The following is a 113,812-nucleotide window of genomic DNA, read 5'->3' on the forward strand; positions in this document are numbered from 1 at the left end:
CAAGAGCCCAATCCGCCCCGTCAACTATGTGCCGCCCAAACGCGAATACCGCGAGGTCTCACACGGGCATATCGTCCAGGTCGCATGAGGGTTCGTGAGGCGCCTGGCAGGTTTCAGGTTCTTGACCGAACTCGGGCTGCCGCGCAGGCGGGCGGTGGCTTCAACCGTTTGACAATTTCTCCGAAATCGTGGCAGCAACGCGCGGAGGAGATTTTCTGCCATGGCAAAACGGTCTGATACGCAAGGGCGGCTCGACGATGCAGCGCGGGCCGGTTGGCTCTATTACGTCGCTGGGCGCACCCAGGACGAGATTGCTGCGGCCATGAGCATATCGAGGCAATCGGCGCAGCGGTTGGTGTCGCTCGCCGTAGCCGAACGGCTTATCAAGGTGCGGCTCGACCATCCGATTTCCGCCTGTCTGGAACTTGCTGAGGACTTGAGGAAGAAATACGACCTCAAGCATGTCGAAGTGGTGCCAAGCGATCCGGCCGGTGTTTCGACGACGGTCGGGATCGCCGAAGCGGCTGCCGCCGAGATCGAACGCTGGCTGAAGCGGCCGGACCCGATCATCGTCGCCATCGGCACCGGCCGCACGCTGAAGGCCGCCGTCGACCAGTTGCCGCCGATGGAATGCCCGCAGCACCGTATCGTATCGCTCACCGGCAATATCGGCCCGGACGGATCGGCTGCCTTCTACAACGTCATCTTCTCGATGGCCGACGCCATCAAGGCGCGGCATTTCCCGATGCCGCTGCCGGTTCTCTGTTCATCCGCCGAAGAGCGGGAGACCCTGCACGACCAGGCGCTGGTGCGCTCGACGCTCAAGCTCGGCGCACAGGCGGACGTGACCTTCGTCGGCATCGGCGAGCTCGGCGTTGATGGTCCGCTCTGCGTGGACGGTTTCCTCGGCAAGGAAGAGATGCTGAAACTGGTCGAGGGCGGTGCGGCCGGCGAAATCTGCGGCTGGGTCTACGATCACGAGGGACGGCTGCTCGGCGACGCGATCAACGACCGGGTCGCCAGCGTTCCCATCCCCTCGCGGGAGACATCCGCAGTCATCGGAATCGCTCAGGGCAAGAAGAAGCTCGCCGCGATTTCCGCCGCGCTCAAGGGGCATATCATCAACGGTATCATCACCGACGAAGTGACTGCAGAGCATTTGCTCGCTGGCTGAGCAAAAATTATTCCTTGTCAAATCAATGGCATGCCCTATGTCCGTTGCAGTGCAGCGACGAAAGTCGATTGACTTTTTGCGACATTCTGTGAGTAATTGCTCACGAGCAAAGCGAATGCTCGCATCCAATCTTCTCGGGAGGAAGATATGACATTGAAGACGGTTTTGCTGGGCGCCTGCTCGGCGCTGGCGTTTGCCGGGATTTTTTCCACCGGGGCTTCGGCCGAAACTCTCACGATCGCAACGGTCAACAACGGCGACATGGTCCGCATGCAGGGCCTGACCTCGGAGTTCACCAAGGCCAATCCCGATATCCAGGTTAATTGGGTCACGCTGGAAGAAAACGTGCTCCGCGAGCGCGTCACCACCGACATCGCCACCAAGGGCGGCCAATACGACATCATGACGATCGGCAACTACGAAGTGCCGATCTGGGCCAAGCAGGGCTGGCTGCTGGAGCTGAGCGGGCTGGGCGACGCTTATGACGTCGACGACCTTCTGCCGGCGATTCGCGGCGGCCTGACAGTGGATGGCAAGCTCTATGCCGCGCCGTTCTACGGCGAGTCGGCGATGATCATGTATCGCAAGGACCTGTTCGAGAAGGCTGGTCTTACAATGCCGGAAAGCCCGACCTGGGAATTCATCGGCGAGGCGGCCCGCAAGATCACCGACCGTTCCGCCGACATCAACGGCATCTGCCTGCGCGGCAAGGCCGGCTGGGGCGAGAATATGGCATTCATCACGGCGCTTGCCAATTCCTACGGCGGCCGCTGGTTCGATGAAAAGTGGAACCCGCAGTTCGATCAGCCGGAATGGAAGGATGCGTTGCAGTTCTATGTCGACCTGATGAAGGATGCCGGTCCGTCCGGCGCCTCTTCGAACGGCTTCAACGAAAACCTGACGCTCTTCCAGCAGGGCAAATGCGGCATGTGGATGGATGCCACCGTCGCAGCCTCGTTCGTTTCCGACCCGAAGAACTCGACGGTTGCGGACAAGGTTGGCTATGCGATCTTCCCGACCAAGGAAGGCGTCGACAATCACGGCAACTGGCTGTGGTCGTGGAACCTTGCCGTTCCGACGTCGTCGACCAAGGCGGAAGCGGCCCAGAAGTTCATCTCCTGGGCGACCAGCAAGGAATATACCCAGCTCGTTGCCTCCAAGGAAGGCTGGGCGAACGTTCCTCCGGGCACACGCACCTCGCTTTATGAGAGCGAGGAATACAAGAAGGCGGCGCCTTTTGCCGAACCGACGCTGGCGGCCATGAATGCGGCCGACATCACCAAGCCGACCGTCAAGCCGGTGCCCTATACGGGCGGCCAGTTCGTGGCGATCCCGGAATTCCAGGCAATCGGCACGAATGTCGGGCAGCTCTTCTCGGCGGTCATTGCCGGTCAGTCCTCGGTCGATGATGCGCTCGCCCAGGCGCAGACCGCCACCAAGCGTGAGATGATGCGCGCCGGTTACATCAAGTAATCCTCCCGAGCATCGGCCGCCCGGTACCCCTGTCTCCCCGGGCGGCCGAGATATCAGGGAAATTGCCGAAATAACAAGAAACATAGCATCCTGCGTCCTTTTCATTCCTCAAAGAAAAGGCGCAGGGACTATCAGGGAGGGCGTCGACATGGCTACGCAGAACACCAAGACGTTGGCGCGCCTGATGATGGCGCCCTCCGTTCTGCTTCTCCTGATCTGGATGATCGTTCCCCTGGCGATGACGTTGTGGTTCTCGTTCCAGAACTACAATCTGCTCAACCCCGCCAATGTGAGCTTCGCCGGTCTCTTCAACTACCAGTTCTTCTACACCGATCCGGCGTTCTTCCAGTCGATCTGGAACACTCTGGCGATCGTTGTCGGCGTGCTTCTGATCACCGTCGTCGGCGGCATCGCAATCGCGCTCCTTCTCGACCAGCCGATCTTCGGGCAGGGAATCGTGCGTATCCTGGTCATCTCGCCCTTCTTCGTCATGCCGCCGGTTGCGGCGCTGATCTGGAAGAACATGATCATGCATCCGGGCTATGGCGTACTCGCGGATATTGCCAAGTTCTTCGGCTTTCGCCCGATTGACTGGTTCGCGCAATATCCGCTTTTCTCGATCGTCGTCATCGTCGCCTGGCAGTGGCTGCCGTTCGCGACGCTGATCCTGCTCACCGCGCTGCAATCGCTCGATAGCGAGCAGAAGGAGGCGGCGGAAATGGACGGCGCCAATTTCGTCAACCGCTTCATCTACCTGACGCTGCCGCATCTCGCCCGTGCCATCACGGTCGTCATCCTGATCCAGACGATCTTCCTGCTTGGCGTCTATGCGGAAATCCTCGTGACCACCAATGGCGGTCCCGGTTACGCCTCCACCAACCTCGCCTTCCTGATCTACCGCACGGCGCTCCTCGGCTACGACGTCGGCGGCGCATCGGCGGGCGGCATCATTGCGGTCATACTCGCCAATATCGTCGCGATCTTCCTGATGCGCGCGGTCGGCAGAAACCTTGACCGGTAGGAGCAAGACCATGGCACGTGCAGTCACCACAAGACACAAGATCACCGCCACGGTCTTTGCCTGGCTTGTCGCCCTCCTCATCTTCTTCCCGATCCTCTACACGCTGATCACCAGCATAAAGACGGAGCCGGAAGCGATTGCGGGTTTCAGCCTCATCCCATCAGGCACATTCGAGAACTACATCACGGTTCAGACGCAGCGCGACTACCTCAAGCCGTTCATGAATTCGGTGATCATTTCGGTCGGGTCGACTATCCTTGCATTGATCATCGCGATCCCCGCCGCCTGGGCGATGGCGTTCTCGCCGACCAGGCGCACCAAGGACATCCTGATGTGGATGCTCTCCACGAAGATGATGCCGGCGGTCGCCGTCCTGGTGCCGATCTACCTTATGTTTCGCGATTTCGGCCTGCTTGACAGCCGCATCGGGCTCACCGTCATGCTAATGCTGATCAATCTGCCGATCGTGGTGTGGATGCTCTATACCTATTTCCGCGAGATTCCCGGCGAGATTCTGGAAGCGGCGCGGATGGACGGCGCCGGTCTCTGGCAGGAGATCGTCTATGTGCTGACGCCGATGGCGGTGCCCGGCATCGCCTCGACGCTGCTCCTCAACATCATCCTGGCCTGGAACGAGTCCTTCTGGACGATCCGGCTGACGACCACCAATGCGGCGCCGCTGACGGCCTTCATCGCCTCGTTCTCCAGCCCTCAAGGTCTCTTCTGGGCGAAGCTTTCGGCAGCTTCCACCATGGCGATCGCGCCGATCCTCATCCTCGGCTGGTTCTCTCAGAAACAACTCGTTCGCGGCCTCACCTTCGGCGCGGTTAAGTAGGGGAAGAAAGACATGGGCAGCATAACCCTCAAAAACGTGTCGAAGGTCTTTGGCGAGGCGAAGGTCATCCCCTCGATCGACCTCGACATCACCGATGGCGAATTCGTCGTCTTCGTCGGTCCTTCCGGCTGCGGCAAGTCCACACTCCTGCGCCTCATTGCAGGTCTGGAAGATGTTTCCGGCGGCAACATCCTGATCGATGGGAAGGACGTGACGGCGGCAGCGCCGGCCGAGCGCGGTCTGGCAATGGTGTTCCAGTCCTATGCACTCTATCCGCATATGAGCGTCAGGAACAATATCGCTTTCCCGCTCAAGATGGCGAAGGCCGACAAGGCCGTCATCGACAAGAAGGTTGCGGATGCGGCGCGCGTCTTGAACCTCACCGACTACCTTGAGCGCCGCCCCTCGCAGCTTTCGGGCGGCCAGCGCCAGCGCGTCGCGATCGGCCGCGCCATCGTGCGCGAACCGTCCGCCTTCCTGTTCGACGAGCCGTTGTCGAATCTCGATGCGGCGTTGCGTGGCACGATGCGTCTCGAGATCAGCGATCTGCACCATCAACTGAAGACGACGATGGTCTACGTCACTCACGACCAAGTGGAGGCCATGACCATGGCCGACAAGATCGTCGTTTTGAACCGCGGCAATATCGAACAGGTCGGCTCGCCGCTCGACCTCTACCGCAACCCTCGCAATCTCTTCGTCGCAGGCTTCATCGGCTCACCGCGAATGAACTTCATCGAAGGCACCTATGCGCAGTCGAAGGGTGCCAGGACCGCCGGCATTCGACCGGAACACCTTGGCCTGTCGAAAGACAGCGGTGTCTGGACCGGTACGGTGAAGGTTGCGGAACATCTCGGCGCCGACACTTTCCTGCATCTCGATGTCGATGGCATAGGCCAGATCACTGCACGATGCGATGGCGAATTCGGCGCTCAATACGGCGACCGGGTTCATCTCACACCCGACGAGACCAAGCTGCACCGTTTCGATGACAAGGGCATTGCCCTTAAGGCCTGACGGCCAGACCGGAGTACAAGACAATGACTGTGAAGCTTTCGCTGGCGAGCTTGAAAGACGCTGCGGCAACTGCCGCCGTGCCGGCCTATGATCCGAAGAACCTGACAGGCGGCATCGTGCATTTCGGCGTCGGCAATTTCCACCGGGCGCATCAGGCTGTCTATCTCGACGATTTGTTCAATACCGGCAAGGACCACGACTTTGCGATCATCGGCGCCGGCGTCATGCCGTCTGACGCTGCCATGCGCGACAAGCTGGAAGCCCAGGATTTCCTGACCACCGTCGTCGAACAGGACAACAACAGGACCGCCGCCCGCATCACTGCGCCGATGGTGGATATCGTTGCGCCCGACCAAAAAGAGGCGCTGATCGAAAAACTCGCCGATCCGGCGATCCGCATCGTTTCGATGACAATCACTGAAGGTGGCTATTTCATCGATGCCTCGGGCCAGTTCAACCCGGCCCATCCGGCGATCGCCGCGGATGCCAGGAACCCGCAAAACCCGGAGACCGTGTTCGGTCTCATCCTCGCCGGACTCAAGGGGCGCAAGGCGAGGGGGGTACCTCCCTTCACCATCATGTCCTGTGACAACATTCCCGGAAACGGCGAGGTCACGGAAAACGCCGTTATCGGCCTCGCCAAGCTTTCCGACCCGGACTTCGCCCGCTGGATCCACCAGAACGTCGCGTTTCCGAATTCGATGGTCGACCGGATCACGCCGGCCACCGGACAGCGCGAGATCGACATCCTCAGGAACGACTTCAATATCGACGACAACTGGCCGGTCTTCTGCGAAGAGTTCAAGCAATGGGTGATGGAGGACAAGTTTCCCGCCGGGCGTCCGCGGCTGGAAGAGGTGGGTGTCCAGTTCGTGCCGGATGTGGCACCCTATGAGCTGATGAAGATCCGCATCCTGAATGGCGGGCACGCGGCGATCGCCTATCCGGCCGCTCTGCTCGACATCCATTTCGTTCATGAGGCGATGGAGCATCCGCTGATCCGCGCCTTCCTCGCGAAACTCGAAACGGACGAGATCATCCCGATCATCCCGCCGGTGCCGGACACGAACCTCCATGACTATTTCGCGCTGATCGAGCGCCGTTTCCTCAATCCGAAGATCGGCGACACCATTCCGCGGCTTGCCCAGGATGGTTCCAATCGCCAGCCGAAGTTCATCCTGCCTTCCACGCGCGACCGCCTTGCCAAGGGCCTCGACATCGTCGGCCTGTCGCTCGTTTCCGCTCTCTGGTGCCGTTATTTCGCCGGCACGTCGGACAGCGGCAAGCAGATCGTCTTCAACGATGCGAGCGTCGACAGGCTGCACGCGGCGGCGGTGAAAGCCAGGGATAACCCGGAGGCCTTCCTTGCCTTCGACGAGATCTTTGGAGAAGTTTCGAATTCCGAGCTATTCCGGAAGCGCTTCGCTCATGCGCTCGCGACGCTTTGGAAAGAGGGGACGGCGAAGACGCTCGAACTTTATCTTTCGGGTGAACTTGTCAAATAACGGGCAGGCAGGACACGTGCTGCAGACGGCAGAGCCATTGGTGATCTTCGATTGCGACGGGGTGCTGGTCGATAGCGAAACCGTCTCGATCCGCGTGCTGCTCGACGGGCTTCGCAGCAAGGGCCTCGAAATGGATGAGGTGGACGCCTATCGCCATTTCCTCGGCCGCAGCCTCGGCACAGTCACACGGACCATACGCGAGGAATTCGGCATCGATGCCGACGAGGTTTTCCTTGAGGACATGCGCCATGAGCTCTATGCGCGCTTCCGTGCCGAGCTCAAGCCGATGCGTGGCATTGCCGAAATGCTGGATGCCCTGAGCTTCCGCCGTTGCGTAGCTTCTTCCAGCCAGCCGGAACGTATCCGCCTGTCGCTTTCGATCACCGGACTTATCGGCAGACTGGAGCCGAACATCTTCTCTGCGGCCATGGTGGCGCGCGGCAAGCCTGCACCCGACCTTTTCCTGCATGCGGCGAGCCAGATGGGTGCCGATCCGCAGAACTGCATCGTCATCGAAGACAGCCCCGCCGGCATCGAAGCGGGGCATCGCGCCGGCATGGCGGTCTTCGCCTTTGTCGGCGGTTCGCATGCCGGCACTCCCGGCTACCGGGAGCGGATCGACGCGCTTTCGCCGGAAGTCGTGTTTGACGCCATGCCGGATTTGATCCACCTTGTCCAAAAACATATAGAGGATCGCGGAGGATCGGCTTTCCAGTAACCGCGCTACGCGTCGGGGCCGACTGAGGCGAACTTGAGGGACAGGAAACAAATCAGGATGCGTGATCACTTGGTTGCGGTGGACATCGGCACCGGCAGCGCACGCGCCGGGGTGTTTGACTGCAACGGGCGTCTGCTCGCCAAGGCGAAGCACCCGATCCTGATGTTCCGCCCGAAGGATAACCACGCCGAACACGATTCCGAGAACATCTGGGCCGCCACATGCCGCTCCGTGCGGGAGGCGATGGCCGAGGCCGGCATTCAGGCTTCGCAAGTCGCCGCGATCGGTTTCGACGCCACCTGTTCGCTCGTCGCCCGCGACCGCAAGGGCGCGCAACTTACCGTCTCCACCACCGGCAAGGATTGCCAGGACACGATCGTCTGGCTCGACCACCGGGCTATCAGGGAGGCCGACCAGCTTTCCGCAACCGGCCACAAGGTGTTGGAATTCTCCGGCGGCTCGCTGTCGCCCGAGATGGAAATGCCGAAGCTGATGTGGCTGAAGAAGAACCTGCCGCAAAGCTGGACGAGGGCAGGGTATTTCTTCGACCTTGCGGATTTTCTGACCTGGAGGGCAACCGGCTCACCGGCTCGCTCGCGCTGCACGGTGACGGCCAAGTGGAACTATCTGGCCCATGAGAATCCGGGTTGGAGTGTGGATTATCTGGCGCTTGCTGATCTTGATGATCTTCTGGAAAAGGGCGGTCTGCCGGAAGATACGATAGGGGTGGGGACGAGCATGGGAAGGCTCAGCCCGCAGGCTGCCGAAGAACTCGGCCTCGATACCGGCGTGCAGGTGGCGCCGGGCATGATCGATGCCTATGCCGGCGCTTTCGGGGTTCTTGGCGGCGTTTCCGGAGCCAGCAAGCTGGAAACCAGCGTCGCCCTGATCGGCGGCACGTCGAGCTGCATCGTCGCCTTCGCGAAGGATGCCAAGCCCGGTCGCAGCCTGTGGGGACCTTATTACGAGGCGATCCTGCCCGGCCACTGGCTTGTCGAGGGCGGTCAGTCGGCGGCCGGCGCGCTGCTCGACCATATCGTCCGCATGCACGCGGCCGGAGGCGAGCCGACGGCGGAACTGCATGGCCGGATCATCGCCCGTATCGGCGAGCTGCGCGCCGAGAGCGAGGGCGACATCGCTCCCAACCTGCATGTCCTGCCGGACTTTCACGGCAACCGCTCGCCGCTTGCCGATCCGCACGCGACCGGCGTGATCAGCGGACTGACACTCGACACCTCCTTCGACGGGCTCTGCCGGCTCTACTGGCGGAGCTGCGTAGCGGTCGCGCTCGGGATCCGGCATATCCTCGACGCGATCTCGGATTACGGCTACCGCTTCGAGACCCTGCATGTCACCGGCGGGCATGTGAACAACCCGCTGCTCATCGAACTCTATGCGGACGTCACCGGCCGCAAGGTCGTGATCCCCGAAACCCGCGACGCCGTCCTGCTCGGCACTGCGATGGCCGCGGCCGTCGCCGGCGGCGTGCACGGCAACCTGTTCGATGCCGGCCAGGCGATGGACGGTGGCGGCACCGAGCGGCTGCCGAACCCTGCCCGGACGGAGCAGTATGGCCGGGACTATCGGCGGTTCCTCACGATGATCCGGCACCGGGAAGAGTTGCGGGGGATTGGTGATGAATGAGACGGAGCTTTCCGGCATCTACCGCGCATACATTGCCTGCCTGAATAGCCAGGACTGGGACAGCCTCAATCGCTTCGTCGACGATGAGGTTATCCATAATGGCCGGCAGCTCGGTATTTCCGGTTATCGGGATATGCTGACACGGGACTTCGAGCAAATTCCGGACCTGCATTTCGACATCGAGCTGCTCGTTTGCGATTCGCCGCATGTGGCGAGCAGGCTTGCGTTCGACTGCACGCCCAAGGGGGCGTTTCTCGGCCTCGACGTCAATGGGAAGAGGGTGGCGTTTGCCGAAAACGTCTTCTACCGGTTTCAGGCGGAAAAGATCGCGGAAGTCTGGTCGGTTATCGACAAGGCGGCCATCGAGGCTCAGCTTTAGCCGCTCTACGGCAGGATCCGGTTCGTCATCAGCCATTTCACGGAGCGGGGCCAGGCATAGTTCGCGCCCATGCGCAGGTCGGTGAAACCCACAGAAACGGGCTTGCCGGTTTCAGCGTCAAGGATGCGGATGAACATCGTATGCTCGGTTCGGTTGACGCGGGTGACGACGCCCAGCAGAGCAAGGGACGCGCCGTGCTCCTTGGCAATCTTGCCTTCACAGCCGCCGCAGTTGCGCAAACCGTGCGGCGCCGCCGGCTGCTCATTCCCGGCCTGCGCCTCTATGATCGTGAAGCGTCCGGATTGGGAGAGCATGTCCTTCGCAACCCGAGCGGATTCGGACAGATAGCGCCTGTCGTGTTCATCCGGTGGGATTATTCCCGCTCCGGCGCTCTTATCTTCCAGTTCGAAGGGAAATACCTCGATCGACATTCGCTTTGTCTGCTCGGCCTGCGCAAATGCGCAGGTGCCAGCAAGCAGCGTCATCAGGACAGTCAATATGCGAAGGCGCATGGTCTCCTCCCGTCCATGTGGCGGCGATCATACACGGTCTGACGGCCCAAATCACGCTCAAAGCAGAGAGGGCTGCTAATGCAGATGTCTCAACTTGTCGGGGTTTCGTACCACATAAATCGCCGTGATCTTGCCGTCCTCGATGTCGAGCGCGGTCGTCTGGAGTTCGCCGTCCGCCTCCAGCGTGACGAAACCTGGCAGGCCGTTGACGAATCCGGCGCGCACCAGTTTCGAGCCGTGCTTTTGAAAGAGAACCGCCAGATTTTCGTGCAACTGCATCACGGCATCGAAGCCGAAGCTGGGCTTCATGGCTGCCGGGCGTTTGCCGCCGCCATCCGAATGAACGCTGACATCCGCCGCCAGCATCGCGCCAAGGGCCTTCATGTCGCCACTGCGCGATGCCGCATAGAAAGCCTCGGCAAGCTCGACACCCCGCTTCTTGTCGATCTGGAAGCGGGCTCTCGCCTCGCGAACGTGGGTGCGGGCACGGGTGGCGAGCTGGCGGCAGGCGGCTGCGTCACGCTCGATGGTCGCCGCGACCTCTTCGAAGCCGAGACCGAACACGTCATGCAGCAGGAAGGCCGCCCGTTCGAGCGGCGACAGGCGCTCCAGGGCCAGCATCAGCGGCAATGTGACATCCTCCTCTTCGTCCTCCTCCACCACGGGGTCGGGAAGCCAAGGGCCGACATAAGTCTCGCGCTGGCGTCGCGCCGACTTTAACTGGTCGAGGCAGAGGCGCGTCACCGTGCGGCGCAGGAACGCTTCCGGCTCGCGCACTTCGCTCCGGTCGGCCTTCATCCATCGGATGAAGGCCTCCTGCACCATGTCCTCTGCATCGGCCACTGATCCGAGCATGCGGTAGGCGACGCGCATGAGCTTCGGACGCAGCGGATCGAAGCTCGCCGCTGCATCCTCAAGGCCGGAATCTGGCCCAAGCTCCGCCATCACGCGGCCACGTCCGCCTGGGCGGCCTTCGCGACTGCGGGTTCGACCCAAAGGCCGAAGCCGACCGCGAGGCGATTCCATCCGTTGATGACATTGATCATCAAAGTGAGCTTCACCTGTTCCTCCGCCGTGAAATGGCCCCACAGGGCTTCATAGGCGCTTTCCTGCGCATGTCCTTCCGAAAGCCGGGTCAAGGCTTCGGTCCAGCCTAGCGCAGCACGTTCGCGATCGGAATAGCAAGGCGCTTCACGCCAGGCAGACAGGAGATAGATGCGCTGTTCGGTTTCGCCCTGTGCGCGAGCTTCCGCCGTGTGCATATTGATGCAGTTGGCGCAGCCGTTGATCTGCGAGGCGCGGATTTTTACCAGTTCGATGAGGCTCGGCTCGAGGCTCGCGGCAACATCGACCGACACCCCCATCCACTTTTTCATCAGCGCAGGAGCGGCGGAGAAGACATCAATCTTGGCGGTCATGGTTGGTTTCCTTCTGTTGGTTACGACACCATGACGAGACAGGATTTGCCGGTGTGACATGCCCCACAAACTTTTCTTGGTGGCGCCCGATCCGACTGATGCTTGCTCCGGCACCTTCCTGAACCTACATGTTTCCCGCTTAACTGGAGACGCCGATGATCCTCGACGCCGCACGCCTTTCGCTGATCAACCTTTTCGCGCCGGAGACGCGCGCCGTCTTCTGGAAGACCCTGGGGCTCACCATCCTCGTGCTCGTCGGCATCTGGTTCGCCTTGCGCGAGATTTTCATTCTCTACGCCTGGCCATGGTTCGCGGCCTTCTTCCCCGACATGCCCGACTGGACCGGCTGGCTCACGCTGATTGCGGCGATTGCAGCCGGTATTGGTTTGGCGCTGGCGCTGGCACTTCTGATCGCGCCGATCACGGCGCTGATCGCCGGTCTCTTCCTCGACGATGTCGCCGAGGTGGTCGAAAAACGCGACTACCCCAACGATCCGCCCGGAAAGGCGATGCCGCTCGGGGAGGCGATCGCCAGTTCCATCAAGTTCCTGGGCGTCGTCATCGTCGGCAACATCATCGCGCTTTTGCTGCTGTTCATTCCCGGCATCAACCTGGTCGCCTTCTTCCTGGTGAACGGTTACCTGCTCGGCCGGGAATTCTTCGAGTTCGCGGCGATGCGCTTCCGGTCGCCGTTGGAGGCCCGCGCCTTCCGGTCCAAACATGCCTCGACCGTGTTCATGGCGGGGCTCCTGATCGCCTGTTTCCTGGCGGTCCCGATCGTCAACCTTCTGACGCCGCTCTTTGCCGCCGGCCTGATGGTGCATCTCCACAAGGTGATTTCGAAGCGCGACCCGGCGTTCCGGGGTTAGGTGGGCAGAGCGGAGGTGCCGTAGAGGGCAGCAAATTCCGGGCTTGGCGGGATCGGTGTGATCACATCGATCAGCACGCCATTCGGATCGGCGGTGATGAAGTGCCGCTGGCCAAAATCCTCGTCGCGAAGGTCCTGCCGGATCGGCAGGCCGGCCGCCTTGAGGCGGGCGTAGACCGAGTCGACATCCTCCACTTCGAAATTCAGGATGAGACCGGAAACCTTGCCGCGGCCGCTTTCCGGGATTGTGCCATGACTGCCGTCGAGGATGGCGAGCGTCACGTGTTCGCTCTCCCCCGATTGCAGATGCACGTACCAGTCTGCCGAAAACAGAGCCTCAAAGCCGAGGTGTTCGACGTAGAAGGCCGCCGTCCCGCCGACGTCGTCGGTCATGATGACGGGATAATAGCTGGTCGATTTCATAGCTTTCCCTTTCTACACACTTCAGATACATTCAGTCTGTATGTTTTATAGATACATTCTGTCTGTATGTAAACATGGGGAGATGAGATATGGCACGCAGCAATCGCGAACGCACGGATGCGACCCGAACCGCTCTTCTGGATGCGGGTAGGGCGCTCTTTATCGAGAAGGGATATGCGGAGACCGCAACGCCCGAGATCGCGGCGATGGCCAAGGTTACGCGCGGGGCGCTCTATCATCATTTTCCTGACAAGAAGGCTCTCTTCTGGGCCGTGATCGAACGTGAAGCCGATCATGTCGCGGCAGATATCGAGGTGCGCTCAGCGGAGGCTTCATCGGCGCGGGACGCTCTGCTGCAGGGTGCCTCCGCTTATTTCGATGCCATGGCGGCACCGGGCCGAACGCGGCTCCTGCTGAGGGAGGCACCGGCCCAGATTGCGATCGATTCCGGGGAAGGCGAGGACCCCGCGGAAGCGGGCCTCAGGATGGGCCTTTCCCACCTGCTGACCGGCTCGGACCTGCTCTCCCTGCTCGATCCGCTGACGGTGCTGATCTCTGCTGCTTTCGAGCGCGCGGCGATCGCCATCGATTGCGGCGGCAATCGCGAGGATTATGAAGCGGCGATCGCAGCTCTACTCGACGGCCTCGGCAACGCCGATCACCTGCGGCGGTAGTTCGGCGAGCGGTGCCGGCACGTCGCAGGTCTTTTCGGGCGAACGACAGAGATCGGCAATGATGCAGCGCTCGCATTCGGGCTTTCGCGCCTTGCAGGTGTAACGCCCGTGCAGAATCAGCCAGTGATGCGCGCGAAAGAGATAGTGGTCCGGAATGACCTTGAGCAGGTGCTGCTCCACCTCGTCCGGTGTCTTGCCGGGGGCGAGCAGCAGCCGGTTGGCGAGCCGGAAGATATGCGTGTCGACGGCAATCGTCGGGATGCCGAAGGCCATGGACATGACGACATTCGCCGTCTTGCGGCCGACGCCGGGCAGCCGCATCAGTTCCTCGCGGGTCTTCGGCACTTCGGAACCGAACTCATCGATCAGCATGCGCGACAGCGCGATGACGTTCTTCGCCTTGTTACGGTAAAGCCCGATCGTCCTGATATATTGAGTGATGCCTTCCTCGCCGAGCGCCAGCATCTTCTCCGGCGTATCGGCCACCTTGAAGAGGGCTCTTGTCGCCTTGTTGACGCCCGCATCGGTCGCCTGCGCCGAGAGCGCCACGGCAACCACCAGCGTGAACGGATTCACATGCTCCAGCTCGCCCTTCGGCTCCGGCCGCTGCACGGAGAAGCGGCGGAAGATTTCCTCCAGCTCCGCTTTCGAATAGGCGGATCTGAAGCGCTTCGGCTTGCGTGCCGACGCGTGATTTGACTTTTGCAAGGTGCTGGTGCTGGATTTGGGTTTCGGAGTCGCCATATCCCTGTATAGCCAGCCTGTCCGAAGGAAAGCAACGTGGACGTTTCCAACGATCAACCCGTTTTTGCCGCCGAACTTACACCGCATCGCTCGCTCGGCCGGCGCGGTTTCCATGTCGTGCTCATGCTGTCCGGCGGTGTCTGCTTCCTTTACGGCGCCTTCTTTCTGATCACCGGTGCGTGGCCGATCGGTTTCTTCTTCGGGTTCGATTTTCTCCTGCTATATTTCGCGCTGAAGATGAGTTATCGCTCCGGCCGGGCGCGCGAGGAAGTGATGGTCTCGCGTACCCATCTGTTGATCAGGAAGTTCTCGCCTGCCGGCCGCATGGTGGAGCATTGCTTCAATCCGTTCTGGGCGCGCTTCCGCGTCAACCGTCACCAGGAGTTCGGGATTACCTCCATGTATGTGACGGGCGAGGGGCGCTTCACGGATATCGGTTCGTTTCTCAATCCGGACGATCGAGAGAGTTTCGCGAAAGCCTTTCGGGGCGCGCTGGCAGCGGTCAAACAAAGGTTATGATCCGGCAAGAAACGGGTGGTTTCGGCGAAGCCGAAGGGGCATTTATGAGCGAAAGGAGAGATGTCATGAACGCCTTTGCTCAGATCACTCAACCCATTGTCGATGTGACGCCGGAAGATTCCGACTACGAGACCGTCCGCCGCGTCATCGAGCTGATTACGCTCGACTACCGCGACCAGCCGTCGCTTGAAACCATCGCCGCCGAACTCGGCCAGTCGCCGACCCAGCTCCAGAAAGTCTTTACCCGCTGGGCCGGCCTTTCGCCGAAAGCTTTCCTGCAGGCTGTGACGCTCGATCATGCAAAGCGCCTGCTCGGCAGGGAGGAGATGCCGCTGCTTGAAGCTTCCTACGAACTGGGCTTGTCCGGCCCCGGCCGGCTGCACGATCTTTTCGTCACCCACGAAGCCATGTCACCAGGCGAATGGAAGGCGCGCGGCGGCGGCCTGACGATCCGCTACGGTTTCCACCCGTCACCCTTCGGCGTGGCGCTCGTCATGGCCACGGATCGCGGCCTGTCGGGGCTCGCCTTTGCCGATCTTGATGGGGAAAAGGCCGCCTTCGAGGACATGGCCCGTCGCTGGCCGAATGCGGAGTATATCGAGGACCAGGAAGCGACCGCGCCGTATGTCAGCCGCATCTTCGATCGCTCGCAATGGTCCTGCGAACAGCCGCTCAAGGTCGTTCTGATCGGCACGGACTTCCAGGTGCGGGTCTGGCAGAGCCTGTTGAAAATCCCGTTCGGCAAGGCGGTCACATATTCGGACGTGGCTTGCGATATCGGCCAGCCGACTGCGAGCCGCGCGGTTGGCGCCGCGGTCGGGGCCAACCCGATCTCCTTCGTCGTACCCTGCCACCGGGCGGTCGGAAAAAGCGGCGCGCTCACCGGCTACCATTGGGGGCTCACCCGCAAGCGGGCGATCCTCGGCTGGGAGGCGGGGAATGCCTGAAAGAATGTGTCTCAGTTGTCGTTGGCCGGCTGCTGCGGTGCGGTGGCAAGGTGCATGACATATTCGTCAGCGAGATCCGCAATCTGGAGGGCCACTTCTTTCTCGCGCCAGCCCGCTGCGACTGCACGCGAGAAAACCAGCTCCAGCACCCGCCGGAATTCTGCTTCACATTCTTTCACGCGCGCTTTGTCAAAGACGCTGTGTCTCGGAGAGTGAACGTTTGGCATATCGCCAAACTATAGAAATTGGTGCCATAATTCAACCACAATTGGGCGGTGTCCCACGAGGTTGTGTGGACACTGACATCTGATCTTCCTCCAGTCGCAGCAACTCCTTCGCCCCCGTCTCGTCGGTGATCAGTGTATTGCAGCCGATGCGGCGGATCGTGGCGCGGATGGCGACCGCCCGGTGCGCACCGCCGGAGGAGAGCACGATATGTTTCGCCTTCTTCAACGTATCGAGGTCGATCGACATTACCCGCTCGTTGAGCTTTTGATCGACCGAGTTGCCTTCAGCGTCGAGAAAGTTGAACATGGTGTCGCAGACGCAGCCGGCGGCGATCAGCCGGTCGAGCTCTGCCCTGGAGATGAAGCCCTCCGAAAGCGAAGTGGAATGGGGGCCGATGTCGCCGCAACTCACCACCGCGAGGTCGAGGTTTTCGGCAAGGTCGTAAATGGTGTTCAGCCCGCATTTATCGATCAGCGCCCGCTTGGTGGTGACCGAGTCGACGAGCAGCGGTGCGAGGAACATGTAGCACTCGGCGCCAAGATGGCCCGCGAACCGCCATGTATAGTCGATCGGGTTGGTCTGGTGTACGGCGACGATGCCACCAAGCAGTGAGACGACCTTGCAGTTCGCGCGCCTCGGTGGGCGGAAGCTCGACAGCGAGGCGGTCATGGTGCGGCCCCAGCCCACGCCGATCGTCATGTCGTCCTGTATCACGTCGGACAGGAATTGCCCGAGCGCCAGTCCGACTGCGCTCGCCATCGCCGTTGCGCTCTTGTCGCGCGGCGCCGGTACGACGATCGCCTCGTCCAGCCCGTAAGCCTTTTCCAGCCGGGTTGCGAGCTCGACGCAGGTGTCGATGCCCTCGCTGATCCAGATCTGCACTTCGGAACGCTTCATCGCCTCGTCGAGAAGGCGGATCACCGTCGATCGGCTGATGCCGAGCCGTTCTGCGACATCTTTCTGTGTCAGGCCCTGGTTATAGTAGAGCCAGGCCGCGCGCAGCCTCAGCGAGCCGGCTTCGGAATAGGCGGTGTGGGTCTCGCGTCTAAGCTTGGCCAATGGGCCTCCGGCGGGCATGTTTCAATCCCAACGATATTGGCCCATGTGAAACATATGTCAATTCCGAAGGGCAAATGTCTTGACTTTGCGGCCGCCGAGGGACGATAGTCCCTGAGGGTGCGCTGGGAGCAAAATTGCGCCTGAAGCGTTAGGATTGATATCGAGGATTACCCGGATGACGTCGAAACTAGAGCAACTTCGTTCCATGACCACGGTTGTCGCCGACACCGGCGATATCGAGGCGGTCGCCCGCCTCAAGCCCGTGGATTGCACCACGAACCCGACCATCGTGCTCAAGGCGCTCGGCACGCCGGTTTTCGCCGACAAGGTGAAAGAAGCGATCGCCTGGGGGCGCAAGCAGGGTGGTCAGGAAAATGCGGTCGTGTCCGCCGTGGCCGACCGGCTCGCGATCGACGTGGGCGCCGCGCTTGCCGGGATCGTGCCCGGTCGCGTCTCGACCGAGGTCGATGCCGACCTTTCCTTCGACACGGAAGCATCGATCGCCAAGGCACGCTCCATCATCGCCGCCTACAAGGAGCGCGGCATCGACCGCGACCGCATCCTGATCAAGCTCGCCTCCACCTGGGAAGGCATCCGTGCGGCGGAAGTGCTGCAGACGGAAGGTATCGACTGCAACCTGACGCTTCTCTTCTCCATGGCTCAGGCGATTGCCTGTGCCGAGGCCAAGGTCTTCCTGATCTCGCCGTTCGTAGGCCGCATTCTCGACTGGTACAAGAAGTCGACCGGCCAGGATTATACGGCCGAAACCGATCCGGGCGTTCTCTCCGTCCGGCAGATCTACAATTATTACAAGGCGAACGGTATCAACACGATCGTCATGGGCGCCTCCTTCCGCAATGCCGGCGAGATCGAAGCGCTGGCCGGTTGCGACCGCTTGACGATCAGCCCGGCGCTGCTCGAGGAACTCGACAAGGATACGGGCACGCTGACGCGCAAGCTTTCGCCCGACACGTTCAAGGCCGAGCCGCTCCAGTCGCTCGACGAGAAGACGTTCCGCTGGATGCTGAACGAGGACCAGATGGCGACCGAAAAGCTTTCCGACGGCATCCGCCTCTTCGCCAAGGACCTCGTGGCGCTGCGCCAGATGGTCCGCAAGGAGCTGACGCTCGCGGCTGCGTGATCGTTTCGGCATGGCTTACAAGCAAAAGGCCCGGAGCGATCCGGGCCTTTTTCACAAGGTGAGGGCAATCAATCAATGCCTTATGCCGCCTGCGGCACTATGGTCGCGGAGCCCGGCTTCTTCAGCAGGAGAACCGAGATCGCGGCGATCATGCACATCACGCCGGCGATCTGCAGGGCGGGCATATAGGTGTTGAAGTCGCTCTTGAAAAAACCGGCGCCGAAGGCCGCCGTGGCAGCCCCGATCTGGTGGCCCGCAAAGACCCAGCCGAAGACGAGGCCGGCCTTCTCGCGGCCGAATTTTTCGGCGGCAAGCTTCACCGTCGGCGGCACGGTCGCCACCCAGTCAAGCCCGTAGAAGATCGCGAAGACCGACAGTTCCACGAAGCTGAAACCCGAGAGGGACAGGTAGATCAGCGACAGGCCGCGCAGGCCGTAGAACCAGAAGAGCAGATAGCGGTTGTCGAACCGGTCGGAGAGCCAGCCGGCGAAAATCGTGCCGAAGAAGTCGAAGATACCGATCACCGCGAGAGTGCTGGCGGCCGTCACGGCAGCCATGCCGAAATCGCCGCAGATTGAGATCCAGTGGGTCTGGATGAGCCCGTTCGTCGAAAGCCCGCAGACGAAGAACGTGCCGAACAGAACCCAGAAGACTGGGTTGCCGGCGACGCTGTAGAGGGTGATGAGCGGGGAGGCGAGCGTCGCGAGCAGCTTGTGGTCCTGCTTCGGCGGCTTTGATACTGCCGTTTCGCCATAGGCCGGCAGTCCGACGTCGGCGGGATGATCGCGCATCAACAACAGGACCAGCACCATCGCGGCGGCGATAACCGCAACGGTCAGCGTGAGCGCCGAACGCCAGCCATAGGCTTCGGTCATCGCAGCCAGAAGCGGCAGGAAAACGAGCTGCCCGGTGGCGTTGCTCGCCGTCATCAGCCCGACGACGAGGCCGCGGCGCTTGGAGAACCAGCGGGTCGCGACCGTGGCTCCCAGGACCAGCGCGGTCATGCCGGTACCGACGCCGATCACCACGCCCCAGAGAAGGACAAGTTGCCAGACCTCCGTCATGAACAGCGAGACGACGATGCCGCCCATGATTAGTGCGAGCGCCGTTGCCACCACCTGCCGGATGCCGAAATGGTTCATGAAGGCGGCGGCGAAGGGGCCGAGCAGACCGAAGAGCACCAGGCGCACGGCCATGGCCGACGAGATGTCGGCAATGTCCCAGCCGAATTCCTGGTGCAGCGGCTGGATCATCACGCCCGCCGACCCCATGGCGCCGGCGGTTGCCAGCATGGTCAGGAAGGTGGTCGCGGCGACCACCCATCCATAGTGGAGGTCTCTGCCGGCCATCCATCGTGCGGCGCTGGTGGAGATCATGTCTAGTCCCTTTCCTGATCCTTGCCGCATCCGCAGCAGATAATTCGGGTATATGCCCGCTTTAGAATATAAAAATCAGAGCTCCTTGAGCAGCTCCAGTAGTTGTTTCGTTTTTTCCGGTCCAAGCCGGACCTCGATATCCTCCTGAACGCCGTCCCAGAGGGGGGCGCCTTGCCGAAGCAGGTCGTGGCCTCTGTCGGTCAGCGTCAACATCGCTTCCCGCTGGTCTTCCCCGTGGCCTATCGTGACGAGACCCATGCGCTCCAGCACTTTCGTGTTGCGGCCGACGGTGGAGCGGTCAAGCTCCACCTTGCCGGCAAGTTCGGTCAGCGAGACCGGCTCCAGCCGCCTGATGTTGCGGAGCAGGCTGAACTGGCCGATGTTCACGCCGAGCGGCGCCAGTGCCTCGTCATAATAGGACGAGACCTTTCGGGAGGCTTGGCGCAGCACGATGCAGTGGCAGGTTTCGCTTGGCATGTGTGCGGGTATATACCCACAGTTTGATTTGCGCAAGAGGGCTGATCTATGCCGTCGCCCGCGCCTTGATCGTCGTTTTGACGAAGGCTCCAATGAACAGCGCCGTCATCAGAAGCACGATGGTCGGGGCCGGCGCGCTGTCGAGAAAGAAGCTGATATAGATGCCGGCAAGGGAACAGCCGACCGCGATGGCAACTGCCGTCAGCAGCATCGGGGTGAACCGCCGGGTAAGGAGAAAGGCGATTGCGCCGGGAGCAACCAGGAGCGCCACGGAGAGGATGATGCCGATCGCCTTCAGCGCGCCCACCACCGTCAGCGAGAGCACCGCAAGCAGACCGTAATGCAGGAGCCGCGTCGGCAGGCCGATCGCCCGGGCGTGCTGCTCATCGAAGGAATGCACCAGCAGATCCTTGCGGAAGATCACTAGGAAGAGCATGGCCGCCAGCGCGATGAGGCCTGTTTCGATCAGATCCGATGGCAGGATGCCGAGCATGTCGCCGAACAGGATATGGTCGAGATGCACGTCGCTCTGCACTTTCACGAAGAGCACCAGCCCCAGTCCGAACATGCCGGAAAAGACGATACCAAGAACGGTATCCTCCTTGATGCGGCTGTTCTCCTTCAGGAAACCGGTCGCGAGCGCACAGATCATGCCGGCCACGAAGGCGCCGACCGAAAGTGGGATCGACAGAATGTAGGCGATCACAACGCCCGGCAGCACGGCATGCGAGACGGCGTCACCCATCAGCGACCAGCCCTTCAGCACCAGGAAGCAGGAGAGGATCGCCATCGGCAGCGCGATCATCAGCGTAACGATGAAGGCGCGCTGCATGAAATCGATCTGGAAGGGGAAGGTTGCGAGGTCGATGAAATCGCTCACGGCGTTTCCTCCAGGGTGCGGCGCAGCCGGCGGCGGGCAGCGAGCATGCCGTGTTTCGGTGCGAGCAGAAAGGCCAGCAGGAACAACGCGGTCTGCAGTACCACGATGATGCCGCCGGTGGCGCCGTTCAGGAAATAGCTCAGATAGGCGCCGACGAAACTGGTCGCCGCACCGATCGCAAGGCCCATGAGGATCAGTCTCTCGAACCGGTCGGTCAGCAGATAGGCGGTCGCGCCGGGCGTTACCACCATGGCGATGACGAGGAAGGCGCCGACCGTCTGCAACGCCGCGACGGTCGAGGCGGCCAGCAGGGTGAAGAACAGTATTTTGAGGAAGTCCGGGTTCAGGCCGATGGTGCGGGCGTGGTTCTCGTCGAAGAAAGTGACCATCAGGTCCTTCCACTTGAGCGCCAGGATGACGAGGCTGACACCGCCGATGATGACGAGCTGCAGCGTATCCTCCGGCGTGATGGCGAGGATATTGCCGAGCACGATCGTCTGGATGTTCACCGAGGTCGGAGAGAGCGACACCATGAAAAGGCCGAGGCCAAAGAAGGATGTGAAGATGAGCCCGATGATGGCGTCTTCCTTCAATCGTGTCCGCTGGTTGAGGAAGAGCATGGCGCCGGCCGCCAGTCCGCCGGAGATGAAGGCGCCGAGCGAGAAGGGGAGGCCGAGCATATAGGCTCCGGCAACACCCGGAACGATGGAATGCGAGAGCGCGTCGCCGATCAGCGACCAGCCTTTCAGCATCAGATAGGCGGAGAGAAAACCGCAGACACCGCCCACCAGGGCGCTGACCCAGATGGCGTTCAGCATGTAGCCATAGGTGAAGGGTTCAAGGAGCGTCTGCAGCATCCGCCTTCTCCTTCGATTCACCCTTGCCGTTGCCATAAGTGACGAAGGGCCGTTCGTCGTCGCTGATGACCTTGATCCTTCTTTCGTCGGCATCTTCGTGAAGATCGGAGCCGCCGAGGACAAAATGGCGCAGCACGCCGCCGAAGGCCTTTTCCAGATTGGCTTCGGTGAACGTGTCCTCCGTCTTGCCATAGGCGAGCACCGTGCCCTTGACGAAGACGGTGCGGTCGCAGAATTCCGGCACGCTGCCGAGATTGTGGGTCGAGACCAGCATCACCCGGCCTTCGTCACGCAGCGCCTTCAAGAGCGCGATGATCTGTTCCTCGGTGGTTACGTCGACGCCGGTAAAGGGCTCGTCGAGCAGGATGACCTGGCCTTCCTGCGCGAGCGCGCGGGCCAAAAAGACACGCTTCCTCTGGCCGCCGGAAAGCTCGCCGATCTGGCGCTTGCGGTATTCCTCCATGTTTACCCGCTTCAGTGCCTGAGTCACCATCTCGTGGTCGCGGCGCGAAGGGATGCGCAGGAAGTTCATATGCCCGTAGCGGCCCATCATCACCACGTCCTCGACGAGGACCGGGAAATCCCAGTCGACCTCTTCGGCCTGCGGCACATAGGCGACGAGGTTCTTCCTGAGCGCCTCCCGGGCCGGCATGCCGAAGATCTCGACGGAACCTTCGGCCAGCGGCACGAACCCCATGATCGCCTTGAAGATCGTCGACTTTCCGGCGCCGTTGATGCCCACCAGCGCGGTGACCGTGCCTTTCGGCACGGTAAAGGTCGCGTGTCTCAGCGCCGTAAGGCCGTTGCGGTAGGCAACCGTGACATTGCTTACATCAAGGCCGGCGGCCTCGGGTTTCTTCTTGCCCATCATCACTGGGAGAGGCCTTTCGCGATGGTTTCCGTCGTTACGCGGAGGAGGTCGAGATAGGTCGGTACCGGACCGTCTGCCTCGCTCAGCGAGTCGACATAGAGGACGCCGCCATACCGGGCGCCGGTTTCGGAAGCGACCTGCCTGGCCGGCTTGTCGGACACAGTGCTTTCGCTGAAGATCACCTTGATGTCATGCTCGCGCATGGCGTCGATGACGGCGCGCACCTGCTGCGGCGTGCCCTGGCTGTCGGCGTTGACCGGCCAGAGATAAAGCTCCTTGAGACCGAAATCGCGGGCGAGATAGGAGAAGGCGCCTTCACTCGTCGCCAGCCAGCGGTGGTCTTCCGGAAGGGCGGCGAGTTCATCGCGGATCGGCTGGACCTGCGCCTTGATCTTATCCGTGTAGGCCTTGGCGTTGGCGGCATAGACGTCGGCATGGGCCGGATCGATTTCAGTCAGCCCCTTACGAATGTTCTCGACATAGATCACCGCGTTTTCCGGCGACATCCAGGCGTGCGGGTTCGGCTTTCCCTGGTAGGCGCCGCCGGCGATCGCCATGGGTTCTATGCCGTCGGAGACCGTCACGTTCGGGATATCGCCCAAATTGGTGAGGAACTTCTCGAACCAGAGTTCGAGGTTCAGGCCGTTGCGCAGCACCAGATCGGCATCGCGGGCGCGCAGGAGGTCGCGGGGGGTGGGCTGGTAGTTATGGATTTCCGCGCCGGGCTTGGTGATGCTTTCCACGTCGGCTGCATTGCCTGCGACGTTCTTTGCCATATCGGCGATCACGGTGAAGGTGGTCACCACCTTCGGCTTTTCCCGCGCCTGCCCCGCCACGGGGAGGGAGAAAAGGGCGGCAGCCAGAGCCAGTCGAAGAATAGGATGGAAATATCTCATGGGCGGATCAAACCTTTTTTGCGACTAAGTCGCAATACCAAGTAACAAATATTTCTTGGTTGTCAACGCTATTGCAACTCATTCGCAACAAGGATGCATTTACCGCAAGGTCATCGCCGGCCTTGGAGCCGGGCCCACCGAGATCGGCGGCTGTTCCAAATTGCGTCGGCATCGGGTCCCGCAGGTTAAAGCTTCTTCAAGAAGAATGAGGGAATATCCCGCCGATATTCCATAGGTGTCCTGCGTAAGATGGAGTTGATTATGCCGGAGCTCGGCAAGTGAAGGGTCTGAAGTTCCGGTTTTCCAAGACGCTCGTCCTGATCATGGGCGGCATTGTGGTTCTCGGTGGCGGCAGCGGCACCGCGGCGGTCATCATCGGTACGGACAAGATTCTCGGCCCCTCCTACCGGGAGATCAATGGCCTCGAATGCACCGCTCTCGAAACCATCAAGATCAGGCGCGATCAGCGCTACTGGATCCGCAAATATGTGACCAGCGATCAGTTCGGCGATGGCGTCGCGCGCATCAAGACGGCGCTGCGTGTTGCCCGAGCGGTACAGGAAAAAGAGAAGGCCGATCTCGTCCAGGTGGCAATGATCGACAAGGCCGGCCCCAAGGACCGCGCCCGGATGCGTGGCCGCATGATCGGTGCGCAGGTCGTCTATATTCCCGATCTCAAGAAAGTGCCCGAAGGCGCCGACGCCGAGACCTATTCGGCCTATTATCTCGACGGTTCGCCCAATTCGAACGGCGAATATTACGGCATGCGCATCGACCTGCCGCTGGAAGATGTCGAAGCCCTCACTGCAAGCCTGACCGACAAGGCCGATTGCATTGATCCGGCAGCGGTCGCTCCAGCCGGTGAGCACGGAGCGCCAACCGGCGGACATGGCGAGAAAGCAGGCGGCGGTGGTCATGGTGAAGCCGGCGGACATGGGGAAACTTCAGACGGTCACGGCGCGCCGACCGAAGGCCATGGCGAAGGAGGTGAAGCTGCGGCCGCGGAGAGCGGCGGATTGCTCGACTCCATCACCGGCATGATTTTCGACTCAGGTCAGGAGGCACCGGCGGAAGGCCAGACGGGCGAAGGCAACGCCCATGCCGTGGCTCCGGCTGAGGCGCACGACGCACCTGCAGATGAACATGGCGAGGCCGCCGGGGAAGATCATGGCGATCAGTCTGCGCCCCCCGCTGTGACCAAAGCGGAAGGTCATGACAGTCAGCCTGCCGGCCACATCGAATCCACCGCGGCCCAGTCGAAAGAGAGAGAAAGTTTCTTCGCGTCGGTGAAGAACATGCTCTTCGGGAGTGGTGAAGACGAAAAGGCCGAAACGTCCCATGACGAAGCTTCAGCCAATGCCCGGTCTGTCCCGGAGGCGTCTCTACCCGCGCCGGAACCCGGGACTGCTGCGGAAGGCGGCAAGAAATGGTCCAAGGGCACCGAGGCCGACGAAATCCGGTCCGGTCACGACTCCGCCGAGGCCGTGCATGCCGATGCGGCATCGTCTCCGGCGGGCGATGCCAATGATGCGGATGCCGCCGGTGCCGCCTGGCTTGCCAAGCTCAGAGGCGAGACAGCGCCGGCTGCGGCAAAAGCTAGTGGGGAAGCGTCAGGAACTGGGAAGAAGGATGTGCATTGAGTTTAGGGAGCTGATCCCCTCACTTGCGATTTCCAGCACTTAGCTGCGTTAAGCCGCCGCCTCGGCCCACCTCTCCCTTGGTGGGAGAGGTTACAAAATCAGCATCTTGGCGAAGCTAAGACGCTGATTTTGTTGGTGAAGGGCATTGTCGCGGGAAGACAGGCAGCATCAATCCGCCTTGGCGCGTCTTGCCGGGAACAGGATCACGTCGCGGATCGACGGCGAATCCGTGAGCAGCATCACCAGGCGGTCGACACCGATGCCGAGGCCGCCAGCCGGCGGCATGCCCTGGTCGATCGCGTCGAGGAATTCCTCGTCGAGCTGCTTTTCCTTCTCGCCGCGGGCATGCGCCTGCTCGAGCTGTTCGACCATGCGGCGGCGCTGTTCTTCCGGGTCGTTGAGTTCGGAAAAGGCGTTGCCGATTTCCCAGGCGTTGCAATAGGTCTCGAAACGCTCGACAAGGCGCGGCTCGCCCGGAACTTCCTTGGCGAAGGGTGAGATGTCCTTCGGGAAGTGGGTGACGTGAGCCGGCTGGATCAGTGTGCCCTCCACCTTCTCCTCGAAGATGAAGGCAAGGCATTCGCCCCAGGTCCAGTCCTTCTCGACCTCGAAGCCGGCGGCCTCGGCGGCGGCGCGGGCTCCCTCGTCGGTCTTGATCGCAAGGAAGTCGATGCCGGTCGCCTCCCTGACAGCCTCGGGCATCGGCACACGGCGGAACGGACCCTTGAAGGAGATTTCCTTGTCGCCGAACTTGAACTCGGTCGAGCCGTGGATGCTCATCGCCAGATGTGCGAAGAGCCGTTCGACGAGGCCCATGACGTCCTCATAGTCGGCGTAGGCCCAGTAGCACTCCATCATGGTGAATTCGGGATTGTGCCGGGTCGAGACGCCTTCGTTGCGGAAGTTGCGGTTGATCTCGAACACCTTGTCGGTGAGGCCGGAGACCAGCGTGCGCTTCAGGAACAGTTCCGGCGCGATGCGCAGGTACATGTCGAGCTTCAGCGTGTTATGATGGGTCTTGAAGGGCTCGGCCGTCGCGCCGCCATAGACCGAATGCAGCATCGGCGTCTCGACCTCGAGGAAATTCTCGTCTTCCATGAAGCGGCGGATTCCGGAGATGATCTTCGAGCGCTGGCGGAAGCGGAGCTTGGACTCCTCGTTCGTCATGATGTCGAGATGGCGCTTGCGGTAGCGGGTCTCGATATCCGACAGGCCATGCCATTTTTCGGGCATCGGCAGCAGCGACTTGGTGAGCATGGTGATTTCCTTGGCGTTCACCGTCAGCTCGCCGCGCTTGGTGCGTCGTACCTCGCCGGTCACCCCGATGATGTCGCCGATATCGATCATCGGCAGCAGCGCGCGGGCCTCTTCCGGCGTGGTGTCCTTGTGGGAGAAGATCTGCACCTTGCCGCCTGCGTCGCGGATGTCCATGAACATGCCGGAATTGCGCGAGGAGTAGACGCGCCCCGCCACCGTGACGATATCGCCGGTTTCCGTGTCCGGCTCGACGCCGGCATATTTCTCGGCCAGTTCCGCGTTCGAGATCGTCCGGTGGAAATGCGCCGGATAGACATCGCCGATCTGCTCGCGAAGCAGCTTGAGCTTCTGGGCGCGCACCTGCGTGGCGTCGGAGGAGAGGGCGGTTTCGGTATTCGTGTCGGTCATTCTGCGGGACCTTTCTGATTACTTGCCTGATTCCTGGGCGCCGACCATGGAGGCGACGACGGTGGCGGCGATCTTCAATCTCTGGCGCACGACCGAACGGCCGAGCAGCGCCATCGAGTCGAACAGGGGCAGCGAGCGGGACGAACCCGACATGGCGACGAAGAGCGGCGGCGTGACGACGCGCAGCTTCTTGCCGAGCTTGTCAGAGACGGCGCGCAGCTCGGCGTCGATGGTCTCGACGTTCCATTCCATCAGCTTTTCGAGATCGGCCTGAACGGTATTGAGGATCTCCAGCGTCTCGGCCGGGCTGGTCTTCAGGCCGGCGAAGGAGGCCGGCGTCAAGCCGACGTCGTTCGAAAGCAGGAAGCCTGCGAGCTGCGGCAGTTCGCCGAGCTTGGAAATGCGGCTCTGCGACAGTTTCAGGCCTTCCGTCAGGCGATTGTTCTCCGACGCCCATTCGAGCGTGCGGGCAACGAAATCCTCCGGCGAAAGCTTTTCACGGATCCAGCGGCCGTTCAGCCAGTCGAGCTTCTGGATGTCGAAGATCGCGCCGGCCTTGGAGAGATTGTCCGGATCGAACTTTTCGCAGAGCTCGTCCATAGTCAGCAGTTCCTCGCCCTCGGCGATCTGGATGAAGAACAGGCCAAGGAAGTTCATCAGCGCTTCCGGGAGGTAGCCGAGCGCGGAATAGTAGGAGATCGAGGTCGGGTTCTTGCGCTTCGACAGCTTCGACTTGTCGGCATTGCGTATCAGCGACAGGTGCATGAAGACCGGCTGTTCCCACTCGAAATAGCGGTAGAGCAGGATGTGCTTCGGCACCGAGGCCAGCCATTCTTCGCCGCGTGCCACATGGGTGATCTTCATCAGATGGTCGTCGATGACGTTCGCCATGTGATAGGTCGGCATGCCGTCGCCCTTGATCAGCACCTGCATGTCGACCGAGTCCCACGGGATGGACACATCGCCATAGACGCCGTCATGGAAATCGCAGGAGCCTTCGGTCGGGATCTTCATGCGGATGACCGAGCTTTCGCCCGCTGCCATCTTGGACGTGACTTCCTCGGCTGTCAGGTGGAGGCAGAGACCATCGTATTTCGGAGGCTTGCCGGCGGCGCGCTGCGCCTCGCGCATCTGCTCCAGCCGCTCCGGCGTGCAGAAACAGCGGAAGGCATGGCCCTTGTCCAACAGCTCCTGGGCGTAGGGCTGGTACATTTCCTTGCGGTCGGACTGGCGGTAGGGGCCATAGGGGCCGCCGACATCCGGGCCTTCGGCCCAGGTCAGCCCCGTCCATTTCAGCGCGTCCAGCACCTTCTGTTCGAATTCCGGCGTGGAACGTGTGGCGTCGGTATCCTCGATGCGCAGGATGAATTCGCCGCCCATCTTCTTGGCAAAAAGATAGTTGAACAGGGCGATATAGACGGTGCCGACATGCGGTTCGCCGGTGGGCGAGGGGGCGATGCGGACACGGGGGCCATGTGTGTTCATGAATAATGCTCGATTTCTGGCGCCTGTCACGGGAGGCGCGGACCTGCTTTTGCCTATGCGGGATTTGTGGCAGGCCTTAGCGCATATTCAGTCGCAGGCGTCAAGGTTTTTGGCTGCATATCCGCGCAACCCTACCTTACCGGCCAGATATAGAGCAGCGCCGGGACGCTCACGAGCACGATGATAAACGACAACGGCAGGCCGAGGCGTGGGTAATCGGAGAATTTGTAGCCGCCGGGGCCGAAGACCAGCGTATTGCATTGATGGCCGACGGGGGTCAGGAAATCCGAGCCGGCGCCAATTGCCACCGCCATGAGGAAAGCTTCCGGCTTGAAGCCGAGAGTGGTGGCGAAGCTGGCGGCGATCGGCCCCATGACGAGGACGGTTGCGGCATTGTTGAGGAAGGGCGTCACGGCCATGGCGGTGACAAGGATCAGCGCGAGCGCGCCCCAGGCGGGCAGGTTCATCGCGACATCGCCCAGCCAGCCGGCAATCAGCGCGCTGCCCCCGGTGGTCCGAAGCGAATCCGACACCGGGATCAGCGCCGCGAGCATGACGAGGATCGGCCCGTCGACCGCCTTGTAGATATCGGCAAGCGGGATTGCCCGGAAGACGACCATGCCGAGTGCCGCGGCAAAGAAGGCGACCGGAACCGGTGCAATACCGACCGCCGTCGTCGCCATTGCAAGCGCAAGGATGATGAGCGGAACGTAGGCGCGCCGATGCGTGCCGAGCAGCACCTCGCGCTGCGCGAGCGGCAGGAGGGAGAAATCCTGCAACACGGCCGGCAGGTTCCTTCGGCTTCCCTGCAGCACCAGCACGTCGCCTGCCATCAGCGTGAGATCGCCGAGCCGTTCCTTCAGCCGTTCGCCGCGCCGGCTGACAGCCAGAAGGTTTATGCCGCGCGTGTAGGAGAGCGCAAGCTCCTTGGCGGAGAGGCCCCGGAGTGACGATTCCTGCGAGATAATCGCCTCCACGGAGATCACGTCGGGCTGGGTCTGGCCCCTTTCTTTCAGCGGCTTGCCGGAAAGTCGCAGTCTACCTGCCGAGACGATGCGATCGAGTGCCTTCGAGGGGCCTTCCAGAAGCGCCACGTCACCTTCGCGCATGACGAGATCGGGGAAGGGCGACATGCGGGCCGGGCCGCGCAACACTGCTGTCGCAATCACTTCACCATCGCCGAGCTTCAAAAGCTCGCTCATGGGCTTGTCCAGAACGGAGGATTGCGCTGTTACCGAAACTTCCGACGTATAGTTGGTGATCTCGATCGCTTCCTCGATGGAATTGTTCTGCTTTGTGCGGCTCGGCACCAGCCAGTGGAAAAAGAGCAAAAAGGTAATGCCGACAATGGTGAGGATTGCGCCCATCGGCGTGAAGTCGAACATGGTGAAGGGCGTGCCGGTGAGCTCGCTCCTCAGCCGTGACACGACGATGTTGGGAGACGTGCCGATCTGTGTCATCAAACCGCCGAGCAAGGCGGCAAAGGCCATTGGCATCAGGTATTTGGACGGCGATGCGCCGGATTTCTTAGCAAATTGGAAGGCGACTGGCATCATGATCGCCAGTGCTCCGATGTTCTTGATGAAGGCGGAAAGCACAGCCACCACGATCATCAGAAGCGCAAGCTGGGCGGGCAGCGTGTTGAGGTTCGGGAAGAATTTCTTGATGGCGGTATCGACGATCCCCGAGCGGGCCACGCCTGCACTGACAACCAACGCACTGCCGACGATGACGACGATGTCGTCGGAAAAGCCGGAAAACGCCTTGTCGACGGGTACGATGCCGAGCGTAACTGCCAGCACGAGGGCGCAGCAGGCAACCACATCATAGCGAAAGCGATCCCAGATGAAGACCGCCATCATGATGGCGATGACGGTAAAGGCGAGAATCTGGTCGGTTGTCATGGGCTCCGGCGGCTCTGAGGCTTAACGACGGATGAGCATCCGCCGAAAAAGAAGAATTGACGCTTTCGGGTGGCGTATCAATCCCGCCGACCGGTTAAAGTTCCGCTGGGCAATATCTGTCCACTGGACAAGCATGACTGTTGGAATAGTTTGTGCCCGCCTACCGCTTTGTCAATTTCAGGGAGATTTGCCGATGAGCGCCGTTCTGGATATTCCGGTCAAGCTGGCGGACGGCCGTCAGACGACGCTGTCCGAATATAAGGGCAAGGTCATGCTGGTCGTCAATGTCGCCTCGAAATGCGGCCTCACCAAGCAATACGAAGGTCTCGAAAAGCTCTATGAGGACAAGCGCCAGCACGGATTCGTCATCGCCGCCTTCCCGGCCAACAATTTCAAGGGCCAGGAACCGGGTACGGATACCGAGATCGTCGAGTTCTGTACCCTCACCTACGACGTCAAATTCCCGATCTTCTCGAAGATCTCCGTGAAGGGTGAGGACAAGCATCCGCTCTACAAGGAACTGACTGGTTCGGGTGTGACGACGACCGGCGATGGTCCGATGAAGGAGCGCCTGCGCGGTTATGGCATGGAGGTTCCCGATGACCAGGAAATCCTCTGGAACTTCGAGAAGTTCCTGATCGGTCGCGACGGCAAGATCGTCGCCCGTTTCGCGCCGGACGTGACGGCGGAAGACAGTCGCCTCGTTTCGGCGATCGACAAGGAACTGGCGAAGGGATGAGCAGGGCTTCGGCGTTTGCCTCTGCTCTTCACCCTAACTCTCTTCTCGTTCTGACGGGGAGAAGGTCGCAGCCGCGGGATGAGGGGCGGATTTTCCGTCAATGCAGCGTCTGCCCCGCCCCCTTCTTCTTCCGCCTGGCGTTTCTCGCGAACATGTTCAGCACTTCGACCAGAGCCGAGAAGGCCATGGCGGCGTAGACGTAGCCCTTCGGCACATGGAAGCCCATGCCGTCAGCAATCAGTGTCGTGCCGATCATCAGGAGGAAGGCGAGGGCCAGCATGACGATCGTCGGGTTCTTCTCGATGAAGTTGGCGAGTGGCGTTGCGGCGACCAGCATGACGGTCACGGCAATAACGACGGCGGTCACCATGATCGGCAAATGCTCGGTCATGCCGACGGCGGTAATGATGCTGTCGATCGAGAAGACGAGGTCGAGAAGCAAGATTTGGCCGATAGCGGCCGCGAAGCCCGTGGTTGCCGAACTTGCGATGAAATCCTCGTTGTGATCGGCCGGATCGACATTGTGGTGGATTTCCTTGGTGGCCTTCCAGACGAGGAAAAGACCGCCGGCGATCAGGATCAGATCCTTCCACGAGAAACCGTGGCCGAAGGCTTCGAAGATCGGGGTGGTCAGCTGGACGATCCAGGCGATGGTGCCGAGCAGCGCGAGCCGCATGATGAGCGCGAGCCCGATACCGATGCGGCGGGCCTTGACGCGATGCTCGGCCGGCAGCTTGTTGGTGAGGATGGAGATGAAGATCAGGTTGTCGATGCCGAGCACGACTTCCATGACTACGAGAGTGACAAGCGCTACCCAGGCCGCCGGGTCTGCTACGAGCGCTGCTATGTCCATCCACATCTCCTTTTTCAATCTCAGGGCGTAATTGCCCGACCGATTTAAGAAGTGGAAACGCAAAGACAAGAGGAGGTTGTGCAACAACCTCCTGAAATTAGGCGTGTTCTACCGTTTTCGCCTTCACTGACGTGTCATGAGCGCCATAGGCCGCCATGAACACCCGGATCGCGCCCCTGACGACATGATCCAGTTCCGCCCGCGGCGGCACGTCGTCGATATCGCCAAACAGGCGGAACTTGAAGAAGGTGCCGCTCGTCATGTCGATGAACTGGCGAGCTGCCAGATCGGTATCTTCGGCCCTTAGGTTGCCGAGCGCCACATGCCGCTTGATGAAGTCGTCCAGAACCGTCCGCACGTTCACCGAGGGGGAATTGAAGAAATGCCGACAGAGGCTCGGCATCCGGTCGGCGACACCGATTACGGTGCGCATCGCATTGATCACCTGAGGCGAGGTGATATGCGCGGCGAAGCTCATGCCGAAATGATAAAGCCCGTCCTCGACCTCCTCGCTGCCTTCAAGAATGTCGCGCATTCTCGTGGTGATACGCTCGCGCTCGCGCGCGACCATTGCGGTGAAGAGATGTTCCTTGTTCTGGAAATAGACGTAGATCGTTCCCTTCGAGACGCCGGCCTCGCGGGTAATGTCGTTCATGCTCGCCGCATCGAAGCCGAGCTTCATGAAGACGGCCTTCGCGCCATCGATGATCTGTTCCCGTTTCGCCGGGTCCGCGCCTGCCGCAAAACGCCCGGCCGGGCCAGGATCGGGTATTGCCAGCTTCCCTGTCTGTTTGGACATTTCAATGCCTTTTTTAACCTTTTCGAACCGAGCGGTTCGATTGCTCTTGATATGTGCCATGGAAAGGTCTATGTCAAGCTCACTGAACCGAACGGTTCGATGAACGACTGCCCACTCCCAAGACGGTAATAGAGAAATGACGGCCTCCCAAAATGCCGGCGCACTGCGCGCCGTGACGATGGACAATGTCGGCCCTGTCGAGGCCGAAGCCCGCAAGAGCACGCCTTCGGCGGAACAGCCAGCCACCGCCGAGGCTATTGCAGCGCCCGCGGCTCCCAAGGCGCCTGAAAAGAAGAAGCGTGGTTTCCTGCTGCCGATCATCGGGCTCGCTCTTCTGAGCGGCGCGGCTTGGTATGGCTATGACTGGTGGACCGATGGTCGCTTCCTCGTTTCGACCGATGATGCCTATGTGGAAGGCGATATCGCCGTCATTTCCCCTAAGGTATCAGGTTACGTTGCCAAGGTGAATGTCGTCGAGAACCAGTCCGTCAAAGCGGGTGATCCGCTGGTGACGCTTGACGACGGTGATTACAGGCTGGCGCTCGAAAAGGCGGCAGCAGCCGTCGAATCCGCCAATCTCGCGATATCGCGCATCGATGCCCAGATCGCTGGCGGCAAGGCGGCGATCGAGCAGGCCAAGGCCCAGCAGGGCGCGCTTGAAGCGGCCGTTCGTGGTGCCGAAATAACCCAGAAGCGCCAGGCGGAACTGGCCGCAAAATCCGTTGGTACGACCGCCGACCTCGACAATGCAGAGATCGCGCTCGAAAAGGCCCGGGCCGATCTGGTCGCCGGTCAGGCGGCCGTAGCTTCCGCGGAAGCCAATCTCGGCCTCTTGCAGGCGCAGCGCAAGGAAGCGGTCAATGATGTTCGTGCCGAGGAGATTGCCCGCGACCAAGCCCAGCGCGACCTGGATTTCACGGTCCTGAAGGCACCTTATGATGGTGTCATCGGCAATCTCGCCGTCCAGACGGGTGATCTGGTCACAGCCGGCAAGCGGCTGGCCTCTCTGGTTCCGCTCACCGAGCTTTATATCGACGCGAATTTCAAGGAAACCCAGATCGGTCGCCTGCAGCCGGGTTCCAAGGTCCGCGTGCATGTCGATGCCTTCGACGACCACACCGTTACGGGTACCGTCGTTTCGATCGCGCCTGCTTCCGGTTCTGTCTTCTCCCTGCTTCCGCCTGAAAACGCCACGGGCAATTTCACGAAGGTCGTGCAGCGCGTGCCGGTGCGGATCTCGATCCCGAAGGACGTCCTGGAGCGCGAGCATCTGAGGGCCGGTTTGAGCGTCGTCGTCGACGTCGACACCCGAACGGCCCCCGCCGCCAGCAACGCGGTCGCTGCGAAATAAACCTACGGAGAACGGCCATGGCAACAGCAGCGGCCGCGGCGGGTACGATACCCGTCGACCCACCGATGGACAGACGCAAGGTCATCGCCTTCTTCGCGATGGTCTTCGGCATGTTCATGTCGATCCTCGACATCCAGATCGTCTCGGCCTCGCTCGCCGAGATCCAGGCCGGCCTTTCCGCTGGCTCGGACGAAGTGGCCTGGGTGCAGACCTCCTACCTGATCGCCGAAGTGATCATGATCCCGCTGTCGGGAACGCTGGCGCGGATTCTTTCGACGCGCGTGCTTTTCACCATCTGCGCGGGCGGCTTCACGATGGCAAGCGCGCTCTGCGCCACTGCCACCAATATCGAGCAGATGATCGTCTACCGGGCGCTTCAGGGCTTTATCGGCGGCGGCATGATCCCCTCGGTCTTCGCGGCCGCCTTCACCATCTTCCCGCCCTCGAAGCGCAGCATCGTCTCGCCGATCATCGGCCTTGTCGCAACGCTCGCGCCGACGATCGGGCCGACGGTGGGCGGCTATCTCTCGCACGCGTTTTCCTGGCACTGGCTTTTCCTCGTCAACATCATCCCGGGCATCCTCGTGACGGCCGCCGCCTGGAGCCTGATCGACTTCGACAAGCCGCAGCATAACCTCATGCGGAAATTCGACTGGTGGGGGCTTTTCTCGATGGCCGTGTTCCTCGGGTCGCTCGAATACGTGCTTGAAGAGGGCAACAACAAGGACTGGTTCGGCGACGAGCGTATCGTCATCGGCACGGTAATGATCTTCATCGGCGCGGTGATCTTCTTCTGGCGCGCCTTCAGGGTCGAGTTCCCGGTCGTGGACCTCAGGGCGTTCAGCAATGCCAACTTCGCATTCGGCTCGCTTTTCTCCTTCGTGATGGGTGTCGGCCTCTACGGTCTCACCTATCTCTATCCGCTCTATCTGGGACGTATCCGGGGTTACGATTCCCTGATGATCGGCGAGACCATGTTTGTTTCGGGGCTTGCCATGTTCGTCTCCGCGCCGATTGTCGGGCGTCTGACGAACATCCTCGATCTCAGGGTGATGATGGCGGTCGGCTTTGCCGGCTTCGCTCTTGGCACCTGGCTGATGACGGGGATTACGGGGGACTGGGATTTCTGGGAACTGTTCCTGCCGCAGATCCTGCGCGGTGCTTCGATGATGATGTGCATGGTGCCTATCAACAATATCGCACTCGGCACGCTCGCGCCGCAGCGCATCCAGGGCGCTTCCGGACTGTTCAACCTGACCCGAAACCTGGGCGGCGCAGTCGGCCTGGCGATCATCAACACCATGCTGACCCAGCGTACCGACGAGCACTATGCCCGGCTGTCCGAGCATGTCAATTACGGCAACCCGGCTGCGATGAGCTGGCTCGACAGCGTCGGCGCCAACTACAATTCCTATGGTTTCGACGGCAGCGCGGCGGCCCTGCAGAGGCTTTCCGGAATGATCACCCAGCAGTCCTGGCTGTTGTCCTTCGCGGACGTCTTCCTGCTGCTGACCGTGCTTTTCAGCAGCCTCATCTTCTTCGTCTTCCTGATTGCCAAACCTGCACGGCCGCCAGGCGCCGGCGGGGGCGGCCACTGATCACAGCACTCCACCGCCGGAAAGGGGTCGCCGCGCAAGGGGCGGCCCTTTTTCCTGCCGGTCGGTGACCTGGCTCTATCGGAGGGCTGTTTTCCGACGCCTTCGGTAAATTCTGATTTACGTACCTCAAAAATTGGGCTACCACCTTCCGCGGAGGAGTTCATGAAGCCCACTGTCCATGACATCGCGAAGAGCGCAGGGGGCAGCCTTGCTACGGTCGATCGCGTGTTGAACGACCGGCCGGGCGTGCGCGCCGTGACCCGTTCGAAGGTGGAGGAGGCGATCGCAGCACTTGGTTACGTGCGCGATCTCGCGGCCGCGAACCTTGCCAAGGGCCGCACCTATTCCTTCGTCTTCATCCTGCCGGAAAACGACAATTCCTTCATGATCGGCCTGCACGAGGAAGTGCGCGGCGCGATTGCCCGTTCGAGCGCCGAGCGCACCCATATCCGCATCGTCGACGTGCCGCCCTTCGATCCGGATGCACTGGTTGACGCGCTCGAAAAGGTTTTGGCCGAAAAGCCGTCCGGCGTCGCCTTCGTCGCCATCGATGCGCCGGAAGTCCGCGCTGCCGTCGGCCGTCTGAAGGAAGCGGGCATACCGACCGTCACGCTTGTCTCGGACCTGCCGGACGCCTCCCGCGATCATTACGCCGGCATCGACAATATCGCCGCCGGCCGTACCGCAGGCAGCCTGATGGGCCGTTTCCTGAGCGGCCCGTTCGTGGGTGAGCGAGGGGCGACGGTGGCGGTGCTTGCCGGCTCCATGCTGGTGCGCGACCATCGCGAGCGGCTCGAAGGGTTTTCGTCGGTTATCGGGGAGAGCTATCCGAATGTCCTTATCCTGCCGGTGCTGGAGGGGCGGGACGATCCGGCGCTCGCCGAAACGGTGGTTGCCGATGCGTTGCGCCGTCATGCTGACATCGCTGGCATCTATAGTCTCGGTGCGGGCAATCGAGGCCTCATCCGGGCGGTGCAAAAAGCGGGTATGTCTAGGCGGCCTCTTGTCATCGCTCACGAACTAACCGCCTCGACCCGCGCTGCACTCGCCGAAGGCGTAATCGACGCGGTGCTGAACCAGGATGCGGGCCATGAGGTGCGCAGCGCCATCCGCGTGCTGAAGGCCAAGGCGGATGGCCTGCCGGTGATCGCCGGGCAGGAGCGCATCCGCATCGACATATTCTTGAAAGACAATCTGCCCTGAGAAGCAGAGTATGAAGGAGAAGTACCATGTATCTCGGTCTCGATCTCGGCACTTCCGGCGTCAAGGCGATGCTGATCGACGGCGATCAGAGGATCATCGGTTCGGCGAGCGGCGCGCTCGACGTCTCGCGCCCGCATTCCGGCTGGTCGGAGCAGGAGCCTGCTCACTGGATCCGCGCCACAGAGGAGGCCGTCGCCGGCCTCAAGGCGAAGTTCCCGAAGGAACTCGCCGCCGTGAAGGGCATCGGGCTCTCCGGCCAGATGCATGGCGCGACGCTGCTTGATGCGGACGACAAGGTGCTGCGGCCTTGCATCCTCTGGAACGACACTCGTTCCCATGAGGAGGCTGCGATGCTCGACGCCGATTCCCGCTTCCGGCAGATCACTGGCAATATCGTCTTTCCAGGCTTCACCGCGCCGAAGCTCGTCTGGGTGAGGAAGCACGAGCCGGAGATTTTTGCGAAGGTTGCCAAGGTACTGCTGCCGAAGGATTATCTGCGCCTGTGGCTCACCGGGGAGCACATTTCCGAAATGTCGGACTCGGCCGGAACCTCCTGGCTCGATACAGGCGCCCGCAAATGGTCGTCCGAATTGCTCGATGCGACCGGATTGTTCGAGAAACAGATGCCCTCGCTGGTGGAAGGCACGGAACAGGCAGGCAAGCTGCGCGGCGAACTCGCTTCCGAATGGGGTATCGCCGGTGACGTCGTGGTCGCCGGCGGGGCCGGGGACAATGCGGCATCCGCCTGCGGCATGGGCACGGTGGCGGAAGGCCATGCCTTCGTCTCGCTCGGCACGTCGGGCGTGCTGTTTGCGGCCAATGCCTCCTATCTGCCGAAGCCGGAAAGCGCCGTTCACGCCTTCTGTCATGCGCTGCCGAAGACCTGGCACCAGATGGGCGTCATCCTGTCGGCCACGGATGCGCTCAACTGGTATTCGCACATCGCCGGCAAAACCGCCGCGGAACTGACGCAGGAACTCGGCGACACGCTGAAGGCGCCCTCCGGCGTCACTTTCCTGCCCTATCTTTCCGGCGAGCGCACGCCGCACAACGACGCCGTGATCCGTGGCGCCTTCATCGGCCTCGAACATGAAAGCAGCCGTACCGTGCTTACCCAATCGGTGCTGGAAGGCGTCACTTTCGCTATCCGCGACAATCTGGAGGCGCTCAAGTCTGCCGGCACATCGATTTCCCGCGTGACCGCGATCGGCGGCGGTTCGCGCTCGCGCTACTGGCTGGCCTCGATCGCGACCTCGCTCGGAATGCCGGTCGATATCCCGGCGGACGGCGATTTCGGCGCGGCCTTCGGTGCCGCCCGGCTCGGTCTCATCGCCGCGACCGGGGCCGATCCGGTGGCGCTCTGCTCGGCGCCAAAGACGGAGGAGACGATCGAACCGGTCTCGGGGCTCTCGGATGCCTATGAGGCCGCTTACGCGCGGTATCGGGCTGCTTACCCGGCGATCCGGTCGCTGGCGCATTGAACTGGGTTTGCCCCTCACCCTAATCCCCGCAGGCGGGGAGAGGGTACGTGCCCTACTCGATGTTCCAAGGGACGAAGGGGTCGCAACGAATCTCCTTCGCCCCGCTTGCGGGGAGAAGGTGCCGGCAGGCGGATGAGGGGCAAGCGTAGCCCGCCGTACAATTGAACATTCCCCAAGGAGGACATGACCATGAGCACAGGATTTTTCGGCGACGTCGCCAAGATCAGATACGAAGGTCCGGAGAGCACCAATCCGCTCGCTTTCCGCCACTACAATCCCGACGAGATCGTCGCCGGCAAGCGCATGGAGGACCACCTGCGCTTTGCCGTCGCCTACTGGCACACCTTCACCTGGCCGGGTGGCGATCCCTTCGGCGGCCAGACGTTCCTGCGCCCCTGGTTTTCCGACACGATGGAAGCGGCCAAGATGAAGGCGGACGTCGCCTTTGAATTCTTCCAACTCCTGGGCAGCCCGTTCTATTGCTTCCACGATGCGGATGTGCGCCCGGAAGGCACGAATTTCGCGGAAAACACGAAGAACCTCAACGAGATCGTCGACTACTTCGAGAAAAAGCAGGCCGAAACCGGTGTGAAGCTTCTCTGGGGCACGGCGAACCTCTTCTCCAACCGGCGCTATATGTCTGGTGCCGCCACCAATCCCGACCCGGACGTCTTCGCCTTCGCTGCGGCGACCGTGAAGACCTGCCTCGACGCCACCAAGCGGCTCGGCGGCTCCAACTACGTGCTGTGGGGCGGGCGCGAAGGCTACGAGACCATCCTCAATACCGACTTCACCCGCGAGCTCGACCAGATGGGCCGTTTTCTCAATCTCGTGGTCGAATACAAGTACAAGATCGGCTTCGAAGGCACGATTCTCATCGAACCGAAGCCGCAGGAGCCGACCAAGCACCAGTACGACTACGACGTCTCGACCGTCTATGCCTTCCTGCAGAAGAATGGGCTGGAGAAGGAAGTGAAGGTCAATATCGAGCAGGGCCATGCGATCCTCGCCGGCCATTCCTTCGAACATGAGATCGCTATGGCGAACACGTTCGGCATCTTCGGTTCGATCGATATGAACCGCAACGATTATCAGTCCGGCTGGGATACCGACCAGTTCCCGAACAATGTGCCGGAAATGGCGCTCGCCTACTATCACGTCCTTGCGGGCGGCGGCTTCACGAGCGGGGGCACGAATTTCGATGCCAAGCTGCGCCGCCAGTCGCTCGATCCGCAGGACCTGCTGATCGGCCATATCGGCGGCATGGATTGCTGCGCCCGCGGCCTCAAGGCAGCCGCGAAGATGCTGGACGACGGCGCGCTCAAGATCCCGCTCGACGCCCGCTACGAGAGGTGGGAGAGCCCCGAGGCGCAGAAGATGCTGCGTGGCGAATACAAGCTCGACGAGATCGCCGCCATGGTGGAGCGTGAAAACATCAATCCGGAACCAGTTTCCGGCCGCCAGGAATATCTGGAAAACGTCGTCAACCGCTACGTCTGACACAACGGGATGGGGCCGCTGCATGCGGCCCCATTTCTGCATCAGGTTGCGGCTGTCTCTGCGATGCCGTTCAATTCCGTCACCACATCCTGCGGCAGTTCCAGTTCGGCAGCGGCCAGGTTTTCCCGCAGATGCGCGACCGAGGATGTGCCGGGGATCAGCAGGATGTTCGGCGCCCGCTGAAGCAACCAGGCAAGGGCAACCTGCATGGGCGTTGCATCCAGCCTTGCCGCGACATTCGAAAGGGTGGCGGACTGCAATGGCGTGAAGCCGCCGAGCGGGAAAAAGGGAACATAGGCGATCCCCTCGGCTGAAAGCTCATCGATCAGCCGGTCATCGTCCCGATGAACCAGATTGTAGTGATTCTGCACGCAGACGATGTCGACGATCCGCCGTGCCTCGGCGATCTGGGTCCGTGTAGCGTTGCTGAGGCCGATGTGCCGCACCAGTCCTTGTTGCTGCAGCTTCGCAAGAGCCGTGACCTGCTCCTCGATGGAGCCCTCGACCGGCCCGTGAATGCCGAAGATGATCCTGAGGTTGACGACCTCCAAAGCGTCGAGGCCGAGATTGCGCAGGTTGTCGTGGATCTGGGCGGTGAGTTCTTCGGGTGTGAAGGCGGGGATCCACGACGCATCGTCGCCGCGACGGGCGCCGATCTTGGTGACGATCGTCAGGTCGCCGGGATAGGGGTGAAGCGCTTCGCGGATCAGCTGGTTGGTGACGTGCGGACCGTAGAAGTCGCTTGTATCGATATGGTCGACCCCGAGAGATACCGCTTCGCGCAGCACCGTCAGCGCCATTTCGCGATCCTTTGGCGGCCCGAACACGCCGGGTCCGGCAAGCTGCATTGCGCCATAGCCGAGGCGTTTTACGGTGCGATCGCCGAGCCCAAAGCTGCCGGCCTTCTGGATATGCGTCATGATCTCTCTCCTTTGCGGCGAGTTTGATTGCCGATGGGCACCAGATAGGCGCTGTTTTCCGTCCAGATAATCCGATACAATCGGCACAGCTTGTGCGGAAAGGCGAACAATGGGTGTAGACCTTGGAGATCTGGGCGCCTTCGTCACGGTCGCCCGCGCCAGGGGCTTTCGTGAGGGAGCGAGAGCCAGCGGCGCCAGCCCGTCGGCATTGAGCGAAGCGGTGCGTCGGCTGGAAGCCCAGCTCGGCGTGCGCCTCCTCAACCGAACCACCCGAAGCGTGGTTCCGACGGAGGCGGGCGCGGGCCTGCTCGAACGTCTCGGTCCGGCGCTGGCCGAAATGGAGACGGCGCTCGATGTGGTGAACGGCTACAGGGAAAAGCCGGCCGGGCTGCTGCGCCTCAACGTTCCCGTGGGCGTCGCCCGGCTGGTGCTGCCAAGGATCGTCCCACCCTTCCTGAAGGCCTATCCGGATATTCGGCTGGAGGTGGTCGCCGAAGACAGTTTCGTCGATGTTCTGGCGGCCGGCTGCGACGCCGGCATCCGCTACGATGAGCGGCTGGAACAGGACATGATCGCCGTACCGATCGGTCCGAGGACACAACGCTTTGCCACGGCCGCATCTCCCGCATATCTCAAGCGCCACGGGCGGCCTGAACATCCCCGCGACCTGCTCAATCACGCCTGCCTGCGCGGGCGGTTTTCAAGTGGCGTCATCCCCGTGTGGGAATTCGAGCGTGAGGGCGAGATCGTACGTATCGATGCGGGTGGGCCACTCGTCGTGCGGCCGGCCGGCGGCGTCGAGCTGGCGATCGAGACCGCTATCCAGGGTTTAGGCATCATCCATCTGTTTGAAGACTGGCTGCGGCCGTATCTGGAGAGCGGTGCGCTGGAGCCGGTGCTGGAACCGTGGTGGCAGCCCTTCTCAGGTCCGTTTCTCTATTATCCCGGCCGACGGCTGGTGCCGGCCCCGCTGCGGGCCTTCATCGATTTCATGAAGGATTACTCCGGATCCGGGTGGCATGCCGATGAGGCCGTGCCAGCGGTTGTGCAAGGTGCAAACGGTTCGAAATCTGCTTTACGTACCTCAGAATCTTCGTTAGCCTGATCTCGGGAGGAAATTCAGGTGCATGTAATCATCGATCATGACGTCCGCGCCATGAGGGCTGTCACGGCTGGATGCGCCTTTGTGCGCGTGATTCCGGGTGTCCCGCGATGACTGCGGCCGAGGTCAGTTCTTCCGCTCCGCTCATGGAGGCAATGGGTCTTTCCAAAACGTTCGGCATCGTCGAGGTCCTGAAGGATATCAACCTCACCGTCCGGGCAGGCGAGGTGCACGCGATTATCGGCGAAAACGGCGCCGGCAAATCGACGCTCATGAAGATTCTCGCCGGCAACCTGGCTCCCAGCCGGGGCGAGATCAGGATGGATGGCGAGGCGGTCAGCTTCTCCGGTCCGGTGGATGCGGAGCGCCGCGGCATCGTTCTGGTGCACCAGGAAATCCTGCTCGCGCCCGACCTCACGGTCGCCCAGAACATCTATCTCGGCCGCGAGCTCAAGAAGGGGATCGGCGTCGATGACCGCGCCATGAACGAGGGGGCCGCAAAAGCCATCCGCGATCTCGGCGGCGATATCGATCCGAATGCCATCGTCTCGCGCCTGTCGATCGCCCAGCGCCAGATCGTCCAGATCGCCCGTGTGCTGCTCGTGCCGCATCGCATCGTCATCTTCGACGAGCCGACCGCGTCGCTTACGCCGCATGAGACCGAGGCGCTCCTGAAGGTCATCAGGGATATCCGCGCCAAGGGCGTCGGCGTGCTCTACATTTCCCACCGCCTGCCGGAGGTGAAGGAGATTGCCGACCGCGTAACGGTGCTGCGCGACGGACGCCTCGTCGCCTCCCATGCAGCGAGCGAACTCGAACCGGCCGACATGGCCCGCCTCATGGTCGGCCGCGACGTGGCCAAGCTCTATCCGGACCGTCACGCCGCGGAAGTCCGGGAAACAGTGCTGGAGGTCGAGCACCTCAACGTTCCGGGCTATGCGCAGGATGCGTCCTTCCGGCTGCGAAAGGGCGAGATCCTCGGTTTTGCGGGCCTTGTCGGCGCCGGCCGAACGGAATTGATGGAAGGGCTCGTCGGCCTTCGCCCGAGCCGCGGCACCGTGCGCCTCAATGGCCAGCCGGTCGATTTCCGCCAGGTCCACACGAGCCTCAAGGCCGGCGTTGCCTATCTCTCCGAAGACCGCAAGGGCAAGGGCCTGCTGCTCACCAAGGATCTGCGTGTCAACCTGACGCTTGCCTCGCTCGGTAAATTCGTCGGCGCGTTGCAGATCGACCGGAAACGCGAGAGCGAAGCGCTCGACCAGGCGATCCGCGATTTCGACATCCGCACCGGCGCCAGGGACATCCTAGCCGGCCAGCTTTCCGGCGGCAACCAGCAGAAGCTTTTGATCGCCAAGATGATGATGCTCGATCCGCAGGTCGTCATCATCGATGAGCCGACGCGTGGTATCGATATCGGCAACAAGGAACAGATCTACAAATTCATCGCCAGGCTGGCGGACGAGGGGCGTTCGATCATCGTCGTCTCCTCCGAAATGCCGGAACTGATCGGCATCTGCGACCGCATTCTCGTCATGCGGTCCGGCCGGATCGTCGGCGAGGTGACGGGAGAACACATGAACGAGAACGAGATCGTCCAGCTTGCGACGGGCGTCAAGACAGGGGAGGCTGCTTGATGAGTTCCGTCGCCACCGAAACCACCAAGGCGCCGAAGACCTCGAAGGACTGGGACATGGCGGCGGTCGCGCCGTTCATCGCGCTGGCGCTCCTCCTGGTGCTTGGCTATTTCGCGAACCCGAACTTCATATCGGTCGCGAACCTGATGAACGTCATCACCCGCAGCGCCTTCATCGCGATCATCGCGCTCGGCGCGACCTACGTGATCTCGTCGGGCGGGCTCGACCTTTCCGTTGGCTCGATGGTCGCTTTCGTCGCCAGCCTGATGATCCTGTTCATGAATTCCGGCACGATTGCCGATCCGATGTTCATGCTGATTACCGCCATGCTGCTGGCGATCGCGCTCGGCGCAGCATGCGGGCTTTTCAACGGATTGATCACCACGATCGGCCGGATCGAGCCCTTCATCGCCACGCTCGGTACGATGGGCATCTACCGGGGGCTCACCACCTGGCTTTCCCAGGGCGGCGCAATCACGCTGCGTGACCGCGAGCTGCAGGCGCTCTACCGGCCGGTCTATTTCGGTTCCATCGCCGGCATTCCGGTGCCGATCATCATCATCTTCGTCACCGCCGCGATCGCGGCCTTCGTGCTCTACCGCACCCGTTACGGCCGGCATGTGATCGCAGTCGGGTCCAACGAGGACGTGGCACGCTATTCCGGCATCTCGGTCAACCGCGTGCGCACTATTGCCTATGTCGTGCAGGGGCTGTGCGTGGCGGTGGCCGTGCTCCTCTACGTGCCGCGTCTCGGCTCGACATCGGCCACCACGGGCATCCTTTGGGAACTGCAGGCGATCACCGCTGTGGTGGTCGGCGGCACGGCACTCAGGGGTGGCGTCGGCCGCATCTGGGGGACGGTCTGCGGCGCCTTCATCCTGGAGATCGTCGGCAACATCATGCTGCTTTCGAACTTCATCAGCGAATATCTCATCGGCGCGATCCAGGGAGCGATCATCATCATCGCCATGCTGGTGCAGCGGTCGCTGATGCGAAAGTAGCGAAAATCGAGAGAATCGGCCGGACATATTGGGGCAGGTCCGGAACGGAGGAATTCAAGAGACCCCGCACAACATTTGGGAGAGAGACCATGCGTAGAAGAACTTTCGGGCTTGCCGCTGCGGCGTTCGCTGCTTCGGTTGCCTTCGGCCCGGGCCTTGCCTTGGCCCAGGAGGAAAAGAAGGTGACGATCGGCGTTTCCATTCCGGCCGCCGACCACGGCTGGACGGCCGGCGTCGTGTTCCATGCCGAACGCGTCGCAAAGCTTCTGATGGAAGAGCACAAGGGCCTCAACGTCATCGTCAAGACGTCGCCTGATCCGGCAAGCCAGGCCAATGCCGTGCAGGACTTGGCGGTCCAGGGGATCGACGGACTCGTCATCCTGCCGACCGATCCGGATCCGCTCGTCAACGCCATCCAGCAGGTGAAGGACAGTGGAGCCTTCGTGGCGCTTGTCGACCGTGCGCCTTCGAACAACGACAATTCGGTCCGCGACCTCTATGTCGCCGGTAACAATCCGGCGCTTGGCCAGGTCGCCGGCGAATACATCGCCAAGACGACCCCGAATGCCGAAGTTGTCGTCATCCGCGGCCTGCCGATCCCGATCGATCAGCAGCGCCAGGACGGTTTCGACAAGGGCATTGCCGGCTCCAGCGTCAAGGTGCTGGAACGCCAGTACGGCAACTGGAACCGCGACGACGCCTTCCGCGTCATGCAGGACTACCTGACGAAATATCCGAAGATCGATGTGGTCTGGTGTCAGGATGACGACATGGCCGTCGGCGTCCTCGAAGCCATTGAACAGGCCAAGCGCACCGATATCCAGTATATCGTTGCCGGCGCCGGTTCGAAGGATATGGTCAAGCGCGTCATGGACGGCGACAAGATGGTCCCGGTCGATGTGCTTTACCCGCCGTCGATGGTGGCGACTGCCATGCAGCTCACCGCCGCCCATTTCTACGATCAGGTTCCGGTCAGCGGCGAATATATCCTCGATGCCACGCTCGTCACCAAGGACAATGCCGAGCAGTTCTACTTCCCGGATTCTCCGTTCTGATCACCCACAGGAGGCGCGCCTTTCGCGGGCGCGCCTCTTTTCACGTCCAGCTTTTGATTTCCCCAGGAGGAAAACCATGAAGACGATCAAGGGACCAGCCATCTTTCTCGGTCAGTTCGCAGGTGATGCCGCGCCGTTCAATTCCTGGGATTCGATTACCAAATGGGCGGCCGAAAAAGGCTATGTCGGCGTCCAGGTGCCGACCTGGGCCGGTCAGCTCATCGATCTTAAGAAGGCCGCCGCGTCCAAGGATTATTGCGACGAATTCGCCGGCATGGCGCGTGCGAACGGCATCGAGGTGACGGAGCTTTCCACCCATCTGCAGGGCCAGCTGGTGGCGGTGCATCCGGCCTATGACGAAGCCTTCGACGGCTTCACCGTGCCGGAAATGCGCGGCAATCCGAAGGCACGGCAGGCATGGGCCGTCGAACAGGTGAAGATGGCGCTCTCGGCCTCCAAGCATCTCGGCATCAAGGCGCATGCGACCTTTTCCGGCGCGCTCGCCTGGCCCTTCATCTATCCCTGGCCGCAGCGCCCGGCGGGCCTTGTGGAGACAGCCTTCGATGAACTCGCGAAGCGCTGGACGCCGATCCTCGACCATGCGGAGGACTGCGGCGTCGACGTCTGCTACGAAATTCATCCGGGCGAGGACCTGCATGACGGCGTGACTTTCGAGATGTTCCTGGAGCGCGTGAAGAACCACAAACGCGCCAACATGCTCTACGATCCGTCGCATTACGTTCTGCAATGCCTCGACTATCTCGACCACATCGACATCTACAAAGACCGGATCCGGATGTTTCACGTCAAGGACGCGGAGTTCAATCCGACCGGCCGACAGGGCGTCTATGGCGGTTATCAAGGCTGGGTCGGCCGCGCCGGGCGCTTCCGTTCGCCGGGCGACGGGCAGGTGGATTTCGGGGCGATCTTCTCCAAGATGGCCGCCAACGATTTCGACGGCTGGGCCGTGGTCGAATGGGAATGCGCGCTGAAGAATTCCGAGGACGGGGCGCGCGAGGGCGCCGAGTTCGTCAAGGCGCATATCATCCGCGTGACGGAGAAGGCGTTCGACGATTTTGCAAGCGGCGGCACGGACGAGGCGGCGAATAGGCGGATGCTCGGGCTTTAGGACTCATTGCACCTCACCCTAACCCTCTCCCCGTTTTGGCGGGGAGAGGGGACGTGCCCTGCCTGGTGGCGGAGAGAATGGAGAGGTTGCGGCATATTTCCTTCTCCCCGCGGGCGGGGAGAAGGTGCCCGGCAGGGCGGATGAGGGGCGGCCGCTCTGTCATCGATAGTAGGTTTCAGGAGAGGACATTTCATGGCAATCGAAGGCAAGGACGATGAGACGCGCGAGCCCCGCATCCGGCTCGGCATGGTGGGTGGCGGCGCCGGCGCCTTCATCGGGGCGGTGCATCGCACGGCAGCAAGGCTGGACGACCAGTTCGAGCTTGTCGCGGGCGCGCTGTCGTCAACCCCGGAAAAGGCGATCGCCTCGGGGCGCGATCTCGGGCTCGACCCGGCGCGCACCTATGGTTCCTACAAGGAAATGGCGATCCGCGAGGCGCGCCTGAAGAACGGCATCGAGGCGGTCTCGATCGTGACGCCGAACCACGTGCATTACGATGCGGCCAAGGAATTTCTCAGGCGCGGCATCCATGTGATCTGCGACAAGCCCCTCACCTCCAACCTCGCCGATGCCAAGAAGCTCAGGAAGGCGGCTGAGGAGAGCGATGCGCTCTTCATCCTGACCCATAATTACACCGGCTATCCGATGGTGCGGCAGGCGCGCGAGATGGTCCAGAACGGCGATCTCGGCAAGATCCGTATCGTGCAGGTGGAATATCCGCAGGACTGGCTGACCGAGGCGGTCGAGCAGACCGGCGCCAAACAGGCGGTCTGGCGTACCGACCCGGCCCAGTCGGGTGCCGGCGGCTCGACCGGCGATATCGGCACGCATGCCTACAATCTCGCGTCCTTCATCACCGGGCTGACGCTCGAAAGCCTCGCCGCCGATCTCGATACGTTTGTCGAAGGCCGCCGGCTCGATGACAACGCCCATGTGCTCCTGCGTTTCGAAGGCGGTGCCAAGGGCATGCTGTGGTGCAGCCAGGTGGCGCCGGGCCATGAGAACGGATTGAAGATCCGCGTCTACGGCACCAAGGGTGGCATCGAATGGGTGCAGGCCGATCCGAACTACCTGTGGTTCACGCCCTTCGGCGAATCGAAGCGGCTTCTGACTCGTGCTGGCGCCGGTGCCGGCCCGGCGGCTGCCCGGGTGTCCCGCATCCCGTCCGGCCATCCGGAAGGCTATCTCGAAGCCTTCGCGACGATCTATACGGAAGCGGCACGCGCCATCAATGCCAAGAAGAAGGGCGTCGCTTTGGACAAGAGTGTCATCTACCCGACCGTCGACGACGGCGTGAAGGGCGTGGCCTTTGTGGAAGCCTGCGTCGCATCCTCCAAGAGGAACGGGGCGTGGGTGAAGCTCTGAGGCTGCGGTTATTCCGATACCGTCTCGGGATGGCATTGCCGTTCCCGGGGCGGACTCTATGTAGTGATTGATATCATTGCAGAAGGGCAGCAGGGAATGAACAGAAACGGCCTCTATTTGGTGATCGGTGCGCTCGTGGTCGTCGTGGTCGGGCTTGGCATCTACGCCTATCGGGAGGAAACCAAGCCTTCCGGCGTCGAAATACAGATCGGCAAGGACGGGGTTTCTGTTCAGGAAAACTGAAAACGCCGGTTTCCGGCCATGATGGTTCGACAGGACCGCTTTTCATTCGGTGTTCCGGTGGTTGTTGTTCTGCAACGTTTCAGAATTGACGCGTCATGGCTGTACAACCGTGTCTTGCTTGGTTAAACCGCCGCCGAAAGAGGTCCGACAGACAGGCCACGCGTAACCCGATATGGCGGTATTCCCATGACCGATCCCAAGATGTTCGCTCCCCAGACGTTTGCAGCCCGTTTCCCCGGCGATTTTCTGTTCGGCGTTGCGACCGCTTCCTACCAGATCGAAGGCGCGACGAAAGCGGACGGTCGCAAGCCTTCCATCTGGGATGCCTTTTCGAACATGCCGGGCCGCGTCTACGGCCGCCACAACGGCGATGTGGCCTGCGATCATTACAACCGCTGGGAAGAAGACCTCGATCTCATCAAGGAGATGGGCGTCGAAGCCTACCGTTTCTCGATCGCCTGGCCGCGCATCATTCCGGACGGCACCGGGCGCATCAACGAGAAAGGGCTCGATTTCTACGACCGGCTCATCGACGGCTGCAAGGCGCGCGGCATCAAGACCTATGCGACGCTCTATCATTGGGACCTGCCGCTGATGCTGATGGGCGACGGCGGCTGGGCGGCACGCTCCACGGCCTACGCCTTCCAGCGTTATGCGAAAGTGGTGATGGCCCGCCTCGGCGATCGGCTGGACGCGGTCGCGACCTTCAACGAGCCCTGGTGCATCGTCTGGCTTTCCCATCTCTACGGCATCCATGCGCCGGGCGAGCAGAACATGGAGGCGGCGCTTGCCGCCATGCATCACGTCAATCTCGCCCACGGCCTCGGCGTCGAGGCGATCCGGCATGTGACGCCGAACGTTCCGATCGGCATGGTCATCAATGCGAATTCGGTCATCCCCGGCTCCGACAGCCCGGCAGATCTTGCCGCGGGCGAACGGGCCCACCAGTTCCACAACGGCGCCTTCTTCGATCCGGTCTTCAAGGGCGAATATCCGAAGGAATTTCTCGACGCGCTCGGCAACCGCATGCCGGCGGTCGAGGAGGGCGACCTGAAGATCATCAGCCAGAAGCTCGACTGGTGGGGCCTCAACTACTATACGCCGACGCGCGTCCATGACGATCCGGAACGCAAGGGCGATTTCCCCTGGACAGTGGAGGCCAAGCGCGCCAGCGATGTCGAGACGGATATCGGCTGGGAGGTTTATGCGCCGGGCCTCAAGCTGCTGGTCGAGGACCTTTACCGCCGCTATGACCTGCCGGATTGCTACATCACCGAAAACGGCGCCTGCTACAACATGGAGCCGGTGAACGGCGAGGTGGATGACCAGCCGCGCCTCGACTATTATGTCGAACATCTTTCGGTGGTGGCCGATCTCATCCGGGACGGTTATCCGATGAAAGGCTATTTCGCCTGGAGCCTGATGGACAATTTCGAATGGGCGCAGGGCTATCGCATGCGGTTCGGCCTCGTGCATGTGAATTACGAGACTCAGGAGCGGACGATCAAGAAGAGCGGCAAGTGGTATCGCGAGCTTGCCTCGCAATTCCCCAAAGGTAATCACGCGCCCCGCTGATTTCACAGATGTGAGAAGATTTTTCCTGATTTCGCATTGAAAGGGAAAATCATCCCTGTCAAAATGCAGCCGCTCCGGGCATCAATGCGGCAGAAACGAGGCCGCTCCCGGCCAGGATGTGAAAGCCAAACACGATGCTCCGGAACACCGTCTGTCTTCGAATGTGCAGCCTGCTTGGCTAATGCATGCACAAGCGGTTAAACAGCCGCCAAACGATCAGACATAATCCGTGAGTCCCAGATGACAATCCAATTTCCAGCGGCTCGATCCGCGCCGGCCAAAGATGCGGCGGGCGATCCTATGGTGGCGTTCGAGGCCGTGACGAAGCGCTTCGGCCGCAACGACGAAAACCAGTTCACCGCCCTCGACGGCATCGATCTTTCCGTGGCGCGAGGTGCCATTACCGGCATTATCGGCCGCTCCGGCGCCGGAAAGTCGACGCTGATCCGCCTCGTCAACGGGCTTGAAAAGGCAACCTCCGGCCGTGTCCTGGTCGACGGTGTCGAAGTTGGGGGGCTTTCCGAGAGCGGGCTGCGCGACCTACGCCGGCAAGTCGGCATGATCTTCCAGCACTTCAACCTGCTTTCCTCGCGCACCGCCTTCGAGAACGTCGCGCTGCCCCTCGAAATCGCCGGCCTGCCCGCCAAGGCAATCAGGGAAAAGGTTGGTCCGCTTCTCGATCTCGTCGGCCTGGGCGACAAGGCGAACCGTTATCCGTCCGAGCTTTCCGGCGGCCAGAAGCAGCGCATCGGCATCGCGCGAGCGCTCGCCACTTCGCCGAAACTGCTGCTCTCCGACGAGGCGACCTCAGCGCTCGACCCGGAAACCACCCAGTCGATCCTCGATCTCCTGAGGCGCATCAACGCGGAACTGGGGCTCACCGTGCTGCTCATCACCCATGAGATGGAGGTGGTGAAGACCATCGCTTCCGACGTCGCGGTGATTGACCGGGGACGGATCGTCGAAAAGGGCCGCACCTTTGACGTTTTCACCGATCCGAAGCACGAGACGACGCGGGCGCTGCTTTCAGGGCTTGCCGGCGCGAAGCTGCCGGAAGCGATCGCCCGCAAGCTTGCCGCCACACCGCAGGCGGTCTCGCGCGCCGCGGTGCGCGTCACCTTCTTCGGCGAGACGGCGCAACAGCCGCTGGTTTCCAGGCTTATCCAGGAACTCGGTTCCGAGGTGAACATCATCGCCGGCACGATCGACGAGATCGCCGGCGAGCCCTATGGATCGCTGGTCATCGCCTATTCGGCGACGCCCGAGGTGCTTGCCCGCGCCGAGCGCTTCTATCGCGAGACCGGCCTGCAGACGGAGGTGCTCGGTTATGTCGCCTGACATGCTTTTCAACCTGCTCACCAAGGCGCTTCTCCAGACCCTGCAGATGGTCGCCGCCGCCGGCCTTATCGGCTCGCTGATCGGCCTGCCGATCGGCGTCTTCCTGGCGACCAGCGGCCGCGGCGAACTCTATGCCGCGCCGACCGCAAACCGAATCGTCGGGCTGGTCGTGAATGCGGCGCGCTCGACGCCCTTCATCATCCTCGTCGTGGCGATCATCCCCTTCACCCGGCTGGTGGCAGGTACGTCGATCGGCACGTCGGCCGCGATCGTACCGCTCACCATCGCCACCATTCCCTTCGTCGCGCGGCTGGCCGAAGCGGCGATCCGCGAAGTGGACAAGGGTCTGATCGAGGCTGCGCGCGCCATGGGCGCCACGCCGATGCAGATCGTTTTCAAGGTACTGCTCGCCGAAGCCAGGCCCGGCCTGACGCTGGCGCTCACGCTCACGCTCGTCAGCCTGGTCGGTTATTCGGCCATGGTCGGCGCGGTCGGCGGCGGCGGACTCGGCGACCTCGGCATCCGCTACGGCTACCAGCGCTTCATGCCGGACGTCATGCTGGCGGTGGTCGTGGTGCTGATCGTGCTCGTGCAGGCGATCCAGAGCGCCGGAGACGCGCTCGCCCGACGCTTCGACAAGCGCAGCCGCAAGACCTGATTTTTTTCGAAATCCAGCCTCCCAGGACTGGTCACACAAGAAACCCAAGGAGACACCCATGAGGAAGTTCATCATCGCGGCGGCGCTTGCCGCTTTCGCAGCCGGCCCGGCGCTTGCGGAAACCATCAAGGTCGGCGTGACCCCCGGCCCGCATGCCCAGATCATGGAGAAGGTCAAGGAAGTCGCGGCCGGCAAGGGCCTCGATATCGATATCCTCGAGTTCTCCGATTACGTGGTTCCGAACCAGGCACTGGCGGACGGCGAGCTCAACGCCAATTCCTTCCAGCACCAGCCCTATCTCGACAACCAGGTGGCGGACCGCAAGTTCGATCTCGTCAGCGTCGCCCAGACTGTCAACTTCCCGATGGGCGTCTATTCGAAGAAAGTTAAGAGCCTCGATGAGCTGAAGGACGGCGCCACGATCGCCATCCCGAACGACCCGACGAACGGCGGTCGCGCGCTGCTCATCCTCGCTGACCAGGGATTGATCAAGGTTGATGCCGCCAAGGGCCTGAAGATCGGCCCGGCCGATGTCACCGAAAACCCGAAGAACATCGAGTTCGCCGAGCTCGATGCCGCCCAGCTCCCCCGCTCGCTCGATGATGTCGACGCGTCGGTGATCAATACCAATTACGCGCTGGAAGCCGGCCTCAATCCAAAGTCGGATCCGATCGCCCGCGAAGGCGAGAAGGCGCCCTATATCAACGTCATCGCCGTCAGCGCCAAGGACAAGGACGCTGCCTGGGTCAAGACGCTGATCGAGGCCTATCACAGCGATTCCGTGAAGGATTTCGTCAATACCCAGTTCAAGGGTGCGGTCGTCGCAGCCTGGTAACTCAGGATTTTCTGTATTTCTTTGCAGGGCCGGTCCTCGAAGGCGAGGGCCGGCCTTCTCCTTTAACGCTATCTGAAGGAATACCCGCGAAAGATGTAAAATCCAACGAGGTATTCCATGCGGTTTCTTCCGTCACGTTTTCGGCGCCCCGTTTCCGTCGGCCGTCGTTCCGCCGTGACGTCGATGCTGTTTGTTTTTGCGGTCGTCGTCGTCCTGGTGACGACCTTCATTCTGACCGCGCTCGATCGTCTTGCGGACCATGCCAATCGTCTTGATGACGCCCGGTCGCGGGAAACCACCACAGGCGCGATCCATACGTTCGAAGATCAGCTCCACGCGACGCTGAACGACTATGCCGCCTGGGACGATGCCGCCAAATTCGTCTACGCCGGCGACCAGGAGTGGATCGTCAGCAATTATGGCGACATGACTGTCAATAGCGATCTCTTCGACCTTGCCGTGGTCATGGATGCGGATCGAAACGTGCTCATGGCCTATCAGGACGGCCAGCCGGTTACCTGGTTGCCGCAGGATTATCTCGACGCATCGCTCTGGACGCTGTTCGACATGGCGAGTTCCGCCGGTCCTGCCGCTGTGCCGGAAGCGGCAGGCTTCATCCGGACAAAAAAGGGCGTGGCTGCCGTCGGGGTCGCGTTGATCCGTCAGAAATCCGGCGCCCTCGACCAGCCTCCGCGGAGCCGGCGCTTCCTGATCTTTGCACGCCATCTGGATGAGGCAAAGGTCAAGAAGCTCGCGGAGACCTATGTCATCGACGGCCTTCGCTTTGCCGATGCGGGCGAGGTGACGCCCAATACCGTGGAGATCCGCAATATCCATGGCAAGGTGCTGCAGCAGCTTGTCTGGCGTTCGCGACTGCCGGGCAATATGGCGTATGCGCAGGTACGACCGCTCGTCTATTCTGCACTTGCCATGGTCGGCCTGTTCTTCCTGCTTCTCTTCGTCTCCGGCAGCAAGACGCTGAACCGGCTGAAAGCCGATGAGGCGGCTGCGCGGCATCTTGCGATGAGAGACCGGCTGAGCGGGCTTTTGAACCGGGCGGGTTTCTTTGCCGCACTGGACGGCCTTGTCTTGGAAAGCCGCCGTGGCGGCATCGACGTAGCTCTGCTCTATCTCGATCTCGACGGGTTCAAGGAGGTCAACGACGCCTATGGCCACGGCACCGGCGACAGGTTGATCCGCGGTGTGGCAGCCGGCCTCAAGGCGCTTGTCGGCAAGGAGGCGATCCTTGCCCGGGTTGGCGGTGACGAGTTCGCCGTTGCTGTTTCCTCTGCGCATGTCGGCCGGATCGCGGATATCCTGAGCGACCGCATCCACGGCTTCCTCGACGAGCCCTTCGTGATCGGCGAACGGGTCGCGACCGTCGGAACCAGCATCGGCGTCGCCATCTCCCGAAGGGGCGGGATTTCCGGCGAGGAACTGGTGCGGCATGCCGACATGGCCATGTATCGCGCCAAGGAGACCGGTGGCGGCCGAACCGTGCATTTCCAGCCGGAGATGGATGCGGAGCGCCAGGAGCGCAACATGCTGGAGATCGATCTCAGGCGGGCAATCGAGCAACGCGAAATCAATGTGGTCTATCAGCCCGTGGTGGATGCGCAGACATGGAGTCTGGTCGGTGTCGAGGCCCTTGCCCGCTGGGATCGCGAGGGGCATGGTCCGGTGTCGCCCGACGTCTTCATTCCGATCGCAGAATCGACCGGCCTCATCGACCAGCTTGGGCTGTTTGTGCTGCGCCGCGCCTGCGAGATGATCGCTCACTGGCCGGATCTGAGGCTCTCCGTCAACATTTCACCGGGACAGTTCCGCGATCCCGCCTTTGCAGTGCATGTCGGGGCGGTCTTCCGGGCGGTGGAAACGGACCCGGCGCGCATTACGCTGGAAATGACCGAGGGCTATTTCATCCGAAATCCGGATCGTGCGCGTGTCGCGCTCGCCACGCTGCAACAGCTTGGCGTCAAAATCGCCCTCGACGACTTCGGGGCTGGGTTTTCCAGCGTCGGATATCTCCGCCAATTCGGCTTCGACAGGATGAAGCTCGACAAGTCGATGGTGCATGCCCTGGACAGAGGGGGCCGCGCCGTCGAGATGCTGCAGGCGACGGTGGCGCTTGCCCGTGCGCTCGATATTCCGGTGACGGCCGAGGGCGTGGAGACCGAAAGCCAGGCGTTGGCGCTGAAGGTCAGCGGTTGCGACGAACTGCAAGGCTATATGTTCGGAAAACCGATGTCGGCCGGCGAAATCGACGCCCTCTATCGCGGTGACCGGAGGCCGGATGGCCTCAGCGCGGCTTGAGAAATCAGCCGCCGATATGTTTCTCGCCGCGCTTCTTCGCCAGCATGATCTGGTGCTGCCGTTGGCGATAGCGCAGCCGGTCTTCTTCCGTCCGCGTGTGATAGCAGTGGCTGCAGGAAACGCCTTCCTCGAAATAGGGCGAGTTGACCTCTTCTGCCGAAATCGGGTTGCGGCAGGCATGGCAGAGCCGGTGCGGGCCTTCCCTCAATCCGTGCTCGACCGAGACCCGCTCGTCGAAGACGAAGCAGGCACCTTCCCAGAGGCTTTCTTCTTGCGGCACTTCCTCGAGGTATTTCAGGATGCCGCCTTTGAGGTGGTAGACGTCCTCGAAGCCCTGCTCCTTCATGAAGGCGGTCGCCTTCTCGCAGCGGATGCCGCCGGTGCAGTACATGGCGATCTTCGGCTTGTTGTGCAGGCCGGGGTTGTTCTTCACCCAGTCCGGAAACTCGCGGAACGTCTTGGTCTTCGGATCGACGGCGCCCTTGAAGATGCCGATCGCCGTCTCGTAGTCGTTGCGGGTGTCGACGATGATCGTGTCCGGGTCGGAGATCAGCGCGTTCCAGTCCTTCGGATCGACATAGGTGCCGACGATGCGGTTGGGATCGATGTCCTCGACGCCCATCGTGACGATTTCCCTTTTCAGCCGCACCTTCATGCGCAGGAAAGGCATCTTCGAGGCGCGGCTCTCCTTATGTTCCAGCTTTGCGAATTCCGGCTGGGAACGCAGGTAGGCCAGAAGGCCGGCGATCGCGTCGTCGGTCCCGGCGACGGTGCCGTTGATGCCCTCGCGGGCGATGAGCAGCGTGCCCTTGATGCCATTCTCATCACAGAAGGCCTGCAGCGGCGCGCGAAAACTCTCGTAGCGGTCGAAACGCGCGAAATGGTAGAGCGCGGCCACGAGAACGGCGCCCGTCGTTTCGGGGCGAGAAAGAGCGAGATTTTCTGTCATGGCGCTGAAATACAGGGTCAGACCGGTTCGCGCAACGCAGTTTCTTGCGGATGCGTCTGATGGGTCTTGTGGACCTTTGCCGCCCTGCGCTCCTTGCGGGATGCCGTGGCGGCCTTTTTCCAGAGAAGGGCGATGAGCGCGCTTTCCGTTTCGGCACTGTCGGAGAAGGCGTCCTGCGCCCTTTCCAAGGCCTCATGCCGCAGCGCCTGCTGGCGTGCGATGATCGCGCCGAGGATGAGCGCGAGCGTGTCGCCGTTGCCGAAAAGCTCCGGGCTCTCGTTCACCAGTCCCGTCAGCACTGAGAGGTCGTGCTCGTGGCCGAGCAGGTCGACGAGCTCTTTTGCCTGTCTCTGCTTGGCGAGCATGGCGGAAGGCCAGATATCACCGAGGAGCGAGGTGTGCATCCAATAGGTCTGGCCGCATTTGCGCAGTTCGTGATAGGCCTCGGCGTCGCCACGTTCCTCGCAGGCGGCAAACGCGGCATGCGCCCTCAGCCGCTGTTTCCGCCAGGCCTTTGCAAGCCGCCTGGCGGTCTTGCCAGGAGCATCGTCCAGTTCGAGTTCTTCGATGGCGCCGACCGCCTCATGGCAGGTGGCGACCGCTGCCGCCACCTTCGCCGGCAAGTCATGCTCTTCGGCGGCAATCCGGTCGCGCCGTTCGGTCAGCACCTTGAGCGCGAAGGCGAGGGCGGCCGTCTCCTCTGCCGAACCCGTCTGATTGGCGAGATAATCCACGGTTTCCACCAGGGCCGTCGCATCACGCACGGCCGAAAGCGTCCGCGCCATGTCGCGGATGCGGGCGTTTTCGCGCCGGCGGAATTCCTTCGCGTCCGGTTGGACCAGCCGGTAGAGGGCGCGTATCCGCTTGAATCGCTTGCGTGCGTCGTGAACTGCCTCGTGCGGGCCGTCCGGCTGGTCCTCAAGCAGGCGGATCGCTTTCAAAAGCTGGTTTTCGGCAACGGAGCGGAACTCAGCGGTGAAGGGCTTAGCGGGCCGCAGACGATAGGCCATTGATCAGCTCCCTGCTCAGATCCTCAGTCGCCATCACCACATTCGAATAACGTCGGTCGCCGGTGATCTCTCGCCCCACCCAGCCGGGGAGTTCGGGGCTCGCATTCTCGTCTTCTATCTCGACTTCCGCCACGATGAGCCCCTCGTAGGTCCCGCCATAGACATCGACCTCCCAGACATAGCCCTCGTGCTTCACCTCGTAGCGGGTCTTTTCGAGCACGATGCCGACGGCGCTCTGCACCATTTCCTCGGCATCGGAGAGGGGGATGTCGTACTCGAACTCGTCGCGGGCGATGAGTTTCCGGCCGATCTTGATGGTGAGCGTGGCGCGGGCATGGTCCATGATGCGGACACGGACCGAACGGTCGTCGCCGGAAGCGATGTAGGCCTGGAGGAAATCCGAGGATGACGACACTTCGGAGCGCCAGCCGTCGTCCTTCACCAGAAACTTGCGCTCGATTTCCTTGGCCATAACCCGTCCATATACTCAGGAACTCTCATAACCCTAGTGCAAAGGTTTGATTTGGCAAACCCGCCTTGCGGCCGCATGGTGTTTTTTCTCGACAATGACGGTCTCGGGCGTTATCTCCGGGCTCAGTTTTCAATCGTTTTAACGGAGATTATCGCCATGGCCGGCAAAACCGAAAAGCTGCTTTCCATCCTGAAGCTGCAGCCGGTGGTCCCGGTGCTGATCGTCGACGATGCGAAATCCGCGGTCGGGCTTGCGAAGGCGCTCGTTGCCGGCGGCCTGAAGGCGATCGAGATCACCATGCGCACGCCGGCTGCTCTCGATGCCGTGAAGGCCGTGGCCGCCGAAGTCGAAGGCGCCAATGTCGGTGCCGGCACCATCCTCAATGCGAAGGATTTCGATGCGGCCGTCAAGGCGGGCTCGACCTTCATCGTCAGCCCAGGCTCGACGCCGGGCGTTCTTTCCGCGGCCAAGGATTCGCCCGTGCCGCTTCTGCCGGGTGCGGCGACGGCAAGCGAGGTCATGGCGCTGCGCGAGGCGGGCTATGGCGTCCTGAAATTCTTCCCGGCCGAACAGGCCGGTGGTGCCGCCTATCTGAAGGCGCTTTCGTCGCCGCTCGCCGGGACGCTGTTCTGCCCGACCGGCGGCATTTCGCTGAAGAATGCCAACGACTATCTCTCACTGCCGAATGTCGTCTGTGTCGGCGGCTCCTGGGTGGCGCCAAAAGAGCTTGTTTCGTCCGGCGACTGGACCGGCATCACCAAGCTCGCTTCGGAAGCGGCGGCGCTGAAGGCCTGATCGCCCGCGGCGAGACGCTCACAAACCCGTCTTTGTAATTTCACAATCGCATTCCTATCTTGCTCCCGAAACCAACAGGGAGATCACGCGATGTTTGACGCCAAGAAGCTTCTCGACCAGTTCCTGGGCTCGCAGATGCCGGGCCTTTCGGGAACGGTGAGGGACCGGGCAGGGCAGGCGGGCCAGCTCGCCAGGGACAATCCGCTTGCCACCGGGGCGATCGTCGCGGCTCTCCTGGGTACGAAGACCGGCCGCAAACTCGCCGGCAACGTCGCGACGGTCGGCGGCCTCGCCGCAATCGCCGGCCTAGGTTATCTCGCCTACAAGAACTACAAGTCCGGCCAGTCGCCGGAGACTGTGCCGCAGCCATCGCCACAGGCCGAGACGCCGGTCCTTTCGCCGCCTGCCGATTCCGCCTTCAGCACGCAATCGCCACTGCTCACCAACGATTTCGCGCTCACGCTCATCCGCGCCATGATCGCCGCTGCCAAGGCGGACGGCCATATCGACCAGAGCGAGCGCGCCAACATCATGGAAAAGGTGCACGCGGTCGATCTTGGTTCGGAGGCAGAGGCTTTCATCAAGCACGAGCTCGCCAATCCGGTCGATATGGACGAGCTTGTTGCGGCAGCCAGGACCGAAGAGCAGAAGGTCGAAATCTATGCCGCCACGCGGCTGACGATCGACCCCGATACGCGTGCCGAACGTGGCTATCTCGATCTGCTTGCCGGTCGCCTCGGCCTGCCGGACGCTTTGATCGACCATATCGACGCCACCGTCTCGGCGGCGAAGGTGAAGGTTTGATCGTTGCCTTCAGGCCAGTTGCCTTTGCCCTGCCGCTGGCCTAAGCCTCTTTGCTCAATGGCAGAGGCAGACATGCGCGATCTCAAGAACTACAAGGTGGCCGCTCCCGCTCCGGTCACACTCAAGGGCCGGTTCGCGACCCTCGAACCCTATGAGAGGGAAAAGCACCTTCAGGCGCTGTGGGATGCATTGGGCGGCAAGGCAGGCATCAACGATCTGCTCAAATATTTTCCCAATGACGAATATGCCGAAGCCGGAGAACTTGGCGCCTGGATCGAGAATGCCCGTGCCGTTTCGAACTGGGTGACGCTGGTCTTCCGCGAGAACGCCACCGGCAAAGTGGTCGGCATGGCGAGCTACATGCGTCCTGATCCGAAGAACGGTGTGGTCGAGGTCGGTTCCGTCGCGCACGGGCTTTCCATGAAGCGCTCGCCGATTGCCACCGAAGCGCATTACCTGATGGCCAAGCACGTCTTCGAGGATCTCGATTACCGCCGCTACGAGTGGAAATGCCATAACGAAAACGAGGCGAGCAAGACGACGGCGCGGCGTTACGGCTTCACCTTCGAAGGCGTCTTCCGCCAGCACGTCATCTCCAAGGGCGCCAATCGCGATACCGCCTGGTTCTCGATGATCGACACGGAGTGGCCGCTCATCAAGGCCGCTTTCGAGGCCTGGCTCGCCCCGGAGAATTTCGACGCGGAAGGACAGCAGAAACGGCGGCTCGAAGATATCCGCGCCGGGATTGCCAAGGAGATGGCCGCATGAGCCCTGAAACCAGATCACAGGCAATCGCCGCTGCCGTTATCCTTGTCGGCGCCGGCCTCGTCATCTATTTCCTGCCGACCATTGTGCTCGGCATCGGAGAGTTTTCGCCGGCGCTCGGCTTCATCGTCGGCGCGGCATTGCTGCTCGGCTTCTTCGCGATCTTCTGGCTGAGAGCGCGCTACCAGCGGCGCAAATAGCCGTCTTCATGCCATGAACCGCGGCAGGGCCGCAGCCAGTGCATCGACCGCGAGGCGCACCTTCAGCGGCAGGTGCGGCGTCTGCAGCCAGAGCGCGTGGCAATCGTAGAGAAAAGGCGGCTCATCCGGCAGAAGCTGCACGAGCAAGCCTTTGCGAATGCGTTCATGCACGAGCCAACCCGGCAACCAGACTAACCCCATTCCCGCCGCTGCGGCATCGGCGACCGCGTCCAGGTCGTCGAGCCGGAACCGATTGGGCGGCGATATTTCCAGCGGCGATTGCCCCTCGCGGGGAAAAAGCCACGGAGGGACGGGGCCTGACCGGCGGTAGACGACCGCTTGGTGTGCCGCCAGTTCTTCAATCTTTCCCGGCCGGCCATGAGTTGCAAGATAACCCGGTGATGCGCAGACCAGCATCGGCTGGCGTGCGACGCGGCGGGCGATCACGCCGGCCCTGTCATCGAGATCGCCGGTGCGGATCGCCAGATCGTAGCCGTCCTCTGCAAGATCGATAAGTCGGTCATTGAAGGACAGATCGAGTTCGACTGCCGGATGGCGCTGCGCGAATTTCATAAGGACCGGCAGGACACAATGACGACCGAAATGCACGGGCATGGCGATCCGCAGCTTTCCGCGCGGTTCGGATTGATGGTCGGCGGCAAGCGCATCGGCCGCCTCGGCTTCCGCCAAAATCATGCGGCAGCGGTCGTAATAGGCCCGACCGAAATCCGTAAGGCTCTGGCGGCGCGTGGTGCGGTGGAGGAGGCGGACGCCGAGCCGTTCTTCGAGAAACTGCACGTGCTTGCCGACCATGGGAGCGGAAAGTTCAAGCGCGTCGGCCGCGGCCGCAAAGGAGCCCAGATCGGTCGCCTTGACGAATACGGCCATGCTGGTCAGACGATCCATATTGAAAACTCCTGGTTTCGACTGTCGTGCCGGCAAAGCTCTTTATCGCTTCTGTGGGTGTTGGCATAGCTTATTCCGTTCAATGGTTTTGGAGTTGAGAATGGCGCGCGTTGTCCGCTTCCATCAACACGGTGGCCCGGAAGTCCTGCGGATCGAGAATGTCGATGTCCCGCGGCCGGGTTCGGGCGAGGTCCGTATCCGCGTAAAAGCGCTCGGTCTTAACCGAGCCGAGGCTTTGCTGCGGGGGGGAACCTATATCGAGACGCCGGCCCTGCCTTCGGGACTCGGGCTCGAAGCGGCGGGCATCGTCGACGCGGTCGGGGAAGGTGTGTCAGGCGTCGCGCCGGACGATGTGGTGAGCATCGTGCCGCCGATCTCCATGATCCGCTGGCCCGCCTATGGCGAGTTCGTCGTATTTCCCGAACATCTCGTCGTTAGGCATCCGCCATCGCTCGGCTTCGAGGCCGCGGCTGCCCTCTGGATGTCCCATCTTACCGCTTATGGCGCGCTGATCGATATTGCCAGGCTGCAACGAGGCGATTTCGTCATCATCACCGCAGCATCGAGCAGCGTCGGACTGGCCGCGGTCCAAATCGCCAAGCTGGTCGGTGCGATACCCGTTGCTGTCACGCGGACGTCAGCCAAGAAAGAGGCTTTGCTGGAAAATGGCGCGGCGCATGTGATTGCCTCGGCAGAGGAGGATCTGGAAGGCCGGTTGAAAGAAATTGCTGGTCCGGGCGGCGCGAGAGTGGTGTTCGATGCGGTCGGCGGATCGATCTTCGTGCCCCTGACGGCCGCGATGGCGCGGGGCGGCATCCTCATCGAATACGGCGGGCTGAGCCCGGAACCAACGCCTTTCCCGCTATTCACCGTGCTCGGCAAATGCCTGACGCTGCGTGGCTACCTGGTTCACGAGATCATCGGCGATCCGGCACGACTGGAAACGGCCAAGGCATTCATCCACGACGGACTGGAGCGGGGTTTGTTCCGACCGGTGATCGCCAGAACCTTTCCTTTCGAGGAAATCGTCGAGGCGCACCGCTTTCTCGAATCGAACCAGCAGTTCGGCAAAATCGTTGTGACCATCTGACCGCTTTTCGCGATCAGCCGCCAGCAAGGCTCGAAGCCTGCAGCGACGCGCCGAGCAGGGAAAGACCCACCAGCAGCACGAAGAGCGCACCGCCGATCTCGATCGCGTGGGTGACGCGTCGACCTGCCGGCGAGCCCGGGCCGGCGATCCTCACCGCCACGTCCTTGGCGGATACCGCCAGGATGGCGAGGATGGTCACGGTGATCGCCGTGCCGATCGACATGGCGAGTACGGAAAGCACGCCACCGAGATAGAGGCTGTTCAGGAGCGCAAAGCTCATCACCAGGATCGCGCCGGAGCAGGGTCGCAAACCGACTGCAATGATCGCCGACCAGGCTTCCCGCAGGCTGAAATCTTTCGATTTCAGCATCGCAGGGTCGGGCATATGGCTCGCGCCGCAGGTTTCGCAATATTCGCCATCGCCCTGATACTCGTGGTCGTCGATTTCGACGGCCTGGAAGTTGAGCCCGGTCGTGCTGCGGCCGGCGCCTGCGGAGGCGGCCATGGGCAAGGTGACGACGCGCATCCTGAGCGCCCGGATCTTCTTCACGAGCAGCCAGGCGCCGAAGAGAGCGACCAGCGCGAAACTTGCGATCTCCATCGCCTGGGTCGCGGCCGTCATGGTGATGCCAGAGCCGCGCAGCACGAAATAGGCCGCGCCGACCAGAAGGATCGCGACTGCGCCCTGCAGCAGGGCGGAGATGAGGGAGATGACGATACCCCGTTTGAGCTGCACCTCGTTGGCGATCATGTAGGAGGAGATCACCGCCTTGCCGTGGCCGGGGCCGGCGGCGTGGAAGACGCCATAGGCGAAGGAAAGGCCGATCAGGCCGGAGAGCGCCCACGGGTCCTCGCGCATTACCTTCAGCGCGCCGGTCAGCGCCCGGTAGAAAGCCTGCTGATGGGCGTTAATCCAGGCGAAGAAGGGGCCGAGCGGCCCGCCGATCGAAAATGCCGGTTCGGCTGAGCCCACTCCGAGCGGCGACTGTGCATGCGCCGCGCCAGCAACTGCCAGCACCGTCATGACGATGAGGGGCAGGGTCCGGCGGGACTTCAGCATGTCACTTCCAGTCTCGTGGCGAACAGTTTTGTCATGTCGGTACCGGTCGGATCGCTGAAGAAGGCGTCGGTCAGAGACGCGCTGTTTTGCGAAATCACCTCGTCGGGATCGGGCCGGACGACCTTGTGCTGACATTTGGCGAAGCCTGCTCCCTGCACGACCAGGTCGCCATCGGTCGGGAAATCGATCGAGGTATAGAGCGAGGGATCGTAAATGCCGAAGGCGAGCCTGCCCTTGAGCGGGACCGGCTTTTCCGGTTTGACCGCGAAGATGACGAGAAGCTGGTTGTTTTCGTCGAGAGAGGCGTGAATCACGTCCGGCTTCTGCACCTCGAACGAAGCCCCATTCACGGTAATCGTTGTGAAGTAATGGTAATCGGCAAGCGACTTGCGCATCGTTTCGCCGAGTTCGGCAAGCTCGGCCGCGTCGAGCTTCAAGTCGGTGTTCTTGTCGAAGTCGAGCAGGACGCTGGATGAGAACACTTCGTCGAAGCGCCAGACATTGTGCAGTTCGGCGAGATTGCCGTCATTGCCGGCCACGACTTCCAGCCTCGCCTCGGCGAAGATATGCGGATGGGCGAGCGCCGGCAGCGGCACGCAAGCCGCCGCAAGCGCAGCAATGGTGAAGAATCGATATCTCATGCGCCTCAGCTGGCTCCCGCTTCGTCCCTCGCGCTGTGCCGCACAATTGGGACGGAATTTCGACTCAACCTATGCAGAGGGTAGTCTCTCAATGTTGCCGGCGGAACCAGGCGGAGAGGAAATCGACGAAGCTTCTCACCTTGGCCGGCAGGTAGCGGCGATGCGGATAGACCGCATAGATGCCCCGATCCTTGGCGATGTAGTCGTCGAAGAGCGTCACGAGTTCGCCCGACTGGATCGACGCATTGGCAATGAAATCGGGTATGATCGCAACCCCGATGCCGGCGCGGGCAGCACGCAGCGTCGCCTGCGGGCTGTTTACCTCGATCGGGCCGCTGACGGCGACCGAGATCATCGAGCCGTCCTTGTCGGTGAAGCGCACGTTGTTGTGCCAGCGGGAATTGGTGTCGATGATGAAGGGGACGCGGTTCAGGTCCTGGGGGTGTTCGAGCGGACCGTATTTTGCCACCACGTCGGCGGTCGCCACCGCATAGACCCGAAAGTCGGAGAGTTTTCTGGCGATGAGACCGGAATCCTCCAGCTTGGTGATTCGGATCGCCAGGTCGAAATTCTCCTCGATCAGGTCGACGAACCGGTCTTCTGCGACGATTTCGAGCGAGACGTCCGGATGCGACTTGGCGAAGTCGATCATCGACTGTCCGACTTCCGCATCGATGAAGGTGCGCGGCACGGAAACGCGCAGGCGGCCCTTCAAGTCGGCATTGTTTTCGCGCACCAGGTCGGCGAGGTTGTCGATCTCCTTCAGGATGTCCGCTGCCGTGCGATAATAGGTGTGGCCGGCCTCGGTCAGCGAGAACTGACGCGTGGTGCGGTTGAGTAGCAGCGCGCCGAGATCGTCTTCCAGTTCCCGCACGTATTTCGACAGCAGGGCCTTGGACCGCCCGGTTCGCCTGGCGGCGGCCGAAAAGCCTTCCGCTTCAACCACATCGATGAAGGCCCGCATGCGCGTCAAAGTATCCAAATGTCGCCCCCTTGGCTGCGTGATGTCCTACGTGGGATGCCGTCTGCAATTGTGCAATGCGAATTTTCGATGACGGCAAAAAAATCTCTTGATTATGACTGCGAATATTCTTATCTCCCGGCTTGCCCAAAGTCGCACGTGCCTGTGGGTGTCCGCCGACCCTCGAACTGGGAACCATCCCTAAGGTGAGGTCATCGGTAAGGTACCTGGAATTAACCCCTCCAGTCGCTATTCCGGCCAACCGGGAAATGCGAGGACATCTTGAAGCAACGACGGTGCGGGCCTTTCTGGTCTCTGCAGGCTTTCCATCAGCCTGCAATACTGAAGAGGCACACCATCATTGCCGGAAGTGCGGTTGGGATTTTCCCTCCAATCCATGGCAGACAAAGCCGGATCTTTGCTCGTGGCAGGGCGTTGATCCAAAGATCGCGCGTTTGAGCGTGTCAAGGAACCAGTGTCTCCACCGGCTGGGTCCAGGTGCATTCTCATCCGTCCTTTGTCCTCCGGTTCGCCGGAGCTTTGAGATTTCGAAGGGACTGACCGATGACCACTGCTCGTATTCTCGACTTCATCAAGACCCGACGTCCGGAAGGACCGTGCCTTGTTGTCGATCTCGATGTCGTGCGCGACAATTTCACCGCCTTCCGTCACGCCCTGCCGGACAGCGCGATCTACTATGCGGTCAAGGCCAACCCGGCTCCGGAAATCCTGAAGCTGCTCGCTGCCATGGGCTCGAGCTTCGACTGCGCCTCGGTTGCAGAAATCCAGATGGCACTCGACGCCGGCGCCACCGCCGACCGCATCTCCTTCGGCAATACGATCAAGAAGGAACGCGACGTCGCGCGCGCCCATGCGCTTGGCGTCGGTCTCTTCGCCGTCGACAGCCATGAGGAAGTCGAGAAGATTTCCCGCGCTGCTCCGGGCGCCAAGGTGTTCTGCCGCGTGCTGACCGATGGCGAAGGCGCCGAATGGCCGCTTTCGCGCAAGTTCGGCTGCGTGCCGCAGATGGCCGTCGACGTGCTCGTCTACGCTCACCAGCTTGGCCTGGAATCCTACGGCGTTTCCTTCCATGTCGGTTCGCAGATGACCAAGGTCGATGCGTGGGATTCGGCGCTTGCCGATGCACGCCGCGTTTTTGCGCAGCTTGCCAAGCAGGGCATCCACCTTCAGATGGTCAACATGGGTGGCGGTTTCCCGACCAAGTACCTGCGCGACGTGCCGTCGGCCGAAGCCTATGGCCAGGCGATCTTCGCTTCGCTGCGCAAGCATTTCGGCAACAACCTGCCGAAGACGATCATCGAGCCGGGTCGCGGCATGGTCGGCAATGCGGGCGTCATCAAGGCGGAAGTCGTTCTCGTGTCGAAGAAGTCGGACAACGACAACCATCGCTGGATCTTTCTCGACATCGGCAAGTTCGGCGGTCTCGCCGAAACCATGGACGAGGCGATCCGCTATCCGATCCGCACCGAGCGGGATCAGGATGCAATGGAACCCTGCGTTCTGGCCGGTCCGACCTGTGACAGCGCAGACGTGCTCTACGAGAAGAACATGTATCCGCTGCCGGTGACGCTGACCATCGGCGACGAGGTTTTGATCGAAGGCACCGGCGCCTATACGACGACCTATTCGGCGGTCGCCTTCAACGGCTTCGAGCCTCTGAAGGCCTACGTCATCTGATACCGCCAGCCCCGTATCCAGCCGGGGTGGCAAATCCACAATTCCTCTTCATCGCCGCTGATAACGGTATTGGGTACGGGAGGCCAAGATGGCCGCTGTTCTTGATTCTGTGCGCGCATTCTTTGCGCCGAACCCCACTTTCACCATAGACGCCGAAACGCCGGCCGACGTGGTGGCTCGCGAAAGCCTGCTCGACCGCGCCATGGGGCCGGATCGGAGGCTGAAGTCGTCGGAGAAGATCCGCCGCGGCCGCGTGCCGGCGGAAGGGCTGGCGCTCGTCGCCCGCGATGCGGCGGGACACGTGATCGCCACGGTTCGGTTGTGGAACATCGAAGCCGGTATTTCCCCCGACGGCCAGCCGATCGAGGCGCTGCTGCTCGGGCCGCTGGCGGTCGATTCCGCCCACGAGGGCAAGGGGATCGGCGGCGCCCTGATGCGGGCGGCGGTCACCGAAGCCCGCGGGCGCGGCCACGGCGCCATCCTGCTCGTCGGCGACGCTGCCTATTACGAGCGGTTCGGCTTCTTTGCCGACAAGACCCGGCATCTCGTCATGCCCGGCCCGTTCGAGCGTTCCCGTTTCCTGGCGCTGGAGCTGAAGGCCGGCTGGCTGGAGGGTGCTGCGGGCATGATCGTGCCAAGCGGACGCAAGCTGGCCTGATCCAAGGCATTTGATAAAAGCCTCGTATCCCCGATCTGCCCCGAAACCTCGCCTCCTTCCGATGGGAGGCGAGGTTTTCCATGCGACAAATTTGCCACTCCGCCTCGCAAGCCGATGTCTCTCACGAGGCGGTTGATCCTGATCAAACCGTCCCTCTTTTCCCAGGCCTACCGCTCTTCCTGCAAAGATCATTGCTGATTCAAGGAGAGGTTAAATGAACATGAGCGGTGTACGGCATCTGAGATGGCTCGCAGGCGTCGGTGCGGCTTTTTTCGCATTCGGGGCGACGGCGGCGGACCTGACGCCGGCTCCGGTTGCCCCGGTGGCAGAGGAAACAGTGACTGGGCAAAGCCCGTGGCAGATCCGCGTACGCGGTTTGGGCGTCATCACTGAGGATGAGGGCTCGGTAAACGGCGTTCCGGGTTCGGATCTTTCCTATTCCGACTCGGTGATCCCGGAACTCGACATCACCTATTTCTTCACCGACAACATCGCCGCCGAACTCATTCTCGGAACGACCTATGCGAACATCAAGGAAGACGGCGCGGTCGGCGTTCCGGTCGGCCGGGCCTGGCTCCTGCCGCCGACACTCACGCTGCAATATCATTTCACCGATTTCGGCGCCTTCAAGCCGTATGTCGGCGCGGGCATCAACTATACCTTCTTCTACAATCAGTCGGAAAAGCCAGGTTTCCATAACCTAGACGTGGAAAACCATGTCGGCGCTGCCTTGCAGGTCGGCTTCGACTATATGATCGATCAGCACTGGGGCGTGAACTTCGACGTCAAGAAGATCTTCCTCGAAACCGACTGGAAGGCCGACCACGACGTCCTCGGCCCGCTCAGCGGCAAGGCGAAGATCAATCCCTGGCTGATCGGCGCGGGTGTCACCTACCGGTTCTAAAAAGAGAACAACGAGGGCGGTGGGTAGGCGGACGACGCGGCGAAAGCCGCGTCGTTTCCTGCTTCGGTAAACGCCCTGCCGAAACGATAACTTCCCAATCCGGATACCTCGATAACGATCAGCTTATCTCGAAATGCATTCCATCCGGATTGTTGAAATGCCCTCCCCAAAAGATTTTGAGCCGGTTTGCCGCCGCCACGAGCTCGCGCACGGAGCCGCGGCTTCCGCAAAGCGCGGGTGTTTGTCCGAGCTGGTTGTCGACATAGTTGATGTCGAAGGCCGAACCGAAGGAATGGTTGCTGAGCGCGGAAACGTTGACGCTCTGCCGGATCGAGTGGCCGGCATTCCCGGCAGGCGCCTGATTGCGCTTGTAACGCGGAACGAAGCAACCTTCGTATGACATTATCAGGTGGAGAAGGTGGCAACCTCCCAGGCATCGAAAAGCTGCTTGATCTGCTGCGCGGCCTTGGCATGGCAGCGTATCGATCCGTTATAGCCTCTGGCGAATTGCAACTGAGGCATGGGGATCTGAACGATATTGGCCGCTGTCCAATCATTCTGTTGCCCGTCGCAACTTCCCTTGATGACGATCGCTTCGCGATCGGGCCGTTGCGCCAGCGGCCTCTGGATAAATTCGAAGCAACTGAACTTGGCGTTTCGGGATGCATTGGTCGGACTTGAAAGACCTGCTGGAGGGGGAGGGTATGCCGTTCCGGCTTTCGTCATGTAGTAATTGTTGGGAACGATCGTGTATCCAAGCGACGACGCCGCCTGCAGCGTTTTCTGGTCCACCCTGCCGTTCGCCGGCAGTCCGTTCTTCAACTGGAAAAACTTGGTTGCATCCTCCGTATTTTTCCCAAAGTCCCCGTCGATGTTTCCGGCCTGAGGGAAACCCTGTTTTCGCAGGAAATACTGCCAGCGCTGTACTTCCGCGATTACATTCGGTCCGCCTCGCGAGAGCGTAAATGCCATTGCCATCTCTCTCCGCACTATTGGTTGCATTGTGTAAGAGATGCTATAATAAGTTTTGAATTTGTAAATCCTATGGTTGTGTATTTTCTATTGTTCGCGTTATCTTCTGGGAAGACGGTGCGAGCCAGCCAGCTGCGTCAGCGGATCGTCTTTCTCAAGAGCAGGGCGTGTTTGTCACTCCGGGCTCTACCGATCTCACACACCATCACCATGGCGTGAATCCGGTCTTTCCGCCATATTCCTGGGCGATGTCATCCCGTAGTTTGTCATGCATGATCCGACGCCGCACAACCCTCCTGTCCCTACCGTTCTTCCTTTCCGCCGCCCGAGGATTTGCGCAGGAAGGCTCGCCTCGGCCCGCGCCGCAGCCTCCGATGTCACAGCAGGCAGTGCCGCAGCCGCCGGTGACGCTCAAGACTGTGCTCGACGGGGCGGTGGAACTCGAGCCGCTGAAGGTCGTGCTCGTCTCGAAGAATGGCGGGATACTCGCCGAACGGGCGTTCAACGGCCGGTCGAGCAGTGCTTCAAGCAACATCAAGTCGGCCTCGAAATCGATCATCTCCTGCCTCGTGGGCATCGCCATCGACAAGAAACTGCTCGATGGGCCGGACCAGAAGATCGCGCCGATCCTCAAAGCCGATCTGCCGCAAAATCCCGATCCACGCATCCACGAGATCACCATCGGCCATCTTCTCTCGATGCAGGCGGGACTCGGGCGTATGTCCGGCCCGAACTATGGCCGCTGGGTTGCGAGCCGCAACTGGGTCCGTTTCGCGCTTGCCCAGCCCTTCGACGACGATCCGGGCGGCGGTATGCTCTATTCCACTGCCTCGACGCACCTGCTGTCGGCGATCCTCACCAGGGTCGGACGGAAATCGACGCTGGCTCTGGCGCGCGAATGGCTGGCGCCGGTCGAAGGTTTCCGCATCGGCGCCTGGGACCGTGACCCGCAAGGCATTTATCTCGGCGGCAATCAGATGGCGATGACTGCCCGGTCGCTGCTTGCTTTCGGCGAGTTATACCGCAACGGCGGCAAGGCGAAATCCGGCGTGCAGGTCGTCTCGAAGAACTGGATCGACCAGTCCTGGACGCAGCGCACCAACTCCCGCTTTTCCGGCGACGGTTATGGCTACGGCTGGTTTCTCAGGAATATCGGCGGCGAGGAGGTGAAGTTCGGCTGGGGGTATGGCGGGCAGATGCTCTATGTCATTCCATCGCTCGACCTCACCGTCGTCATGACCTCCGACGACGGCGGTCCCTCTGCCCGCAACGGCTATCGCGACGATCTGCATGATCTGCTTGCCGGGATCATCGGGGTCGTTCGAGAGGCGTAGAATTCTCATCCTTGAGTTGAAATCGATAAAATTCTAACGACTGCGCGCACGATATCGAAAGGAGGTCGTATTACGGTTTTCTTGATTAGGGCTGGGCCTCCCAAATACGCAATCCATCCGGAGCCGCCGGATCACGTCCGATGAGCCGGGCGCATCTTGCGGAATGCGAATTGGGCGGGTTGCAACCCTGGCGGGGGAAGCACATGACGTTCGATCTCCGGACAATATATGCGATGACGGCGGTTGCCTGCGTGGTGCTGGGCATGCTCCAGTGCGCCGCCTATTTTACAGGTCGCTTCGAGCGCTGGCTCGCCTGGTGGAGTGCCAGCAACTTCCTCGTCGGGATCGGCTCCTTCTTAATTTCCCTTCACAGTATCGCGCCGGACTCCATGACGGTTCAATTCGGCAATGTCCTGACGGTCGCCGGTTGCGTGCTCTTGCCGGCATCCATGCGCATCTTCGTTGGGCGCACGGTGAGTCTTCTCCATTGCAGCCTCGTCATCGCCGTGCTCGGCATCCCCTTCGTTACGATTTTCAGCGCCCATGATGCGTCGCTCCAACGCATTGCCTATGGTTCGGCGGTCTATTGCCTGCTCGATCTGGCGGTCGCCCGGGAGGCCCATCGCCTCGGGCGGGAGGAGAAGCTCTATTCGGCGGAACTTGCCGTCGGCTTGTTCGTGCTGACGGCAATGCTCTATGCCAGCCGTTCCACCATGGCGATGACGGGCCTGCTGGGCGACGGGAACCTGTTCAACGGCGGTGATGCGGTGCATGCCTGGGTAGCACTTTCGGCCATGGTGTTTCTCACGCTCCGCAGCATGGTCATCATGCTGATGGCGGGGGAAAGGGCAAGCGCCCGGCTCAGGGCGGCAGCCTATTGCGACGCGCTGACGGGCGTGCTCAACCGTGGGGGATTGGTACGGTCATTTGCCGAGCTTTCCCCGAAGCCGCTGGCCGTGCTGCTGATCGACATAGATCATTTCAAGCAGCTCAACGACGCCCATGGCCATGCCATGGGAGACGAGGTGCTGCGGGCGTTCGCATCGTCTGCAGCCAACGCGCTCGACGATGGTGATCTCATCGCCCGTCACGGCGGCGACGAATTCGTGATCGTGCTGAAAGAGCGTTCACTCGAACAGGCGGTGGCGATTGCGGAACATATCCGTCTCGCTTTCGTCACTTCGCTTCGCCGCCTCGGCGACCAGCTGTCGGTCCTGCCAACGCTCAGCATCGGGGCGGCGGCCGAAGGTGCGGGGCCTGTCGATCTCGAAGCCCTGCTTCACAAGGCGGATCAGGCGCTCTATGCGCGCAAACGGCAGGGGCGCAACGGAGTCGATGCCTTCAGGGAGGATGTGCTCGCGGCTTGAGAGGCGGGGACGAAACCGCCGGCGCAGAACGAATTTCTCCTGTTATTTGAATGGCGGCCGCGGGAAAATAACGCCTCTGCATTCCCGTGTTTCGCCTGGCGGCTATTCTGTTTTCGTCATCGGGCAGGGAGCCGGGTCGCGAACCGGTCGCCATACGGGCAAGCAATCCGGCGCCCGGTGATGGTTGCAAAGGCCGGTCAGGCGTCGTCAGGACAAATGACCATGCTTACGCCGGAAAACGGGAACTGACACCTCCCGTCGGCCGCGAAAACATGAGGCCAGAAGCGACCGGGCAGGCGGACAAGCCTGACATCAATACCACACAATACCCACTGCCTGCCCATCCCACCCCTCGGGATCAGGTCGTGGCGGAGTTCTCTCCGCTGCGGGTCTTTGTGCTGATTTATGCGGAAATATCCACTACGCCGCAATCGCCCGCTTCCGACGAGAAAGCCAGAAGCTTGCCGCTGGCGCTCCAGCTCAATCCTGTAATCGCGCCGTTGCCGGGACGGCGCAGCAGCGCCTCCTTCTGATCGGCGATCCTGACACCCAGGATCATGCCGTCGACGAAGCCGATGGCGAGCACCTCTTCAGCTGGATGGAATGCGACCTGCGTCACCATGATATTCGCGCGGGTGCCGAGCTCCAACGGCGCCTTGCCCATCGGGCCGTCCTTCGAGGAAAACGGCCAGACGATCGCCGCCGGCGCGCCGGAAGAGGCGAGCCACTTGCCCTTCGGCGACCAGGAGAGCGATTTCACCTTGGCGGGGTAGCCGGTCATACGCATGTGGCGGTTCTCGCCCGGCTTGCCGTCCAGCTTCCAGCCGTGCAGCGCGTTTTCCTGCATCATCGTAACGAGGAAACGGCCGTCCGGTGAGAAGGTGACGCCGGTATGCGCCCCCTTCCATTCCAGATCGACCGGCGGCGCATTGGTGCCGATCCAGTGTAGTGACACACCATTGTAACGGGCGGCGGCGATGCGCAGCCCCTTGGCGGCAAAGGCAAGGCCTTCGACGCTGCGGCTCTCGGGAAATTCCTTCAGCGAACCGTCATTCTGGCGCACAAAGCTCGACTTGCCGTGGGCATAGGCGACCGCATTCTGTGGGCCGCCGGCCACGACATTGATCCATTTGCGCGGCGCATCGGCAACGAGAGTTGCCGCGCCGTCCTTGCCGATGCGGAAAACCTTGCCGTCTTCGCCGCCGGTAATCAGCGTCGGGCTGAAGGGATCGCGGATGCAGGTCAGCAGGCCCTGATGGGCTTCGGTGACCTTTTCGCCGCTGTCGAGGCGGTGGATCGTGCCGGCGGCGGTGGCGAAGAATGGAATGTCGCCGAGGAAATGGGCCGCGACGACATGGCCTTGCAAATCAAGCGGTGCAACAGTCGGCATTACGCTGCATTTCTCCCCGGCTTGCCGTCACCCGGAAACCGCTTCACATTTTCTTCCGGCCTCATGCCGCAGCCTCACACGCTTTGAAGCTCTTCTCGATCTTCTCGACATCAAGATCGCGGCCGATGAAGACGAGCCGGGATTCGCGCTTCTCGCCATCCTTCCAAGGGCGCTGGTGATCGCCCTCGATGATCATGTGGACCCCCTGCACGACATAGCGCTCTTCGTCACCCTTGAAGGCGATGATGCCTTTGAGGCGCAGGATGTTCGGGCCGTCCGTCTGGGTGAGCTTCTGGATCCACGGGAAGAAGCGCTCCGGGTTCATCTCGCCGCCGCGCAGCGAGATCGACTTCACCGTCACGTCATGGATCGGCGATACGTCGCCATGGTGATGATGGTGGTGGTCATGATCGTGATCATGATCATGATGATGATGGTCGTGATCATGGTGGTGATGGTCATGGTCGCAATCCGGGCCGCAGACGTGGTCTTCGTGGCCGTGCTCCAGGAAATGCGGATCGTTTTCCAGCGCGCGTTCCAGGTTGAAGGCGCCCTGGTCGAGAACACGGGCGAGATCGACGCCGGAGCGGCTCGTCTTATAGACGCGGGCGGCCGGGTTGATGGCGCGCACCACATCCTCGATCTCGGCTAGTTCCTCCGGCGAAACGAGGTCGGTCTTGTTGATGATCACGACGTCCGCAAAAGCGATCTGGTCCTCGGCCTCGCGGCTGTCTTTGAGGCGCAGCGGCAGATGCTTCGCGTCGACAAGGGCGACGACCGCATCGAGCTCGGTCTTGGAGCGCACGTCGTCATCCATGAAGAAGGTCTGCGCGACCGGTACGGGATCCGCAAGACCGGTGGTCTCGACGATGATGCCGTCGAAGCGGCCCGGGCGGCGCATCAGGCCTTCGACCACGCGGATCAGGTCGCCGCGCACCGTGCAACAGACGCAGCCGTTGTTCATCTCGTAGATCTCTTCGTCCGACTCGACGATCAGGTCATTGTCGATGCCGATCTCGCCGAATTCGTTGACGATGACCGCATATTTCTTGCCGTGGCTTTCGGAGAGGATGCGGTTCAGGAGCGTCGTCTTGCCGGCGCCGAGATAACCGGTGAGCACGGTAACGGGAACGGGCTTCTGTGTGGCTGTTTCGGTCATGGAAAACCTCGAGGGATGTGGGAGCGCCCAAAATACGCAATTGCGGGCGAGGAAATTGGTCCGCCTCATATAAGGGCAAGCCGCGGCGACTTCAAAGGGTTTTGAATGTTATAAGATCACATGGCCGAGAATGCCGGAATCTTGTCAAGTGATCCGGTCCGGTTCAAGCCATCTGAATATTTGCGGATTACTACCTGCTCTTCCGACATAACCGCTTTTCTCCTGGTAGATATTCCGGGCAGGCAGGGACGAATTTTGTATAATGGAAGAGAAATATAAGTAATGTTTAATACACTATCCCAATCCATCTGGAAATGCCGGTTCAGAGATCAGGCGTAAAGTTCAGAAAGGCCGGACCTCGCTTCGGTTTTTTCTTGGAGACGACCTGCGTTGCAGCCGGCTCTTCGAGGAAACGGTCAATGATGACCGTATCGTCGCGCTGCAATCCGGTAACGACATGATCGGCTATGCGGCCTTCTTTGTCGCAGGGCGCGGCCCGCTTTCGCCACGCCTTTCGAACTTCCTGTCCGAATATGGCTTGATCAAAGGGGGCGGAAATTTCCTGTTGTTCAAGGCGACGGAGCCCCGCGTCGATGCATCCGAACTTTATATCTACAATATCAACGTGCGATCAATGCATCGCGGCAAGGGTGCCGGTGGCGCTCTCGTCGATGCGGTCTCGAACCTCGCAGTTTCGATGGGATGCCGTTCCGTCAGGCTGCAGGTGGCCACTCACAACCGGGCGATGATCCTCTACCTGAAGAAGGGGTTCGTGGTGACCGGCGCCGTCAGGACGGGTTGGCTCAGGCGCTTCTTTTCTTTCCATTGCATCGTAACCATGGAGTTGCGGCCGACCCCGAGACGATTGTCCGACGGCAGGCCGCGACTGCAGAGGAGATCGCCGAGGCCGCGTGACTACGGATTTTTGTCATCAGCCGCCTGCGGGATTGCTGAAACCACATCGGTCTCGTCGAAGTTATTGCCGACATAGAGAAGCGGGCAGTCGAATTCCCTGGCGGTCGCATAGGAAAAGCAGTCGCCGAAGTTGAGGGAGGCCTTGTGAAAGCTCTTGCCCCATTGGGCATAGGCTGCGACGGCTCGTTCAGCTCTTACTTCGTCGACCTCGATGATGGTGATAGGAAGCTGATCGATCAACGCTGTGAGACCGGGGAGGCTTTTCTTCCTCCGCGCGACGATCAGTGCTTCCGTCAAGGTCGCCGCATTCAGAAGAACATTCACGTCTTCTGCCAGCACCTCCTGGCAGGCGATTGCCATCGCTTCGTTATTGACGATGGCAATCAATGCCGAGGTGTCAACAACGATCATCCCGGCATGCCGTTATCATCGTAAAGAAAATCCTGGCTCCGCTCGGCGGGCACATCATCCGCGGCAGGCTTCGGTGCCATGGCTCTGATCTCGTCGATGAGCGCCCTACGCTGTTCCCTTGTCAGGCTGGGCTTGATCGGCACGATCCGCGCGATCCTATGACCCCGGCGCGTCAAGACAACGTCTTCACCGGATTCAGCACGATGAAGCAACTCGTTGAGGCTTGCTTTCGCCTCGCTCACAGAGATTTCCATTCCGCGTTCCTTTCGTCCATTTAATTGGTCCAAAATGGCATCGATAGCGTCGCGGCTCAGGTATGATCACTTCAGGCACGTCACATCAAACCTCGCCACGTCCTCCAGCAGCTCGATGATGCCCCTGACCGCGTGGGTGATGAGCCGCTCGCCCCGTTCCGCGGTCGCGGCCGCGGCATTGCCGGCGACACCTTTGGGGTTGAGATCGGACATCTTCCAGCCGAAGGCATGCGGGCCATAGGCACGCAGATGTTTGAATTCTTGCGCGAACTCAGATTGTCGGGAGCCGAAGTTTGCTGCCTTCGTCATGTCCACCTTATCCGGATGAAGCGCCAGCATCACCGAGGTTTCGATATCGCCGCCATGGATGTCGATCGCCTTGCTCTCGGGCCTGATCCATCCCTCCGGCTGGCCGAAGCGCGTCCAGCTTGTCGCCACCACCAGCATGCCGAAGCGCACGCGCGCCTCGGTCGCGACGATCGTCATCAGCGGGGAGTTGCCGCCATGGGCATTGAGCAGCACAAGCTTGCGGATGCCGTTTGCATGAAGTTCCGCGGCGATGCCAAGCCAGCGATTGACCCCTTCGTCGAAGGCAAGCGTTTTCGTCCCGGCGACATCCATGTGCTCTATCGAATAGCCGACCGGCTCGACCGGCAGGAAGGTCACCGGCAGGCCGGCGGGGAGGGCGGGAATGAGCCGTGCGACAAGCCCCTCGGCAATCAGCGCATCGGTTTCGAACGGCAGGTGGGGGCCGTGCTGTTCATGCGCCCCGAGCGGCAGGACGGCGATCCAGTCGCGCCTTTCTGTGGACGCACCTGTTGGATCATTGTCATGATAGCGTGGCAAGGGATGCGGCATCTGGCGGTAGTTTCCCGGTTTCGGTATGGATAACGCGAAGCTGATATAAGGCTAAAATCCGACAGCACAAAACAGGCGGAGCCGATGAGCAAGAAGAAGAGTGAGAAGAAGGCCAAGTCGGGCAAGAAGAAAGGGCTCGATAGCCTTTCGGCCGCCGACCTCGCTCCGGCGATCACGCAGGCGGCGCGATCCATGCGAACCGCGCTCAGCCGTAGCCTTGGCGAGAGCGGGCTTTATGCCGGCCAGGACGGCGTCATTCTCGCGCTTGCCGAGGAGGACGGGCTGACCCCCGGACAGCTTGCCGCAAGACTCGGCGTGAAGGCACCGACCATGACACGCACGATCGGCCGGATGGAGGCGCAGGGATTCCTGGAGCGCCGCCCCGACGGAACCGACGGCCGGCTCACGAACGTGCACCTGACGGAGATCGGCCTGAAAAGCGTCGAACAGATCGGCCGCTCGGTCGCCGATTGCGGTTCGCTTGCGGTGAAAGGCCTCTCCGACAAGGAGGTGCGCACGCTTCTGAAGCTGCTCAAGGCCGTCGAACACAATCTCCAGCCTGCGCTCGCCGACGACTGACCCTGGCGAGCGCGATGCGGCCCTGAAAAATTGCCGTCACAGGATTGTCGTGTGGAATTAAATTGTTTATTTAAAATTTAATTCCGGCACCTGAAAAGCAAAAGCGGCCGGTGGCGAGGGGGGAAATGGCGCAGAAGATCAAGTTGTCGACGATTGCCGAGAGCCTCGGTCTTTCCACCGCCACCATTTCGCTTGCACTTCGCGACAGTCCGCTTGTGGCGGTCGATACGCGCGAAAAGATCAAGGAGCAGGCCCGCGCGCTCGGTTATATCTACAATCGCCGCGCCGCCAGCCTCAGGACTTCACGCTCCGGCATCATCGGGGTCGTGGTGCACGACATCATGAACCCGTTCTACGGCGAAATCCTGAAGGCGATCGAAAGCGAGCTCGACCGCAGCCGCCACACGTTCATTCTCTCCAATCATTACGATTCGGTCGAGAAGCAGCGGACCTTCATCGAAACCCTGCTGCAGCTCGGCGGCGACGGGGTCATCATGTCGCCGGCAATCGGCACGCCTGTCGAGGACGTCAAGCTCTGCGAGCAGAACGGCATGCCGGCGATCCTTGTTGCCCGCTCCATGGAAGGGGTCGACCTGCCCACCTATCGCGGCGACGACAGCTACGGCATTTCGCTCGCCACCAACCATCTGATCGGGCTCGGGCACCGGGTCATCGCCATGATCGGCGGCACGGACCAGACCTCGACCGGCCGTGACCGTTACCAGGGTTATGTCAACGCGTTGCGCAAGGCGGGCATCGAGGTGGATCCGAACCTGCGCATTCCCGGCCCGCGTTCCAAGCAGGGCGGTTTCGAGGCGGCGGTGAATTTCCTCTCGCTGCCGCAGAAGCCGACGGCGGCGGTCTGCTGGAACGATCTCGTGGCGATCGGCCTGATGAATGGCATCGCCCGCGCCGGCTTTGTGCCCGGCCAAGACATTTCGGTGACCGGCTACGACGATCTGGAGGAAGCCTCGATCGCCACGCCGGCCTTGACCACGGTTTCCAACGGCCAGGCGGAAGTCGGCCGGCTTGCGGCGCGCGCGCTGCTCGACCGGCTGGCCGGCAGCCATGAGCCGGACGGCCTGCACCTGATCAAGCCGGAAATGCGCATCCGCCAGTCCACGGGCATCTACAAGCCGCGAACGTGACACGGGCAACCGTGCGAGGAATGCCCCCTCATCCGCCCTGCCGGGCACCTTCTCCCCGCTTGCGGGGAGAAGGACATATGCCGCGCCGTTTCCGTCCCTCTCCAACACTCAGACCGCGCACGTCCCCTCTCCCCTCTCCCCGCGTGCGGGGAGAGGGGAGAGGGGCGAAGTCGCGTCTGGGTGGCGGGATATCCTTGAATATCAAGCCGCCACGCTGGCCAGCGCCTTGCGGGCGGCATAGGTTCGCACCGCATCGCCGAAAGCCTTAAAGAGCGCGCGCGAGGGGGCATCGGTTTCCGCCCAGTATTCCGGATGCCACTGCACGCCGACGGCGAAATTCTTCGCATCGATCACCGATACCGCTTCGATCGTGCCGTCTTCCGCCGTCGCTTCGACCCTCAGTCGCGGCGCGGTTTCGGCAATCGCCTGGCGGTGAAGCGAGTTTACCTGGACCTCGCCTGAAAGGCCGAGATGGTTCGCAATGCAGGAGCCTTCCCGGACGAAGACCGGTTGGCGGATGGCATACATGTCGTCGCGATGGGGAACATCTGGCTTGCGATGATCCCATGTGCCCGGCTGTTCCTGTATTTCACTTGCGAGCGTGCCGCCGAGCGCCACATTCAGCTCCTGGATGCCGCGGCAGATGGCGAGCAGCGGGATGCCCCTGTCGATGGCGCTGCGAATGAGCGGCAGGGATGTCGCGTCCCGGGCCGGATCGAAAGGGCCGTCGCTATCCCTGGCTTCCCTTCCGTAGAGAGATGGATGAACGTTCGTCGCAGAACCGGAAACCAGCACGCCGTCGACCCGATCGAGGATGGCGTCGATCTCGTTGCCTTCTTCGAACGCCGGAATGATGAAGGACATCACCTCGGCCACTTTCAGCGCCGCCTGGACATATTGGTTCGGCGTGGCGTGCCAGATGGCTCCGTCCAGTTCGCGGATGTCGGCGGGCACGGCGACGATCGGTTTCGGCATTGGAATCTCCACGTGAAGCAGGTGGCAAGCGCCTTGCTTCTTGTGACGCCGGAAGGCGTTTCAAGTCAAGTTCGCGGCATGGTCCCTGGTCGGACACTGCACAAAGAATAAGCAGTTCTCCGTTGAATTTCTTCAATAATCTCCTTTCCGACCGGGTGCGACGAAAGTCTAAGGTCAAAAGACCTGCCGGTATTAAGGATTATCGGCGGCAGTGCTTGCAACCCTTTGAGCAACATGTTTACTTCGCGGCAGAGCCGGGGGAATGGGAACGGATAACCCTGCGGTTTCATCTTTATGGGAGGTATTTTATGGATCGTCGTTCATTCTTCAAAAAGGCTGCCGTGACGGGGGTCGGGGCTGCCGCTGCAACGACGTTGGCCGCGCCGGCCATCGCGCAGACGAACCCGAAGCTCACCTGGCGTCTGACGTCTTCATTCCCCAAGTCGCTCGACACTATCTATGGCGGCGCGGAAGACATCGCCAAGCATGTCGCCGCCGCGACCGACGGCAATTTCACCATTCAGACCTATGCGGCCGGCGAGATCGTCCCCGGCCTGCAGGCCGCCGACGCCGTCAGCGCCGCGACGGTCGAAATGTGCCACACCTGCTCCTACTACTATGTCGGCAAGGACCCGACCTTCGCGATCGGCACGGCCATTCCCTTCGGCCCCAATGCCCGGCTGACGAATTCCTGGTTCTACGAGGGCAACGGCAACAAGCTGTTGAACGAGTTCTACGCGACCCACGGCCTCTATGGCATGATCGCCGGCAATACGGGCGCCCAGATGGGCGGCTGGTTCCGCAAGGAAATCAACACCGTCGACGATTTCAAGGGCGTCAAGATGCGCATTGCCGGCCTTGCCGGCCGCGTGGTCGAGAAGCTCGGCGTGGTGCCACAGCAGATCGCTGGCGGCGACATCTATCCGGCGCTGGAAAAGGGCACGATCGACGCCGCCGAATGGGTCGGTCCCTACGACGACCACAAGCTCGGTTTCTACAAAGTCGCGAAATATTACTACTATCCGGCGTTCTGGGAAGGCGGCCCGGTCATCCACGCCATGGTCAATCTCGACAAGTGGAACAACCTGCCGAAGAACTACCAGGCCGCGCTGACGGACGCCTGCGCCTTCGCCAACACCAACATGATGGCGAAGTACGACATGAAGAACCCCGCGGCGATCAAGCAGCTCGTCGGTGAAGGCACGATCCTGCGTCCGTTCAGCCAGGACATTCTCGAGGCCTGCTTCAATTCGGCCATGGATGTCTACAAGGACATCTCGTCGAAGAACGAGTGGTTCAAGAAGATCTACGAGGACCAGGCCGCGTTCAAGCGGGAGGGCTACCTCTGGATGCAGCTCTCGGAATACACCTACGACACCTTCATGATGATCCAGCAGCGCAGCGGCAAGCTCTGATCGATCTCAGAAGTTCTGGCTTCAGCAAACCCCGGACCCGCAAGGGTCCGGGGTCTTTTCGTGGTGAATCTTGCCGATTGCGGTTGGTTGTGCAGGCTCGGCAAATGCACGTTCTTGTCTATTCTTGCAGCGTTTGTAGGCAGAAGCAGCACACTCCTCGGCGAGCCGGAGCATCGGTGAAGACGGGCTTCACCGACTTAGGCAAGAGCCTTGCCCTCGAACCGGAGGTAATGCGATGTGGATAAAACCACTGACCATTGCACTGCTGTCTAGGAAAAACCGGACGATCTGGTCAGTAGATGTCCGGTTAACTATCCCGAAGCGGTAAGTAAAAGGAAGGCAGGGCTCCACCCCTGTCTTCCGCTCCGAAATATACCTTCCTATCAGGATGCTGACAAGGAAGCCGCCCCTCAAGGATTGATCTTCGGCGGCTGGCTCAGATCGGGATTGCCGGAAGGGGCTGTTCCCGATGCCGGCGGTACCGGTTGCTGGCTCTGACCTCCCGCGGGCGCCTGGGGAGCAGGTCCGCCCAGATCGAGCGGAGGAAGGCCCAGTTGGGGCTGCGCCGGCGCGCCGCCCGCCGGTGCCTGCTGCGAAGGTCCGCCAAGATCGAGCGGGGGAAGGCCCATAGAGGGGGCCTGGCCACCTGTGCCGCCGGGCTGATTGCCAAGCGGCGGCAGGCCGAACGGTGCCGGTGCGGAGCCGTTCTGGTTGCCGAAGCCCGGGATCTCGATCTTCACGTCGTCCGGATTCACAGCCTGCTGGTCGCTCTTGTAATGCATGACCAGGCCCGGGAAGGCGATCACCACCAGGATCATCGCGAACTGGATGACGATGTAGGGCAGCACGCCGCGGTATATTTCCGAGGTCTTCACGCCTTCCATCATTTTGCCCGTCACCTTGTCCGCCCAGGGCGCCGAGGGTGCGATCGAGCGCAGGAAGAAGAGAGAGAAGCCGAAGGGCGGCGTCAGGAACGATGTCTGCAGATTGACGCCGAGGATGATGCCGAACCACACAAGGTCGATGCCGAGCTTGTCGGCCACCGGCGCGAGCAGGGGCACCATGATGAAGGCGATCTCGAAGAAGTCGAGGAAGCAACCCAGGATGAAGACGATGATCGTCACCACGATCAGGAAGCCGTATTCGCCGCCCGGCAGGGCAAGCAGCAGTTCCTCGATCCAGACGTTGCCGTTGATGCCGTAAAAGGTGAGACCGAAAACGCGGGCGCCGATCAGGATCATCATCACGAAGGCGGAGAGCTTCGTGGTGGAATCGAGGGCGCTTTTTATCGACGCGAATGTGAGCCGTCCTTTGGCGAATGCCAGGATGAGAGCGCCGGTGGCCCCCATGGCGCCGCCTTCGGTCGGCGTCGCGATGCCGAGGAAGATGGTGCCGAGCACGAGGAAGATCAGCGCGAGCGGCGGGATCAGCACGATGATCACCTGTTCGGCGAGCCTCGAAATGATCTTCTTCTGCATGCGCCCGTTGACGATGGCAACGACGTAGGCGACGGCGATCGCAAAGGCCATCGCCGCGACAAGCCGCCATTCAGGACTCTGGATACCGGTGAAAAGGACGTGGAGCCCGAGGTAATAGAGAGCCACCGCGATCGCGATCATCACGATGAGGGACGTCACGCCATTGCCCAGCGTGCGCGCCTCCGGCGGCAGTGCAGGGGCCCATTGCGGCTTTGTCATCGATACTATGAACACATAGGCACAATAGACCGCGACGATGAGCAGGGCCGGATAAAGAGCGCCGACATACATGTCGCCGACCGAGCGGCCGAGCTGGTCTGCCATGACGATCAGCACCAGTGAGGGCGGCACGATCTGGGCGAGTGTTCCCGATGCGGCGATGGTGCCGGAAACGAATGGCCGGTTATAGCCGTAACGCAACATGATCGGCAGGGAAATCAGGCCCATCGCCATGACGGAGGCGGCGACCACGCCGGTGGTGGCGCCGAGCAGCGCGCCGACCAGGATCACCGCATAGGCGAGACCGCCCCGGACAGGACCGAAAAGCTGACCGATTGTGTCGAGCAGGTCCTCGGCCATGCGCGACCGTTCCAGGATGATGCCCATGAAGGTGAAGAACGGTATGGCGAGAAGGGTATCATTGTACATGATCCCGTAAATGCGTTCGGGATGGCTCTGCAGGAGCGGCCAGAAGAGCCGGATTTCCGGCGAAATAGCCGAAAGTTCGACCCCGATGACGAAATAGGCGAGGCCGCCGGCTGCCAGCGTAAACGCGACGGGGTAGCCGAGCAGCAGCATCGCCATGACGCTCGTGAACATCACGAGCGGGAGGTTGTGCGCGATGAAATCGATCATGTCAGACCTCGGATGCGGCTGGCGGCATCTGGCCGGCTTTATCTTCGCGCGGGTCTTCGATCCGGCCGGTCACGACCGCAAACCGCTTGATGATTTCGGACAGGGCCTGGAGCAGGAGCAGCATGAAGCCGAGCAGTACGGCAAGCTTTGCAGGCCAGATGATCAATCCGCCGGCATTCGAGGATATTTCGCCGGAGCGGTAGGAAAGCCAGAACCAGGGCCAGGCAAGCCATGTCATCAGTCCCGCAAAGGGAAGCAGGAAGATGATGTGGAGCAAGAGGTCGATGATGTCGCGGGTCTTCTTGGACCAGCTCGACGACAGGATGTCGATGCGGACGTGCTCGTTTTGCAGAAGCGCATAAGCCGCGCCCAGCATGAAGACCGTGCCGTACAGATACCATTGCACTTCCAGCCAGGCATTGGACGACAGGTCCATCGTCTTGCGCAGCACGGCATTGCCGGCGCTGATCAGAACCGCCGCCAGCAGCAGCCAGGATATGGATTTGCCAATTGCCGTCGTAACAGCGTCGACGAGCCGACTAAATACAAGCAGTCCAGCCATTATTTTCCCCTCCTCTTGGACTTATTTTGAGTGATTATCAGGTCCTGGGTCATGATAGGATAGTGTTCGGCCGGAAGCGACAGCCTCCGGCTTCGGTGGCGCGACGTGTATTGACTGGTGCGGCAAAAATCAATCGCCGGGTAACGGGCAAAGCCTGAAATCGGCGGCTTTCAGCAAGGTTTTCGCGTTTTGTTGAGTGCAAACAGCGGAGGATTCGACGAAAGTCGGAGAGCGTGTTGGACGATCGATGGGCGCGAATGGCGGCCGTGCTGCAAATCCCAATTCGGCACAGGTGTTGGAATTTTAGCTATCCTGTTTGGAATTCATTGAGCAAACTCTCAACAACCCCCCACTGATTAGGGGGGGATGAGGCACTTGCACAATCAATTTTTAAAAGGTTTTCAGCAGTGTTGGCCGGAACCAAAGGGATGAACCCGATGAAAGAGACCGAAGCGAAGGTGCTGCAGACGGACGTGTACCTGTCGTTCGTCAGCTCACTGTTTGGCAATCGCGGCACGCTGGCGACGGGCATGATCGTGCACGTCATGTGGTGCTTTCTCGTCTTCAGCGATACCGGTTCAGTCTTCTATCTCGGCATGGCGGCATGCTTCGTCGCGGTTTTTCTCTATCGCATCACGGGTTTCTGGCAGTTCGACCGTCTCGACAAGCAGTCCCTGTCCCGCGAACAAATTGCTTCCATCGAGCGCGGCTATGTCGTCGGAGCGGCGATGACCGCGGTTCTACTGGGTGTTGCCAGCGGTTACGCACTTCTCGTTCTGCAGAGCACGTTTGCGGCTTTCACCTGCATCGCGATGACGCTCGGTACGATGATGTCCATCGTCGGGCGCAATTACGGTTCACGTCATGCGGTGGATTTTCAGATCATCGGTTGCTGCCTGCCGATCATCGTGGCCTGTATTCTAACCGGCGATCTGAATCTGGCGTTGATGTCGCTGCTGCTGATCCCGTTCGGGCTTACCACGCGCTCCATGGCCAAGGGGGTTCGAGATTTCCTTTACGAGAACGTCATTGCTTCGCGTGAAATGACCCTCATCGCCGGCCGCTTCGACACCGCGCTCAAGACCATGGCCCACGGCCTGATGATGCTGGACGGTAGCGGCAGGATCGAAGTCATCAATCGTCAGGCCCGCGATCTCCTGGGACTCGATCCTGCTCTAGACGTGAAAGACAGCGAACTCGTGAACGTGCTGCGGCAGGGCACCATCCGCGCCACCGACGCAATTATTCAGCAGATCGCCCTGTTGGCCAAAGGGACGTTGAACCGGGCACTGTTTCGATTCAGCGGCGAACGTCACCTGGAATTTTCCGTCAGCCATCGCTCCGATGGCGGCGTGGTCCTGATTTTCGAGGATGTCAGCGCCCGCGTGGCCGCAGAGGAAAAGATCCTGCATATGGTGCGGTTTGACGCGCTGACAGGTCTGCCGAACCGCGGCTATTTCGCCGGCCTGGCGGCGGAGAAGGTGAGCGGTCGCGGCGAGGCGCTGGCGGCTCTCGCCGTGTTCGACGTCGACGGCTTCAAGCATGTCAACGACATGCGTGGCCATGTGGTCGGCGACCGGCTGCTTTCGGCGATCGCGGCCCGGTTTGCCGCGCTTGGGACGGACCACATGCTGACCGGCCGCCTAATCGGCGACGAATTCGTCATCCTGCTTACCGGTGGCGAAGACAGTGGCGGGCTGGAACAGCAGATCCGCCAGCTTCACGCGGGAATTCAGGGAGATTACCATGTGGAAGGCCTGCGTCTGACGGTTTCCATGAACGGCGGCTGCGTCATCCTGCCCTCGCAGGATTTCGACATGGAGAACTGGCAGATCAAGGCCGACCTCGCCCTTAACCATGCAAAGTCCGAAGGGCACGGTGCGCTGACCGTCTTCCGGCCGGAAATGGATGCGCAATATATTGATGAGCAGAAGCTCCGTGCAGACCTTCGGCTCGCGGTCGCCAATGGAGCCCTCCATGTCGTCTACCAGCCCATGTACCGGCCCGACGGTTCCGTCATCGAATGCAGCGAAGCCCTGGTGCGCTGGCACCATGCCGAACGCGGCCTGGTCGGCCCGAACATCTTCATTCCCATGGCGGAGGATATGGGCCTCGTCTCCCAGATCACGCGCCTGGTCATTGATCAGGCCTGTCGCGATTGCATGACCTGGCCCAACCCGATGGGCGTGTCCGTCAATCTCTCGATCCAGGACCTGCGCAATGACGAGATCGTCGGATACGTGGCGGACGTTCTGAAGCGCCATTCGCTCGATCCCTCCAGGCTGCACCTGGAGGTGACGGAAAGCTGTTTCATGGACGAGCCCGTCGCAGTCAGCGCGATTCTCAACCAGTTCCGGGCGCTCGGCGTCACGATTGCGATCGACGATTTCGGCACCGGCTTCTCGAGCCTCAGCTACCTGGATTCGCTGCCGGTCGACATTGTCAAGATCGACCGGGCCTTCATCCGCAATATCGGCGAGGACCAACGCAAGCTGAAGCTCCTGCGCGGCATCGTACACCTGTCGCGAGAACTCGGCCTGAAGATCATCGTGGAAGGCGTCGAGACGCGGGAGCAGCTTGCGCTCATCAACCGTCACCGTTTCGCCGATCTGGTTCAGGGTTACGTCTTCTCCATGCCGGTGGATGCCGAAAAGATCACCCAGCTTGCAGCCGAAGCCTCGCCGGCCGGCAAGCTTTCCACCCTGCGGCGCGGTGCAAAGAACACGCAAAGCCCCGCGTTCAGGGCCGCCGCACGCTGACTCCTGCCTAAAATCTGAGCGAATGTGATTGGATTTCGTGCAGCCGGAAGGCCGATCCGGTGCTTCTTAACCATAATATTTAAAACTTTATTAAAATCGGCATTCGCTTATTGCAGCCCTAACGCCTTTTAGGGTTAATTCCTGGTTAACGCCCCAGGAATGACCGCAATGCAAACAGAAAAGACCTTTTCAGACGGATATTTTTCCAGCAAGCTTCTTGAGACATTGGATCACATAGAATACCGGCGGATCGAAAGCCATGAGGATTTCGAGGATATCGCACGGCTGAGATACAGGGCCTATAAGGCACACAATGTGCTGCCTGTTGCTGTGAGCAGTATGCTCGACGAGATCGATTTCGACAGCCATGCTTATGTCTTCGGCGTCTATTACTACGAAGAGCTCGTCAGTACATTACGTATTCATTATGTAACGCCGGAGCATCGGGTATCCCAGTCGAGCGGCATTTTTCCCGATGCGATCAACGCTTTTCTCGATGCCGGCCTCACGCTCATCGATCCGGCGCGATTCGCCATCGATGCGGAATTCGCCAACGAGCGCTCGACGCTTCCCTATCTCACCGTCAGGCCGACGATCATGGCGGCGATCCATTTCGACGCGGATCGCATGCTGCAGCATATACGCCCTTCGCATGCGGCGTTCTACAGACGCTTCTTCTATGCCGATACCGTCGTTCCGCCGACCATGACAAAGACCTATGGCTTCGAGCTGACCCTGCTTGCATCGCGCACGCGGGAGATAAGGTCGAAACTGATGCGGCGTTTCCCGGCCTTTCAATCCGAAGCCTTCGAGCGGCGGCTGATGTTCGACCGGTCTGCGCGCTTCGAGATGTCGCCGCTCACCATCCTTCCGACGGCCCGGATCGCCGTCAGGCCGGATTCTCCCGAGATGGCCTACGTGACGTGACGAGCGTACGGGAGCGGCGTTTCGTGCCATTGCGCTTTCCAGCCGCTTTGTGTAAGGCCTGACGTGACGTTCATCTTGCTGCTCCAGGCATGATCGAGGACGTTCAAGAGGGTTTTTCCCGCGCGCGAAAACGCTTGACCCCGCGGGTCGCGTGCGGCTGGTGTTCTAAGGAGACGGGACAGATGGACAATCACCATAGCGGGCCGGTGGAAACAGGGGCTTCCATGGACTATTCAGAACATGAGAAGACCTACAACATGTTCATCGCCGGTGCGAAATGGGGCACGATGGTCACCGCCGTCCTGCTGATCGCAATGGCCGCCGGTTTCTTCGGCGGCGTGGGCTTCCTCGGCAGCCTCATCGTCTTCATCGTTCTCAACATCGCCGGCGTCTTCCTGCTGCGCTGATCCTGACCGGCCGGATTTGTCTCTGGCGTAAGGGGGGATGAGATGTCGCGCCCTCCTGCGATATCGACTGGGAGGAAACAGTCTTTGGCGAAGATCGTATTTGTAAGCCGCGAAGGTTCGGAAGAACCGCGCGTATCCGCATCACCCGAGACGGTAAAACGGCTTGTCGGCCTCGGCTTTTCGATGGTCGTCGAGAATGGCGCGGGGCTGGCTTCGGGCATTCCCGACGCAGATTTCGAATCTGCCGGTGCCCGCATCGGGACCGCCGCCGATGCCGGAGCGGCCGATATCCTGCTCAGGGTCAACCGGCCGACGGCAGTGGAGATCGCGTCCTATAAATCGGGCGCGGTCGTATTTGCGGTCATGGATCCTTACGGTAACGAGGCGGCACTCGCCGGCATGGCGAAGGCGGGGCTCACCACCTTCGCCATGGAACTGATGCCGCGCATCACCCGCGCGCAATCCATGGACGTCCTGTCGTCCCAGGCGAACCTTGCCGGCTACCGCGCCGTGATTGACGCCGCGCATGAATACGGCCGGGCCATGCCGATGATGATGACGGCGGCCGGCACGGTTCCTGCCGCCAAGGTCTTCGTGATGGGGGCGGGCGTTGCCGGCTTGCAGGCGATTGCCACCGCAAGGCGCCTTGGCGCCGTCGTCTCCGCGACCGACGTGCGCCCTGCCGCCAAGGAGCAGGTCGCCTCGCTCGGCGGCAAGTTCATCGCTGTCGAGGACGACGAGTTCAAGGCCGCCGAGACCACTGCCGGTTACGCCAAGCCGATGTCGGCGGAATATCAGGCCAAGCAGGCGGCGCTGGTTGCCGACCACATTGCCAAGCAGGACATCGTCATCACCACGGCCCTCATTCCGGGCCGCCCGGCACCGAAGCTCGTCACGCGCGCCATGCTCGCCTCGATGAAGCCGGGCTCGGTGGCGGTCGATCTTGCGGTCGAGCGCGGCGGCAATATCGAGGGGTCCGAAAAGGGCAAGGTCGTCACCGTCGAGGGCGTCACCGTCATCGGTTATGCCAATGTCGCCGGCCGCATCGCCGCATCCGCTTCGGCGCTTTATGCACGCAATCTCTATGCCTTCATCGAGACTATGGTCGACAAGGGCACGAAGGAGTTTTCGATCAATATCGAAGACGAACTCGTCAAGGCGACCATGCTGACGAACGGCGGCGCGGTCGTGCATCCGACCTTCGCGACGGCTGTGCCCGCCGAAGAGCCGGCAGCGGCGCCTGCGCCGAAGAAGGCGGCGCCCAGGAAGGAGAAGGTGGCTTCGGCCAGTGACGCGCCGGCGGAAAAAGCCACGCGCGCGCGCCGTAAACCCGCCAAGGACGATGCCGCGAAGAAGGAGGGGCTTTGATGGCAAATGAAATTATGAACAGGGCGCTGGAAAGCCTCGACAATGCGGTCGCCGCCGTGAAGGCCGCCGCGGAGCAGGCGCCCGAAGTTGCCAATGCGGCCGGTGTAGCCGCTCATGCCGTTTCCGGCGGCGCGATCGATCCTTTCGTCTTCCAACTGGCGATCTTCGTGCTGGCGATCTTCGTCGGCTATTACGTTGTCTGGTCGGTGACACCGGCGCTGCATACGCCGCTGATGGCCGTCACCAACGCGATCTCCTCGGTCATCGTCGTCGGCGCACTGCTTGCGGTCGGCGCCTCGCTCAGCGGTTTCGCCACCGGTTTCGGCTTCGTCGCTCTGGTGCTCGTCTCGGTGAATATCTTCGGCGGCTTCCTAGTGACCAGCCGGATGCTTGCCATGTACAAGAAAAAAGATCGCTGAGGGACGCCTAGACGATGTCGCAGAATCTCGCAGCTTTCCTTTACCTCGTCTCCGGCGTGCTGTTCATCATGGCACTTCGGGGTCTTTCTCACCCCACCACCAGCCGTCAGGGCAATATCTACGGCATGGTCGGCATGGCAATCGCCATCGTCACCACGCTTCTGCTCGCCACGCCGACCTTCGGCGGTTTCATCCTGATCGTGCTGGCGCTCGCTATCGGCGGCGGGGCAGGGGCCTATATCGCCCGCACCATTCCGATGACGGCGATGCCGCAGCTTGTCGCCGGCTTCCATTCGCTGGTCGGTTTCGCCGCTGTCATGGTGGCCGCCGCAGCACTCTATGCGCCGCACTCCTTCGGGATCGGCGAGATCGGCGAAATCCACGGTCAGGCGCTGGTCGAGATGGCGCTGGGTGCCGCGATCGGTGCGATCACCTTCACCGGCTCGGTCATCGCCTTCCTGAAGCTCGACGGGCGCATGTCCGGCAAACCGATCCTGCTGCCCTACCGGCATTTCATCAATATCGGCCTGCTGGTGCTGATCGTCGTCTTCATCGTCGGCCTGGTGCAGACCGAGAGCCATTTCGATTTCTGGCTGGTCGTGGCGCTGGCGCTGGCGCTCGGCGTGCTGCTCATCGTGCCGATCGGCGGCGCCGACATGCCGGTGGTCGTATCGATGCTGAATTCCTATTCCGGCTGGGCGGCCGCCGGCATCGGGTTCACGCTCGGCAACCTGGCGCTGATCATCACCGGCGCGCTGGTCGGTTCGTCCGGCGCGATCCTGTCCTACATCATGTGCAAGGGCATGAACCGCTCCTTCATCTCCGTCATCCTCGGCGGCTTCGGCGGGGAGACCGCTTCGGCCTCCGGCGACGACGGCGTGCAGAGGACCGTCAAGCAGGGGTCGGCCGACGACGCTGCCTTCCTGATGCAGAACGCCGAGAAGGTGATCATCGTGCCGGGCTATGGCATGGCGGTCGCCCAGGCGCAGCATGCGTTGCGTGAGCTTGCCGACACGCTGAAAGAGCACGGCGTCGAGGTGAAATACGCCATCCATCCGGTCGCCGGCCGCATGCCGGGCCATATGAACGTGCTGCTCGCCGAAGCCAACGTGCCCTATGACGAGGTCTTTGAACTGGAAGACATCAATGCTGAGTTCGCGCAAGCCGACGTCGCCTACGTCATCGGCGCCAACGACGTCACCAATCCGGCGGCGCGCGACGACAAGTCCTCGCCGATCTACGGCATGCCGATCCTCGACGTCGACAAGGCCAAGACCTGCCTGTTCGTCAAGCGCTCGCTCGGCTCCGGTTACGCCGGCATCGACAACACGCTGTTTTACAAGGACGGCACGATGATGCTGCTCGGCGACGCCAAGAAGATGACCGAGGATATCGTCAAGGCGATGAAGCACTGACGTGAGTGATTGCTGAATAGTAAGTAGAAAAGCCCGGCGATGCCGGGCTTTTTTGTGGTCGATTGCTCGAAGATTTCGATCTTGATGGCGACGAGGCCAGCGACCAATAGACTCGGCAACGGAGAACCGTCCACGCCTCGAGTGCTATGAAGCGGAGTCTCAGCTCGTCGCGCGGGTGCGGGAAGCGCCGTCAACGGCGGGCTTGTAATTCGGGTCGAGGCGCACGGCGTGCGAATAGGATCTGTAGGCGCGTGACTTGTCGCCCTTGCGTTCGTAGACCAGCGCCTGGTTTGCCCAGGATTCGGCGAGCTTGTCGTTCAGCTCGATCGCGCGGTTGAAGTCGGCGAAGGCGTTGTCGTCGTCATTCAGCGCGACGTAGGAAATGCCGCGTCCGTTATAGGGTTCGGCCGAATTGGGCGAGAGCGAGATCGCCTTGGAAAAATCCTCGATCGCCTGGGCATGCTGACCGCGAAGCTGGTAGATCAGGCCGCGGTTGTGATAGGCGCGGCCGTCGGTCGTATCGAGTTCAATCGCCTTGGAGAAATCGTTGAAGGCTTCGTTGGTGCGGCCTGCCTGACGGTAGATATTGCCCCGGCCGATATAGGCGACATCGTAGCTCGGGTTGATCTGCAGCGCCCGGTTGTAGTCATTGGCGGCGTCCACCGGCTTGCCCATGTTGCGATAGACGAGCGCCCGGTTGGCATAGGCCTGATAGAACTGCGGATTGAGCTGGATGGCGCGATTGAAGTCGTCAAGCGCGCGGGAGAATTCGCCTGCGCGTCCGTACGCCGTGCCGCGGACGTTGTACCCTTCCGGATCGTTCGGATTGGCATTGATGACCGCCGAGAGCGAGGAGATGTTTTCCTGGCTGCCCTGGGCACGGTCAACCGTGATCATGTCGGTGGAGGTCGTCGAGCAGCCGGCAATCGCCAGCATGGCGAACAGCGCGGGGACGAGCGCGGTCTTGCCGCGGAGGGGAGAAACGATAGTTGAAAGGCCGGAAATTTGGGTTCCACGAATCAGAACGGCAGTTTTAGCGGCCATCAGGCGCGTTTCCTCGTATCGGGCAAAGAGCATTTCTTGTTCCCTTGCCTGTCGTTGTCCCAAAACCGGTTCCCGCTTTCGGGGCGACATGCAATTGGTTCAAGACCAAATCAAAAGAGCGGCGGCGCCCTTGTCGCCACCGCCCTGAAAGCACAGGAAAACGTCGAAAAAGCGGCCGATCAACGACCGGTGCGACCGCCGGCGATCAGGCCTTCGCGCTGAGCGCGCTTGCGAGCCAGCTTGCGGACGCGACGAACAGCTTCGGCCTTTTCGCGAGCGCGCTTCTGCGACGGCTTCTCGTAGTAGTCGCGCATTTTCATTTCACGGAAAATGCCTTCGCGCTGCATCTTTTTCTTGAGAGCGCGGAGCGCCTGATCGACATTGTTGTCGCGGACTAGTACCTGCACGTGAATCCCGTTCCTTTGGTTTGGTTGCTCGCCCTCATCGGTACGATTAGAGGACGAAAAATAACGTCCGCCCGGCGTTAACCGTGCGATTGGTGATGCGGCATAGCAGATGAGTCCGTGGAAGTCCATATGCCCCGTTCAAACTCTCGCGAAAATGGATCCGGGTCCTTTTGCCGCGTGTCGAAACAATCGTCTCACGCGTCGCAAAACAGCCATTGCGGCGCATATTGATTTGCGATGGGTATCGCACTACCGAGAATGCCGACCCAAAATCACCGAGCCAACGATCCCAGGAGTCTGGAGGCGAGATGCGCAAATATTCGGTTTTCGCCATAGCCCGCGAGGCGATGCGCGCCCATAAAGGCTGGGAAGCGCAGTGGGCCTCGCCGGAGCCTCGTTCCTCCTATGATGTCGTCATTGTCGGCGCCGGCGGGCACGGCCTTGGTGCTGCCTATTATCTCGCCAAGGAGCACGGCATCACCAATGTCGCGGTGCTCGAGAAGGGATGGCTTGGCGGCGGCAATACCGGCCGCAACACGACGATCATCCGGTCCAACTATCTCTATGAAGAGAGCATGGACATTTACGAGCATTCGCTGAAGCTCTGGGAGAGCTTGAGCCAGGAGCTCAATTACAATGTCATGTATTCGCCGCGCGGCGTGATGATGTTGTCGCACAACACCCACGACATGCAGAGCTTCAAGCGGCACATCAACGCCAACCGGCTCTACGGCATCGACAACGAATGGCTGACGCCGGAACAGGCGAAAGCTCTTGTTCCGGTTCTCGACATCTCCAAGACGGCGCGTTACCCGATCAACGGCGCAGCACTCCAGCGGCGCGGCGGCACCGCCCGCCACGACGCGGTCGCCTGGGGTTATGCCCGCGCGGCCTCCGATCGCGGCGTGCACATCATCCAGAACTGCGAGGTGACCGGCATCCGCCGAGGCGCGAACGGCGAGGTGACGGGTGTTGAAACCACGAGGGGTTTCATCGGCACGAAGAAGATCGGGGTTTCGGCAGCCGGTCACTCCTCCGTCGTCATGGAAATGGCGGGCGTGCGCGTGCCGCTTCATTCCAACCCGCTGCAGGCGCTGGTCTCGGAACCGTTGAAGCCGATCTTCCCCTGTGTCGTGATGTCGAACACGGTGCATGCCTATATCTCGCAGTCCGACAAGGGCGAACTCGTGATCGGCGCCGGCACCGACCAGTACAATTCCTACTCGCAGACCGGTGGATTGCAGATCATCACCCATACGCTCGACGCCATCTGCGAGCTCTTCCCGATCTTCCGGCGGGTGAAGATGATGCGCCAATGGGGCGGCATCACCGACAACACACCGGACCGCTCGCCGATCCAGGGCGTCACGCCGGTGCCCGGCCTCTTCGTCAATTGCGGCTGGGGCACGGGCGGTTTCAAGGCGACGCCGGGCTCGGCGAACCTCTTCGCACATCTGATCGCCAGGGTCGAACCGCACCGTCTGGCGGCGGGACTGACGCTCGACCGGTTCCGCACCGGCCGGCTGATCGACGAGGCGGCGGCGGCCGCTGTCGCACACTGACCTGGGGGAACAGACCAGATGCTTTTGATCCATTGCCCCTATTGCGAGGAAGATCGCTCAGAGCTCGAATTCCGCTGGGCCGGGGAGGCGCATATCGCCCGTCCGGAAAATATCGCGGCGATCTCCGACGAGGAATTCGCGGAGTATTTCTTCCTGCGCAACAATGAAAAGGGCCTCACCTACGAGCGCTGGCGGCATATCCATGGCTGCGGCCGTTTCTTCAACGCGGCCCGCGACACGGTGAGCGACAGGTTCCTGATGACCTACAAGGCGGGCCTGCCGAAGCAGGCTCTGCCGGAAACCGGCGCCAGCGAGAAGACCGTCGAAACCTATGAAGCGACGGAAGGAGACGCTAGATGAGCGGTTCTCCGGATAATCTCGGTGCCTTCCGCATCAAGGGTGCCGGCCGCCTGACGCCGGCGCGCACGGCGCGCTTCACCTTCGACGGCAGGAGCTACACGGCGATGGAAGGTGACACGGTCGCCTCGGCGCTCCTGGCGCATGGCGTGCATCTCGTCGGCCGTTCATTCAAGTATCACCGGCCGCGCGGCATCCTTTCCGCCGGGGCGGAAGAGCCGAACGCGCTCATCGACGTTGCGCGCGACGCTGCCCGCCGCCAGCCGAACGTGCGCGCCACCGTGCAGGAAGTGTTCGACGGTGCGAAGATTGCTTCGCAGAACCGCTGGCCGACGCTTAAGTTCGATGTCAGCGCCTTCAACGATCTGCTGTCGCCTTTCTTCGCGGCGGGGTTCTATTACAAGACTTTCATGTGGCCGAAAGAGGCCTGGGCGAAGCTCTACGAACCCTTCATCCGCCGCGCCGCCGGCCTCGGTGTCGCGCCGACGGAAGAGGATCCCGATCACTACGCCAGCCGCTATGCCCATTGCGACGTGCTGGTTGCCGGCGCAGGCGTTGCCGGCCTGACGGCGGCGCTTTCGGCCGCCTCGACCGGCGCTTCCGTCATCCTCGTGGACGAACAGCCGGAAGTCGGCGGCGCGCTGCATTTCGATGCGGCGGCGACGATCGACGGGAAGAACGGCTATGACTGGGCGCAAGGCCTCGCCGCGAAGCTCAAGGCCATGCCGAACGTCACGGTGCTGACCCGCACGACCGTTTTCGGGTATTACAACCATGGCTTCCTGGGGCTGGTGGAGCGGGTGAGCGATCATCTGGCAAGGCCCGGCAGAGACCTGCCGCGCGAGCGGTTGTGGCAGGTCAGGGCAAAGCGCGTCATCCTGGCGACCGGTTCGATCGAGCGGCACATGGTTTTCGCCAACAACGACCGGCCGGGCATCATGCTGGCCTCTGCGGCGCGGACCTTCCTCAACCATCACGGCGTCGCGGTCGGGAAGAATGTCGGCGTCTACACCGCGCATGACTCGGCTTACGAGGCGGCCTTCGACCTGAAACGGGCCGGTGTGGCGATCGCTGCGATCATCGACAGCCGCAGCCATCTGGGCGATGCGGTTCTGGCGGAAGCGCGCTCGCTCGGCATCGACGTCCTCACCGGTCATTCAGTCATCAATACGTCGGGACGCTTACGCATTTCCTCGATGACGGTTGCCCGCAATGGTGGGTCGAATGCCCGCAAGATCCCGGTCGATGCGCTGATCGTCTCGGCGGGCTGGACACCATCGGTGCATCTCTTTTCGCAGTCGCGCGGCAAGCTGCGTTTCGATGAGCAGAACCAACGCTTCCTGCCGGATATCTACGCGCAGGATTGCGTTTCGATCGGCGCCTGCAACGGCACGGACGACCTTTCCGACCTGATCGACGAGGCGATCGCCGCCGGCGGCGGTTCGCTTGCGCTTTCCGGCGAGAACCGGTTCGAATGGACCGGCGGCATGATCGGCGCGGCGGAAGGTGCGGGGCCGGAGACGGTTGTGAAGGCCTTCATCGATTTCCAGCACGATGTGACCGCCAAGGACATCCGCCTTGCGGTGCGCGAGGGCATGCATTCGATCGAGCATATCAAGCGTTTCACGACCAACGGCATGGCGTCCGACCAGGGCAAGCTTTCCAACATGCACGGGCTGGCGATCGCCGCGGAAATGCTCGGACGGCCGATCCCGAAGGTAGGGCTCACCACCTTCCGCGCGCCCTATACTCCGGTCACCTACGGTACGCTGGTCGCCCATTCGCGCGGGTTACTCTTCGATCCGGCCCGCAGGACGCCGATGCATGATCTCGAGGCGGCAGAAGGCGCGGAATTCGAGGATGTCGGCAACTGGAAGCGCGCCTGGTATTTCCCGAAGCGCGGCGAGGACATGGCGGCAGCCGTCAACCGCGAATGCCGGACGGTGCGCGCAGTAGCGGGCGTGTTCGACGCCTCGACGCTCGGCAAGATCGAGGTGGTCGGGCCGGACGCGGCTCAATTCCTCAACCTCCTCTATACGAATGCGTGGGATACGCTGAAACCCGGCAAATGCCGCTACGGCATCATGACCCGCGAGGACGGCTTCATCTATGACGACGGCGTCGTGGGAAGGCTCGCGGAAGACCGTTTCCACGTGACGACCACGACCGGCGGGGCGCCGCGCGTGCTTCACCACTTGGAGGATTATCTCCAGACCGAATTCCCGCATCTGAAAGTCTGGCTGACCTCGACCACCGAGCAATGGGCGGTGATCGCCGTGCAGGGGCCGAAGGCGCGCGAGATCATCCAGCCCTTTGTCGAGGGCCTCGACCTCTCCAACGAGGCCTTCCCGCATATGAGTGTGGCGGAATGCTCGGTCATGGGCGTGTCGGCAAGGCTCTTCCGCGTCTCGTTTACCGGTGAACTCGGTTACGAAATCAACGTGCCGGCCGATTACGGCCCGGCCGTCTGGAAGGCGATATGGGAACAGGCGGAAGGCATGGGTGCCTGCCTCTACGGCACTGAGACCATGCACGTGCTGCGCGCCGAGAAGGGCTATATCATCGTCGGCCAGGATACCGACGGCACGGTGACGCCGGATGATGCGGGCCTCGACTGGGCGGTTTCGAAGAAGAAGACGGATTTCGTCGGCATCCGTGGCCTGAAGCGTCCCGACCTCGTCCGCGAGGGTCGCAAGCAGCTTGTCGGGCTCCTGACGAAGGACCCAGCGGAGGTACTGGAAGAAGGCGGCCAGATCGTCGCCGATCCGAACCAGCCGAAGCCGATGACCATGCTGGGGCATGTCACCTCATCCTACTGGTCGGAAAACTGCGGCCGTTCGATCGCGCTGGCGCTGGTTGCCGGCGGAAGAGCTCGCATGGGCGAAACGCTCTACGTGCCGATGAAGGACAGGACGATCGAAGTGGAAGTGACCGACATGGTGTTCTTCGACAAGCAAGGAGGCCGCATCCATGGTTGATCCAGTAATTCGTAGTCTGCCCCTTTCCGGCAGTTACGGAGGCTCCTCCGCCGTCCGGCTGGAGGCCGCGCCCCCGGCAGAACGCCTCTCGCTGCGCGCGAGACCCGAGGACGTGGCGGCGCTGTCGGGAGCCCTTGGCCTCGACCTGCCGGTAAAGCCGAAGACATCCGCTTCCGCCAACGGCCGCATGGCGCTATGGCTCGGGCCGGACGAGTGGCTGGTGATCGGCGAAGAAGGCGCCGGGCTCATGCAGGAGGCGACGAATTCCGGCGTGACGCATTCGGCGGTGGATATTTCCCACCGCAACACGGCGATCCTGGTTTCCGGTCCCGGCGCTGCTGCGGCGATCAATACCGGCTGCCCGCAGGATCTTTCGCTTGCCGTCTTTCCGGTCGGCGCCTGCTCGCGCACTGTCTTCGGCAAGGTCGAGATCGTGCTTTTGAGGACTGCCGTGGATGCCTTCCGCGTCGAAATCTGGCGGTCCTTCTCGGACTATGCCTTCGGACTGCTGTCTGAAGGCGCGCGGGACGCAGCGTTTTAGGCTGGACGGATCCTTGCCGGTGAGGCAGGATTCGTTGGCTGCGCGCCTCCGCAACTATACTTAGGTATGCCGGCTGTCATCCGCTCATATAATCCGATTGATACTCCAGGAATGTAGAATGACGAGCTTCCGGCCTGCATATTTCATCCGTGAAGTTCGAAGTGCGTAGGGCTGAAATCGGCCTCAGAAGTCTCTGAAGAATTTGCTTAAGGCAAAGAGAGGCTTGTTGCCTGTGACTGCAATTTTGTCTCCGGAACCGCAGAAGTTTTGAGCTTCAGTACGCATGCCCTATCCGCACCCCTGGTCGGGCATTCCCGCCGAGTATCATTGGAGAAACGCAAATGCTGATGAACAGACGTACCTTTTCGTCCGCCCTGGTGGCAGGCGCAGCCGCTTCGCTCATCGCCAGCCGCGGCATGGCCGCTCCTTCCGCGCCGGTGAAGGCGCGCAATGTCGTGCTTGTGCACGGGCTGTTTGCCGACGGATCATGTTGGTCCGAGGTGATCGGCCGATTGCAGGCAGCCGGCCTCAATGCGACGAGCGTGCAGAATCCTCTGACGACATTGCCCGAAGCGGTCGCTTCCGCCGAACGCGTACTGGCGCGACAGGACGGTCCCACGGTCCTGGTCGGACATTCCTTTTCCGGGATGATCGTTACCGAAGCCGGCATGCACCCCAACGTTTCGTCGCTCGTGTACGTGGCCGCGCGCGCGCCAGATGCGGGCGAGGACTATACGGCACTGGCCAAGACATTTCCAACACCGCCCGCCACGGCCGGCATCGTCTTCGACGGCGATGAGGGACGTCTGAGCGAAGCCGCGTTCCTGCGCGATTTCGCGGGCGACCTGCCGGAAGCGAAGGCGAAGGTGCTCTATGCGGTTCAGCAGCCGTTCCACAAGGCCTTGCTCACGGGCAAGACCATGCAGGCAGCCTGGCGTTCGAAACCGAGCTTCTATGCCGTTTCGACGGAAGACCGGACGATCAATCCGGACCTCGAACGGTTCATGGCCAAGCGCATGGGCGCCAGGACTATCGAGTTGAAGGCCAGTCATCTGTCACTGATCTCCCACCCGCAGGAGATCACCCGGCTCGTCCTGGAAGCGGCAGGGCATCAGGCATAGGGCGCATCCGGGTCCTGACCCGGGCGTTCCGACGGTTCACCACCCCCGCCACTTCACCCAGCGGCCATGGGGATCGGTGCGGCCGAGTTCGCGGCGTTCGCCGGTCGGCCAGATCTGCAGGCTGAGCGTCACACCGTCCGGATTGTCGTCCGCCTCGATCTGAAGGCGGGCGAGGGGAGCGCCTTCGGTGGCGCGGCTGCCGGCTTCCGCGATGATCGCCTCGCCTCGCGCGCGGGCATCCGGCGGCAGGTATTGCCAGGCGATCGAATGGTAGACGACATGTACGGCGCCGGGCACAAGGTTCGCGAGCCGTTTTTCCTTCAGCCAGGCGAGCGCGTCGCCCTTTTCGACCAGGACATGGTTGATACGGGCGACTTCGATCGCTGCACGGGTACGCTCCACCCGGTCGGGCTGGTCGGCCCAGAGATAGGAGAGGAGCCGCAGACTGTCTTCCGGCGCGTTCGGGTCGAGCGGGTTCAGGTCGCAGCCGGCGCGGTCCTGCACGACGATCTCCGCTCGCGGCGGTGGGCCGCCCAGCCAATCGGGCTTGAGCTTGACGGGCGAAGACGGATCGCCCCACAGGAAGCCGCCGAGATCGTGATGATAGCGATCCCAGTTGAGGTTGAGGCCCATGCTGGCGCCGAATTCCGAAAGAACCAGGGGCTTCCCGAAAAGGTCGGCGATGGTGAGGAAGCCGGCGAGCAGTGCGCTCGACCGGCGCACCTCGTTCGTTTGCGGCGCGAAACGCAGGCGTTCGAGGATGAAGTTCTCGTGTTCGCGAAAGGCGTGGATGATGCCGCTCCAGAGCGCGTCGTCGCCGACCTCATTGGGCGGATAGACGGCCTTCAGCGCCTCGTCCCTGCCGTCGATGACGAGCGCATGCAGCGCGCCGGCAAGCCGGGTGGGCAGCAGGTCGCCACGGGTGCCGGGGTCGCCTTCCCAGGCCAGCACCCTCCTGCCGACCGCTGTGGAGCCGTCGAGGCGTTCCACCATCAGCGCGCCTAGGCGAGCGGTAAAAGGGGAATCCAGCGTCTGACCGGCTATGATCTGTTCGCGGAAGGCCTGCCTGATCTCAGCTTCGGACGCCATGCTCACACGCCCTCCGGCCGGTCCTTGGGGTCGAACTGGACGATGGTGATCCAGTTGGCCGTCAGCGCCGGCTTCTTTTCGTTCTCGATTTCGACCGTCACCTCGTAGGTGGTCATCAGCATGCCGGCGCCACGAAAACGGCAGTCGGAGAGCACGAAACGGCCACGGACGCGGCTACCGGTCTTTACCGGCGACATGAAGCGGATGCGATCGAAACCATAGTTGAGGCCCATGGTCTGTTCGCGAATCTTCGGTACACCGCCGAAGTTCATTGCCGACAGAAGCGAGAGCGTGAGGAAACCGTGGGCGATCGTTCCGCCGAACGGACTTTCGGCAGCGGCGCGCTCTGGATCGACATGGATGAACTGATGGTCGTGCGTCGCATCGGCAAACAGGTTGATCATCGTCTGATCGACCAGAATCCAGTCGGATATGCCGAGTTCCTGGCCGACAAGCCCCGGCACTTCCACGAGCGAAATTTCACGCATGCGACCTCACTGATTGCTTCCAGAAAGCTTGACGCAATTCCGGGCGAAAAACCGCTTCACTTCATCTCCGGGGACTGCGCTGACGGCGGGCGGACTTTACAGAGTTTGGAGCGATTGGCGAATTATTTCTGCACCGCATCATTCCTCGATGCAGAAGCGGACGGAGCGGGCGGGAAGCATCTGGTTCCAGAGCTCGCGGGAGGGGAAATGCCGCCAGTTCCAGCCGGGCAGAGCAAAGGTCGCCGGCTCCGGTCCGCGGTTGAAGAGGACGGCAAGCCGGGTCTGCCTCCGGGTCTCGTGATCGAGCGTCGTCAGCACCATGCCGAGCAGGGAATTGCCTGGGTCCTCCCAATCGCCGACTTCCATAGGCCTGCCTTCCGCTGAGAGCCATTGGACATCGCCGTTGCCGTTCAGGAAGCCGGTTTCGGAAAAGGTCGCAAAGCGTTTGCGGAGCGCAGCGAGCGCGGCGGTATGCTCCACGAGCCCGTCGTCTATCCTCGACCAGTCGAACCAGGTGATCGCGTTGTCCTGGCAGTAAGCGTTGTTGTTGCCGCGCTGGCTGCGGCCGGCCTCGTCGCCCATGGTGAGCATGACGAAGCCGCGGCTTGCGAAGAGGGTCGAAAGCAGGGCGGACACATCGCGGCGGCGTTTTTCGAGCACGGCGGGATCGTCCGTTTCGCCTTCGACGCCGTTGTTCCAGGAGAAATTGTCGTTGTGGCCGTCCCGGTTTTCCTCGCCGTTCGCCTCGTTGTGCTTGTTCTCGTGCGAGACGAGATCCATCAGGGTGAAGCCATCATGGGCGGCGAGGAAATTGACCGTGCGGGTGGAATGGCGGCCGTGGCGGGCGAAAATGTCGGAGGAGCCGGCGAGCCTTGTCGCGAGTGCGCCGGTCGTCCAGCGGTCGCCACGCCAAAAGCGGCGGATGTCGTCGCGGGCGCGGTCATTCCATTCGAGGAAGGGTTCGGGGAAATTGCCGAGCTGGTAGCCGCCAGGGCCGATATCCCAGGGCTCGGCGATCAGCACGCGATCCTTCAGCGCCTCATCGGAGATCATCGCCTTGAGCGTCGCGCCCTCCGCATCAAAGCCGCTGGCCGTGCGGCCGATTACGGGCGCGAGGTCGAACCGGAAGCCATCGACGCCGGCATGCAGGACGAAATGCCGGAGTGTGTCGATGATGAGCCGGCGGACATGGGGATGGTCGCAGGCGACCGTGTTGCCGGTGCCGGTGTCGTTGACGAGGTGCCCCGGCTCGCCGGGCACATGGCGATAATAGGACAGGTTGTCGAGGCCGCGCATGGAGAGCGTCGCGCCATGGCGATCGCTCTCACCGGTATGGTTGAAGACGAGATCGAGGATGACACCGATGCCCGCCTGATGAAGCGCGGTGACCGTCTCGCGCAGTTCCCTCATCCCGCCGGGGCAGAGCCGCGGGTCGAGCGCCATGAAGGCGATCGGGTTGTAGCCCCAGGCGTTGGAGAGACCGAAGCGGGGCAAATGGCGTTCGTCGATCCAGGCGGTGATCGGCATCAGCTCGACCGCATCGACGCCAAGCTTCTTCAAATGGGAGATGATCGAAGGGTGGGCGAGTGCGGCGACCGTACCGCGCTGTTTCTCCGGAACCGTCGGATGCAGGATGGTGAAGGACTTGACCGCGACCTCGTAGATGAAACCGCCCGGCGGCAGGAGCGGCGTGCCGATCTTGGCTAGCGGATCGCGGGTGACGATCGCTTTCGGGACGAGGTCAGCGGTGTCGACGCCGAACAGGGAGAGTTTTGCATCGTGCCGGAACAGCCGGTCGATTTCGCGGGCATAGGGATCAACAAGAAGCTTGGATGGATCGAACCAGAAGCCTTTGTCTGGATCATAGGCGCCCCAGGCGCGATAGCCGTAGCGCTGTCCGCCCATCACTCCGCGCACCGAGATCTGATGGATATCATCGCGGCCGCGTACGAGCCGGTGGCGGGAGGTTTCCCGTCTCCCCTCTGCATCGAAGAGACAGAGTTCGATCCGCGACGCGTGATGCGACCGGATCGCGAAATCACAACCGTTCGCGGTCAGCGTTGCTCCGAGCGGTGAAAGAGCCATACGGTCGTCCAGTCCCAGTTGCGCCCGTCCTGTTGAGCCATGCGAGGCCGGCCGGAGGATCATCCAGCGAAAGCCGCCGGATCACGTCTGACCAGCATCCCTTCTGATGGTGAATTCATCGTGAAGAAGCACCTGCCGCCGACTATCACCGAAAAGCCGTCTGCGCCCTAATTTGCATTCGACGGCCGATTTCCCTAGTCTTGGGACCGGTCGAAGGAAAAAAGGCCGTTTCGCCGGCCGTATTCAGTTACCCGTATGCGGTCACCTTCAAACCTTAAGCAAGGAGGGCCAGACAGATGACGCAAGCCAAAAGCGGCGACACAGTCCGGATTCACTATATCGGAAAATTCACCGACGGCACCGAGTTCGACTCGTCGACGGGCCAGCCTCCGCTGGAGTTCGTGGTCGGTGCCGGTCAGATCCTTTCGGGGCTCGACAAGGAGATCGACGGCATGGAACTCGGTAGCCATCAGACGGTGACCGTGCCGGCTGAAGAGGCCTACGGAGCGCATGATCCAGCAAAGGTCCACGCGCTTCCCCGTTCGGCCGTGCCGTCGGATATCGACCTGAAGCCGGGCCTGCAACTGCAGAGCAGAACGCCGGACGGGAACACGATCCCGCTCGTCGTCACCGAAATCGACGAGCAGGTCGTGACCGTCGACGCCAACCATCCCTTCGCCGGCAAAGACCTGGTCTTCGACGTCGAACTGGTGGAAATCGTCAGGGCGGCTTGAGGGTCCTGTAGCGGATCACCCCCCTCTGCCCTGCCGGGCTGCCGGGGTCGAGCCACGCGTCTCGACCCACTCTTCGAGACCCCCACAAGAGGGGAGATCACAAGCGGCTTAGTCTTCCCGCTACATTGGCGTTTTGCAGAGTTGCTAGGCGGTTTGTTTGGGGAAGCCGGTGCGTCCATCCGATCCCCCCCCGTGTGGCGGAGATGGCCGGCAGGCCAGAGGGGGTATATGCCCCGCTTCCCTGATCCTGCGCGAAGCGATCAGGTAATCACGCTCGGCTTGTCGCGGCCGGTGCGTTTTTTCAGCTCCGAAATCTCGTCTGCGATGGCGATGAGGTTGGCCAAGGCTTCCTGCGTGTCAATGCCGTGCTCTGCCGGATCAGGCTCGTAGCGCTCCACATAGACGCGGATCGTCGCGCCGGACGTGCCGGTGCCGGAGAGGCGGAGGACAATGCGGGAGCCGCCCTCGAAGAGAATGCGAATGCCCTGGTTCTTCGAGACCGAGCCGTCGATCGGATCGTGATAGGCAAAGTCGTCGGCGGCGGCGACCTTGAGCGAACTAAAGGTCTTGCCGGGAAGCGTTGCGAGCTTGTCCCGCAGCGCGGTCATCAGGTTATTGGCGGCTTCGGTATTCACTTCCTCATAATCGTGGCGGGAATAGTAGTTGCGGCCGTATTCGACCCAATGCTTCCTGACGATTTCGGCGACGCTTTCGTTGCGCGCGGCCATGATGTTCAGCCAGAAGAGAATTGCCCAGAGCCCGTCCTTCTCGCGCACGTGGTCGGAGCCGGTGCCGAAGCTTTCCTCGCCGCAAACCGTCACCTTGCCGGCATCCATGAGGTTGCCGAAGAACTTCCAGCCGGTCGGAGTCTCGTACATGCCGATACCGAGCTTTTCCGCCACCCGGTCGGCGGCGGCGCTGGTCGGCATGGAGCGGGCGATGCCGGCGATGCCTTTGGCATAACCCGGCGCGACCGTGGCGTTGGCGGCGATGATGGCGAGGCTGTCGGAAGGGGTCACGAACATGCCCTTGCCGACGATCATGTTGCGGTCGCCGTCGCCGTCGGAAGCAGCGCCGAAATGCGGGCCGTCCTTGCTCATCACGTCGTCATAGAGGTCCTTGGCATGGACGAGGTTCGGGTCCGGATGATGGCCGCCGAAATCCGGCAGCGGCGTGAAGTTGCGCACCGAGCCTTCCGGCGCGCCGAGACGTTCTTCGAAAATCTCCTTGGCATAGGGACCGGTGACGGCGCCCATGGAATCCATGGCGACATTGACGCCGCTCGCGATCAATGCGCGGATCGCCGGGAAATCGAAGAGCTGCTCCATCAGGTCGGCATAATCGGCGACCGGGTCGATCACCTCCACCTGCATGCCGGCGACCTTGAAGGAGCCGAGCGCATCGAGGTCCACGTCGGCCACGTCGGCGATCTTATAGGTATCGATCACCTTGGAGCGCGTGAAGATGGCGTCGGTGATCTTCTCCGGCGCCGGGCCGCCATTGCCGATATTGTACTTGATGCCGAAATCCTCCGTCGGGCCACCGGGATTGTGGCTGGCCGAGAGGATGATGCCGCCGAAGGCATGGTACTTGCGGATGATGTTGGATGCAGCAGGCGTGGAGAGAATGCCGCCCTGGCCGACCATGACCTTGCCGAAGCCTGCGGCCGCGGCCATCTTGATCGCCTTCTGGATGACCTCGCGGTTGTAATAGCGGCCGTCGCCGCCGATCACCAGCGTCTTGCCTTCAAAGCCTTCGAGCGAATCGAAGATCGACTGGATGAAATTCTCCGCGTAATTCTCCTGAGCGAAGACCGGGACCTTCTTGCGCAGGCCGGATGTGCCCGGTTTCTGATCCTGATAGGGGGCGGTGTGAACGGTCTTGATCATGATCATGATCCTTTTCTTGCAAGGAGATTTTTATAAAGCTCTGCATAAAGACCGGCGCTCTTTTCCCAGGAGACGTCGGATTTCATGCCCTGCTTCTGCATGGCGGTCCAGACCTTCGGGTCGCGGTAGAGCCGGACGGCGCGGCGGAGCGCCCGGCGCAGGTTGCCGGCGGTGACGGGGCCGAATGAGATGCCGGTCGCGGTTTTGGCGGCGAGTGCCGCATGGCTTGCGTCGATGACAGTATCGTTCAGGCCACCCGTTCGGGCAACGACGGGAATGCAGCCGTAGCGAAGGCCATAGAGTTGGGTGAGCCCGCAAGGCTCGAAGCGCGAGGGGATGATGATGGCATCCGAACCCGCCTGCATGAGATGCGATAGCGGCTCGTCATAAGTGGGGAGGACGGCGATGCGGCCGGGATGATGAGCCGCGGCAGCATGGAAGGCATTTTCCAGCGCCCGGTCGCCCGAGCCGAGCACGGCAAGCCGTGCGCCCAGTTCGACGAGATCGCCGACCGCTTCCGCCAAAAGGTCCATGCCCTTCTGCCAGGTGAGCCGCGAGATGACGCAAAAGAGCGGGCCATCGTCTTCGATCAGGCCGAAACGCTCGGCGACGGCCCGTTTGTTCTCGGCGCGAGTCTTGAGTGATGCGGCGGTGTAGTTCGCCTTGACGGCGGTGTCCGTGGCGGGGTTCCAGATGCCGGTGTCGATGCCGTTGACGATGCCGTGCAGATCGGCGGCGCGATAGGCGAGCAGGCCTTCGAGCCCCATGCCGAATTCGGGGGTCAGGATTTCCTCGGCATAGGACGGGCTGACTGTGCTGATCGCCCAGCCGGTCTGCAGCCCGGCCTTCAGATAACCGACGCCGCCGAAATATTCGACGCCGCCGATACCGAAGGCATGCGGCGGCAGTTCGAGATAGGGGAAGATGTCGGCGCCGAACTGGCCCTGGAAGGCGATGTTGTGGATGGTGACGAGCGTCGGGATTTCGGGTTCTGCGGCGTAACGCATGTAGGCCGGCACCATGGCCGCCTGCCAGTCATGCACGTGCACGATATCCGGCTGCCAGCCGGCCTCCCCATCGGCCATGCCGCCCTGGGCGATGACGGCGCCAGCCTTGGAAAGTGCCGCAAAACGACGCCAGTTGTCAAAATGGTCCCTGCCGGTGGCATCGGCATAAGGCCCGCCGGGGCGATCGAAAAAGGTCGGTGAATCGAGGATCAGCAGGTCGAGCCCCTGATGTTCGACTTCGAGCACGTCGGCCTTGGCGCCCAGCAGGCTCTCGAAACTCATCCGGACCGTTGCGTTCTCCACCATCCGCATCACGGCCGGATAACCCGGCATCAGCGTCTTCACCGATACGCCGTAGCCTTTCAGGGCAAGCGGTAGTGCGCCGGCGACATCGGCGAGCCCTCCTGTCTTGATGAGCGGATAGACCTCCGACGCTACCGAAAGAACCTGCATTAAACCCCTGAACTCCGTCTCATAAATCCAGTTTGTCGATCATCGCCTGAGTGATCAGGCAGATGCCGTTCTCGGTGCGGCGGAAGCGCTTCCCATCGAGTTCCGGGTCCTCTCCGACGACCAGTCCTTCGGGAATGGTTACACCGTGATCGATGACGACATTGCGAAGCTGCGCACGCCGGCCGATGCGGACATTCGGGAGAATGACGGCGCCTTCAAGGCGGGAATAGGAATTGGCGCGCACGCCGGTGAAGAGAAGGCTGTTGTAAAGCGTCGAGCCGGAGATGATGCAATCGCCGGAAACGACGGAGGAGATGGCCGAACCGCGGCGATCCTCGTCGTCATGCACGAACTTGGCCGGCGGGGTGATTTCCGCATAAGTCCAGATCGGCCAGGATTTGTCGTAGATGTCGAGTTCGGGCGTGACGGCGGTCAAGTCGATATTGGCCTGCCAATAGGCATCGACCGTGCCGACGTCGCGCCAGTAGGGCTCACGTTCGAAATCGGAGCGGACGCAGGAATTGGCGAAGCGGTGGGCGACCGCCTTACCGTTGCTGACGATATAGGGAATGATGTCCTTGCCGAAATCTCGGTTGGAGCCGGGCGTTTCGGCATCGCGCTTCAGGGCTTCCATGAGGAGCCGGGTATGGAAGACATAGATGCCCATCGACGCAAGCGCGAATTCCGGATTGCCCGGAATGCCCGGCGGATCGGCGGGCTTTTCCACGAAAGCGATGATCTCGTCCTTTTCGTTGACATGCATGACGCCGAACCCGGTCGCTTCCATGCGCGGCACTTCCAGGCAGCCGACGGTGACGTCCGCTCCGGAATCGACATGCTGCTGGAGCATGTATTCGTAGTCCATCTTGTAGACGTGGTCGCCGGCGAGGATGACCATGTATTCGGGCGCGTAGGCCTCGATGATGTCCATGTTCTGGTAGACCGCGTCGGCGGTGCCTTCGTACCATTGCGTTTCCGAAACGCGCTGCGAGGCGGGCAGGATGTCGAAGCTTTCGTTGCGCTCGGGGCGGAAGAAGTTCCAGCCGCGCTGCATGTGGCGGATCAGCGAATGGGCCTTGTATTGCGTCGCGACGCCGATGCGGCGGATGCCGGAATTCAGGGCATTGGAGAGCGCGAAATCGATGATGCGTGCCTTGCCGCCGAAATAGACGGCCGGCTTGGCGCGGCGGTCGGTCAGTTCCTTGAGGCGGCTCCCTCGGCCGCCCGCCAGCACATAGGCCATCGCGTCGCGCGACAGGGGCTGAATTCGCTTCTCGTTCATATTCTCCTCCCTATTCCACTAGGCCTGTTGTTCCAGTTCCAGCATCAGCGTTGCCAGCGGCGGCAGCGTGACTTCGGCATGGACGGCTCCTCCCGCGTTTACCGCCTGAACGCGGCCGCCATTGCCCTTGCCGCTGCCGCCGTAGATTTCGGCATCGGTATTGAGAATTTCCCGCCATCTTCCCTCGTTTGGCAAGGGGATGCGGAAGTTTTCCCGATAGACGGGGGTGAAGTTGCTGATCACCGCCACCGGCTTTTCTCCCGGCGCCATCCGCAGCCAGGCGAAGACGGAATTTTCCGCATCGTCGACGATCAGCCAGCGGAAGCCGTCGCCTTCGCAGTCGCGGGCATGCAGCGCGGGCTTGGAGCGGTAACAGAAGTTGAGATCCCGGATCAGGCGGCGCATGCCTTCATGCGGATGGTAAGCCAAAAGGTTCCAGTCGAGTTCGCGGGCCTCGCTCCATTCCGACCATTGGGCAAATTCCTGGCCCATGAAGAGCAGCTTCTTGCCCGGATAACCCCACATGAAGGCGTAATAGGCGCGCAGGTTGGCGAATTTCTGCCAGTCGTCGCCGGCCATCTTGGCGATCAGCGAGCCCTTTCCATGCACCACCTCGTCATGGGAGAGCGGCAGCACGAAATTTTCCGAGAAGGCGTAGATGAGGCCGAAGGTGATCTCGCTGTGGTGGTGTTTGCGGTAGACGGGTTCGCGCGCCAGATAGCTCAGCGTGTCGTGCATGAAGCCCATGTTCCACTTGAAGCCGAAGCCGAGGCCGCCTTCGTGGACGGGCTGGGAAACCTTCGGCCAGGAGGTGCTCTCCTCGGCGATCGTCATCATGCCGGGATGGGCGCCATAGGAGAGCGTGTTCATCTTCTGCAGGAAGCGGACGGCTTCCAGGTTCTCCCGCCCGCCATATTCGTTCGGCACCCATTCGCCTTCCTTTCGCGAATAGTCGAGGTAGAGCATGGAGGCGACAGCATCGACACGCAGGCCGTCGAGATGGAACTTCTCCGCCCAGTAGAGCGCGTTGTTGATCAGGTAGGAGAGGACCTCGATGCGGCCGAAATTGTAGATCGCGGTGTTCCAGTCCGGGTGGAATCCCTGACGCGGATCGGCATGTTCGTAAAGAGCGGTGCCATCGAAGAAGCGCAGACCGTGCTCATCCGTCGGGAAATGCGCGGGCACCCAGTCGAGGATGACGCCGATGCCGACCTTGTGGCAGCCGTTGACAAAGCGGGCGAAACCTTCCGGCTCGCCGAAACGGGCGGTCGGCGCGAAGAGCCCGGTCGTCTGGTAGCCCCAGGAGGGATCATAGGGATGTTCGGTAATGGGCAGGAATTCGATATGGGTGAAGCCCATGTCGACACAATAGGGGATGAGTTCGGCGCCGAGCTCGTCCCAGGTGAGGAAGGAGCCGTCCGGCTTGCGGCGCCATGAGCCCGCATGCACCTCGTAGATGGTGATCGGCTGGCGGCGATGGTCGGCCTTTTCCCAGAATTCGCGGTGGGCCGCATCCTCCCATTTCTGCAGGAGTTCCGGTGCGGTGACCGAGGCGGTGTCCGGTCTCATCTCGGCGCGGCGTGCATAGGGATCCGCCTTCAGCGGCAGGAGCTTGCCGTTCTTGCCGACGATCTCGAACTTGTAGGCCGAGCCGGCGGAGACGTCCGGCGCGAAGATTTCCCATATGCCGGTATCGACCCTCAGCCGCATCACGTGGCGACGGCCGTCCCAGTTGTTGAAATCGCCGACGACGGAGACCCGTTTGGCGTTCGGCGCCCAAACGGCGAAATGGAAGCCCTCTACGCCCTCGTGCTTCATCGGATGGGCGCCCATCTTGTCGAAGAGGCGCAGGTGCGAGCCCTCGCGGACGAAATAGTCGTCCATCGGACCGAGCACCGGACCGAAACTGTAGGGGTCGGTGACGGCCCATTCGTTGTCGCCGCGGCGGGCGCGGTAACGGACCGGCTGGAGGTGGGAGGCGTTGACGGGGCCTTCGAAATATCCGGCCTCGTGGCGGCAGGTGAGTTCGCCGAGCTCCGTTCCGTTGAGGGAGAGCGCGGTGACGGCTTCGGCGCCTGGAATGAAGCAGCGGACCCTGAAGCCGTCCTTCAGCTTGTGAAGCCCGAGAACGGCGAAGGGATTGGCGTGCCTGCCTTCCAAAATCGCCTCGATCTCGGATGATGGAATTTCGCCTGGGGCTCTTCCGTCATCGAGGACGCGCGGCGATTTCGTCATCAGGCTCTCCAGATCTCCGACGCGTATTGGCGAATAGTTCTGTCAGAGGAGAACCATCCCATCCGGGCGGTATTTCGAATCGTCTTCGAATACCAGGATTTAGGGTCGAGCCAGAGCTGGTCAACACTGCGCTGGGCCGCCGCATAGGCGTCGAAATCGGCGGCGACCATGAACCAGTCGTGATTGTAGATGCCATCGATCAGATCGGAGAAGCGTGAGCGGTCGTCCGGCGAGAAAACACCGGATGCGATGGCGTTCAGCGCCTGGGCGAGTTCGGGGGACCTGTCGATGATGGCGCGCGGGTTGTGGCCGTCGGCGCGGACCTTGGCGACTTCGTCGGCCTTGAGGCCGAAGATGACGATATTGTCCTCGCCGACGTAATCGCGCATCTCGACATTCGCGCCGTCGAGCGTACCGATTGTCAGCGCGCCGTTCAGAGCGAACTTCATGTTGCCGGTGCCGGAGGCTTCCATGCCGGCCGTGGAGATCTGCTCGGAAAGGTCGGCGGCCGGAACCATGATCTCGGCGAGCGAGACATTGTAGTTCGGCACGAAGACGACCTTCAGGAGGCCACGCACCGCCGGGTCGTTGTTGATGGTGCGTGCAACGTCGTTGGCAAGCTTGATGATCAGCTTGGCGTTGTGATAGCTCGGCGCCGCCTTGCCGGCGAAAAGTTTCACACGCGGCACCCAGTCGAGTTCCGGATGCGAGCGGATCTGGTCGTAGAGCGCGACGGCCTCGACGATATTCAGAAGCTGGCGCTTGTATTCGTGGATACGCTTGATCTGAATGTCGAACATGGCGGAGGGATCGAGCCTTATCCCCATGCGGCTGCCGACGAGATTGGCGAGCTGCACCTTGTTCGCTCGTTTGACGGCGGCGAATTTCTCCTGGAAGGCAGGGTCATCGGCGTGAGCATCGAGCGCCTTGAGCGCCTCCGTATCATCGAGGAACTTGTCGCCGATCGCTTCCTCGATCAGCGAGGTCAGACCGGCATTGCACTGCATCAGCCAGCGGCGCGGCGTAATCCCGTTGGTCTTGTTGTTGATGCGGGCCGGATAGAGTGTGTGCAGGTCGGCGAAAACGGTTTCCTTCATGAGGTCGGTATGCAGCGCCGAGACGCCATTTACCGAATGCGAGCCGACGAAGGCGAGATTGCCCATGCGCACACGCCGCTCGGCGTTCTCGTCGATCAGCGAGATCGAGCGGATCTGGGTGTCGGAGAAGCTTTTCTGCTTGCGGGCTTCCAGCAGGATCTGTGCGTTGATCGCGTAGACGATCTGCATATGGCGCGGCAAAAGCCGTTCGAAGAGCGGCACCGGCCAGCTTTCCAGCGCTTCCGGCAGGAGCGTGTGGTTGGTGTAAGAGAAGGTCTGACGGGTGATTTCCCAAGCCTGCTCGAAATCCATGCCGTGGATGTCGGTCAAAAGGCGCATCATCTCGGTGATCGACACGGCTGGGTGGGTGTCGTTGAGCTGGATCGCCACCTTTTCATGCAGGTTGGTGAAATCCGGATATTGCTGCAGGTGGCGGCGCAAGATGTCCTGAAGCGAGGCGGAGGAGAAGAAGAACTCCTGGCGCAGGCGCAGTTCCTGGCCAGCCGGATTGGCGTCCGCCGGATAGAGGACCCGGGTCAGGCTTTCCGCCTTGTTGCTCTCGCGCAGCGCGCCGATATGGTCGCCCGCGTTGAAGGCGTCGAGCAGGATCGGATCGATCGGCTGGGCCGACCAGAGGCGCAGCGTGTTGACGCGCTTTCCGCGCCAGCCGACGATCGGCGTGTCATAGGCCGTGGCGATGACGCGTTCGGCCGGCTTCCAGACATAACGGGACGGGTCGTCATAACCGCCGACCGTCTCGACCGTGCCGCCGTAGCCGATCTCGTAGGAGCTTTCCCGGCGCTCGAATTCCCAGGGGTTGCCGTGGGCAAGCCAGGTTTCCGGCAGTTCCACCTGCCAGCCGTCTGCCATCTGCTGGCGGAAGAGGCCGTGGACGTAACGGATGCCGTAGCCGTAAGCCGGGATGTCGACCGTCGCCATGCTCTCCATGAAACAGGCGGCAAGACGGCCGAGGCCGCCATTGCCGAGCGCCGCATCCGGTTCGAGGCCGGCGATCACGTCGATATCGACGCCGAGCGAGGCAAGCGCGTCGCGGATTTCCGTCATCAGGCCCATATTGGTGACGGCATCGCGCATCAGCCGGCCGATCAGGAATTCGAGCGAGAGGTAATAGACGCGCTTGTCGCCGGTGCGGTAGACCTTGCGGGTACTTTCCATCCACTTGTCGATGATGCGGTCGCGCACCACCAGGATCGTCGCCGTCAGCCAGTCGTGGGGCTTCGCCACCTTGGCGTCCTTGCCGATGCGGTAGGTCAGGCGCTCGATGATCTCTTCCGCCATGATTTCGGGGCGGGAACTGCGGGGAGCCGGCTGGGGGATTTCAACGGTGGGAGACGTTCTGTTCATATATCGCCAACTTTCTGGTGGAGCGGGAGGATAGCGTCCGATTCAGTCCATCCGGCACGGTGTATGGCTACAGTTTATGCACCGTTATGACGCGCTTGCAATGCTCGTTTTATTTTTGCTCGGCCCCGTTATTCTGCCCGCGCAAAGCAAAACGCCCCGCCGGCAAGGGCAGGGCGTTTTTGCAGTGCGTTCGTGTCGAAACTTAGTTCGTCAGGCGGGTAGCCGTCTTGGCTGCCTTGCGGGCGATCTCGCCGAAACTCTGCACGAGCTGCGTCATGTCGTCCGGCTCGTAGTAATAGTCGGGACCAGTGGCGCAGTAGTTCAGCAGAGACTTGCCCTTGTCGGGAGCCATGAAGGCGATCGTGTAGATCTTGATGCCGTTGCCGGCCGTGTCCTTGTCCGCCTTGGCCTGGTCGCAGATGCCGCGCACCTTGGCGTCGATCGTGGAGTTCCACGAGCTGCTGTTGCCGGTCATCTCGCCGTCGGTCATGAAAACGATGAAGCGCTCGAAGCTGGTATTGCCCTTCCCGTCATGGGCGTTCTTTTCGGTGCTGTTTGCCTTTTTCAATGCGTTCAAGGCATAGGTCAGCGCGCCGCTGGCGTCGGTGCCGCCGTCGGGAACTGCCGGAAGGTTCTCCACATAAGTGGCAACCTTGGTGGTTCCCCAGTTGATCTTCTGCTCGGCCTTGCTCTTGTCGTCATAGGAATCTGCGCCGACGCGGACCAGTTCCCCATCAGGATCGGCCTTGTCCAGTTCATCGAACATGACGCCAGCCGCGGTCTTGAGGGATTGCATCTTGGTCAGGTAGTTGTCGATGGTTCTGTAGCAGGTCTTGGTTTGCCAGTAGTAACCATTCCAGGTGGAGCCGCAGTTATAGGCTTCCTGTTTCGTCGGCTGGGCGGGATTGATCGTCGTCGTATTCCAGGCCATGGAGCCGGATTCGTCAAGCGCCAGATACATGGACAGGGCGTTGCCTTCGCGGGCGCTCGCAGACTGACTTTCGATGCTGATGGTCATTTTCTTGAACCCGAGAACCGCGCTCAAGCCGCTGAGCGGCACGTCATAGCTCGTCTTGAGACGAACGTCATAGCTGGTCGTGGTGTTCGAGGCGACCGTCATCATTGCCGTGGCCTCGGTGTTCCGCCTAAGCTCCTC

Annotated in this window: 106 protein-coding genes (1 of these 106 cut by a window edge); 59 read left to right on the forward strand and 47 right to left on the reverse strand. The window is 61.6% G+C overall.

Annotation, left to right across the window (positions count from 1 at the left end; genetic code table 11):
* Window positions 1-220 precede the first annotated feature (220 nt).
* The 9 genes from J2046_RS25290 to J2046_RS25330 all read left to right on the forward strand — a co-directional run bounded on the left by J2046_RS25290 (window position 221) and on the right by J2046_RS25330 (window position 9,766).
* On the forward strand, window positions 221-1,174 hold the full coding sequence (locus J2046_RS25290) for a sugar-binding transcriptional regulator (protein ID WP_210056593.1): 954 nt from the start codon (window positions 221-223) through the stop codon (window positions 1,172-1,174).
* A 147-nt stretch (window positions 1,175-1,321) separates the two neighbouring features.
* Entirely contained in the window at window positions 1,322-2,647 is a 1,326-nt protein-coding gene (locus J2046_RS25295) for an ABC transporter substrate-binding protein (protein ID WP_210056595.1), read from the forward strand.
* Between the two features lie 148 nt (window positions 2,648-2,795).
* Window positions 2,796-3,668 (forward strand): carbohydrate ABC transporter permease, encoded by an 873-nt coding sequence (locus tag J2046_RS25300; RefSeq protein ID WP_210056597.1) that lies wholly within the window; start codon window positions 2,796-2,798, stop codon window positions 3,666-3,668.
* A 10-nt stretch (window positions 3,669-3,678) separates the two neighbouring features.
* Window positions 3,679-4,503: a carbohydrate ABC transporter permease gene (locus tag J2046_RS25305; RefSeq protein ID WP_210056599.1), complete on the forward strand. Its 825-nt coding sequence runs from the start codon at window positions 3,679-3,681 to the stop codon at window positions 4,501-4,503.
* 12 nt (window positions 4,504-4,515) lie between these two features.
* The gene (locus J2046_RS25310; protein WP_210056601.1) at window positions 4,516-5,520 is read left to right on the forward strand and encodes an ABC transporter ATP-binding protein; all 1,005 of its coding nucleotides are present in this window, start codon (window positions 4,516-4,518) and stop codon (window positions 5,518-5,520) included.
* A 23-nt stretch (window positions 5,521-5,543) separates the two neighbouring features.
* Entirely contained in the window at window positions 5,544-7,025 is a 1,482-nt protein-coding gene (locus J2046_RS25315; protein WP_210056603.1) for a mannitol dehydrogenase family protein, read from the forward strand.
* 19 nt (window positions 7,026-7,044) lie between these two features.
* Complete coding sequence (locus J2046_RS25320; protein WP_210056838.1) at window positions 7,045-7,743, forward strand: HAD family hydrolase; 699 nt, start codon at window positions 7,045-7,047, stop codon at window positions 7,741-7,743.
* Window positions 7,744-7,800: 57 nt separating this feature from the next.
* Window positions 7,801-9,387: an FGGY-family carbohydrate kinase gene (locus J2046_RS25325; RefSeq protein WP_210056605.1), complete on the forward strand. Its 1,587-nt coding sequence runs from the start codon at window positions 7,801-7,803 to the stop codon at window positions 9,385-9,387.
* Window positions 9,380-9,766: an ester cyclase gene (locus J2046_RS25330; protein WP_210056607.1), complete on the forward strand. Its 387-nt coding sequence runs from the start codon at window positions 9,380-9,382 to the stop codon at window positions 9,764-9,766. Before J2046_RS25325 ends, J2046_RS25330 begins: the two co-directional genes overlap by 8 nt.
* A 5-nt stretch (window positions 9,767-9,771) precedes the next feature.
* Here the strand turns inward: J2046_RS25330 and J2046_RS25335 are convergent, their stop codons facing one another.
* The 3 genes from J2046_RS25335 to J2046_RS25345 form a co-directional block, all read right to left on the reverse strand.
* Window positions 9,772-10,278 carry a DUF2380 domain-containing protein gene (locus tag J2046_RS25335; protein WP_052183039.1) on the reverse strand — a complete coding sequence of 169 codons (507 nt, stop codon included), beginning with the start codon at window positions 10,276-10,278 and terminating at the stop codon, window positions 9,772-9,774.
* A 75-nt stretch (window positions 10,279-10,353) separates the two neighbouring features.
* Window positions 10,354-11,223, reverse strand: a complete 870-nt coding sequence (locus J2046_RS25340) for a sigma-70 family RNA polymerase sigma factor (protein WP_233470298.1) — start codon at window positions 11,221-11,223, stop codon at window positions 10,354-10,356.
* Window positions 11,223-11,696, reverse strand: a complete 474-nt coding sequence (locus J2046_RS25345) for a carboxymuconolactone decarboxylase family protein (RefSeq protein ID WP_037155724.1) — start codon at window positions 11,694-11,696, stop codon at window positions 11,223-11,225. The genes J2046_RS25340 and J2046_RS25345 overlap by 1 nt, the downstream gene beginning before the upstream one ends.
* Window positions 11,697-11,851: 155 nt before the next feature.
* Here J2046_RS25345 and J2046_RS25350 point away from each other — a divergent pair, with 155 nt between their 5' ends.
* Window positions 11,852-12,565: a sulfate transporter family protein gene (locus tag J2046_RS25350; protein WP_210056610.1), complete on the forward strand. Its 714-nt coding sequence runs from the start codon at window positions 11,852-11,854 to the stop codon at window positions 12,563-12,565.
* Here the strand turns inward: J2046_RS25350 and J2046_RS25355 are convergent.
* The gene (locus J2046_RS25355; protein ID WP_210056611.1) at window positions 12,562-12,987 is read right to left on the reverse strand and encodes a VOC family protein; all 426 of its coding nucleotides are present in this window, start codon (window positions 12,985-12,987) and stop codon (window positions 12,562-12,564) included. The genes J2046_RS25350 and J2046_RS25355 overlap by 4 nt on opposite strands.
* 89 nt (window positions 12,988-13,076) lie before the next feature.
* Here J2046_RS25355 and J2046_RS25360 point away from each other — a divergent pair, with 89 nt between their 5' ends.
* Window positions 13,077-13,661, forward strand: a complete 585-nt coding sequence (locus J2046_RS25360) for a TetR/AcrR family transcriptional regulator (protein WP_210056612.1) — start codon at window positions 13,077-13,079, stop codon at window positions 13,659-13,661.
* Here the strand turns inward: J2046_RS25360 and nth are convergent.
* Window positions 13,620-14,405, reverse strand: a complete 786-nt coding sequence (gene nth, locus J2046_RS25365) for an endonuclease III (protein WP_210056613.1) — start codon at window positions 14,403-14,405, stop codon at window positions 13,620-13,622. The two genes, J2046_RS25360 and nth, sit on opposite strands and share 42 nt — an antisense overlap.
* Before the next feature lie 36 nt (window positions 14,406-14,441).
* Here nth and J2046_RS25370 point away from each other — a divergent pair, with 36 nt between their 5' ends.
* The gene (locus tag J2046_RS25370; protein ID WP_210056614.1) at window positions 14,442-14,924 is read left to right on the forward strand and encodes a DUF2244 domain-containing protein; all 483 of its coding nucleotides are present in this window, start codon (window positions 14,442-14,444) and stop codon (window positions 14,922-14,924) included.
* 65 nt (window positions 14,925-14,989) lie between these two features.
* Window positions 14,990-15,871, forward strand: coding sequence for a methylated-DNA--[protein]-cysteine S-methyltransferase (locus J2046_RS25375; protein WP_210056615.1), 882 nt, complete (start codon window positions 14,990-14,992; stop codon window positions 15,869-15,871).
* Window positions 15,872-15,882: 11 nt separating this feature from the next.
* Here J2046_RS25375 and J2046_RS25380 read toward each other — a convergent pair whose 3' ends face one another.
* Together J2046_RS25380 and J2046_RS25385 are read right to left on the reverse strand one after the other, a co-directional pair.
* Complete coding sequence (locus tag J2046_RS25380) at window positions 15,883-16,050, reverse strand: hypothetical protein (protein WP_325169787.1); 168 nt, start codon at window positions 16,048-16,050, stop codon at window positions 15,883-15,885.
* Between the two features lie 79 nt (window positions 16,051-16,129).
* Window positions 16,130-17,158, reverse strand: coding sequence for a sugar-binding transcriptional regulator (locus J2046_RS25385; protein ID WP_210056617.1), 1,029 nt, complete (start codon window positions 17,156-17,158; stop codon window positions 16,130-16,132).
* A 175-nt stretch (window positions 17,159-17,333) separates the two neighbouring features.
* Here J2046_RS25385 and tal point away from each other — a divergent pair, with 175 nt between their 5' ends.
* The gene (gene tal / locus J2046_RS25390; RefSeq protein ID WP_210056619.1) at window positions 17,334-18,299 is read left to right on the forward strand and encodes a transaldolase; all 966 of its coding nucleotides are present in this window, start codon (window positions 17,334-17,336) and stop codon (window positions 18,297-18,299) included.
* 80 nt (window positions 18,300-18,379) lie between these two features.
* On the opposite strand, the gene J2046_RS25395 is transcribed toward tal, so the two are convergent.
* From J2046_RS25395 to J2046_RS25420, 6 genes are all read right to left on the reverse strand, one after another.
* On the reverse strand, window positions 18,380-19,675 hold the full coding sequence (locus J2046_RS25395; RefSeq protein ID WP_210056620.1) for an MFS transporter: 1,296 nt from the start codon (window positions 19,673-19,675) through the stop codon (window positions 18,380-18,382).
* 75 nt (window positions 19,676-19,750) lie between these two features.
* Complete coding sequence (locus tag J2046_RS25400) at window positions 19,751-20,152, reverse strand: MarR family winged helix-turn-helix transcriptional regulator (protein WP_210056621.1); 402 nt, start codon at window positions 20,150-20,152, stop codon at window positions 19,751-19,753.
* A 46-nt stretch (window positions 20,153-20,198) separates the two neighbouring features.
* Entirely contained in the window at window positions 20,199-21,032 is an 834-nt protein-coding gene (locus tag J2046_RS25405) for a metal ABC transporter permease (protein ID WP_325169788.1), read from the reverse strand.
* Window positions 21,029-21,889, reverse strand: coding sequence for a metal ABC transporter permease (locus J2046_RS25410; RefSeq protein ID WP_210056622.1), 861 nt, complete (start codon window positions 21,887-21,889; stop codon window positions 21,029-21,031). Before J2046_RS25410 ends, J2046_RS25405 begins: the two co-directional genes overlap by 4 nt.
* Window positions 21,870-22,757, reverse strand: coding sequence for a manganese/iron ABC transporter ATP-binding protein (locus J2046_RS25415; protein WP_210056842.1), 888 nt, complete (start codon window positions 22,755-22,757; stop codon window positions 21,870-21,872). The genes J2046_RS25410 and J2046_RS25415 overlap by 20 nt, the downstream gene beginning before the upstream one ends.
* 2 nt (window positions 22,758-22,759) lie before the next feature.
* Window positions 22,760-23,656, reverse strand: a complete 897-nt coding sequence (locus J2046_RS25420) for a metal ABC transporter substrate-binding protein (protein WP_210056623.1) — start codon at window positions 23,654-23,656, stop codon at window positions 22,760-22,762.
* A gap of 278 nt (window positions 23,657-23,934) precedes the next feature.
* Between J2046_RS25420 and J2046_RS25425 the strand changes: the two genes are divergently transcribed.
* The gene (locus J2046_RS25425; RefSeq protein ID WP_210056624.1) at window positions 23,935-25,296 is read left to right on the forward strand and encodes a hypothetical protein; all 1,362 of its coding nucleotides are present in this window, start codon (window positions 23,935-23,937) and stop codon (window positions 25,294-25,296) included.
* A 168-nt stretch (window positions 25,297-25,464) separates the two neighbouring features.
* Here J2046_RS25425 and lysS read toward each other — a convergent pair whose 3' ends face one another.
* The 3 genes from lysS to J2046_RS25440 form a co-directional block, all read right to left on the reverse strand.
* Window positions 25,465-26,961 (reverse strand): lysine--tRNA ligase, encoded by a 1,497-nt coding sequence (gene lysS, locus J2046_RS25430; RefSeq protein WP_210056625.1) that lies wholly within the window; start codon window positions 26,959-26,961, stop codon window positions 25,465-25,467.
* Between the two features lie 18 nt (window positions 26,962-26,979).
* Window positions 26,980-28,446 carry a glutamate--tRNA ligase gene (gene gltX, locus J2046_RS25435; protein ID WP_210056626.1) on the reverse strand — a complete coding sequence of 489 codons (1,467 nt, stop codon included), beginning with the start codon at window positions 28,444-28,446 and terminating at the stop codon, window positions 26,980-26,982.
* Between the two features lie 131 nt (window positions 28,447-28,577).
* Window positions 28,578-30,350: an SLC13 family permease gene (locus tag J2046_RS25440; RefSeq protein ID WP_210056627.1), complete on the reverse strand. Its 1,773-nt coding sequence runs from the start codon at window positions 30,348-30,350 to the stop codon at window positions 28,578-28,580.
* A 193-nt stretch (window positions 30,351-30,543) separates the two neighbouring features.
* Here J2046_RS25440 and J2046_RS25445 point away from each other — a divergent pair, with 193 nt between their 5' ends.
* Entirely contained in the window at window positions 30,544-31,089 is a 546-nt protein-coding gene (locus J2046_RS25445; protein WP_210056628.1) for a glutathione peroxidase, read from the forward strand.
* 97 nt (window positions 31,090-31,186) lie between these two features.
* Here J2046_RS25445 and J2046_RS25450 read toward each other — a convergent pair whose 3' ends face one another.
* Together J2046_RS25450 and J2046_RS25455 are read right to left on the reverse strand one after the other, a co-directional pair.
* The gene (locus J2046_RS25450; protein ID WP_210056630.1) at window positions 31,187-31,942 is read right to left on the reverse strand and encodes a TerC family protein; all 756 of its coding nucleotides are present in this window, start codon (window positions 31,940-31,942) and stop codon (window positions 31,187-31,189) included.
* Window positions 31,943-32,039: 97 nt separating this feature from the next.
* A complete protein-coding gene (locus J2046_RS25455; RefSeq protein WP_210056631.1) occupies window positions 32,040-32,741 on the reverse strand; it encodes a TetR/AcrR family transcriptional regulator in 702 nt (233 codons plus the stop codon).
* A gap of 136 nt (window positions 32,742-32,877) precedes the next feature.
* Between J2046_RS25455 and J2046_RS25460 the strand changes: the two genes are divergently transcribed.
* The 5 genes from J2046_RS25460 (at window position 32,878) to xylA (ending at window position 39,874) form a co-directional block, all read left to right on the forward strand.
* Complete coding sequence (locus J2046_RS25460) at window positions 32,878-34,092, forward strand: HlyD family secretion protein (protein ID WP_210056632.1); 1,215 nt, start codon at window positions 32,878-32,880, stop codon at window positions 34,090-34,092.
* A 17-nt stretch (window positions 34,093-34,109) separates the two neighbouring features.
* Window positions 34,110-35,690: a DHA2 family efflux MFS transporter permease subunit gene (locus tag J2046_RS25465; RefSeq protein WP_210056633.1), complete on the forward strand. Its 1,581-nt coding sequence runs from the start codon at window positions 34,110-34,112 to the stop codon at window positions 35,688-35,690.
* 162 nt (window positions 35,691-35,852) lie between these two features.
* Window positions 35,853-36,893 (forward strand): LacI family DNA-binding transcriptional regulator, encoded by a 1,041-nt coding sequence (locus tag J2046_RS25470; protein WP_210056634.1) that lies wholly within the window; start codon window positions 35,853-35,855, stop codon window positions 36,891-36,893.
* Window positions 36,894-36,919: 26 nt separating this feature from the next.
* Window positions 36,920-38,374, forward strand: coding sequence for a xylulokinase (xylB, locus tag J2046_RS25475; protein WP_210056635.1), 1,455 nt, complete (start codon window positions 36,920-36,922; stop codon window positions 38,372-38,374).
* Window positions 38,375-38,563: 189 nt separating this feature from the next.
* The gene (gene xylA / locus J2046_RS25480) at window positions 38,564-39,874 is read left to right on the forward strand and encodes a xylose isomerase (RefSeq protein WP_210056636.1); all 1,311 of its coding nucleotides are present in this window, start codon (window positions 38,564-38,566) and stop codon (window positions 39,872-39,874) included.
* A 41-nt stretch (window positions 39,875-39,915) separates the two neighbouring features.
* Here xylA and J2046_RS25485 read toward each other — a convergent pair whose 3' ends face one another.
* Window positions 39,916-40,794 (reverse strand): aldo/keto reductase family oxidoreductase, encoded by an 879-nt coding sequence (locus J2046_RS25485; RefSeq protein ID WP_210056637.1) that lies wholly within the window; start codon window positions 40,792-40,794, stop codon window positions 39,916-39,918.
* Between the two features lie 109 nt (window positions 40,795-40,903).
* On the opposite strand from J2046_RS25485, the gene J2046_RS25490 reads away from it, so the two are divergent.
* From J2046_RS25490 to J2046_RS25545, 12 genes are all read left to right on the forward strand, one after another.
* Window positions 40,904-41,899, forward strand: a complete 996-nt coding sequence (locus J2046_RS25490) for a LysR family transcriptional regulator (RefSeq protein WP_210056638.1) — start codon at window positions 40,904-40,906, stop codon at window positions 41,897-41,899.
* A gap of 107 nt (window positions 41,900-42,006) precedes the next feature.
* Window positions 42,007-43,530, forward strand: coding sequence for a sugar ABC transporter ATP-binding protein (locus J2046_RS25495; protein ID WP_210056640.1), 1,524 nt, complete (start codon window positions 42,007-42,009; stop codon window positions 43,528-43,530).
* Window positions 43,530-44,531, forward strand: a complete 1,002-nt coding sequence (locus J2046_RS25500) for an ABC transporter permease (RefSeq protein WP_210056641.1) — start codon at window positions 43,530-43,532, stop codon at window positions 44,529-44,531. Before J2046_RS25495 ends, J2046_RS25500 begins: the two co-directional genes overlap by 1 nt.
* An 89-nt stretch (window positions 44,532-44,620) precedes the next feature.
* Window positions 44,621-45,586 (forward strand): substrate-binding domain-containing protein, encoded by a 966-nt coding sequence (locus tag J2046_RS25505; protein ID WP_210056642.1) that lies wholly within the window; start codon window positions 44,621-44,623, stop codon window positions 45,584-45,586.
* Window positions 45,587-45,662: 76 nt separating this feature from the next.
* Window positions 45,663-46,715 (forward strand): sugar phosphate isomerase/epimerase family protein, encoded by a 1,053-nt coding sequence (locus J2046_RS25510; protein ID WP_210056643.1) that lies wholly within the window; start codon window positions 45,663-45,665, stop codon window positions 46,713-46,715.
* 192 nt (window positions 46,716-46,907) lie between these two features.
* Entirely contained in the window at window positions 46,908-48,080 is a 1,173-nt protein-coding gene (locus J2046_RS25515; protein WP_210056644.1) for a Gfo/Idh/MocA family protein, read from the forward strand.
* A 96-nt stretch (window positions 48,081-48,176) separates the two neighbouring features.
* Window positions 48,177-48,323 (forward strand): hypothetical protein, encoded by a 147-nt coding sequence (locus tag J2046_RS25520; RefSeq protein WP_210056645.1) that lies wholly within the window; start codon window positions 48,177-48,179, stop codon window positions 48,321-48,323.
* Between the two features lie 201 nt (window positions 48,324-48,524).
* Window positions 48,525-49,898, forward strand: coding sequence for a GH1 family beta-glucosidase (locus J2046_RS25525; protein WP_210056844.1), 1,374 nt, complete (start codon window positions 48,525-48,527; stop codon window positions 49,896-49,898).
* Between the two features lie 240 nt (window positions 49,899-50,138).
* Window positions 50,139-51,236 carry a methionine ABC transporter ATP-binding protein gene (locus J2046_RS25530; RefSeq protein ID WP_411828552.1) on the forward strand — a complete coding sequence of 366 codons (1,098 nt, stop codon included), beginning with the start codon at window positions 50,139-50,141 and terminating at the stop codon, window positions 51,234-51,236.
* Window positions 51,226-51,894 carry a methionine ABC transporter permease gene (locus tag J2046_RS25535; protein WP_210056646.1) on the forward strand — a complete coding sequence of 223 codons (669 nt, stop codon included), beginning with the start codon at window positions 51,226-51,228 and terminating at the stop codon, window positions 51,892-51,894. Before J2046_RS25530 ends, J2046_RS25535 begins: the two co-directional genes overlap by 11 nt.
* 58 nt (window positions 51,895-51,952) lie before the next feature.
* Window positions 51,953-52,729: a MetQ/NlpA family ABC transporter substrate-binding protein gene (locus tag J2046_RS25540; RefSeq protein WP_210056647.1), complete on the forward strand. Its 777-nt coding sequence runs from the start codon at window positions 51,953-51,955 to the stop codon at window positions 52,727-52,729.
* Window positions 52,730-52,846: 117 nt separating this feature from the next.
* Window positions 52,847-55,042: a bifunctional diguanylate cyclase/phosphodiesterase gene (locus J2046_RS25545; protein WP_210056648.1), complete on the forward strand. Its 2,196-nt coding sequence runs from the start codon at window positions 52,847-52,849 to the stop codon at window positions 55,040-55,042.
* A gap of 4 nt (window positions 55,043-55,046) precedes the next feature.
* On the opposite strand, the gene trhO is transcribed toward J2046_RS25545, so the two are convergent.
* The 3 genes from trhO to J2046_RS25560 are packed head-to-tail and all read right to left on the reverse strand — an operon-like array spanning window position 55,047 to window position 57,473.
* Complete coding sequence (gene trhO, locus J2046_RS25550) at window positions 55,047-55,991, reverse strand: oxygen-dependent tRNA uridine(34) hydroxylase TrhO (protein WP_210056650.1); 945 nt, start codon at window positions 55,989-55,991, stop codon at window positions 55,047-55,049.
* Window positions 55,992-56,008: 17 nt separating this feature from the next.
* Window positions 56,009-57,001 (reverse strand): CHAD domain-containing protein, encoded by a 993-nt coding sequence (locus J2046_RS25555; protein WP_210056652.1) that lies wholly within the window; start codon window positions 56,999-57,001, stop codon window positions 56,009-56,011.
* Window positions 56,976-57,473, reverse strand: coding sequence for a CYTH domain-containing protein (locus J2046_RS25560; protein WP_210056653.1), 498 nt, complete (start codon window positions 57,471-57,473; stop codon window positions 56,976-56,978). Before J2046_RS25560 ends, J2046_RS25555 begins: the two co-directional genes overlap by 26 nt.
* 156 nt (window positions 57,474-57,629) lie before the next feature.
* Here J2046_RS25560 and J2046_RS25565 point away from each other — a divergent pair, with 156 nt between their 5' ends.
* The 4 genes from J2046_RS25565 to J2046_RS25580 all read left to right on the forward strand — a co-directional run bounded on the left by J2046_RS25565 (window position 57,630) and on the right by J2046_RS25580 (window position 60,037).
* Entirely contained in the window at window positions 57,630-58,268 is a 639-nt protein-coding gene (locus tag J2046_RS25565) for a 2-dehydro-3-deoxy-phosphogluconate aldolase (protein ID WP_210056656.1), read from the forward strand.
* Window positions 58,269-58,358: 90 nt separating this feature from the next.
* Window positions 58,359-59,072 (forward strand): tellurite resistance TerB family protein, encoded by a 714-nt coding sequence (locus J2046_RS25570; RefSeq protein WP_210056657.1) that lies wholly within the window; start codon window positions 58,359-58,361, stop codon window positions 59,070-59,072.
* A gap of 72 nt (window positions 59,073-59,144) precedes the next feature.
* Entirely contained in the window at window positions 59,145-59,840 is a 696-nt protein-coding gene (locus tag J2046_RS25575) for a GNAT family N-acetyltransferase (RefSeq protein ID WP_210056659.1), read from the forward strand.
* Complete coding sequence (locus J2046_RS25580) at window positions 59,837-60,037, forward strand: hypothetical protein (RefSeq protein ID WP_210056661.1); 201 nt, start codon at window positions 59,837-59,839, stop codon at window positions 60,035-60,037. The genes J2046_RS25575 and J2046_RS25580 overlap by 4 nt, the downstream gene beginning before the upstream one ends.
* A gap of 6 nt (window positions 60,038-60,043) precedes the next feature.
* Here the strand turns inward: J2046_RS25580 and J2046_RS25585 are convergent, their stop codons facing one another.
* Window positions 60,044-60,943, reverse strand: coding sequence for a LysR family transcriptional regulator (locus J2046_RS25585; protein WP_210056662.1), 900 nt, complete (start codon window positions 60,941-60,943; stop codon window positions 60,044-60,046).
* Between the two features lie 100 nt (window positions 60,944-61,043).
* Here J2046_RS25585 and J2046_RS25590 point away from each other — a divergent pair, with 100 nt between their 5' ends.
* Window positions 61,044-62,033: a zinc-dependent alcohol dehydrogenase family protein gene (locus tag J2046_RS25590; RefSeq protein WP_210056663.1), complete on the forward strand. Its 990-nt coding sequence runs from the start codon at window positions 61,044-61,046 to the stop codon at window positions 62,031-62,033.
* Between the two features lie 13 nt (window positions 62,034-62,046).
* Here the strand turns inward: J2046_RS25590 and J2046_RS25595 are convergent, their stop codons facing one another.
* The 3 genes from J2046_RS25595 to J2046_RS25605 form a co-directional block, all read right to left on the reverse strand.
* Window positions 62,047-63,093, reverse strand: a complete 1,047-nt coding sequence (locus tag J2046_RS25595) for a nickel/cobalt transporter (protein ID WP_210056664.1) — start codon at window positions 63,091-63,093, stop codon at window positions 62,047-62,049.
* On the reverse strand, window positions 63,087-63,734 hold the full coding sequence (locus tag J2046_RS25600) for a DUF1007 family protein (RefSeq protein WP_210056665.1): 648 nt from the start codon (window positions 63,732-63,734) through the stop codon (window positions 63,087-63,089). The genes J2046_RS25595 and J2046_RS25600 overlap by 7 nt, the downstream gene beginning before the upstream one ends.
* A gap of 88 nt (window positions 63,735-63,822) precedes the next feature.
* Window positions 63,823-64,716 (reverse strand): LysR family transcriptional regulator, encoded by an 894-nt coding sequence (locus J2046_RS25605; RefSeq protein WP_210056666.1) that lies wholly within the window; start codon window positions 64,714-64,716, stop codon window positions 63,823-63,825.
* 543 nt (window positions 64,717-65,259) lie between these two features.
* Here J2046_RS25605 and odc2 point away from each other — a divergent pair.
* The 3 genes from odc2 to J2046_RS25620 all read left to right on the forward strand — a co-directional run bounded on the left by odc2 (window position 65,260) and on the right by J2046_RS25620 (window position 67,955).
* Complete coding sequence (odc2, locus tag J2046_RS25610; protein WP_037149849.1) at window positions 65,260-66,393, forward strand: ornithine/lysine decarboxylase; 1,134 nt, start codon at window positions 65,260-65,262, stop codon at window positions 66,391-66,393.
* Window positions 66,394-66,481: 88 nt separating this feature from the next.
* A complete protein-coding gene (locus J2046_RS25615; RefSeq protein ID WP_210056667.1) occupies window positions 66,482-67,051 on the forward strand; it encodes a GNAT family N-acetyltransferase in 570 nt (189 codons plus the stop codon).
* A gap of 214 nt (window positions 67,052-67,265) precedes the next feature.
* Window positions 67,266-67,955, forward strand: a complete 690-nt coding sequence (locus tag J2046_RS25620) for an OmpW/AlkL family protein (RefSeq protein WP_210056669.1) — start codon at window positions 67,266-67,268, stop codon at window positions 67,953-67,955.
* A 118-nt stretch (window positions 67,956-68,073) separates the two neighbouring features.
* On the opposite strand, the gene J2046_RS25625 is transcribed toward J2046_RS25620, so the two are convergent.
* Together J2046_RS25625 and J2046_RS25630 are read right to left on the reverse strand one after the other, a co-directional pair.
* Window positions 68,074-68,358, reverse strand: a complete 285-nt coding sequence (locus J2046_RS25625) for a M15 family metallopeptidase (RefSeq protein WP_210056670.1) — start codon at window positions 68,356-68,358, stop codon at window positions 68,074-68,076.
* A 2-nt stretch (window positions 68,359-68,360) separates the two neighbouring features.
* Window positions 68,361-68,927, reverse strand: a complete 567-nt coding sequence (locus J2046_RS25630; protein WP_210056672.1) for a peptidoglycan-binding domain-containing protein — start codon at window positions 68,925-68,927, stop codon at window positions 68,361-68,363.
* A gap of 374 nt (window positions 68,928-69,301) precedes the next feature.
* Between J2046_RS25630 and J2046_RS25635 the strand changes: the two genes are divergently transcribed.
* Window positions 69,302-70,261 (forward strand): serine hydrolase domain-containing protein, encoded by a 960-nt coding sequence (locus J2046_RS25635; RefSeq protein ID WP_411828553.1) that lies wholly within the window; start codon window positions 69,302-69,304, stop codon window positions 70,259-70,261.
* Between the two features lie 203 nt (window positions 70,262-70,464).
* Window positions 70,465-71,628: a GGDEF domain-containing protein gene (locus J2046_RS25640; RefSeq protein WP_210056676.1), complete on the forward strand. Its 1,164-nt coding sequence runs from the start codon at window positions 70,465-70,467 to the stop codon at window positions 71,626-71,628.
* A gap of 403 nt (window positions 71,629-72,031) precedes the next feature.
* Here the strand turns inward: J2046_RS25640 and J2046_RS25645 are convergent, their stop codons facing one another.
* Window positions 72,032-73,018, reverse strand: a complete 987-nt coding sequence (locus J2046_RS25645) for a WD40 repeat domain-containing protein (RefSeq protein WP_210056678.1) — start codon at window positions 73,016-73,018, stop codon at window positions 72,032-72,034.
* Between the two features lie 61 nt (window positions 73,019-73,079).
* Entirely contained in the window at window positions 73,080-74,177 is a 1,098-nt protein-coding gene (locus J2046_RS25650; protein WP_210056680.1) for a CobW family GTP-binding protein, read from the reverse strand.
* A gap of 430 nt (window positions 74,178-74,607) precedes the next feature.
* Between J2046_RS25650 and J2046_RS34385 the strand changes: the two genes are divergently transcribed.
* Window positions 74,608-75,168 (forward strand): GNAT family N-acetyltransferase, encoded by a 561-nt coding sequence (locus tag J2046_RS34385; protein WP_411828554.1) that lies wholly within the window; start codon window positions 74,608-74,610, stop codon window positions 75,166-75,168.
* On the opposite strand, the gene J2046_RS25660 is transcribed toward J2046_RS34385, so the two are convergent.
* From J2046_RS25660 to J2046_RS25670, 3 genes are all read right to left on the reverse strand, one after another.
* On the reverse strand, window positions 75,093-75,503 hold the full coding sequence (locus J2046_RS25660) for a type II toxin-antitoxin system VapC family toxin (protein WP_210056682.1): 411 nt from the start codon (window positions 75,501-75,503) through the stop codon (window positions 75,093-75,095). The two genes, J2046_RS34385 and J2046_RS25660, sit on opposite strands and share 76 nt — an antisense overlap.
* Entirely contained in the window at window positions 75,500-75,757 is a 258-nt protein-coding gene (locus tag J2046_RS25665; protein WP_210056683.1) for a type II toxin-antitoxin system Phd/YefM family antitoxin, read from the reverse strand. Before J2046_RS25665 ends, J2046_RS25660 begins: the two co-directional genes overlap by 4 nt.
* Before the next feature lie 66 nt (window positions 75,758-75,823).
* The gene (locus J2046_RS25670; protein WP_210056684.1) at window positions 75,824-76,615 is read right to left on the reverse strand and encodes a creatininase family protein; all 792 of its coding nucleotides are present in this window, start codon (window positions 76,613-76,615) and stop codon (window positions 75,824-75,826) included.
* A gap of 84 nt (window positions 76,616-76,699) precedes the next feature.
* On the opposite strand from J2046_RS25670, the gene J2046_RS25675 reads away from it, so the two are divergent.
* On the forward strand, window positions 76,700-77,194 hold the full coding sequence (locus J2046_RS25675) for a MarR family winged helix-turn-helix transcriptional regulator (RefSeq protein WP_210056685.1): 495 nt from the start codon (window positions 76,700-76,702) through the stop codon (window positions 77,192-77,194).
* Between the two features lie 125 nt (window positions 77,195-77,319).
* Entirely contained in the window at window positions 77,320-78,342 is a 1,023-nt protein-coding gene (locus tag J2046_RS25680; RefSeq protein ID WP_210056686.1) for a LacI family DNA-binding transcriptional regulator, read from the forward strand.
* A gap of 201 nt (window positions 78,343-78,543) precedes the next feature.
* Here J2046_RS25680 and J2046_RS25685 read toward each other — a convergent pair whose 3' ends face one another.
* The gene (locus J2046_RS25685; RefSeq protein WP_210056688.1) at window positions 78,544-79,317 is read right to left on the reverse strand and encodes a gamma-glutamyl-gamma-aminobutyrate hydrolase family protein; all 774 of its coding nucleotides are present in this window, start codon (window positions 79,315-79,317) and stop codon (window positions 78,544-78,546) included.
* A gap of 308 nt (window positions 79,318-79,625) precedes the next feature.
* Between J2046_RS25685 and J2046_RS25690 the strand changes: the two genes are divergently transcribed.
* On the forward strand, window positions 79,626-80,732 hold the full coding sequence (locus J2046_RS25690) for a TRAP transporter substrate-binding protein (RefSeq protein ID WP_210056689.1): 1,107 nt from the start codon (window positions 79,626-79,628) through the stop codon (window positions 80,730-80,732).
* A gap of 410 nt (window positions 80,733-81,142) precedes the next feature.
* On the opposite strand, the gene J2046_RS25695 is transcribed toward J2046_RS25690, so the two are convergent.
* Window positions 81,143-83,065, reverse strand: a complete 1,923-nt coding sequence (locus tag J2046_RS25695) for a TRAP transporter large permease (protein ID WP_210056690.1) — start codon at window positions 83,063-83,065, stop codon at window positions 81,143-81,145.
* Window position 83,066: 1 nt separating this feature from the next.
* Entirely contained in the window at window positions 83,067-83,627 is a 561-nt protein-coding gene (locus tag J2046_RS25700; protein ID WP_210056691.1) for a TRAP transporter small permease subunit, read from the reverse strand.
* A gap of 437 nt (window positions 83,628-84,064) precedes the next feature.
* On the opposite strand from J2046_RS25700, the gene J2046_RS25705 reads away from it, so the two are divergent.
* From J2046_RS25705 to J2046_RS25730, 6 genes are all read left to right on the forward strand, one after another.
* Window positions 84,065-86,386 (forward strand): putative bifunctional diguanylate cyclase/phosphodiesterase, encoded by a 2,322-nt coding sequence (locus tag J2046_RS25705; protein WP_233470291.1) that lies wholly within the window; start codon window positions 84,065-84,067, stop codon window positions 86,384-86,386.
* 168 nt (window positions 86,387-86,554) lie between these two features.
* The gene (locus J2046_RS25710; RefSeq protein ID WP_210056693.1) at window positions 86,555-87,313 is read left to right on the forward strand and encodes an N-acyl amino acid synthase FeeM domain-containing protein; all 759 of its coding nucleotides are present in this window, start codon (window positions 86,555-86,557) and stop codon (window positions 87,311-87,313) included.
* Window positions 87,314-87,495: 182 nt separating this feature from the next.
* The gene (locus J2046_RS25715; RefSeq protein WP_037155824.1) at window positions 87,496-87,720 is read left to right on the forward strand and encodes an aa3-type cytochrome c oxidase subunit IV; all 225 of its coding nucleotides are present in this window, start codon (window positions 87,496-87,498) and stop codon (window positions 87,718-87,720) included.
* An 84-nt stretch (window positions 87,721-87,804) separates the two neighbouring features.
* Window positions 87,805-89,088, forward strand: a complete 1,284-nt coding sequence (locus J2046_RS25720; protein ID WP_210056694.1) for a Re/Si-specific NAD(P)(+) transhydrogenase subunit alpha — start codon at window positions 87,805-87,807, stop codon at window positions 89,086-89,088.
* Complete coding sequence (locus tag J2046_RS25725; RefSeq protein WP_210056695.1) at window positions 89,088-89,507, forward strand: NAD(P) transhydrogenase subunit alpha part 2; 420 nt, start codon at window positions 89,088-89,090, stop codon at window positions 89,505-89,507. Before J2046_RS25720 ends, J2046_RS25725 begins: the two co-directional genes overlap by 1 nt.
* Before the next feature lie 14 nt (window positions 89,508-89,521).
* Window positions 89,522-90,922, forward strand: coding sequence for an NAD(P)(+) transhydrogenase (Re/Si-specific) subunit beta (locus J2046_RS25730; protein WP_210056696.1), 1,401 nt, complete (start codon window positions 89,522-89,524; stop codon window positions 90,920-90,922).
* Window positions 90,923-91,081: 159 nt separating this feature from the next.
* Here the strand turns inward: J2046_RS25730 and J2046_RS25735 are convergent, their stop codons facing one another.
* On the reverse strand, window positions 91,082-91,858 hold the full coding sequence (locus J2046_RS25735) for a tetratricopeptide repeat protein (protein WP_233470299.1): 777 nt from the start codon (window positions 91,856-91,858) through the stop codon (window positions 91,082-91,084).
* Between the two features lie 287 nt (window positions 91,859-92,145).
* A complete protein-coding gene (gene rpsU, locus J2046_RS25740) occupies window positions 92,146-92,373 on the reverse strand; it encodes a 30S ribosomal protein S21 (RefSeq protein WP_037155834.1) in 228 nt (75 codons plus the stop codon).
* 308 nt (window positions 92,374-92,681) lie between these two features.
* Between rpsU and J2046_RS25745 the strand changes: the two genes are divergently transcribed.
* The 5 genes from J2046_RS25745 (at window position 92,682) to J2046_RS25765 (ending at window position 98,932) form a co-directional block, all read left to right on the forward strand.
* Window positions 92,682-93,935 carry a sarcosine oxidase subunit beta family protein gene (locus tag J2046_RS25745; protein ID WP_210056698.1) on the forward strand — a complete coding sequence of 418 codons (1,254 nt, stop codon included), beginning with the start codon at window positions 92,682-92,684 and terminating at the stop codon, window positions 93,933-93,935.
* Between the two features lie 18 nt (window positions 93,936-93,953).
* Window positions 93,954-94,295: a sarcosine oxidase subunit delta gene (locus J2046_RS25750; protein WP_210056700.1), complete on the forward strand. Its 342-nt coding sequence runs from the start codon at window positions 93,954-93,956 to the stop codon at window positions 94,293-94,295.
* Window positions 94,292-97,270: a sarcosine oxidase subunit alpha gene (locus tag J2046_RS25755; protein WP_210056702.1), complete on the forward strand. Its 2,979-nt coding sequence runs from the start codon at window positions 94,292-94,294 to the stop codon at window positions 97,268-97,270. The genes J2046_RS25750 and J2046_RS25755 overlap by 4 nt, the downstream gene beginning before the upstream one ends.
* On the forward strand, window positions 97,263-97,811 hold the full coding sequence (locus J2046_RS25760; RefSeq protein WP_210056703.1) for a sarcosine oxidase subunit gamma: 549 nt from the start codon (window positions 97,263-97,265) through the stop codon (window positions 97,809-97,811). The genes J2046_RS25755 and J2046_RS25760 overlap by 8 nt, the downstream gene beginning before the upstream one ends.
* A gap of 341 nt (window positions 97,812-98,152) precedes the next feature.
* Window positions 98,153-98,932: an alpha/beta fold hydrolase gene (locus tag J2046_RS25765; protein ID WP_210056705.1), complete on the forward strand. Its 780-nt coding sequence runs from the start codon at window positions 98,153-98,155 to the stop codon at window positions 98,930-98,932.
* A gap of 36 nt (window positions 98,933-98,968) precedes the next feature.
* Here J2046_RS25765 and J2046_RS25770 read toward each other — a convergent pair whose 3' ends face one another.
* The 3 genes from J2046_RS25770 to glgX form a co-directional block, all read right to left on the reverse strand.
* Window positions 98,969-100,021, reverse strand: a complete 1,053-nt coding sequence (locus J2046_RS25770; RefSeq protein WP_210056707.1) for a DUF2332 domain-containing protein — start codon at window positions 100,019-100,021, stop codon at window positions 98,969-98,971.
* 2 nt (window positions 100,022-100,023) lie between these two features.
* A complete protein-coding gene (locus J2046_RS25775) occupies window positions 100,024-100,509 on the reverse strand; it encodes a MaoC family dehydratase (protein WP_210056709.1) in 486 nt (161 codons plus the stop codon).
* Window positions 100,510-100,647: 138 nt separating this feature from the next.
* Window positions 100,648-102,594: a glycogen debranching protein GlgX gene (glgX, locus tag J2046_RS25780; protein WP_210056710.1), complete on the reverse strand. Its 1,947-nt coding sequence runs from the start codon at window positions 102,592-102,594 to the stop codon at window positions 100,648-100,650.
* A gap of 296 nt (window positions 102,595-102,890) precedes the next feature.
* Here glgX and J2046_RS25785 point away from each other — a divergent pair, with 296 nt between their 5' ends.
* Window positions 102,891-103,328, forward strand: a complete 438-nt coding sequence (locus tag J2046_RS25785; protein ID WP_210056711.1) for an FKBP-type peptidyl-prolyl cis-trans isomerase — start codon at window positions 102,891-102,893, stop codon at window positions 103,326-103,328.
* A gap of 260 nt (window positions 103,329-103,588) precedes the next feature.
* On the opposite strand, the gene J2046_RS25790 is transcribed toward J2046_RS25785, so the two are convergent.
* From J2046_RS25790 to J2046_RS25815, 6 genes are all read right to left on the reverse strand, one after another.
* Window positions 103,589-105,217, reverse strand: a complete 1,629-nt coding sequence (locus J2046_RS25790; RefSeq protein WP_210056712.1) for an alpha-D-glucose phosphate-specific phosphoglucomutase — start codon at window positions 105,215-105,217, stop codon at window positions 103,589-103,591.
* A 2-nt stretch (window positions 105,218-105,219) separates the two neighbouring features.
* Entirely contained in the window at window positions 105,220-106,677 is a 1,458-nt protein-coding gene (gene glgA, locus J2046_RS25795; protein WP_210056713.1) for a glycogen synthase GlgA, read from the reverse strand.
* A 19-nt stretch (window positions 106,678-106,696) separates the two neighbouring features.
* Window positions 106,697-107,959 (reverse strand): glucose-1-phosphate adenylyltransferase, encoded by a 1,263-nt coding sequence (gene glgC / locus J2046_RS25800; protein WP_210056714.1) that lies wholly within the window; start codon window positions 107,957-107,959, stop codon window positions 106,697-106,699.
* An 18-nt stretch (window positions 107,960-107,977) separates the two neighbouring features.
* Window positions 107,978-110,194 (reverse strand): 1,4-alpha-glucan branching protein GlgB, encoded by a 2,217-nt coding sequence (gene glgB, locus J2046_RS25805; RefSeq protein WP_210056715.1) that lies wholly within the window; start codon window positions 110,192-110,194, stop codon window positions 107,978-107,980.
* On the reverse strand, window positions 110,194-112,656 hold the full coding sequence (locus tag J2046_RS25810) for a glycogen/starch/alpha-glucan phosphorylase (RefSeq protein ID WP_210056716.1): 2,463 nt from the start codon (window positions 112,654-112,656) through the stop codon (window positions 110,194-110,196). Before J2046_RS25810 ends, glgB begins: the two co-directional genes overlap by 1 nt.
* Window positions 112,657-112,858: 202 nt before the next feature.
* Window positions 112,859-113,812 carry the 3' portion of a TadE/TadG family type IV pilus assembly protein gene (locus J2046_RS25815; protein WP_210056718.1) on the reverse strand. Its footprint extends 312 nt past the window's final position, so 954 of the gene's 1,266 nt are visible here — the last part of the coding sequence; the start codon falls outside the window, past its right edge — the gene reads right to left on this strand; the stop codon is at window positions 112,859-112,861.

The sequence above is a fragment of the Neorhizobium petrolearium genome (genome assembly GCF_017873175.1).
GTDB lineage: Bacteria > Pseudomonadota > Alphaproteobacteria > Rhizobiales > Rhizobiaceae > Neorhizobium > Neorhizobium petrolearium.

Coding starts and splice junctions, on each gene's coding strand:
- nth (WP_210056613.1), bottom strand. CDS start 14,405: ATGGCGACTCCGAAACCCAAATCCAGCACCAGCACCTTGCAAAAGTCA.
- J2046_RS25660 (WP_210056682.1), bottom strand. CDS start 75,503: ATGATCGTTGTTGACACCTCGGCATTGATTGCCATCGTCAATAACGAA.
- J2046_RS25630 (WP_210056672.1), bottom strand. CDS start 68,927: ATGGCATTTACGCTCTCGCGAGGCGGACCGAATGTAATCGCGGAAGTA.
- J2046_RS25600 (WP_210056665.1), bottom strand. CDS start 63,734: ATGAGATATCGATTCTTCACCATTGCTGCGCTTGCGGCGGCTTGCGTG.
- J2046_RS25330 (WP_210056607.1), top strand. CDS start 9,380: ATGAATGAGACGGAGCTTTCCGGCATCTACCGCGCATACATTGCCTGC.
- J2046_RS25565 (WP_210056656.1), top strand. CDS start 57,630: ATGGCCGGCAAAACCGAAAAGCTGCTTTCCATCCTGAAGCTGCAGCCG.
- J2046_RS25725 (WP_210056695.1), top strand. CDS start 89,088: ATGGCAAATGAAATTATGAACAGGGCGCTGGAAAGCCTCGACAATGCG.
- J2046_RS25455 (WP_210056631.1), bottom strand. CDS start 32,741: ATGTCCAAACAGACAGGGAAGCTGGCAATACCCGATCCTGGCCCGGCC.
- J2046_RS25715 (WP_037155824.1), top strand. CDS start 87,496: ATGGACAATCACCATAGCGGGCCGGTGGAAACAGGGGCTTCCATGGAC.
- J2046_RS25745 (WP_210056698.1), top strand. CDS start 92,682: ATGCGCAAATATTCGGTTTTCGCCATAGCCCGCGAGGCGATGCGCGCC.
- J2046_RS25515 (WP_210056644.1), top strand. CDS start 46,908: ATGGCAATCGAAGGCAAGGACGATGAGACGCGCGAGCCCCGCATCCGG.
- J2046_RS25785 (WP_210056711.1), top strand. CDS start 102,891: ATGACGCAAGCCAAAAGCGGCGACACAGTCCGGATTCACTATATCGGA.
- J2046_RS25580 (WP_210056661.1), top strand. CDS start 59,837: ATGAGCCCTGAAACCAGATCACAGGCAATCGCCGCTGCCGTTATCCTT.
- J2046_RS25685 (WP_210056688.1), bottom strand. CDS start 79,317: ATGCCGAAACCGATCGTCGCCGTGCCCGCCGACATCCGCGAACTGGAC.
- J2046_RS25590 (WP_210056663.1), top strand. CDS start 61,044: ATGGCGCGCGTTGTCCGCTTCCATCAACACGGTGGCCCGGAAGTCCTG.
- J2046_RS25710 (WP_210056693.1), top strand. CDS start 86,555: ATGCAAACAGAAAAGACCTTTTCAGACGGATATTTTTCCAGCAAGCTT.
- xylB (WP_210056635.1), top strand. CDS start 36,920: ATGTATCTCGGTCTCGATCTCGGCACTTCCGGCGTCAAGGCGATGCTG.
- J2046_RS25665 (WP_210056683.1), bottom strand. CDS start 75,757: ATGGAAATCTCTGTGAGCGAGGCGAAAGCAAGCCTCAACGAGTTGCTT.
- J2046_RS25530 (WP_411828552.1), top strand. CDS start 50,139: ATGACAATCCAATTTCCAGCGGCTCGATCCGCGCCGGCCAAAGATGCG.
- J2046_RS25440 (WP_210056627.1), bottom strand. CDS start 30,350: ATGACAACCGACCAGATTCTCGCCTTTACCGTCATCGCCATCATGATG.
- J2046_RS25650 (WP_210056680.1), bottom strand. CDS start 74,177: ATGACCGAAACAGCCACACAGAAGCCCGTTCCCGTTACCGTGCTCACC.
- J2046_RS25520 (WP_210056645.1), top strand. CDS start 48,177: ATGAACAGAAACGGCCTCTATTTGGTGATCGGTGCGCTCGTGGTCGTC.
- J2046_RS25310 (WP_210056601.1), top strand. CDS start 4,516: ATGGGCAGCATAACCCTCAAAAACGTGTCGAAGGTCTTTGGCGAGGCG.
- J2046_RS25340 (WP_233470298.1), bottom strand. CDS start 11,223: ATGGCGGAGCTTGGGCCAGATTCCGGCCTTGAGGATGCAGCGGCGAGC.
- J2046_RS25730 (WP_210056696.1), top strand. CDS start 89,522: ATGTCGCAGAATCTCGCAGCTTTCCTTTACCTCGTCTCCGGCGTGCTG.
- J2046_RS25690 (WP_210056689.1), top strand. CDS start 79,626: ATGGATCGTCGTTCATTCTTCAAAAAGGCTGCCGTGACGGGGGTCGGG.
- J2046_RS25595 (WP_210056664.1), bottom strand. CDS start 63,093: ATGCTGAAGTCCCGCCGGACCCTGCCCCTCATCGTCATGACGGTGCTG.
- J2046_RS25790 (WP_210056712.1), bottom strand. CDS start 105,217: ATGATCAAGACCGTTCACACCGCCCCCTATCAGGATCAGAAACCGGGC.
- J2046_RS25680 (WP_210056686.1), top strand. CDS start 77,320: ATGGCGCAGAAGATCAAGTTGTCGACGATTGCCGAGAGCCTCGGTCTT.
- J2046_RS25360 (WP_210056612.1), top strand. CDS start 13,077: ATGGCACGCAGCAATCGCGAACGCACGGATGCGACCCGAACCGCTCTT.
- J2046_RS25755 (WP_210056702.1), top strand. CDS start 94,292: ATGAGCGGTTCTCCGGATAATCTCGGTGCCTTCCGCATCAAGGGTGCC.
- J2046_RS25575 (WP_210056659.1), top strand. CDS start 59,145: ATGCGCGATCTCAAGAACTACAAGGTGGCCGCTCCCGCTCCGGTCACA.
- glgB (WP_210056715.1), bottom strand. CDS start 110,194: ATGACGAAATCGCCGCGCGTCCTCGATGACGGAAGAGCCCCAGGCGAA.
- J2046_RS25635 (WP_411828553.1), top strand. CDS start 69,302: ATGTCACAGCAGGCAGTGCCGCAGCCGCCGGTGACGCTCAAGACTGTG.
- J2046_RS25750 (WP_210056700.1), top strand. CDS start 93,954: ATGCTTTTGATCCATTGCCCCTATTGCGAGGAAGATCGCTCAGAGCTC.
- J2046_RS25700 (WP_210056691.1), bottom strand. CDS start 83,627: ATGGCTGGACTGCTTGTATTTAGTCGGCTCGTCGACGCTGTTACGACG.
- glgC (WP_210056714.1), bottom strand. CDS start 107,959: ATGAACGAGAAGCGAATTCAGCCCCTGTCGCGCGACGCGATGGCCTAT.
- J2046_RS25545 (WP_210056648.1), top strand. CDS start 52,847: ATGCGGTTTCTTCCGTCACGTTTTCGGCGCCCCGTTTCCGTCGGCCGT.
- J2046_RS25770 (WP_210056707.1), bottom strand. CDS start 100,021: ATGGCGTCCGAAGCTGAGATCAGGCAGGCCTTCCGCGAACAGATCATA.
- J2046_RS25490 (WP_210056638.1), top strand. CDS start 40,904: ATGGGTGTAGACCTTGGAGATCTGGGCGCCTTCGTCACGGTCGCCCGC.
- J2046_RS25350 (WP_210056610.1), top strand. CDS start 11,852: ATGATCCTCGACGCCGCACGCCTTTCGCTGATCAACCTTTTCGCGCCG.
- J2046_RS25760 (WP_210056703.1), top strand. CDS start 97,263: ATGGTTGATCCAGTAATTCGTAGTCTGCCCCTTTCCGGCAGTTACGGA.
- J2046_RS25765 (WP_210056705.1), top strand. CDS start 98,153: ATGCTGATGAACAGACGTACCTTTTCGTCCGCCCTGGTGGCAGGCGCA.
- odc2 (WP_037149849.1), top strand. CDS start 65,260: ATGACCACTGCTCGTATTCTCGACTTCATCAAGACCCGACGTCCGGAA.
- J2046_RS25355 (WP_210056611.1), bottom strand. CDS start 12,987: ATGAAATCGACCAGCTATTATCCCGTCATCATGACCGACGACGTCGGC.
- J2046_RS25325 (WP_210056605.1), top strand. CDS start 7,801: ATGCGTGATCACTTGGTTGCGGTGGACATCGGCACCGGCAGCGCACGC.
- J2046_RS25615 (WP_210056667.1), top strand. CDS start 66,482: ATGGCCGCTGTTCTTGATTCTGTGCGCGCATTCTTTGCGCCGAACCCC.
- J2046_RS25570 (WP_210056657.1), top strand. CDS start 58,359: ATGTTTGACGCCAAGAAGCTTCTCGACCAGTTCCTGGGCTCGCAGATG.
- lysS (WP_210056625.1), bottom strand. CDS start 26,961: ATGACCGACACGAATACCGAAACCGCCCTCTCCTCCGACGCCACGCAG.
- J2046_RS25620 (WP_210056669.1), top strand. CDS start 67,266: ATGAACATGAGCGGTGTACGGCATCTGAGATGGCTCGCAGGCGTCGGT.
- J2046_RS25415 (WP_210056842.1), bottom strand. CDS start 22,757: ATGGGCAAGAAGAAACCCGAGGCCGCCGGCCTTGATGTAAGCAATGTC.
- J2046_RS25500 (WP_210056641.1), top strand. CDS start 43,530: ATGAGTTCCGTCGCCACCGAAACCACCAAGGCGCCGAAGACCTCGAAG.
- J2046_RS25465 (WP_210056633.1), top strand. CDS start 34,110: ATGGCAACAGCAGCGGCCGCGGCGGGTACGATACCCGTCGACCCACCG.
- J2046_RS25510 (WP_210056643.1), top strand. CDS start 45,663: ATGAAGACGATCAAGGGACCAGCCATCTTTCTCGGTCAGTTCGCAGGT.
- J2046_RS25395 (WP_210056620.1), bottom strand. CDS start 19,675: ATGATCTCCACCAGCGCCGCACGATGGATGGCCGGCAGAGACCTCCAC.
- J2046_RS25505 (WP_210056642.1), top strand. CDS start 44,621: ATGCGTAGAAGAACTTTCGGGCTTGCCGCTGCGGCGTTCGCTGCTTCG.
- J2046_RS25775 (WP_210056709.1), bottom strand. CDS start 100,509: ATGCGTGAAATTTCGCTCGTGGAAGTGCCGGGGCTTGTCGGCCAGGAA.
- J2046_RS25335 (WP_052183039.1), bottom strand. CDS start 10,278: ATGCGCCTTCGCATATTGACTGTCCTGATGACGCTGCTTGCTGGCACC.
- J2046_RS25810 (WP_210056716.1), bottom strand. CDS start 112,656: ATGAACAGAACGTCTCCCACCGTTGAAATCCCCCAGCCGGCTCCCCGC.
- J2046_RS25535 (WP_210056646.1), top strand. CDS start 51,226: ATGTCGCCTGACATGCTTTTCAACCTGCTCACCAAGGCGCTTCTCCAG.
- J2046_RS25645 (WP_210056678.1), bottom strand. CDS start 73,018: ATGCCGACTGTTGCACCGCTTGATTTGCAAGGCCATGTCGTCGCGGCC.
- J2046_RS25560 (WP_210056653.1), bottom strand. CDS start 57,473: ATGGCCAAGGAAATCGAGCGCAAGTTTCTGGTGAAGGACGACGGCTGG.
- J2046_RS25695 (WP_210056690.1), bottom strand. CDS start 83,065: ATGATCGATTTCATCGCGCACAACCTCCCGCTCGTGATGTTCACGAGC.
- J2046_RS25485 (WP_210056637.1), bottom strand. CDS start 40,794: ATGACGCATATCCAGAAGGCCGGCAGCTTTGGGCTCGGCGATCGCACC.
- J2046_RS25345 (WP_037155724.1), bottom strand. CDS start 11,696: ATGACCGCCAAGATTGATGTCTTCTCCGCCGCTCCTGCGCTGATGAAA.
- J2046_RS25675 (WP_210056685.1), top strand. CDS start 76,700: ATGAGCAAGAAGAAGAGTGAGAAGAAGGCCAAGTCGGGCAAGAAGAAA.
- J2046_RS25295 (WP_210056595.1), top strand. CDS start 1,322: ATGACATTGAAGACGGTTTTGCTGGGCGCCTGCTCGGCGCTGGCGTTT.
- J2046_RS25375 (WP_210056615.1), top strand. CDS start 14,990: ATGAACGCCTTTGCTCAGATCACTCAACCCATTGTCGATGTGACGCCG.
- glgX (WP_210056710.1), bottom strand. CDS start 102,594: ATGGCTCTTTCACCGCTCGGAGCAACGCTGACCGCGAACGGTTGTGAT.
- J2046_RS25705 (WP_233470291.1), top strand. CDS start 84,065: ATGAAAGAGACCGAAGCGAAGGTGCTGCAGACGGACGTGTACCTGTCG.
- J2046_RS25735 (WP_233470299.1), bottom strand. CDS start 91,858: ATGCTGGCGATTGCCGGCTGCTCGACGACCTCCACCGACATGATCACG.
- gltX (WP_210056626.1), bottom strand. CDS start 28,446: ATGAACACACATGGCCCCCGTGTCCGCATCGCCCCCTCGCCCACCGGC.
- J2046_RS25585 (WP_210056662.1), bottom strand. CDS start 60,943: ATGGATCGTCTGACCAGCATGGCCGTATTCGTCAAGGCGACCGATCTG.
- J2046_RS25670 (WP_210056684.1), bottom strand. CDS start 76,615: ATGCCGCATCCCTTGCCACGCTATCATGACAATGATCCAACAGGTGCG.
- J2046_RS25525 (WP_210056844.1), top strand. CDS start 48,525: ATGTTCGCTCCCCAGACGTTTGCAGCCCGTTTCCCCGGCGATTTTCTG.
- J2046_RS25540 (WP_210056647.1), top strand. CDS start 51,953: ATGAGGAAGTTCATCATCGCGGCGGCGCTTGCCGCTTTCGCAGCCGGC.
- J2046_RS25460 (WP_210056632.1), top strand. CDS start 32,878: ATGACGGCCTCCCAAAATGCCGGCGCACTGCGCGCCGTGACGATGGAC.
- J2046_RS25300 (WP_210056597.1), top strand. CDS start 2,796: ATGGCTACGCAGAACACCAAGACGTTGGCGCGCCTGATGATGGCGCCC.
- J2046_RS25625 (WP_210056670.1), bottom strand. CDS start 68,358: ATGTCATACGAAGGTTGCTTCGTTCCGCGTTACAAGCGCAATCAGGCG.
- J2046_RS25400 (WP_210056621.1), bottom strand. CDS start 20,152: ATGCCAAGCGAAACCTGCCACTGCATCGTGCTGCGCCAAGCCTCCCGA.
- J2046_RS25640 (WP_210056676.1), top strand. CDS start 70,465: ATGACGTTCGATCTCCGGACAATATATGCGATGACGGCGGTTGCCTGC.
- J2046_RS25495 (WP_210056640.1), top strand. CDS start 42,007: ATGACTGCGGCCGAGGTCAGTTCTTCCGCTCCGCTCATGGAGGCAATG.
- J2046_RS25555 (WP_210056652.1), bottom strand. CDS start 57,001: ATGGCCTATCGTCTGCGGCCCGCTAAGCCCTTCACCGCTGAGTTCCGC.
- J2046_RS25445 (WP_210056628.1), top strand. CDS start 30,544: ATGAGCGCCGTTCTGGATATTCCGGTCAAGCTGGCGGACGGCCGTCAG.
- glgA (WP_210056713.1), bottom strand. CDS start 106,677: ATGCAGGTTCTTTCGGTAGCGTCGGAGGTCTATCCGCTCATCAAGACA.
- J2046_RS25315 (WP_210056603.1), top strand. CDS start 5,544: ATGACTGTGAAGCTTTCGCTGGCGAGCTTGAAAGACGCTGCGGCAACT.
- trhO (WP_210056650.1), bottom strand. CDS start 55,991: ATGACAGAAAATCTCGCTCTTTCTCGCCCCGAAACGACGGGCGCCGTT.
- J2046_RS25450 (WP_210056630.1), bottom strand. CDS start 31,942: ATGGACATAGCAGCGCTCGTAGCAGACCCGGCGGCCTGGGTAGCGCTT.
- J2046_RS25410 (WP_210056622.1), bottom strand. CDS start 21,889: ATGCTGCAGACGCTCCTTGAACCCTTCACCTATGGCTACATGCTGAAC.
- tal (WP_210056619.1), top strand. CDS start 17,334: ATGACGTCGAAACTAGAGCAACTTCGTTCCATGACCACGGTTGTCGCC.
- J2046_RS25305 (WP_210056599.1), top strand. CDS start 3,679: ATGGCACGTGCAGTCACCACAAGACACAAGATCACCGCCACGGTCTTT.
- J2046_RS25470 (WP_210056634.1), top strand. CDS start 35,853: ATGAAGCCCACTGTCCATGACATCGCGAAGAGCGCAGGGGGCAGCCTT.
- J2046_RS25420 (WP_210056623.1), bottom strand. CDS start 23,656: ATGAGATATTTCCATCCTATTCTTCGACTGGCTCTGGCTGCCGCCCTT.
- xylA (WP_210056636.1), top strand. CDS start 38,564: ATGAGCACAGGATTTTTCGGCGACGTCGCCAAGATCAGATACGAAGGT.
- J2046_RS25290 (WP_210056593.1), top strand. CDS start 221: ATGGCAAAACGGTCTGATACGCAAGGGCGGCTCGACGATGCAGCGCGG.